We start from the raw sequence: 82689 nt of genomic DNA on the forward strand, positions 1-82689 counted from the left end.
TCATATTGCCCCCTAGTGTGCTCCTGGCACGAAAACTCCGCGAGCCACAAATCGTACTCCCAAGCACGCTGCAGCCCGATGACATCCAAATGGACCGGAAACGCGTTTGTCCATATGAATAAACATGTCGGCGTGCAAGGGAGGCAGCCAGAAAGATACGGCCGATATTAGAGGCTCGACACAACCACTCTCTACCCGCTGCGGCAAGCCCACTAAAATTGAAAGCAGGCTGCACACCACCGAGCGCCAAAAAACAAAAAACCCGAACCCATTGAAACTAATGAAGTTAATCTATTTCACAATTTGCTCGAAGAACTACCTTGCGTTCGCACTTACGCTCCGGGCTTCGGTTCTGAAAGCCCACCCAGAGACTAGTTTTCGAATTTTTCTGGCCGACTCACCCTTAGACGGGATTCCGCCCTGCGACGGAATAATTCCTGCAGAAGAACTAAGCTTGGGTGATTTCGACGACATGACCTTTCGCTACACGGTCATGGAGTTCAACACCGCGATAAAGCCGTTTTGTTTTAAGCATTTATTCGACACCGAAGGCGCGGACGCTGCAGTCTATCTTGATCCCGACATAAAGGTTTATAGACCTCTCGAGCATGTCACGTCGGCGTTGGTTAATGGCGCTGCAGCAATTGTAACCCCCCATCTTACCGAACCCCTGAAAGATGATGGCAAGCTGCCAACCGATTTTGAGATCCTGCGCTCGGGCACTTACAATCTCGGTTTTGCTGCATTCTCTAACACGGACAACGTCAGACGATTCCTTGATTGGTGGGCTGGGAAATGCCGGACGGATTGCCTCGTCGATCTTTCTCAAGGACTGTTTGTCGACCAGAAATTCGCTGAATTCATACCAAGCTTCGTCGAGAATACCGTGATCCTCCGGCATCCCGGTTACAATGCTGCATATTGGAATCTATCGCACCGCCGGATTTCAAAAAATGGCGATACCTTCTTCGCCGGTGATCAAAAGCTGTACTTTTTCCACTTCTCTGGGGTGACACCGGACGAAGGTCGGGTGTTCTCGAAGCATCAGAATCGCATACAGCCGGACCACACTCCAGACCTGAAACAATTGCTGCAATCGTACTTAGAAAACCTCAAAGCCAACGGACACCGGGAGTGGTCAACGGTGAGTTACGCATTCAACTTTCTGGCGAACGGAGACCCAATCCCCCCCGAAGTTCGTCGATTGTACATTCGTGCAAAAAAATCAGGTCGACGGGCACTACCATTCCAAATTAATTACCAGCAATTGCAGCAACTCGCACCCGACGTGGACCAAGACTTCCACGCTCCCATAACTGTGTTCATGTTGGAGGTTTGGCGGTCTCGCCCAGATATCCAAACAGCTTTTTCACTTGCCAGTAGCGCTAGCCGTGCGGCTTTCTATGATTGGTTTGTCAACCATGGAATCCATGAGCACAAAGTTCCCGTTAAATTGGCTAGCCCCGCTCCGGGTCCGGTGCGGCGGCCGCTCAGAAAACGCCTGCATACTTTGCTCGCTCGACGCCTGCGCTCACTCAAAAACATGTTGCGCAAGGTCATTTAGCCAACCAAGGAATCGATAAGGGGTACCGACAGCACATCAGTTGCATCAATTGCAAGGATACGCCATGAGGTTACGGTGGAATCCCTAATGTTTGCCGTCGTCAAAATGAGTTCCGAATTCAATGCGCACGCCTAAGCCTACAGCCACAAATCGCCCCAAGAAAAAAAGCGCATCCTCGGCTTCGACGAAGGGTTCGGACAAGACCAATCAAAGGTCACCCAAGGCCGAAACAAAGTCACGCACTCAATCCAACGAGGCGGCAGAAGCAGCTAAGCTCAGCGCAAGAAAGCCCGCTCCAGAATCACCCCGCCAACAATCTCCTCTGACCAAAACTCAATCTTCCGCCCCGAAGCCAAAACAGCGTGTCGTCGTGGTCCTTGGCATGCACCGATCCGGCTCTAGTGCTATCACCAGAGGCCTCTTGGCTTTGGGTGTCGAACTCGGTAGCAGCATGATGCCGGCAAAGGAGGATGAAAACGACAAGGGTTTCTGGGAAGACTTGGACATCTACCGGTTCAACGAAAAGGTACTATCCAAAGCGCAAAGCTCCTGGCACAAGCTCGCGCCTCTCAACAGCTCGCTTCTAGAAGGCCCGGAATTCTCCGCGGAACGTCGCGAAGGCGCTGCGCTCCTTTCACTAAAGCTGGCGCAATACGGAGCCGACTCCAAAGTCTTCGGCTTCAAAGATCCGAGGACGGCTGTCGTCCTGCCACTTTGGCGCTGCATCTTTCAAGACCTCGACTTGGATGACCGGTACATTATTACAGTTCGCAACCCTCTGGACACGGCCGCCTCGCTGCAGGCACGAGATCAATTTCCTATGACCAAGGGTGTTTTGCTCTGGGCAAAACATGTCTTGCAGGCCGTCCGTTATTCGCAAGGCCGGCCACGCGTATTTGTGAGCTACGACAAGGTCTTGGAAGATCCGATTGCCGAACTTCAACGGATTTCCACTGCGCTTGCTCTCCCGGAGCCCCGTCAAGATGACGAAGGGGTGCAGGAATACACAAACGCGTTCCTATCAAAAGACCTTCGGCGGCACCATACTGGTAAGGGGGAACTTGCGCGTTCGGGGCTGGCGCCTCAGTTCTTGTTGGATATTGAAAACATCATTTCCAACCTCACACGCCAAGGCGCGGACGCACAAAAGGTCAATCCGCTTGAGACTGAAACATGGGACGAGCTGGAACGACAGTTTCTCCAAATCGCGCCGGTTCTCGACTATGCAGATTCGATAGAAGACCATCGCGCGAAGGCCAACCGGGCGGTGCAAACCGCTGAGTCCAAACTCCAGGAAACTACAAAAGCTTTAGAGGCATCCCAAACCCAGCGACAAGCTGCAGAAAAGGCCGCCGAAGAACAGCTTGTAGACCTGAAAGCACGCCACGCCGAAGAGTTGGCAAGTGTCATAGAAAAAAAAGAGCAAGAAGAGAGCAAACTAAGGCGCATAGTCAGAGATAACCAAGATGCCGAAAACTCTCAGAAAGAACAGATCGAATCACTGCGCAATTTACATCATGAAGAAATCAGAGCTCTCGAAGAAAAAACCGCCGCAATTCGAACAAAGCTAGACGCTCAACAACAAAATTATGAAAGCGATCTGACGGCCCATGCGGACCGGATACAAGAGCTGTCGGACGAACGAGACGAGCTGGTTACGCGTTTCGAAGAAGTTCACGCACGACTCAGGTCCAAAGAGCTGAGCAATAATGCTGAGATAGGCGCTTTGCTTGAACAAAAATCTGATTTGGAACGCGAGCTACAGCAAACTAAGGCCGAATTTGACAATCTCAAGAATGCCTTGGTCGCGAAAATTTCACAGCGGGATCTGCGCATACAGTCATTGACGGCCGACTACAGTGCCATCACAGAGCGATACGAAACTCTAGCCAATGAGCTCAGCTCTCTAGCAGTAGAAAGTAGCGCAGAGATAGGCGCCCTTATCGACGAGAAACGCCAGCTCGCTTCCGCTCTGGAGGCCGCTAAAACGAAAAATAGCAAATCCACTCAACAAGCCGTAGAAGCGCAAAAGGCGCTTAGCGAAAAGAACCAAGCTCTAAGCACCGAGCTCAAAGAAAAATCAGCCGCTCTTGCACAGGCCCAACACTCACTCGAAAAACGCGATCAAGAACACTCTCAAGACCGCGCTCGTCTAGTTGCCGAAATCGCGCGGCTCGCCTCAGAAGGTGAAGCCGCCCGAAACTTTTACGCAGAGCAAACCAAAGAGCTCACGAAGCAACACCAGACCGCCCTGTCTGCTATGGAGCAATCGGCTAGGGCTAAAGAGCAGGCGTCCCAGGCCGCTCTGGACAAGCTCTCTCAGCAGCGAGACGCAGAGGCCACTAAAGCGAAGTCAATACAGCGGAGCTACGCCGAATCCGCGTCACGCGCTGAGCAGCTAACCCAGGACCTGCAAGCGAAAAGGCGCAACGCCCTCCTCGCCCGAGCGGAAGTCAACGAAATCCGACGCAGCCTGTCATGGAAGATTACAAGCCCTCTTAGGGCCATCGGCAGACTTGTTCGTAATCCAGTGGGGACAACGAAAGAATTTGGTGCAAGGGCCGCGCGCGCCGCTTGGCAGCGCGTGCCACTTGCTCCTGCCACTCGAGGGAAGTTGGCAGGAGCCGCATTTTCCACGATGCCGTTTTTTTTCTCTTGGACCGAGCCGTACAAAGCATGGAGGGCAGAGCAGAAGGCACGCCCCTACTCGCCTCAGAAAGCTCCCGTGGGCAGTCTGCTTCTAGAAGCACCGACCGACCCAACTCTGGACGGGCCCGTCCCTCTCACAGCCCTCACACCTCCCGCTTCAGTAAAAGTCCGCGCAATTGCAAGCTATCTCCCGCAATTTCACGCTATCCCAGAGAACGACGCATGGTGGGGAGAAGGCTTCACCGAGTGGACCAAAGTTCGCGCAGCTCAGCCGCTATTTGACGGACATTATCAACCTCGCGAGCCGGGTGAACTGGGCTATTACGATCTCATCTCCGACCCGAGTGTCATGGAACGCCAGGCCGAGCTAGCAGCTCTCCACGGCCTTTCCGGATTTTGTTTTTACTTCTATTGGTTTGCGGGAAAGAGACTGCTGGAAACCCCACTTCTCAACTACCTCAAGAACGAGAAGATTGAATTTCCATTCTGCCTATGTTGGGCGAACGAAAACTGGAGCCGGCGATGGGATGGCCGCGAACAGGATATTCTTATCTCTCAGGACCATTCCCCGGCTGACGACATCGCATTTATTTCCCATGTCGCTCAGTATCTGAACGATCCACGCTACATCCGAATTGAAGGTCGCCCTTTACTCGTAGTGTACCGGCCAGAACTCCTGCCCTCCCCCAAGGAAACAGCTCTTCGTTGGCGAACATGGGCGCGCGAAAATGGCATCGGAGAAATCTTTCTCGCATCGACCCATGCCTTTGAAAACACCCCTCCGTCCGACCACGGCTTTGACGCTGCCATCGAATTCCCGCCAAACAATTGCGGTCTAGACCCAGAACCCGATTTGGCGGAACGCTCGGTGTCATCCCGAGATTTGAAGCTGTATGACTGGCGGAAACTTGCTGGTCAAAGCCAGTCATACAAAGATCCCGGATTCAAACTTTTCCGCGGGGTTACAACAGATTGGGACAATACAGCGCGACGCCCGAAGGATGGCGCAGTATTTCTCAATGCCACCCCCACTTCCTATCAGCTGTGGTTGGAGAATGCCGTAGACGACACATGCCAGAGATTTGATTCCGCGGATGAGCGCGTGGTCTTTATCAACGCCTGGAACGAATGGGCTGAAGGTACATACCTAGAGCCAGACGCCAAGCATGGTTATGCATGGCTGGAAGCAACCCGTCGTGCCCTGACTGGCGGGCAGATATCCCAAAAAAAAAAGATCTTAGTCGTCACGCATGATCTCCACCCACATGGCGCGCAGCTCCTTTCGCTCAACCTTCTTAAAACGCTCAAGAACCGCTTCGGGTTTCAAGTCGCCTGCATAAGCTGTGGCCCAGGCCCTCTGGCGTCTGATTTTGAGACTTTGGGGACGCTCGAGATAGTCGATGCGCAGTCCGGCGATCCAGTCGAACTCCGGGCCATCATCGCGAGATACAAAGCCCAGAACTTCAGAGCTGCAATCATCAATTCCGCAGCATCTGGCTGGATCGCGCCATACTTGTTCGAGCACGACATCGAGATGGTTGCGCTCGTTCACGAACTGCCTTCGATCATCAAAGCCATGAAGCTCGAAGACCCATTGCGGTCATTTGACAAGTACGCGAACACCGTCGTGTTTCCTGCACAGTTCGTTCGCGATCGAGCCCTGCAATCTGCTGGCCTCGCACAGTGGCGGAACGCATCCATTCGTCCTCAAGGCCTTTACAAATCAGATTCCATTTCGAGCCTCGATGAGAAGCACCGAGCTCTCGCAAGCATTCGCACAAAGCTTGCCTTACCGTCGAATGCAGAGATCGTTCTTGGGGTAGGTTATGCCGACCGAAGAAAGGGACCTGACACCTTCGTGCGTTGGGCTATTGCTGCCGTCAGAAAGTGGCCCCACCTACACTTTGTATGGCTAGGAAAAATGTCGCCCGAAATGGACAACGACATTGCTGAATTACTGTCAAACGCCGGGCAAGCGAGGAAACATATCCACTTTCTCGGTTTTACTGATCACACCGCGGAGTACTACAAGGCGGCCTCGCTTTACGCACTCACTTCGCGCGAAGACCCTTTTCCCTCCACCGCACTGGAGTCGCTGAATGCCGCCACTCCGGTCGCGATGATCGGAGGAACTGGCGGGATTGAAGACCTCGCCGGCCAGAAAATTATCGTTTCGTTGGACTCAGACCAGCCAGATGATTTCATCCAAAGCGCCGAAGCGCTGGTTGAAAACAGGGCTGAGCGGGAAGAAATGGGACTGCGCGGGCTGACGTACATGAACGAAAATTTTGGTTTTGCAAGCTATGTGGGTAGCCTCCTCGACCATCTTCCTGTGTCAGTCCCCAACGTTTCGGTCATCGTTCCAAACTACAACTACGCTCATCATCTAACAGATAGAATTCGTAGTATATTAGCGCAAACTATTCCTCCACGCGAAATAATCATTCTAGACGACGCATCTTCAGACAACAGCATTGAAGTTGCGGAGGAGTTACTTCGCGACTGCGGAATTAATTGGAAAATCGTTAGGAACACTAAGAATAGTGGAAGCGTGTTTAAGCAGTGGGAGAAAGGCGTTTCTATCGCAAAAGGCGAATTGGTTTGGATTGCTGAAGCTGATGATTGCGCAGACCCTCGCTTTCTCGAGGTTGCCACCCGTCATTTTCTACATGAGTCTATTGTAGTTTCCTTTACAGAATCAAAGCAAATTGACGAACATGGAACGGTCTTAGCAAATAGCTATATTGATTATGTTAGAGATATTTCTAGCGAAAAATGGGGCTCAGAGTATATTAATTCTGGCCAAAAAGAACTTCAGTCGGCTCTATGTATAAAAAACACCATTCCGAATGTAAGTGGAGCAGTTTTTCGAGCTGATCCTTTGCGGGAAACGCTTTCTGCAAATATGGCAGAGATCACTTCATTCCGAGTAGCTGGAGATTGGTGCGTGTACGTGCACCTCCTTCAGAAGGGCGACATTGCATTCTCTCCCGAGCCTCTGAACCATCATCGTCGGCACAGCGAAAGTGTGACGATACAACGGTTTGGGCTGCCGGAGTTGAGCGAGATTTCGCGGATGCAGCGCCACGTCTCAGCCAAATTTCCTGTTTCGGCTGAGGCGCGACGGAAAGCAAATTCTTATCTTAAAAACTTGGTGCAACACTTTAGTCTGGAAGAAACTTCTGATCCAAACGAACTAAGACAGGCATTGGGTGACATCAATGCTGTGAAGTGAATTGCCCCGCCTCTCGATTACGTGACAGGATGATGTTTGGCTTCAACGCCTCACTGCCCCAATCGAAATTGTCCTGACCCAATGGTCAGTCTCCATGGAAAGGTTCTCCAAAGCAGTTGCAGTTAAGACGATAGCTTCTGGTCGAACTCACCCACTTCCGGGTAGGTGTCGAGCACAGCCTCAATGGCCTGGAACACCGAGACGACGTCTTCATGGCTGTCCGGGCTTTCAACGACGACCACGAGGTTGGGCGTGTTGGAGCTGGCGCGAACCAGGCCCCAGGCACCGCCCTCAAGCGTGAAGCGCACGCCATTGACCGTGTTCACATCGATGATGGGACGGCCGGCAACCGCTTCACCCGACGCCTTCTTGGCTTCGAACTCGGCGACGATCCGGTCCACCACGCCATATTTCTTGTCGTCATCGCACTTGGGCGACATGGTCGGCGAGCCGAAGCTGACCGGCAGGTCCCGGCGCAGATCGGCCATCGACTTGTCCGGATTGCGATCAAGCATCTGCAGCACAGCCCGCGCGGCGACCAGACCATCATCATAGCCTCGGCCGATCGGCGGCTGCAGGAAGAAGTGCCCGGACTTCTCGAAGCCAGCCAGCGCGTCCAGCTCCTTGGAGCGGCGCTTGATGTAGGAATGGCCGGTCTTGAAGTAATCGGTCTTGCAGCCATGCTCCTGGAGCTTGGGATCAATCGAGAAAAGCCCGGTCGATTTCACGTCGACCACGAAGGTGGAACCCGGGTGAAGCGGCGCGAGATCGCGCGCCAGCATCAGGCCGATTTTGTCGGCGAAGATTTCCTCGCCCTCATTGTCGATCACACCGCAACGGTCGCCGTCACCATCAAAGCCCAGGCCGACATCGGCGCCATGCTCCAGCACGGCATCGCGGATGGCGTGAAGCATTTTCATGTCTTCCGGATTGGGATTGTAGCGCGGGAAGGTGTGGTCGAGTTCGCAATCCATTTCGATCACGTCGACACCCATGGCGCGCAGAACCTGCGGCGCATAGGCACCGGCCGTGCCATTGCCGCACGCGGCCACAACTTTCAGCGGACGCTTGATCGACACGCCTTCTGCGACATCGTCCATATAGCGTTTGGAGACGCCGTCCTGGCGGACATAACCACCGCCAGACCGGGCAATACCCTCACCATTGAGGACAATTTCCTTGAGACGGCTCATCTCGTCCGGACCGAAGGTCAGCGGACGGTGCGCACCCATTTTCACGCCGGTCCAACCATTCGAATTATGGCTGGCCGTCACCATGGCCACGCAGGGAATGTCCAGATCGAACTGGGCAAAATAGGCAACCGGGGACAGGGCGAGGCCGATATCGTGAACTTCGATGCCTGCCGCCATCAAGCCGACTTCCAGGGCCTGTTTCACGCTGAGCGAATAGCCGCGGAAATCGTGACCGACGACAATCTTCGGTTCGACGCCCAATTCATGGATCAGCGTGCCCAGCCCCATGCCCAAGGCCTGGACGCCGTAGAGATTGAGATCCGGCGCCACGTCCGAACCGGGATGACCGAACCACCAGCGCGCATCATATTCGCGAAAACCCGTCGGCTTGATCAGGGGTTCGTTCTCGAACGCCCAGCTGTTCGGTTGCAGTGATGCATGCGGTTTCGTCGCCATCTCATCCCCCTTCAGGCCAACGGACCTGTGATATTGCATTACGGCATGGGCGCAAGCCCAATCTCCCCAACCGGGAAGACCGGGCCTTCATGCCTTACGGACGACCGACGCTCGTATAGGTCAGGCCGGCCGCTTTGGCCTCGTCCGGATTATAGATGTTGCGCAGATCGACCAGGATGGGCGCCTTCATGGTTTCCTTGAGACGCTTCAGGTCGAGGGCCCGGAATTCATTCCATTCCGTGATGATCACCAGCACATCCGCGCCGTCGGCACAGATATAGGGACCGGACACGAAGTCGACATTGTCCAGGAGCTTCTCGGCTTCAACCGTACCGGCCGGGTCAAAAGCCCGGATCTTCGCACCCGCCGCCTGCAGGGCCGGGATGATTTCCAGGCTGGGCGCGTCACGCATGTCATCGGTATTCGGCTTGAAGGTCACGCCGAGCACGGCAACCTGCTTGCCGGACACATCACCACCACAGGCCTCGATCACCTTGTCGGCCATCGCCTTCTTGCGAGAATCATTCACTTGGACCGTGGTTTCGATCAGGCGCAGCGGCGTTCCGGCATCCTGGGCGGTGCGGGTCAGGGCCAGCGTGTCCTTCGGGAAGCAGGATCCGCCATAGCCCGGTCCGGCATGGAGGAATTTGCCGCCGATCCGGTTGTCCAGGCCGACACCGCGGGCAACTTCCTGGACGTTGGCACCCACCTTTTCGCACAGATCGGCGATCTCGTTGATGAAGGTGATCTTCATCGCGAGGAAGGCATTCGCGGCATACTTGATCAGTTCGGACGTGCGGCGCGCCGTGAACAGGATCGGGGTCTCGTTCAGATAGAGCGGGCGGTAGAGTTCGCGCATCACCGCGCGGGCGCGCTCATCATCAGTGCCGACGACGACACGGTCGGGACGCTTGAAGTCCTCGATTGCAGCGCCTTCACGCAGGAATTCCGGGTTCGACACAACGGCAAATTCAGCATCCGGACGGGTCTCGGCGATGATGCGTTCCACGTCATCACCCGTGCCCACCGGCACCGTCGACTTGTTCACGACCACGGTATAGCCGTCCATGACTTCGGCGACTTCCTTGGCGGCGGCATGGACATAGCTGAGATCGGCATAGCCATCGCCACGCCGGGACGGCGTCCCGACGGCGATGAAAACAGCATCGGCAGTGCGGACGGCTTCTTCCAGGTCGAGCGTAAAGCTCAGACGGCCTTCGCGGACATTGCGTTCCACGAGAAGGTCCAGACCCGGCTCGTAAATCGGGATCCCGCCTTCGTTCAGCGTCTCGATTTTAGACGCGTCCTTGTCGACACAGACCACTTCGTGACCGAAATCAGCGAAACAGGCGCCAGACACCAGCCCGACATACCCCGTGCCAATCATTGTAACCCGCATGGAAGACCCCTTTGTTCGATAACCACGGTATCGCCGAGTAGAGAGCCCCACGCAAGGGCTCTGCTGGATAAGGTTCAGCGACATTTTCGATGGAAGGGCGGGGCGATTTGTCTGCCCCGGCAAACCGGCTTCCGGTCTCGGGCTGCAACCTCGCGCGGAAAGCACGCCATCACGGGCGAAAACGCCACGCAAACACGCCCCGGTCGCGCTCGAGAAGCCAGTGGATGTGGAAGTGACACGTTGATCTGGACGAGGATGAGCCGATACGTTAGCCAACGCTACGTTCATCAAGGGGGAACAGGGATGAAGCCCATCCGCAAGGCCGTTTTGCCCGTGGCCGGTTTTGGCACTCGGGTCCTGCCGGCAACCAAGACCATCCCGAAGGAAATGCTGCCGGTCTTTGATCGCCCGGCCATCCAGTACGTCGTGGATGAGGCGCTGGCTGCGGGGATCGAGCACATCGTCTTTGTCACCGGCCGAAACAAGGGCGCCATCGAGGATTATTTCGATACGGCCTATGAGCTGGAAACCTCCCTCGCTGCCAAGAACAAGACCGAAATCCTCGAAGCAGTTCAGGCGACTTGCCCGGTGGCTGGCTCGATGAGCTTTGTGCGCCAACAGGCTCCCCTCGGCCTGGGACATGCGATCTGGTGCGCGCGCGACATCATCGGCGACGAACCCTTCGCGATCCTGCTTCCTGACGTTCTGGTGAAAGCCGAACCGAGCTGCCTGGCCCAGATGGTCGCCGCCTATGAAGAAACCGGCAGCAATATCATTGCCGTCGAGCCGGTCCCGGAAGCGGAAGTGAACAAATATGGCGTGATCGATCCGGCTGAGCGTTCCGGTAACCGGATCCGTATGAATGGCATGGTCGAAAAGCCGCCGGTGGACGAAGCCCCGTCAAACCTCGCCATCACCGGCCGCTATATCCTGCAGGGCAAGATTTTCGACTATCTGGCCGATCAGGCCGCTGGAGCCGGTGGCGAAATCCAGCTGACGGACGCCATGGCCCGCCTTATGGCGACGGACGAGTTCTACGCCGTGGAGTATGCGGGACAGTCCTATGATTGCGGCAGCAAGCTGGGCTATCTGCGTGCCAATATCGCCTATGCACTCGCTGACGCCGAGCACGGTGCCGGAGCCCGCGCGCTGCTGGACGGTGAGTTCGCCGCCTAGGCGCTCACCGGCTAGTCGCGCTTGCGCCACTCGCGATACCAGTCCGCAAAACGCTTGAGCCCCATTTCGATCGGGATTTGGGGCGCATAGCCGTAGTCGGTCTGCAGACGGGTCGTATCGGCGAAGGTGCGTGTCACATCACCGGGCTGCATGGGCAGCATCTGCTTTTCAGCCGTGCAGCCCAGCGCATTTTCCAGCGTCTCGATCATGTCCATCAGTCGAACCGGGGACGAGCCGCCGATATTGTAGACGGCGTGACGCCCGCGCTCAGGACAGTCATTTAAGATTCGGCAAAGCGGTTCGACAATGTCGTCCACATAGGTGAAGTCCCGTTCCATTTCCCCATTATTGAAAACCTTGATAGGGCGCCCCTCAAGCATGGCATCCGCAAAGAGCCAATATGCCATGTCTGGTCGCCCCCAAGGTCCATAGACAGTGAAGAACCGCAAACCTGTCGCCGGCACACCAAAAAGCGAGCAATATGATGCGGTCATGAGCTCGTCAGCTCGTTTGGTCGCGGCATATAGAGATGCTGGTGTTTCTGCGGCATCATCCTCGCTAAAGGGAACGGCTGAGCGCTCCCCATAAACAGAGCTTGATGAAGCATAGACCAGATGCTTGAGGTCCGTTCCTAAGGCTCGCGCCGCTTCCAGAACCGCTAGGAAGCCAACCAGATTGGAACGCGCGTACGCAAACGGGTTTTCCAGCGAATAGCGCACACCAGCTTGCGCAGCCAAATGCAGAATTCTGCCCGGACGCTCTGCAAGGCAAAGATCCATAACGGCTTCGTGCTCGGCAAGGTCAAGCCGGTGAAAACTGAAGTTGGGGTACTCTGAAAGAACGCTCAGCCGAGCCTGCTTGAGAGCAGGGTCATAATAGTCGTTGAGATTGTCCAACCCAACGACCGATTCCCCAGATTTGAGCAAACTCAAACTCGAATGGAACCCCACAAAACCGGCTGCACCGGTGACCAAGACGGTCAAGACGCACCTCCCATACCCACTTTACTGTCAGAACGACTTAATAGACCAATTCACCGAGTTCGAGACGAATTTCAACAGTCCAATCACGAGAACGGCCATGTTTCGCCCACAAACACGGTTTCCACACAGTCTAGTACTCGTGTACGACCTCAGAAACGCTGCTAGCTACCAAATGCGCTTATAGAAATTCCAAGCGTCCTGAACGATAGAATGTAAATCAGAACGCTCTGGCCGGAACCCTAAGAGATCTCTTGATCTTTCAACATCGGCATATAGCCTCGGTGGGTCGCCCGGTCGCCGATCATGGATTTCATAAGGAACTGGAAGGCCCGTCACAGCCTCCACGGCGTCAAGGACTGCCTTGACCGAGTAACCAGTTCCAGTACCCACATTGCATACGAAGCTGTGGGCGCCGTCCTGAAGCCGGTCGAGCGCTGCTAGATGGGCATTGGCCAAGTCCATCACGTGGATGAAGTCGCGTTCACAGGTTCCGTCTGACGTATCGTAATCCACGCCGAACAACTTCATAGGCCCGCCTCTTCCCGCCGCCGCCTTGAGCGCATTCGGGATCAGATGGGTCTCTGGGTCGTGTTCCTCACCGATCTCGCCGTCCGGACTGGCTCCGGACGCATTGAAATAGCGAAGGGCGGCGTACCGAAACGCTTCGGCGCTGGCGATGTCAGCCAGCAATTGCTCCACAGCCAGCTTGGTGCGGCCATAGACATTGATTGGTGTCTGGGGCTCATCCTCGGTCAAGGGCAAGGATTGGGGCGTTCCATAGGTGGCACAGGTGGACGAGAATACCAGAACCTCGCAGGCAGCACGTTTCATGGCACCCAACAGGCTTACGACACCAGCAACATTGTTATCCCAGAAGGCAAGCGGCTCCCTTTGCCCTTCACCCACCTCGATATTAGCAGCAAAGTGCATGACAGCCGCCGGGCGGTATTGGGTAAAAACTGCGTCCAGATCCCGAGCCTGCCGGATATCGCCTTCGAACAATGGCCCCCAACGAACGGCGTGACGATGCCCACGGGAGAGATTGTCGAACACCACAGGCTCATCGCCGCGTTGAGCCAGAGCCTTACAAACGTGCGAGCCAATATAGCCGGCCCCTCCGACGATCAATACACGCATGCTTCCCCCTCAATCACCCGTCTCTCTGTTAGCCGTTCCCAATCATTCGCTCTTCCAGACATGCAATAACTGGAAATGCTAAACGAGACAGGCTGTAGCCGTAATTGGCGACAGCCTGTCTGGTCCAAATCAGCTCCAGGTGTCGTCGATGCTCGGCGCCACGAAGACGAGGCTCTCATCGTCAACCAGCGAGCCGTCATACCAGATGCCCGCATGCTGGGGCATATCGGCAGGCTGGCCCGGCAGGGCATCACCCGCCTGTGACAGAGACACCAGACCCGGTAGATCGGCCCGGTTCCAGGCGATTTGCTCGACAGAAACGGCATCCATCCGCACCACGGCATCCAGGACTTCCTGATCGAGATGCGGCAGGGTTCCGTCTTCCTCGGAATGCTTGATCAGCATCAAGGACAGGTCGGTATGGTCATTCTCACTCAGGGATTCCATGACCGGACGATCAGACTTGGCACCGGCTGCACTCTGGACGGCGTGCGTAACGACATCCTGCGTCAATGGCGACATGACCGGATAATCCGTGCCGGCCGCGGGCAGTTTGGACAGGTCCAGCGGCTCGCCACTGCTTTGAGGGCCGGCATCCCCGAAGAATTCCGGGAAGGTATCATCGGCGTCGTAGACGATGTTCTCGACACCGATGAGTTCGACGGTCCCGTCCGGCGATCCCGCACGGTTATCCGTCACGAAAGTGCTGCCGCCACTCGTGGTGACGGTATAGTCGGACGACGCGCCGGAGAAATAGGCCGTGTCGGTGCCTGCACCGCCATCGAACGTGTCCGTACCGCCCGATGCGAAGAAGCGGTCATTGCCCGCATTGCCGGTCAGCACGTTGTCAGCATCATTGCCGATCAGCGTGTCATTGCCGGAACCGCCGATCGCATTCTCGATGACCGTGCCATTGGCAATGCCCACATTGCCGGTCAGGCCCAGAACACTGGAAAAGGCCTCTTCGCGCAGATCAATGGTCTGGGTGGCGCTTGTACCGGAATAGTCGAACGTGTCCGTGCCGCCCGCATCAAAGATCGTGAAGCTGGTCGCATTCGAGAAGCCGTTCGTGGCGTCATACACGGTCCGTCCGGCATTCGAGTTGAAGCCATAGGTCGTGTCGCCGGAGCGGGTTGTGGTCGACAGGCCGTACATGTCCCGTGCCGCGATAATGTCCGCCACCTGCAAACCCGCAACGAAGGCGGTGGATGCGCTGATCTCCGTATTCTCATTCTGCGAGAAGTAGGACATCACCGTCGCCTGCCAGCTATCGTTCAGATAGATGTTGTCGATCCCGTAGTCGGCGGAGCCGTCATAGGGGCCGGCATGGCCCAGGCCGAGCGCGTGGCCGATTTCGTGGATATAGGTCTGGAAGGAATAGGTATCGAGCGTGGTGCCATAGGTATCCAGCCACTCGGTACCAACATTCACGCTGGCCGATGTGATGAAACCGCCCGACGTGCCATTCGGGCCCGCGAAAGCGCCTTCCTCATCATCATCAAACGTGATCTGGGCACCGTCGGTCGCCACTTCCTGGAAGATCAGGCCCGTCACATCGGACCAGACCTGAAGAGCGGCGCGAGCCAGGGTCTGGCCATCCGCCGTCAGGGCCGTGATATTTACGGTGATCGTATCGCCCGAAGAAGCGTTGAACTGGGCCCCGCCGAAACCGGACCGCAGATAATCGGCGATTTCCTGGTAGGAATAGTTCCGCAGCGGGTCGGTATGCGAGACGTCCAGCGTGTACTCGCCGGTCCGCTCGTCATCCGAGCCACCATCCCAGCTGTCCACCTCGATATAATAGGTTCCCGTTTCACCCGCCGTGTAGCCAAGACGGGAATCCCGAACGACGCCGAGATCGATATCGTCATTCTCGGCGATCAGATTGCCCGCCGAGTCATAGAGACGGATATAGGTGTCCTCGACCGGTTCAGACCCGGTACCCGTCAGGTCGAACTGGTAGCGTTGGCCTTCCACGAGTTCGATGCGGATCCAGTCCTCATCGCCCGGCGTTTCCAGATTGCCGACATAGCTGCCGCCGGACACCATATGGACTTGCGTTGTGTTGTTGTTCGGCACATCGCCAGCCTCATCGGTGATGTCCGAAACCGTGATCGCCACATCCTGGCTGTTGGAATTTGTGCCATCCGAGGCCGTAACGGTGATGTCATAGACATTATTGCCGCCACTGTCCGAAGGGGTTTCGAAATCCGGTGCGGTCAGGAAGCTGACTTCACCGGTCTCACTATCCACCGTGAACAGGCCGGCATCCGTACCGGAGATGGAGTAAGTGATGTCATCACCCTCACCATCAATAGCGCTGATGACATAAGCTGATGTCTGATTTTCGGAAACATTACCGGTCGGGGCCGACTGGAAGGTTGGCGCACCCGTCTCCGCTTGGTCCGTGACCGTCAGAGCGACATTGATGTCCGTGGTCTGACTGCCATCACTGGCCCGAATCACGATGTCATAAATATTGTCAGAATTCGCATCGGCCGGATTTTCAAAATCTGGCAAAGCCGCAAAACGAACTTCACCCGTTGCCGCGTCGATTGTGAAGTCAGAGGCGTCGGAACCGCCCACAATAGAGTAAGTCAAAGTGTCATTATCGCCGTCGGTTGCAACAGCGGTGTAAGCCACTCCCGTCGTGTTTTCAGCGACATTGACCGTCATGTCAGATGTGAAGGCGGGGGCAAACTCATTCACATTGGTGACAGTGATGATCACCGGAGTAGAAATATTGCTGGTACCGTCAGTCACGGTGACAGACACGAAGTACTCGTTGTCGCTGTCGGAATCAGACGGATTCTCAAAATCCGGCGGTGTGACGAAGCTGAGCTGTCCAGTATTCGCATCGATCGTGAAAAGCGCGCTGTCGAGCGAACTGTTGATCGACCAGGTCAGACTGTCGTTTTCCGGGTCCGTGGCCGTCAAATTTGCAGCAACGGTGGAATTCTCAGCGACTGAAAATGTCGTGTTGGATGTCAGGACCGGCGCATCATTCCGGTCCGTGACCGTGATGAGGACGGTTTGTTGATCGGTCAGCTCACCATCACTGCCTTGGATGATCACTTCATAGACATTGTCGCTATTAGCGTCGCCCGGGCTTTCGAAGTCCGGCGTATCGATGAAAACCAACCGGTCACTGAAGTTGTCATACGCAAACAAACTGGCATCAGCACCACCAATAATGGTGTAGGTGATCTCGGTTCCATCGCCATCGGTTTCCGGCGGATCGAAACTGTCGACCCAGTCCGTTCCTTCCTGATGGTCGATCGAAATCTGGGCCGGTCCCATTTCCGGCGCGAACTCATTGAGCTCGGTCACGGTGATTGAAACGCTTTGACTGGTCGAGTTCGTACCATCGCTGGCCGTGACTGTGATGTCGTAGACATTGTCGGAATTGGCGTCAGTTGGGGCATCAAAATCCGGCGTTGCCGCAAAACTGACTTCGCCCGTGTTCGCGTCGATTGTGAACTGGGCAGCATCATCGCCTGACAGGCTGTAAGTCAGCGGATCGCCTTCCGGGTCGGTCGCCGTCACGGTGTAGACAACACCGGTCGCTCCCTCTTCCTGTGATGCAGTCGTTCCGGACGTGAGTGCCGGCGCTTCGTTCACATCGTCGACGGTGATGGTGACGGTCTGGTCAACCGACGTCGTCCCGTCAGAAACCCGGATGGTGACTTCATAGGCATTGTCGGAATTGGCGTCCGCTGGATTCTCGAAATCAGGCGTCGTGTTGAAGGTCACCGCGCCCGTCGAGCTGTTGATCGAGAAGGCCGACTGATCAGCGCCTCCAACAATGGAATAACTCAGCGTGTTATTGTCCGCGTCTGTGGCCGTCGCCGTGTAGACGGTGCCCGCCGTGTTTTCATCCACACTAGCCGTCGTTGCCGAGGTAAATACCGGGGCACTATTCGGCGTCGGGGTTGGGGTCGGCGTGGAGCCGCCGCCACCGCCACCGGCAGCCGCGCCCAGCAGACCCAGAGCTCCCAGGCCTCCGAGCATCGCACCGCCGCCGGCGCCACCGGCAGCGCCTGCGATCGCAAAGTCGGCACCGGCGAGGGCGCTGTCGGCGATATAGACATAGCCATCCACGATCGCGACATCGCTCGCCGCGAAGTCAATCACACGCCCATCGCTCAGCGTGACCCGCGCGCCGCCATCTGCGAGGCGTTCAACACTGGACACATTCGGCTGATCATTGGCCGCACTATAGCCGTCCGGGATGCCACCGCCCTGGGCCTGAGCCTGGCCGGCCATAAAGGCCATGCCGCCCAGCGCCATGGCGCCCCCGAGCAGGGCTGTGCTGGAGGCATTACGCCGATCCGTTTTCTTCTGGATGGTCATGTCGATCCCCTTCTGCGGTGGTGCGCCGGTGTACTCACGTCCGGCGCGGCGCAAGCCTTGTCCCGGCCTGCTTGTTGATCCGTGCGGCCGTCTCCTTTGCCGCGGTCAGTCTCGTCTGCCGGCTGCGGATCAGTCCGCAGTGGCAGAAGTCGGCATGCGCCCGGTCAGGCGCAGCAATTCCAGTTTCTGTCGCAGCCAGTCAAAACGGGCCGAGATCACATCGATCTGAGCACGTTCATAGGCCAGCCGGGCGTCGACCAGATCCGGCAGGGTCCCCAACCCGTACTGGAACTCTCCGGTGATCGCCTCGAAATATTCCGCCTGGCTGTCGGCAACAATCTCCCGCCGAACCAGTTGCGCTTCCAGTGAAATAGCGCGACGGAACGCGATTTCCGCTTCCTCGCGCGTTTCACGCTGAAGCGTTCGCAAAGCACTTTGCTCAAAAGCCAGCTGAGCGGCGGCCTGGTCGCGCTCGGCCGACAGGGCCCGACCGCTGTAGAGCGGTACGGAAACATCCACGCCCAGACGATCCCGGCCCTCCCAGTCTTCACGCTGGTCATCATAGACATAGGAAGCGATCCCCACCGCCTCGATCACCGGCAGCCGGTTGCGTCGGGCCCGGTCCAGACGGGCCTCCAGCGCGCGGATGGCACTGGTGCGGGCGCTGATAAGCGGGTTGTCGGACAGAGCCGACTGAACTAGGGCGTCCAGCGTCTCCAGCCCGGTCAGCCGCGATGACAGGTCATTGGCGGCCCCTTCATGCCCACAGAGCTCTCCGACCGGTTCGCCGGCATATTCCCGGATTCGCGTGGCGGCCTGGTCGGCCAGGAACTCAAGCTCCAGAGCGTCGGCCTCGGCATTCGCCAATTGCGCCTCGATCTGGGCGCGGTCGGCCCGGGTCGCCCCACCCTGGGTGAGGAGAGCCGCCACCGCATCCCGTTGCCGGGCAAAGTAATCGCGGCGCTCCGACACGACATCGATCACGGCCAGGGTTTCGAGCCGGGTGAGATAGGCATCGGCCAGCATTTGCGCGGAAGCGGCCTGCTGCGCGGAAATCTCGTGACCACGCTGTTCAACCTGGTTCTGTGCGGCGGCAATTGCCAGCCGGGCATCCCCGAAATCATACAGTCGCTGGGACACCTGCAAGCCGAGCTGGTTCTCGATCTGGCTGGTCGTCAGACCGGTATCGCCGACACTGCTGCGGCCGAAAGTAGAGACCTGGGGCCGGCGCAGGGAGCGGGCCGCAACGGCCTCCGCCTCGGCTTCCGCCAGCCGGGCCTGTGCCCCCGCCACTTCCGGCGCCCGCGCGGCGGCGAGACCCATGGCATCATCCAGTGCCAGGCAATGCGGTCCCGACTGAGCCAGGACTTCACTGCCGGCCACGCCCAGGGTCAGGGCCACACATGCGGCCGGGAGGGTTTTCAACATCACCATCCCCTACCCCGTCCGTGCGCCACGGAAGAGGGACTCACTGATCGGCTCGAACAGGTAATCCAGCGTCGTCCGGCTTGTGCCGGAGAAAATGAAGACCTCGACCGGCATGCCCGGGATAACGTCGAGATCGCCCAGGCGTTCAGCCTGCTCTGCCGGGATCAGAACCCGGACCTCATAATAGGAAGCGCCGGTCACGGGATCCGTCTTGAGATCGGCCGAGACCGAAACCACCTCACCATCCAGCCGCGGCGTCATCCAGCTCTTGTAAGCTGTCAGACGCGTTCGCACGGCCTGGCCTTCATATACGGCGGCCCGATCCGCCGGCTGGATACGGACCGAAGCGGTCATCTGGCCCGCATCGGGGACGATTTCCAGAATGGCTTCCCCGGGACGGACCACCCCGCCTCGCGTGGTGAAATTGAGGTTGAGCACTTCACCCGATTGCGGGGCATGAATCACGGACCGGTTGAGCACATCCTGGGCTGCGCCCAGCCGTTCTTCAGCCTGGCCGAGCCGGGTACGGACATCCAGCTGATCCGCCGACAGGGCACGCAGGAACGCCGCCCGGGTCTGGTCGATCTGCCCGTCGAGATCCTGTTCCAGCGTGGCCGCATCCTGGGCTTCGGTGCGCAGGCGCCCGATATCGGCTTCCAGCGCCGCAACATCGCGCTCCAGAGCCCGCAATTCGTCGAGGCGCGCCATCTGTCGCTGATAGCGTTCATTGAGCAGGGCCAGCTGGTCCTGGGCTGCATCCAGGGCGCGGCCGGTCACACTGATCTGTTGGGCCCGCAGGGCCTGGGATGACCGCGCACCATCCCGGCGTGCGGTGAGCACGGCGATATCGGCCTGGAAGGCTTGACGCTGTTGTTCAAACAGATCGCGCTGGCGGGTGATGACCTCACCACGCTCTTCATCGGTCAGATCAAAAACATCCAGAACTGAAAAGTCGGGCTGATCCGCGCCGCTGCGCAAGGCATCTAGCCTCTGGATGGAAGCGGTCAGCGCCGCGATTTCAAATAGCACTTCGTTGCGCGCGGCCTGCGATGCGGTTTCCTGCAGCGTCAGGAGCGCCTGGCCGGCTTCGACATGATCCCCGTCGCGGACCAGCAATTCCTCGATGATCCCGCCTTCCAGGTGCTGCACGACCTGGCGATGATTTTCGACGACGATCTGACCGGCCGCCGGGACGCCTTCTGCCAAAGGCGCCAAGCCGGCCCAGGCCAGGAACCCGCCCAGACCCAGCAGGCAGACCAGCGCTGCGCCCCGAACGGTTTTGTCGTTCAGCGGGTTGGCCGGCACATTATTGAGTGAGAGGTCGGCACTCATGCGGCCGGGCCTTTCCCCGGTGCCGTTGCCAGGCCGGGCCCGGTGGCCAGTTTGATGAATTGTTCCGATGGGGCCGCCATGACTTCGCCATTGCGGACCAGAAGTACGGATTGCGCCTTCTCGATCAGGCGGCGGTCATGCGTGGCGGCGAGAACGATACAGTCGCCTTCCACCGCCTGGACGAGGGTCGACACAAGCCGGGGCGCGGCGGCGGAATCGAGATTGGCGGTCGGTTCATCCAGCAAAAGCAGGACCGGGTCGCCATACAGCGCCCGCGCCAAACCAATCAGCTGACGCTGACCGGCTGACAGGTGGACCCCGCCAGGACCCACCCGCGTGTCATAGCCATCCGGCAGGGTCAGGATGACATCATGCGCCCCTGCCCGCTTGGCAGCCTCAACCACACGGTCCGCATCGGCGGCGTCCAGTCGGGCAATATTTTCGGCGACGCTGGCCGGCAGGAGTTCAATATCCTGCGGCACATAGCCGACATAGCGGCCGCGATCAGCGGCAGCCCATTCATGCAGATTGCGTCCGCCCAGACTGACCTGACCGGCTCCGGGCAGCCAGGCGCCGGACAGGGTCTGCAGGAGGGTCGTCTTTCCGGCCCCATTGCCCCCGGCAATAGCCACCATCTGACCGCCCTTCACCGACCAGGAGAACGGCCGGATGAGCGGGTGATCGGACCCCGGAACCGCAACGGAAAGCCGGTCCAGAACCAGATCCGCGGCAGGCTTCGGCATGGGCGTGTAGCGCGGTTCCGCCTCTGTGGTGGAAAGGTCATTGCGCAGCTGAACCCAGGCCGACCAGGCCTGCACGGAATTGCGCCAGCCACCAACGATCTGGTCGATCGGGCCCAGAGTGCGGGCCAGGATGATTGAGGCCGCAACGATGGAGCCGGGCGAAATTTCCTGGGCCAGGGCCAGGGCCGCGCCGCCGCCCAGAACACAGATCTGCAGGATCTGGCGGGTCGAGCGCGAAATCGCGGAGAACTTGCCGTCGGACCGGGCCGCATCCATGGACAGGTCCTGACCGATTTTCTGCTGCGCCTGCCAGCGCCGGAAAGCGGCCGGTATCAGTCCCATGGCCACCATGGCCGAACGCTGACGTTCCAGACCCCCTGCAAAATCAGTGGCCTGACGCAGGGCGGACTGGGAAATCTTGGAGGGTTCGCGTGTTGTCAGTTCAGCCGCAAACGCGACCGCAAACACAAGAGCGCCACCGATCAAGCCGAGAAATCCGATGACCGGGTGCACGAGGAAGAGCACGACCAGGAAAATCGGTGTGAAGGGCAGGTCGATGAAGGGCAGGACCGCGCCATTCTGCAAGGTGGAGCGGATCCGGGCAATGGCGCCCATGTCACGGCTGAGCGAGGCCTGACCCAGCTGGTCCTGTTCGAAACGGGTGAAGACGCGGCGGGCGAGCAGGGCTTCCAGGGCATCGCCGGCGAGGGCACAGACACGGCGGCGGCCGGCTTCCGCGGCGCCATAGACGCCGAGCAGGAAAACCGCGAGCAGTGTAAGCCAGATCAGCGTGTCCCGGGAGCCGGAAGACAGAACGCGGTCATACACTTGCAGCATGTAGAGCGGCGCGACCAGCAGGAGAAGATTGGACGCAAGCGTAAAACCGGCCAAGACCATGAGGAAGGGTCTCAGCTGGCGTTTCACCTGCAGGGTCAAAGGTGTCTGCATACTCACTCCAGGTTGCCAAACCAAACCACAGGCAACCCAATCAGGGTCCGATCAAGACCGCGTGCGGGATCAAATCACAAGCGGAAGCGAACCATAACCGGATGAGAATGGGATCACCAGACTCGTTTCCGGCCACTACCAGATCAACTCAAGCCGACGCGCAGCAGGTCATGAAGGTGCAGGATGCCGACGGGGCGATTGCCATCATCAACGATGAAAAGCTGGCTTATTTTAATGTCACCGGCCGTCATTTGGCGCAGCGCATCGGCGGCGAGCATTTCAGCCCGGCCGGTACGCGGATTGCGGGTCATGATTTCATGCGCCGGACGGTTCACCAGATCGGCCCCCATGTGACGGCGCAAATCCCCGTCCGTGATGATGCCGGCGAGACGGCCATCGCTTTCCAGTAGACCGATACAGCCGAAACTCTTCGAGCTCATCTCGATGAGGACATCACTCATCGCGGCATCCTGGCTGATCACCGGAACGGCATCACCGGCATGCATGATATCCCCGACCGAAGCGAGCGCGGCACCGAGGGCGCCACCGGGGTGGAAGGTCTTGAAGTCGGACGCCGTGAAACCGCGGGACTCCAGCAGGGCGACAGCGACGGCATCGCCGAGCGCCATCATCAAAGTGGTCGACGTTGTCGGTGCCCGGGTCTCGCCGCAGGCTTCCGGCGCATCGGGAATGGCGAGGAGATAGTCGCCGGCCCGCGCCAGCGTGCTGTCCGGCTTGGCGGTCATCGCAATCAGCGGAACGCCGAAACGGCGGCAATAGGCGATCAAATCGCCCAATTCCTTCGTCTCCCCGGACTTGGACAGGGCGAGCACGGCATCGCCCTCCCCGATCATGCCGAGATCACCATGACTGGCCTCGGTCGGGTGGACGTAATAGGCCGGCGTGCCGGTGGAGGCGAGAGTCGCGGCAATCTTGCGCGCCACATGGCCTGACTTGCCCACGCCAGCGCAGATGACGCGACCGGTCAGCTCGCGCAGCCGGTTGACGGTCTCGCTGAATGCCTCACCGATCGAGGCATGCAGGGCCTCCAAACCCTCGACTTCCGTCGCGATCACATGGCGTGCGGAGCGGGCAGGATCGAAATCGGGCATGGGGACGTCCTCGGAAGGCTTGGCTTGGAATGGCGGGGTAAATGTCCGGAGAGGCTCCCATACCAGAACCGCGCACGTCCGGGGAAGAGACGTGCGCGGCCAGAGCGGCCATTCTGCGTGGTCCAAAAGGGGGACGGAGAGGACCAGGCATTCAAATGCGCCGCGTAATGCGGGGACGGGACCTGACCGGGTGAGGATGGCCCGTCCGACCAGGGTCGCGCAGATGAGTGGGTCCAGTCTGGGACGCAAACCACTCGGCACGCTGACCCGGAACTTCCAACGGATGCTTAATACCACAAGCCGTAACCGGTGGATACGTTAATCTTTGACGCGCGACCCTTTTCAAGGGGATGTGCAGGCGGCCAGACCTGTCCAGCTTGCCCCGCGCGACCAGCCGGGCTATCGCTCGCGCACTGATCGACGGGGAGAATCGCCATGCCGCAACTCGCACTCATCCGACACGGGCAGAGTGAATGGAATCTGCAGAACCGTTTCACCGGTTGGGTGGATGTCGATCTGACGGATGAAGGCGTCGCCCAGGCCAAGCGGGCCGGGGCGCTGCTGGCAGAGACCGGGTTCAAGCCGGTGCACGCCTATGCCTCCGTTCTCAAGCGCGCGATCAAGACCCTGCACTTTGCCCTGGAAGGCCTGGACCGGCTGTGGATCCCGGAAGACAAGTCCTGGCGCCTGAATGAGCGTCACTATGGCGGTCTCGCCGGCCTCAACAAGGATGAGACCCGCGCCAAGCATGGGGATGAACAGGTGCACATCTGGCGCCGCTCCTTCGACACGCCGCCGCCGGAACTGCCGGAAGACCATGAATACCACCCGGTCAATGATCCGCGTTATTCCGCCGTCCCGCGTGACCTCCTGCCGGGCGCGGAATCGCTGAAGCTGACGCTGGATCGCGTCGAGCCGTATTGGACCAGCGAAATCCTGCCCCACCTCAAATCCGGTGAAGACCTGATCGTGGCCGCCCATGGCAACAGCCTGCGCGCCCTGGTGAAGCTGCTTTTCGATGTATCCGACGAGGACATCATGGGCATCGAGGTTCCCACCGGAAACCCGCTCCTGATCGATCTGGATGATGCCAGCCTGGCCATCCGCTCGGCCCGCTATCTGGATGAGAACCGGGCCAAGCCTCTGCCGCCCCTGCCCTGAGCCATGGGCGCGACGGACGATCTGCGCTGGATGAGCCTGGCCCTGTCACTGGCCCGCAGCCAGCAGGGCCGGACCGCGCCCAACCCGTCCGTCGGTTGCGCCCTCGTGAAAGAGGGCCATCTGATCGCGCTCGGCGCGACACAGGATGGCGGCCGGCCGCATGCCGAACGCGTGGCCCTGGATGCTGCCGGCGATGCCGCCCGCGGCGCCACGGCCTATGTCACCCTGGAGCCCTGCGCCCATTACGGGCAGACGCCGCCCTGTGCGAAAGGCCTGATCGATGCGGGCGTCAGCCGGGTCGTGATTGCCTGCCGGGATGAGTTTGCCGAAGTCGCCGGCCGTGGCATTGCCATGCTGGAAGAGGCGGACATTCCGGTGGAACTGGGCCTGTTTCAGACCGAAGCGGAAGCGCTTTATGAGGGCTTCTTCCATCGCCTGCAGACCGGTCGCCCCCTGGTCTATGTCGACCGGGCCCGCCGCGGTTATGACGCCGAGCTGGACCCGGATGACGGGGCGCTGGTCGAGCGCCGCCTGTTCGAACTGGGTCAGGCCGGCAAGAACCGGGTCCGGGTCGAGCCGGAAACGCCGCTCGCGGAAGCCTTGCTGGAACAGGGCCTCGCGCGCATACCGCATGACAGCAGGCACACGCAGTATTAACCCTCTGACTATACCGTGGTTCTTTGATTTACACCGACAGGACCACGCCGATGCACGGCCGCAAGATCGAGTTCAAGATTCTCACCCAGGCCCAGCTGGACCTGGTGTGTGAACGTCATGAACGCCTCTGGTCCGGCCAGTCGGGAGGCGCCCGCGCCGCCCTGTCCTACTGCGTTCTGGAAAATCTCGACCTGTCCAATCGCGACCTGTCCGACGCCGATTTCTCCGGCGCTGTCCTGCGCGGCGCGAACCTGTCGGGCTGCACGCTGAACAGCACGGTCTTCTTTGCCGCCGATCTGCGGCGCGCCAATCTGGAAGGTGCCTGCCTGCGCCGCGCCGATCTGCGCGGGGCGATCATGCGCGGTGCCAATCTGACCGGTGCCGACCTGACCGAGGCCGATATGCGCGAAGGCGCGATCGCCCAGGTCGACAAGGAAAAGGGTTTGTCGATCCTGTCGCACAAGACGCAGGAAAACGATGCCGGCACCGCCAATTTCACCGGCGCCAACCTGTCGCGTTCGAAAATGGCCGGCATCACGGCCCAGAAAGCCGATTTCACCGACGCCATGCTGCTGGGTACGCGGATGATCCGCGCCAATCTGCGCGGTTCCAGCTTCCAGGGCGCGAACCTGGAAGGGGCCGATCTGTCCGGCGCCGACCTTACCGATACCGACTTCACGCATACCGTCCTGGTGGGCACCAAGATGATGATGGCGAAGAAGGACCGGATGAATACGGAAGGTGCCTTGACCGACAAGCCGGTCGGCATCGACGTCAATACTCTGGACAATCCGGTTGCCGACCAGATCGCGGAACACGTGAAATGGTGTGACACCAACGGCGCCGAGGGCAAACCTTCCCTGTTCGACGGGACCGATCTTCGCGGCCTGAATTCCCTGGCCGGCAAGACGCTGACCGCCTTCCATGCCCGTGGCGCGACGCTCTACGGGCTGGACCTGGAAGGCGCGCAATTGCAGGGCGCCCGCCTTGAAAAAGCCGATCTGCGCATGGTGTCGCTGCGCGGCGCCGATCTGCGCGGGGCTGACCTGACCGGCGCCAATCTGTCGAATGCGGATCTGCGCGACTGCCAGCTGGGCCCGCTCCTGCTGGAAGGTGACCGGCTCTTCCCCGCCTCGCTGGCCGGTGTCCGCGCCCGCTATACCGATTTCCGCGGTGCCGACCTGCGGCAGGTCAAGGCCACGGGTGGTGACTTCTCCTATGCGCGCCTGGACGGAGCCGATGCCCGGCGCGCCGGTTTTGACGGCTCCTGCTTCACAGGCGCCAGCGTCGACGAAAAATTCCGCGAAAGCGCGGGATCTCTGGATGGCGCGGTCGATCTCGACGCCGCCTGACGCGCTGATACCCGAACACAAAAAAGGCGGCGAACCGGAAGGTCCGCCGCCAGTTTTATTTGAGGGATACGTGAGAGACCGGGGGATCAGGCGGCTTTGGTCTTGCCACCTTCGATCAGCTTGGCCTTGGTCTTGCCCGGGCCGGACTGGATCGCGATCCGCTTGGGCTTGGCAGCCTCGGGGATCTCACGCACGAGCCGGACGGTCAGAAGACCATTCTTGAGGCCGGCATCGGTCACTTCGACATGATCCGCGAGATGGAAGCGGCGCTCGAAGGCGCGCTCGGCAATCCCGCGATGCACGAAACGTCGGTCATCCTGGCCTTCCTTCTCGGAAATGCGGCCGGACACGGTGAGCACGTTTTCCTGGACTTCCACGGTGAGGTCTTCCTCACCGAAGCCGGCGACAGCGAGTTCGATCAGATACTCGTCCTCGTCGACGTGCTGGATATTGTACGGGGGGTAGCCCTGGGACTCGATCTTGGTGGCGGAGTCCATCATGTCCGCCAGACGGTCAAAGCCGACGATCGAACGATAGAGCGGGGTAAAATCAACAGTACGCATGGTCAGTCCATCCTCTCTTGAGCGACAAACAGGCCCGGCAAGCCGGGCGTGGGTTGCATTGGCTGTCCCACAAGGGCCACAGCCGGTTCGGCGGGCCCCATCTCGGCGACCCGTACCGACTAGTTGGGTAGCGCAAATGTGTTCCGCAAGCCCCCCGGTGCCGATTGCGTGAATCTTTTCACTTGGCTAGGACAGGGGCAGGTTTGAGGGAGACATTTTTCATGCGTTCCATTTTGATGAGCGGCCTGTCGGCCTGTGCGCTTCTGGCCCTGTCGGCCTGCGGTAATCCGGCAGAGGAACCGGCTGAAGACACGGTCGCAGAAGCACCGGAAACCATGGTCGAAGCCGAACCGGCTCCGGACTATTCCGACATCACGACCGTGCTGGCCGCCGAATGGCGCGGAGAAGCCGCAGAGCGCGACGCCTGGCGTCACCCGGCGGAAACGCTCGAATTCTTCGGCGTCGACCCGTCTTCGACAATCGTCGAGATCTGGCCGGGCGGCGGCTGGTATTCCGATGTTCTGGCGCCCTGGATCTCGGCCAATGGCGGCACCTATGTCGCGGCGCACTTCCCGGCCAATTCAACCAGCGCCTACCGGCAGCGCTCACGGGCCAGCTTCGAAGAGCGTGTCGCAGCTAATGCCGCCTATGGCGAACCGGTGATCGCGGACTTCAACGCCGAGATCGGCCTGGTCGTGCCCGCAGGGTCCGTCGATGCCGTCCTGACCTTCCGCAATATCCACAACTGGATGGCGGGTGGTTCGGCCGAGCGCGCCTTCGCCGAATTCTATACAGCGCTGAAGCCGGGCGGAATCATGGGCGTGGTTGAACACCGCCTGCCCTCCACTCGTGAACAAGACCCGATGGCTGGCTCCGGCTATGTCCAGCAGGACTATGTCATCGCCATGGCGGAAGAAGCCGGTTTCGAATTTGTCGAAGCGTCTGAAATCAATGCCAATCCGGCCGACACGGCTGACCATCCGATGGGAGTCTGGACCCTTCCTCCGACGCGGCGTTCGCCGGGCGAGGATGATCCGCGGGCCGAAGGTTTCAATCGCGAGCAGATCGATGCCATCGGGGAAAGCGATCGCATGACGCTTCTGTTCCGCAAGCCGGAAACAGTTGAGGAATGAGGCTTCTGATTGCCGTCTGTCTCCTCCTGACCGGGGCTTCGGCCCTGGCTCAGGAGGCTGAGGGTCGCCTGGCGGGACCGGTCTCCATGCTGTTCCCGCACCGGACAACCTATCTGGAACTGGCGGAAGAAGACCGGTCGCACTTCCGGCTCGATTATGTGGTGCAGTCCTCGGCTGGCGTGGCCGCTGATGAGATCGGCCTGTGGTATGAACGGGGCGGTGCAGAGGTCCGGCTGGATCTAACGCCGGACGGTCTGATCTCCAATCCGCCGGATGCGGATACGCTGGACGCGGATCCGGATATCTGGACCGACCAGCCCGGGCGGACCATGTCCATGTCGATGCAGTTTGCCTATGACGGACCGGACTGGCAGTCCCCGTCCCGGCAGGATCTTGTGACAGGCCTCAGCCAGGCCAATCGGGCCGTGCGCCGCACAGCGGGCGTGGCCGCCCTGTTCGCTCCGGATTTCAAGACGGTGATCTTCCAGTTCGACGGCCCGGCCCCGGACGCCTGGGCGATCGATGAAGCCGGCGAACGCCATGCGCTCACCGTTCAGGAAGATCGTGCCCTGTTCCGGCCACGCGACCGGGAAAACCGGCGGATTGTCCGTATCGAGTTGGGCGCCGTGCCCGAACGCATCCTGTTTGACAGTTAGACGGCGGCCGGCCGGAGGCACTCGAGCGCGGCTTCCAGGAGGTCCCGGCTGGCGGCGGCAACGACTTGCCCGCCCTGGCTGGGATCACCGCCGTCCCAGTTCGTGACAATCCCGCCCGCCCCTTCAATGACCGGGATGAAGGCCTGGACATCATAGATCTGCAGGCCGCTCTCGATCACCAGATCGATCCCGCCCGCCGCCAGCATGGCGTAGGCATAGGCATCAAAGCCATAGCGGGTCAGGCGCACGCGTTCCCGCACGGCCGCAAAAGCGTCGGCTTCGGCCCCTTCAAACAGATAGGGATCGGTCGAGCTGAGAATGGCGGAGCCCAGACTGACGCCCTCGCGGACGGCTAGGTCTCGCACGGTACCGGCATGGTGCAAGCGCGTGCCGTCACGCGTACCCGCGAAACGCTCGCCCAGATGCGGCTGATCGATAATGCCGATCTGCGGGCGGTCCTCGACTTCCAGGGCAATCAGCACGGTCCAGCTGGGCAGTCCGGAAATGAAGGCGCGCGTTCCATCAATCGGATCCAGCACCCAGCGGCGGCCGGACCGGCCTGCCACATCGCCGAATTCCTCACCGACAATGCCGTCCTCGGGGCGGTGTTCGGCCAGAAGGGCGCGCATGGCCTGTTCCGAAGCCCGGTCCGCTGCCGTGACCGGGTCGAAGCCGGTTTCCAGCTTGTTGTCGATGGATGTGCCTGTCCGGAAAAAGGGCCGGATCGCTGCGCGGGCCGCATCGGCCAGGGCGTGGGCCAGTTTCAGATCGTCGGACAGGTCATATCGGGTCATGACAAGGCGCCTAGCATGACCGGACAGGCCTTGCCAGACGCCTTGTTACGTCATTCGTCCCCGATGGCCTTTCAGGCCGCGTCGTTGGCCGCCTCTTCCGGCTCCAGCGACTTGGCCAGCTCCAGAAGGCGTTTGCGCGGACGTTCGCCAAGCCGGTAATAGGCCCGGATCAGGTCCACGGTTTCTTTCTGGGAGAGAATGTCCGCCGCGAGCGTGCCCTCATTGGCCACTTCATCGCGCTGGGACAGGCCTTCATAGAAATACTGCACCGGCACATCGAGCGATTCAGCCAGTTCGAACAAGCGGCTCGCGCTCACCCGGTTGGCACCACACTCATATTTCTGGATCTGCTGGAAACGGATTCCCACGGACTCGGCCAGCTGCTGCTGCGTCAGGCCGAGAAGCCGGCGCCGACGGCGCAGGCGCTTACCTACATGAAGGTCGATATCGTTCGTCATACTACTCGCCGCCTATCTTCGCGTCTCGAAATGCGTCGCGTTGGGACACACGCCTCTCAGGAGAGCAAAGCACGTGCCGGGCGAAGGCAGACCCGATTATTCGCGTCTTGTGGGCAGTATTATGACGACAGGAGGCCGGACCAGTCCGTCTCGCACAAACCACTGATAAGGTGGGACATCTTGCTTTTGAACCGGTCAAATTCCGGCAGTTTCACAACCCGTCCCTCATCCATGTAGAGGCTGCGATTGATCTCGATCTGGACCACATGCACCCCATCCAGGGGACGTCCATAATGCTCCGTCGTGTAGCCGCCGGCATAGGGAATGTTCCGAACTGCGACGTATCCCATGCCGGTGAGCAGGGCTTCCACCCGTTCGGTCAGGGCCGGATCACAGGCCGAGCCGAAACGGTCACCAATGACGAAGTCGACATCGCGGGCGCTCTGGGCCGGCATGGAGTGCATGTCGATCACCACGGCCTGGCCGAACCGCGTGCGGATATCATCGATCAGGCCGGACAGGGCGGAATGATAGGGCGTGTAACAGGCGTCCAGCCTCTCGCGTGCTTCGGCATAGCGCATCCGGGAGCGGTAAAGCGGCCGCCCCTCCACGCCGACGCGGGGAATCACACCCAGTCCGGACGAGGCACGACGGGAAACCCCCTCCACCTCGCTGGGCAGGCGATCCGCAAACATGCCCGGGTCCAGCTCCCACGGTCCGCGATTCGGGTCGACATAGACCCGGGGAAAGAGCGCCCGCAGCAGGGTGGCGCCATAGTGCGGTGCCTGATCCACGAGCTCGTCGACGAAAGCGTCTTCAGAGCGGCGCAGCGTCAGCAGATCCAGACAGGCTTGCCGGGCAAAGGCGTCCGGATAGTCCTGCCCGGAATGGGGCGAGGCGAAAAGCAGGGGTTTCGGCGTCTCGTTCCGGGGCGGATCGATCCGGATGGCTCCGGGCTTTGCGATTGCATTTGCCGAAAGCGCAAAGTCGAGCGAAGATGATGTGTCCGGGGCAGCCATGGTCCGAGAGTGGGCAGCTGCACTCCGCCGGTCAAGCGCTACAGCGCGTTCAGCAGGTTTTTACCAGACGGCTGTAGGATGCTCTCACTTTGACGATTCGAAGGGTGGGATCCACATGGCAAAGATTCTTCTGGCAGAAGATGATGACTCGATGCGCGACTTCCTCGCCAAGGCCCTCAAGCGGGCCGGGCATGAGGTCGAGGTCTGCGCGGATGGCGAAGAAGGGCTGGACGCGATCGGCGATCAACCGGCCCTGTTTGATCTCCTGCTGACGGACATCGTCATGCCGGGTGTCGACGGGATCGAGCTGGCACGCCGTGCCGCCGAGGTCGATCCGGCGCTCAAGATCATGTTCATCACCGGCTTTGCCGCCGTGGCGCTGAACCCGGGCTCGGGCGCACCGACCAATGCGAAAGTCCTGTCCAAACCCTTCCACCTGCGAGAGCTGGTCGATGAGGTTGCCCGCGTGATGGCCGCCTGATCCAGAGCTGCAGACGCAAAAGAGACGCCGCCCTCCGGGGCGGCGTTTTTTTGTGCCGGCTTCCAGGCCCCGCGCAAAAGAAAAGGGCCCGCTCGGAAGAGCGGGCCCCAATCTTGTCCTTCCGGATGGAAGGCCTCTGGCTTACCAGGTCTTCGCGATGGAGGCGAAGAAACGGCGGCCGAGGATGTCGTAACCGGAACCGAGGACTTCGTTGCCCGAAGCCAGGGTCGCACCGGAAGCGTTCTGGTCAACAATGGCCGGCTCTTCGTCGAACAGGTTGTTCACACCGACAGTCACCTGCCAGGTGTCCTGCTCATAAGAGACGGACAGGTCGTGGTACCAGACAGCATCCCAGCTATCGACGGCATCGCCGCCCAGCTCGGACGGAGCTTCGATACGGTCACCGTAGTCGATACCGACGCGGTTACGGATCGAGGCCTGCTCGCCGAGGTAACGGTTACGGAAGGTCAGGGTCCAGTCACCATGCTCGAAGCGGTTGGTGATGGTGCCGCGCCATTCCGGGTTACCCCAGTCGCCGACGAAGTTGTTCACGTCGGACGTGGCCGTCGTCTGAGACAGGATCTCTTCGGACTTCGTTGCCACGGCGTTCATGTCGTAGACAAAGCCGCCGAAGAAATCGAATTCCATCGTGAAGCGACCGTTGAAGTCCCAACCGGTGGATTCCTGCGTAGCAACGTTGAACGGCGTGTTGTCCACGAAGAGCAGCTGACCGGTATTCGGGTCACGCTGACGACGAGCACAGAACGGATCGTTCGGGAAGTTCGACGAGTTGTAGCACTGGCCCAGAGAGAAGGCCGTGCCCGGGATCGCGATCGAGTCTTCCACTTCGATGGAGTAGTAGGAGACACGCAGCGAAGCGTCGAACATGTCGGTGAACGGCTGCTGGAACACGAAGCCGAAGGAGTAGGCGTCAGACGTTTCCGGATCCAGGCCGGGGTTACCAGCGCGGAAGGATTCGATCGACGACACACCGGTCAGACCCAGAGAGGTCGGGTCGATGCCTTCGGAGACACAGTTGGCCAGGACAACCGGGTCACGGTTGTCGTTGGTCGGGTCATAGGTGCCAGCATTGTTGGCAGCCGCCGGAACCACGCACGGGTCAGCGAAACCGTTGGTGAAGCCGGTCTGGCCACCCAGGAAGAGTTCACGCAGGTTCGGAGCGCGGAAGGACGTGCCGTAGGTACCGTTGAAGGTCAGGAAGTCCGTGACCATCCAGGAACCACGAGCCGAGTAGGTCGAGTTCTGACCGTAGTACTCGTGGTCGGTCAGACGACCGGCCAGCTCGAAGGAGATGTCCTCGGCAAAGGCAGCACCGGAAACAACCGGGATCGCGACCTCAGCATAGTATTCCGTCAGGTTGGCCGTACCCACGGAGCGACGGTCGGCGAAGTAGCCAGCCGCACGGCCCTGGGAAGCGATCGTATCCGTACCGGAGTCGAGGCTGTCACGACGCCATTCGATACCGAACACACCAGACACTTCACCGGCCGGCAGTTCAAACAGCGGACCGGTGGTGAAACCACCGAAGATCAGCTGGTCGACAACCGTCGTGGCGGTGCGGTCGATGCGCAGGAAGTCATATTCTTCCTGGGTGCCGAAGTGCGGCGCGGTCACACCGTCATTCGGGTACAGGTTCGGGTGGAACAGGTCGACCGGAACACAGTTCGTCGGGGACAGGAAGCCGAACAGCGAGACGTTGGAGTTGTCGTAACCACAGACGATGTCGCCGGAGACCGGGTCGATACGGGTGGTTGCGAGAACGGCCGTCAGGCGCTCTTCGTCGACCTGCGGACGGCTGGAGTAACCCATGGAGCGGGTGTAGCCACCGAAGAACTCGTAGGACCAGGACGGCATGAAGGACCAGTCGCCCTCAACACCGGCCATCAGGCGCGTGTACTGCGTTTCCACAGAGATGTTGGAACGCTCGATCGGCGAAGCGAAGATCGGAACAACATCATACGGGAACGGGTTCAGCGGATTGCTGGCCGCAACCGTCGGGAAGATCTGGCCGTGATAGCCAGCCTTGTAGTTGGTCTGCGAGTTGTTGTGCAGCAGCTCGGTGAAGACCGTCACGTTATCCTGACCAAAGATCCGGTCGATCGTGTAATCGCCCGAGAACATGAAGGAGTAACGCTGGGAGTCCGGAATGATGTCCGTCGTCTGGTCCAGATAGGACGAACGATAGGCCTCATCCGTGGACGTGCCCGTGGACCAGCCAACCGGCAGGTTGCCCGGGTGGGACGTCGTGCCCGGCGTGGAGTACACGTCGACGCTGTAGAAGCCCGGATAAGCGAAGTAGCTGGCCAGGCTCGGAGCACCGTCAACGAAGTAGTTGAAGGTACGAACGCGGTTGATGATCGAGCCTTCACACTCGGACAGCAGGGAGCCGTCCGCGGCGATCTCGATGTCGCGCGAGCAGTACAGACCGTCGGTCGGGTCGTAGTTCCAGTCGCGGTCGTCAACCTGCATGCTGTCCTGGTGGAAGTATTCCATGGCGAACAGGAAGCGGCCGTTCTCGGTGGAGTCACCGATCATGGCGTTCCAGCGGTGCGAACCACCACCGGACTGTTCCGGCGTGGTGACAGCGCCACCAACCTGGAAGCCTTCGAAGCTGTCGTTCAGGATCACGTTCACAACACCGGCAACAGCGTCAGAACCGTAAACCGAGGAAGCACCGTCCAGCAGGATGTCGACGCGCTGGATGGCGGACGACGGGATGATGTCGAGGTTCGGCAGCGACGGAGCGCCTTCCACACCCGACGGCGCCACGCGGCGGCCGTTGATGAGGAGCAGCGTCTGGTCCGGATTCAGACCGCGCAGGGTGATGGTGTTAGAGCCCGGACCCGCGTCGGTGACGAATGCACCACCGATCGTGTTGTCGAGCTGAACGCCCTGAGCCACAGACGAGGTCTGCAGGATCTGGGCGGTATCGATCAGACCCGCGTCACGGATCTCATCGGCGTCGATGACTTGAAGCGGCGCGACGGACTGGAAGGCGTCACGACGGATACGGGAACCCGTAACGACGATGCGCTCTTCTTCATTTTCCGCCTGCTCGTCTTCGTCCTCGTCTTGATCCTGCGCATAAGCAGGAGACATGGACAGGCCAGCAGCAGCAAAGCCAGCCAGGATGGTCGAACGCAGAAGGCGCTCGCGGTCCCAAAGATTGCTCACGATTGTACCCCTTTAAAGCTGATAACCGACCCCCGGGCTTCACGCGCCTTTGTAGAGTCAGCTCGACCGAGTTCCCCCGATCTTGCGGCGCACTATGTCCAATCTCGTATTCCGACGAAAGCATTACGCGCTGTTAAGCCGGATTTCTGCCATCATTGTTGCAAAAAAGTCATATCGTGTTCACGCTGCCGTGATCACCGGCAACATCGTGCGCCAGACCGACTGCAATATTCACAATTCTTCTGCAGAATCCCGGCTTGCGCTTCGGACAGGCTGACGCTAGAAACCCGGCTCCCAAGTGACGGATGGGCGATTAGCTCAGCGGGAGAGCACTTCGTTGACATCGAAGGGGTCACTGGTTCAATCCCAGTATCGCCCACCATCCACTTCCTTGGGGTTCCGCACATGACCGCATCCGATCAGTCGCCGCCATCCCGGCAGGCGCTTGGCACAGCACAATTGTCCGGTGCGGGTGAGCAGGAATTTGCCAGTTTCGCAGATGCCGTGACACATGTCCGCCAGAAGGGCGCGTCAGACGCCAGCGAACTCGATGCCCGCCCGGCACTCACCAAATACTATGTCTGTCTGGTCCCGCGTTGCGGCAGCACATTCCTGACCGGACTACTCAAGGCCACCGGCGCTTTTGGGGATCCGGCGGAGTGGGTCGGGCCGTCCTGGGCGGAGAAACAGCTGGAACTGACCGGCGCGCAAACCTGGCCCGCCTTCGTTGAGCGGGTCCTGGCGGCCCATCAGTCCGAGAATCGCGTATCCGGCCTGGAAATCGCCCACGCGCACCTGACCTGGGCGCGTCGCTCCGAAGGCAAAAGCCTGCGCCTGCCGCGCGATGGCGTTTTCTTCTATCTTCGCCGCCGCAATATCGTGCGCCAGGCCATTTCCCTGCATATCGCCCACCAGTCCGGCGTCTGGCATTCCGACCAGCTCACCGAGGACGCGCAGACCGTCCGCGACGCGGTGATGTATGACACCCGGGCGATCCGCAATTTCATCAAGCTGCTGCAGGATGAGGAAATGCGCTGGGAACGGGAATTCGGGTCCATGGCGATCGAGCCGGTCCGTCTTTATTATGAAGACCTCGTCCAACGCCCGGAGCGCATCCTGCGCTTGTTTGCGCAGGTCCTGGGCCTGCCGGAAACGCCCCGCCTGCCCGATGACAACCCGGTCCGCAAGATGAGCAATGACCGCACCGCGGAATGGGAAGCCCGGTATCGCGAGGAAGAGGCCGACTTTCTGTCCGGCGTGCAACGCCTGCGCCCCTTCATGCACCGGCTCGTCCAGGAGGTCTGACCCACCACCAAGAACGCGGAAACGGCCCGCGCCGGCACAGCACGGACCGTTTCTTCACCGATGCTCTTGATGGACACCGGCGGGCGTGACGCACAGCATTTGGGTAAGGGACTGTGCGCCGGGCTTCTGGAAACTCACAGGTCTGAACGTATCCCCTGTCCGGATCTGCCGACTGGGGCCGCAGCCCCGAAATCGACCAGCATCTGCCCCAGGCGTTCAAATTCCCGATTGGGGTGGCCAGGCGGAAAGGGTGGCGGCGCAACATATCCGGGATTGGATGACCGGCGGTCGGCGTGGGCCCGGCGAGCGGTTTCCACCAAACTCAGCGCATCACGATAGCGCGCCAATTCGCGCGCACGACGGCTGCGTCCAAAGACCGATCTGATCCGATCAAGCCACCGCATCCCTACTCCCCCGGCATCGCGTTTGACTGGAACCGGACTCAACATGCGGGCCCCTGTCAGGGGAATACGATGATCAGCGTATTTTCGGAGTATTGCCGTGAATTTCCGGCAAGGTTTCCAGCGCAATCCGGGCGATCACACCCCGTCCGGGACGGGAGCGGATGCAGACGGGCGCCTTGATCCATTCTGCCATGCGGAACACCAGATCCATGCCGAAGCCCGACAAGTCGTTTCGGGCCGGTCCGGACAGGCGCTGATCGAAGAAGTCCCGGCTGGTCAGGGTGACCGGTTTAGCGGACAGCCCGGTGCCATTATCGACAACATAGAGGCAGATCAGGCGGCCGCGACGGCGTGCCAGCAATTGGATGTCACGGGCTCCGGAATGGCTGATCGCATTCATCAGCAGATTGACCAGAATGCGCTCCAGCAGGACCGAACTGCTGCGGACCCGCCCCTCGACCGGGGTCGTGTGCAGGCGGATCCCCCGGCTTTCGGCCAGGCTGCTGACCGCATCCCGGCTCTGTTCCAGGATTGACGGGACATCCACGACCTCACCGCCGCGCCAGCCCGGCAAATCCCGTTCGGCCCGGGCCAGTTCGAGTACGGATGTGAGAATATGCGAGACATTGCGGGCAATGTCTTTCTGCCGGCCCGCGATATCCCGCGCCTGATCGACATCACCGCGGTCCAGCGCCATGTCCATCGCGGCGATGTTGGCATCGAGGGCAAACAGCGGCTGGCGGGTGTCGTGTCCCGTCGAGGTGAGCAGGAGAGAGAGGATGGAATTGACGCCTTCCGCCTTTTCCCGCTCCGCCTGGACAACGCGATTGAGATAGAAATTCCGCCGCCCGATGCCCGCCAGAAGACGGATCGCCAGAGGCAGGAAGGCCAGAGCGAGCACCATGCTGGTCAAGCCGATCAGATAGGGGCGCAAATCCGTCGGCCTGAACACGGCCAGCAGAACCAGGTACAGAATGAAACACGCGAGGATGAAGCCGAAGGCATGCCGGATGAAGTTGAAATTGAACATGCCGACCATGCCCATCGTCAACGTGATCCAGAAGGCCATCGTGACAAAGCGCACCGCCAGTCCGTCTGCCGTGGTTTCGAGGCCCAGATAGGCGAAGGTCACAAGCGTGAACTGCAGGAAATACGCGACCATCCAGCCGGTCAGCAAGGCGCCGTCCAAACGCGATGGCGGGCGTTTGAGCCGGCGCAGCCAGGTCACCACAACGCCCAGTGTGAGGACCGCCATGACAATGCGCGCGGAGATCAGGTGGATCATCGCCGGCTGACGATCCAGAAGCTGCCATTCATTGATCGCAGACGCCAACCAGATCATCGCGCAGGCAGACGTGATCCAGCAGGCCAGCTGCAGCGCCTGGGCATGGGTCGAAGCGCGGTACTCCGTCTCGATGCTGGAATCCAGAAAGGACCCCGTATAGAAGTCCAGCTTCGGATACGCGATCTGGTCCATTCACAACGCCTTGTACTAAATTTTCCGCGGAACAAGCCCGCGCGCACCCTAGCGCGCAAGTAACATTTTGGAAGCCATGACCGAGAGCCTTGAAACATCGGAGCGAATTGCCCTCATCCTGGACGACCACCAGGTCGTGATTGATGGCGTTTCGAGCGTGCTCCTGGCTCAGGGTCTGGCTGACCGTATCGTGTCATTCACCAGCCTGGCGGATTTGCAGGGCCATTTTCCCGACCAAAAGCTGGCCTTTGCCATCATCGATCTCGGACTGGCTGGTGAATCCGGGCTGAACGCTGCGGCTGAACTTCTGCGGCGGGATCCGCACCTGCCCTGCATCATGACCACGGGCTCTTCCCTGAGCGAGGCGGAAACAGACGCGCTGCGGGATTACACGGGGTTCTTCTTCCACAAACAGGATCCTGTCGAACGCTTGATCGACCTGGTCAGGGCGCTTCCGCCGCGCAACACGGCACATGCGGCGCAGGCACCAAATCCGGAGACTTTCGGCACCGGCCTGTTGCGCGTGGATCTGCTGACCCGGCGCGAACGCGAAGTTCTTGGCCAGATCGGCCGCGGGATTGATATCGGCGAGATCGCCGACACGCTCTTCATCGCCCCGGCCACGGTGCGGAAGCACCGCGAACACATCATGGAAAAACTCGCCGTCCGCTCAAGCGCCGGACTGGTGCGGGTCGCCCTACAGCTGGGTCTGTCCTGACCTGATCCCGCCCATCCGTCTGCAGCTCCCGCTTTAACCCGCGCCGCGGACAACCTATCTCAGCCGGACACTCGGAGGTTCGCCATGGAAGCCCATCTGCAGGCTGCACTCAAATCGATCACGGAAGTCCAGTCCGGCCGGAATATTCTCGATGCCGGTCGCGTTGAAACCGCCGCGATCATGGGTGACACCGCCACCGTGGTCCTGGCCCCGCCGATTGCCGGCAATCCGGATCTGGACCGGCTGAAACCGCAGATCGAGGCCGCCGTGGGCGCGCTGGACGGGATCAATCGTGTGCGGGTCGTGATGACGGCCCACCGCGAAAGCGGCAAACCGGCCAAAGCGCAGCGCAAGGCACCGCCACAGCCGGCCGCAAAGCCCAAGGCCAAGCCGGCCAAGCGCATCATCGCCGTGGCCTCGGGCAAGGGCGGTGTCGGCAAGTCGACCGTGTCGGCCAACCTCGCAGTGGCACTGGCGCGCGAAGGCCTCAAGGTCGGCCTGCTGGATGCGGACATTTACGGCCCGTCTGCTCCGCGCCTGTTCGGTCTGACCGATGTGCCGGGCCTGCGCAAATCCGACGCCGGTGTCGAGCCGATCGAGGCGCACGGCGTGAAACTCATCTCCATGGGCTTTGTCGTGAAGCCGGGCGCGGCCGTCGTCTGGCGCGGCCCGATGGTGCAGGGCGCGATCCGGCAATTCATGACGGACACGAATTGGGGCGATGCCGATGTGCTGATCCTCGACATGCCGCCGGGCACGGGCGATGCCCAGCTGGCGATTGCCCAGGATTTGCCGGTCGATGGTGCCATCATTGTTTCCACGCCGCAGGATCTGGCGCTGGATGATGCCCGCAAGGCGATGAGCCTGTTCGAACAGACCCATGTCCCCATTCTCGGCATGATCGAGAATATGAGCGTCTTCCTGTGCCCGCATTGCGGCGAGGCCAGCCATATTTTCGGCGAAGGCGGTGCCAAGGCCGAAGCCGACGCCGTCGGCCTGGCCTATCTGGGCGATATCCCGCTGCACCCGGATCTGCGCGTGCGCTCGGATGCGGGCGAACCCATTGCGCTGGATGACGGCCCGATCGGAAAAGCCTTCCGGCGCGTGGCGAAGGCGGCTCTGGAGGCGGCTGATACCGCCAGCAAGCCAGCCCCTGAAATCCGTTTCGTCGACTAGTCCGGGGCAAGCTCACGGAGCGGGGTCGGCTGGATGCCGCCCGGTGCCCGGATGCCGAACACTTCACTGACCACAGCCTCGGACAGGGCCTGGCCGGGCGGTCCGTCCGCCCTCACCTTTCCGTTTGCCAGGACGATGACCCGGTCGGCATAGCGCGCTGCCAGGTCCAGGGCATGCACGGCAAGCAGGACATGGCGCCCGCTCGTGGCCGCTTGTTTGAGCATGTCCATGACCACCAGCTGGTGGTGGATATCGAGCGCCGCGGTCGGTTCGTCCAGGACCAGGACATCGCCCTCGCCCGCGAGGGTCCGGGCAATCAGGACACGGGCCTGTTCCCCGGAAGAGAGGCTGTCCACCCGGCGATCCGCGAGCGCGGCGACGCCCGTCTGCTCCATCGCGGCTTCGATGGCCGTCTGGTCTTCCGGCGACAACTGGCGCAGCGGTTTGCGCCAGGGCACCCGCCCCAGCGCGACCACGGCTTCGACCGTCATCGGCCAGGCCGAACGCCCGTCCGGTGGCAGATATCCGATCCGCCGGGCCCGCTCGCGTGGCGACAGAGTGGAGAGGTGAACACCATCCAGCGAGACATGGCCGGTGGCGGGTTCAAGCAGGCCTGCGGCCAGTTTCAGACAGGTCGACTTGCCCGCACCATTCGGCCCGACCAGAGCCGTAAGCCCGGCCGCCGGGAAATCCAGATCGAGACCGTCGATCAGGCGGCGCTCGCCATAGCCGAAGCGCAGGTCTTGAAGACTGAGCGTGGTCATGGCGCCACCTTTTGCGAGGCTCGCACGAGCCAGAGGAAGAAGGGCGCTCCGATCAGCGCGGTGAGCACGCCGAGATAGAGCGGCAGGCCGGGTCCCGAGAGCAGCCGGATCGCCATGTCTGCCAGGACAACCAGCAAGGCTCCGCCGAGCATGGAGGGCAGGACCAGCGCGCCGGGCCGGTACCCGGTCAGCGGCCGCAATATGTGTGGCACCACAAGGCCGACAAAACCGATCGCGCCCGCCACTGCGACACCGCCCCCCACGGCCAGGGCCGTCCCGGCCACGACGGCCAGGCGCAGGCGGGACAGGTCGATACCCAGGCTGCGGGCGGCATCCTCTCCCAGGCTCAACGCGTCCAGCGCCGGGGCGCAGAAGAGGAGAATGGCCAAGCCGGACAGGATAAGCGGAACAGCAAAGCCGACCTCATTCCAGCTGGCATCCTTGAGTGATCCCATCAGCCAGTAGGCGATCTCTGCCAGCGCCCAGGGATTGGGGGAGAGATTCATCATCAAGGCAGTCAGGGCTCCGGCCAGCGCATTCACGGCAACGCCAGAGAGGATGAGCGTGGTGGCCGAGGCGCGGGGTCCCGCGATCAGAAAGAGGAGCGCGACCCCGCTGGCCGCTCCGATCACGCCCGCCAGCGGCAAGGCCAGTGCGAACAGGCCGGACAGTCCGAAATAGAGCGCCAGGACAGCGCCGAACCCGGCGCTGGCGGACACGCCGACAACACCGGGATCAGCCAGCGGATTGCGCAGGAAGCCCTGCAGCACAGCCCCGGCGCCCCCCAGTCCGGCACCGACAAGCAGTCCCAGCGCCAGTCGGGGCAAGCGGATTTCCTGCAGGATCAGCGTGTCGAGGCCTGGGTCTTGACCGAACAGGCCTGTCAGGCTTGCCAGATCCAGCGCCGCATTGCCGCAGAACAGGGAGAGCCCGGAGAACAGGAGGAGCAGACCCGCCAGAGCGAGATTGAGGGAGAAAGGTTTCATGGCCGGTCCACCCAGTCATCGATCGCGGCGGCAATGGCCTCGGCGGCGTCGATCAGACGGGGGCCGGCACAGGGCCAGTCACCGGCCGGAAGGTCCACGCGCAAGGGCCCGTCCAGCACATGGCGATAGGCGGCATGGTAGCGCGCATGATTGGACGTGCTGTCATAGCCATCGGTGAAAAAGCTTGTGAGCAGGATGTCTGCCTCGACATGCAGCAGCACTTCCGGGTCCGACCGTGTCCAACCGGACAGGCCGACCTCGGCCATCACATTGACCCCGCCGGCGGAACGGATCGCCGCGTCGACATAGGTCCCCGCCCCGGCCGATCCGCCGGAGACATTGAGATAGAGAATGCGCGGTGCCCGCGGGCGCGCGGCCGTCCGCGCAGACAGGGCGGCCAGCCGGGCGTCCAGATCTGCAATGGCCGCGGAAGCCGCTTCCTCGCGATCCATTGCGGTTCCCAGGGCGAGCAGATTGGCGCGAACCCCGTCGAAATCATCGCTCCAGGCCAGTTCGAACCCGTCCAGACCACCCCGCTCGATCAAGCGGGCTGTGCGACCTCCGCCACCCGGATCGAAGACGGCCAGTTCCGGCGACAGCACCAGGAGGCGCTCCGCGTCCGGCCAGGCTCTCGGCAGGTCGCGCGCCCAGGCCGGAGCGGCCGAGACCGGTTGATCGACCTGCCAGGAGAGGGCCCGGATCTGTCCCGGTGCGGCGAGAGCCAGAACATAGGCATCCGCACACAGCGCCGTGGAGACAATGCCGCCGCCAGACGGCATTGTCCCGGTTTCGGCGAAGGCCGGACTAGCGATTGCGCAGGCGCAGGCCGAGATACAGGCCCCGGCCCGGCGTGTGATAGCCGACCACATCCTGATACTCCTCATCGAGCAGGTTTTCGCCGCGGACATAAATGTCCAGCCGCGGATCCACGGCATAGCGCAACTGGCCGGAGACCAGCGTGTAGGCGTCGAGCGTCACCGGCAGATAGGTGGCAAAATCCGTGTCCACCTGCTCACCGGTATGATCAATGCTGACCGCCCCCGACCAGGCGCCATCGCGCGGGTGCCAGTCCAGGGTGAGCGATGCGAGCTGTTCCGGACGACGCAATTCGGTCACGCCCGCCTCCTCGCTTTCCAGCCAGGTCAGCGAACCAAAGGCCGACCAGTCCGGCGCGATGCCCCAGCTGGCCGAAACCTCAAGGCCGGACCGGTCGGATGCCGTTACCGCGTTGAGCGCGGTGGACGGGAAGGCGGAGAAATCCGTGTAGATCTCGTCTTCCAAGTCCGACTGGAACCAGACGATGGACCAGAAGGCCTTGCCGTCCAGAAGGCTCTGATCCCAGCCAATCTCCCAGCCGCGGGACCGTTCCGGCTGCAGGGCGGGATTGCCCTGGAAATAGGCCGGGAAATAGCCGAACAGCTCATAGATGCCGGGGTTTTTGACCCCATCGCCCCAATTCACCCGGACCCGGCCATTCAGGGCCGCAATGTCCCAGCCCGCTCCGACACGCCAGGTCGTGGCATTCTCGAACAGCTCATGCTGATCCTGGCGCAGGGAGGCCGTGACGTCGAACGCCCCAAGGTCCAGCCCATAGTCCAGCGCGATGGCCCGGGTCTCGATCTGGCGCGACTGGTTCGACCCGGCGCCCGGTCCGGCAAAGGCCTTGAGCCGATCCTGTTCCTGTTCGACGAGGCCGGTGAGGCGATGGCCGAAGGAGCCGGTCTGCCAGCGCCCGGTGATCTGGTAATGGGCCTGAAGCCGCTGCCCCAGCGCCTCACCGGCGGAGATCGCATCGGCGAAGGTCTCGGTCCTGTCATCGGTCAGCTGGATCGCCAGCTCGTGCTCCAGCGCAAGGGAGCCCACTCCATGCCCGGCTGACAGCGCCGTGCGGGCAAAGACCGTGCGGCCGCGACTGAGCCGGTCGACATCATTAAGCCGGCCATCATAGTCCGTGTCGCTGTCATACTGGCTGTCATAGCCAAGCCAGCGCAGCGAACCCTCCAGGCGGACACCCTCCCCCAGATCACGCGCGCCGGCGAGATTGACCGAGGCATTCTCATAACCATCGGTCTCACCACCCAGGCCGGAGACATCAATCCCGTTACTGGCATACTGGCTGCCGGAGAGGGAGAACCAGCCAGTCTCGCGGGTCGAGGCGATGCGGGCCGAGACCTGGCGTGTACCAAAATCACCCGCCTCGATCCGGGCCGAGCTTTCCAGACCGGTCTCCGGGCGAGCCGTGGTCAGCCGGATCACACCACCGATCGCATCCGCCCCCCACAGCGCCGACTGTTCACCCCGGGCGACTTCCACCGACCCCAGATCGTCAAAGGCAAAATGGGCGAAATCGGCTTCACCGGTGAAAGGGTTATTGGCTTCCACGCCATCGATCAGGACCAGAACATGATTGGCTTCGGACCCGCGTGCGCGGATCTGGGTCAGGGAGCCGGCCGGCCCGGAACGGGAGATGGCCAGACCGGGTACGCTGCGCAGCGTATCGGCCAGGAAGGGCAGATCCCGGGCGTCCAATTCGGCCTCACCCAGGCGGGTAATGCTGGATGTGGCATCCGATTGCACAATGCCGACCCGGGCCGCCGTGACCAGGACCACATCATCGGATGCAGCGTCCTGAGCCAAGGCCGGGACCGGCAAGAGGATGGAAGGCAGCGCCAGAACGGGCGTCAGCCAGACAGATTTACTCATTCATACGCCTCCAAAGCGTCAGCGTCCGGCCCATCGGGCCGGACGGTTGCAAGGAGTCGTCAAAAACGGAGATACCGCGCCGATCTCGTGTGACCCCGCACGAACGGACAGACGACAGCGGTGGCAGGTCTTCCGGCTTGCGGGTCCAGGTGAACGATGCCCCTTCCCGGAACAAGTGTTCCAGTGGGTAATCTGCATCGCCACTCGCCGCTTACGGCTGCGGGCACAGCGCCGGACTGGGTGAGCAACACCGCACCGGCTTCCCGATTAATCCCGTGAGGGAACCATCGCGCCGCGGACGCTAGGGCCTGCCGGGCAAAAACGCAATGCGGGGAATGCCGTGATCAGTCGCGCGTGGCGAGTTGATCTTCCAGGGCGCGGATACGCTGGTAGAGCGCCCGCTCTTTCACCTTCTCCGGACGGGACAAGGCATGCTCCAGCTTGCGCAATTGCTTTTGCATGCGCCGCCAGGAGAACCAGAGCTGGATCACTTTGGGACCATCGACCAGATAGCGGCGCCACATGCGGCCCGGCTCCTGGAGCAAACGGTGCAACCATTCCAGACGCGCCTGCTGCATCCAGACCGGCGCGCGGCGGGCCTTGCCGCCGAGGAAGTCGAGCGAGGCACCGACACACAGGCCCAGACCGGTGCAACCACCATGGTCAAGACAGGCCTCGGCGACCAGTTCCTGTTGCGGAGAGCCGACGCAGAAGAAGGTGAAACGAGACGGATTGTCCGCCACGAAACGCGCGCACTCGGCAATCGCTTCGGGATTGTCCCGCAGCCCCATGGGCGGCTGGTGCCAGCGCACATCGCGAAGGCCATAGCGTTCGGTCACGGCTGCGATGACGTCTTCCGAACCGCCGATAATGGTGATGGGTTCGGCCGGGTCGATCACGGTGTCGAAGAGTTTCGCCGTCAGATCGGAGCCCGGAGACACATTGATCGTTTCGCCGGAAATCTTGCCGATCACTTCCAGCACGCGGCTGTCGCAAACGGTGAGCCAGGCCTGGGCATAGAGGCGGGCCAGAACCGTATCGCGCTCAAGCCGGACCAGATGGTCGACATTCGGGGTGACCACAAAGGCAAACGGCTTGGACGGGTCGCGCTCGGTAATCCGGCGCATCGCCACATCCAGCCCGATCTTGTCGAAGGCCGAATTGAGAAACCAGACATGGCGCGAACCGGAACGGCGCTCGACGAAGGTCTCACTGGAGGCGGTGTGTGCGTTCACTGACATGTCCCGATCTGTGCCATTCCGGCGTTTTTTGACCGAAGTGCTGCAAACTGCGCGCCGGAATTCGAAGTTTTTCTGACCGGGGTGCATCCAATTGAGGAGTTGGCGGCATCGAAGGGGCAGAACCCGATTTCAGGTGACCGCCATGCTTCTCAAATCCCTTGCCCTGATGGGCCTCGCCACCTCCCTCGTCAGCCTGCCTGTCACCCTGCCGGTCGCCACAGGTTCCCCGGTGACGCTCGCTGTCGGCGCGGTCCAGCTTCACTATGACCGCCAATCCGGTCTGGATGTGGATTTCGAGGCCAGCTGTCTGGTCCAGACCTGCCCCTTCGCCGAAGTGCGGTTTGACCGGGCCAAGCCGGATGATGGCGAGGACACTGTGGACGATCAGGTGCGTCTTATCCGGGTCTGATTTCAGCCTTCGCGGCGACGACGTCGCATTTCGAAACGCCCGGGCAGCAGGACGCTTGCCCCGTCTTTTTCCAGTGCCGTCGCATGACCGCAAATCTGTGCCGCGAGCTGCTCTGCCAATAGCGGAGCATGGGCAAACCCCCGCGATCCAAGACCGGACAGGATGAATTCCCGCGGCCCCAGCGCACCCGCGACCGGCAAGCGGTCCGGAGTGGAGGCCCGCACACCGGCCCACCGGGCCATGACATCCCCCAACTCAACATCCGGGCAATGCGCGGCCGCGGCGTCCCGGAACCCGGCAATGGCCGGTTCTGCCGGACCGGCCGCCTCGCCGCGAACATGGGTGGCCCCGACGAGCACGCCCTGCGGCGCCGCGCACAGATAATGCCCCCAGGTGACCGGACGCGAAGGCGCTGTACCGGCAAACACGGCCAATTGGCCGGCGCTCGGTGAAATATCCGGCAGGCGGGCCGCCGCACCGGCACCGGAGGCATGGATCACGATATCCGCCTCCAGCACGGTTTCGCCTTGCCCATCCAGCAGGCGACAGCCCGCCTCGCCGGCCTCCACCTCTGCGATTCCGGCCTGGAGCCTCTCCGTCTCACCGGCCAGCTGCCTCACCAGGGAAGCCGGAAGGAAACGGCCGGAATTGGTCAGGTGCAGCCCGCCCGCCTGCCAGACCACACTGTCATCCATCATGTCGGCAATGTCGGCGAAACGACGGGCTTCGGCGTCATCCTTGGGCAAGCGGAGAACGCCCTCTTCCCAAAAATCATCCAGCCCGGAATAAAGCCGCCGGGCAAAGTCGAACGCGGCCAAAGTGGCGCGAACATGCGGGCGGTCAGCGCGCTCCAGACGCGGGGTCAGCAGACCGGCCGGAGCCCCGGACGCCCCACCGGCCAGCCCGTCGCGATCGACCAGGACTGTTTCGCAGCCACGGATATTCAGGGCGTGGGCGAGCGAGGCTCCGGCGATACCGGCCCCGATGATGGCCACACGGCCCGGCGCGGGCATTTCAGCGCCCACCTCGCCCGGAAAGATCGCCTCAAGCCGCTCACGCTTGCGACCGAAACCCGGCTGTTTGGAAACAGAAAAACCAGCCTCAGCCAACCCCCGGCGAACAAAACCGGCGACCGTGAATGTGCCGACACGCGCGCCCGGCGCGGAGAGACGGCCGACGGCGTCCAGCACAGGCTGGGACCACATCGCGGCATTGCGCGCCGGGGCAAAGCCGTCGAGGAACCAGGCATCCATCCGGGCATCAATCTGCGCCAGGGCGGCTTCGGCCTCGTCATGGAAAAGCGTGATGGCAAACCCGTCTTCCGGGAAGACCAGCCGGTGCGCGCCTTTCAGCCGGGGCGGCCATTGCGCCAGCAAGCGGTCACTCAGATTTGCCAAGGAGGGCCATTGGGCAAAGGCCCGGGCGGCCTCTTCCCGGGACAGCGGGTGTTTCTCGATGGAGACAAAATCCAGCCAGGCGCCCGGCGATCGGGTCTCACGCCAGAGCTGCCAGAGTGCCAGTGCGTTGAGGCCGGTTCCAAAGCCCAGCTCCCCGACCGTGACATGCCGGCGCCCCTGCCAGATCTCCGGCATGTGGCAGGCTTTCAGAAAGACCGAACGGGTCTCTTCCAGCCCATCCTCGGCGGAGAAATAGACATCATCATAATCTGCCGCCCGCGGACCGGAGGCCTGGCTCCAATCCAGCTTGGCCGGTTCGCAGACCAGACTGTCTGTCATGACAAGCGCTCTGGCATGTCAGAGGCTCTGCGTGAATTTGGCGAAGGCCATCAGGCCTTCCGGCCAGGGCCCGTGTCCGCTTTCAGGCTCAAAATGTCCGGCCTCGCCGGCATTGCCGAAGCGAACATCCCAATCGCGCGCCCAGCTTTCCGCCTTGGTGATATGACAAGTCGGATCATTGCTGGAGGCCAGCATGAGACCGGCAAAGCCCAGCGGTTTGCGCGGTGCCGGGTCAAAGCCATGCTCGCCGTATTTGTCCTTGAGTTCCGGGCGTTCCCAGTCGGACGCGCCGACCAGAAAGGCACCGGCAATCTTGCCGGTCATCTGGGGCGCGGCATGGGCCACGGTGAGCACACCCAGTGAGTGGGCGACGAGAATGACGGGTTTCTCGGCTTCCGAAACAGCCTCGACCAGACGCGCCACCCAGGCATCCCGGCGCGGCATGTCCCAATCATCCTGTTCCAAGCGGCGCGCCGTGGACATTTTGTCCGCCCAGCGCGATTGCCAGTGGAAGGGCGAGGCATTGTGCAGCCCCGGAACGATGAGAATGTCGGCGTCCTTGATCTTCATGGCGCCCTTCTAACGCCGAATGGCCGCCATTCCATCCCCCCAAACACAAAAGGCGCGGCTCCCGGGGGAGGCCGCGCCTTTGATCTGTCCGGTGAAATCCGGCTAGCCGACTTCGGCCGGGATCTGGTCCAGGGCCTGTTCCAGCTCGGCAAAGCTGGGCTGCATCTTGGTCGGCACGCCACCACGGCCGATCTCGACAGAGATCTGGGCGGCATTGCCATGCAGGTGGGCGACCAGCACATCCTGGATGATCTTGTAGAACTGGTGTTCCTCGTCATAGATCGCATTCATGTAGGACGCGAACGGACCGACGAAACCATAGGCGATGAACACGCCGAGGAAGGTCCCGACCAGGGCGCCGCCGATATAGGCGCCCAGAACGGCCGGCGGGCTTTCGATCGCGCCCATCGTCTTGATCACGCCGAGCACGGCGGCCACGATGCCCAGGGCCGGCAGGCCGTCGGCCAGAGTTTGCATGGCATGAGCCGGATCCGCCGCTTCGTGATGGTGCTTTTCCAGCTGTTTTTCCATCGCGTCTTCAACCTGGTGCGGGTCTTCCAGGTTCATCGTCATCATGCGCAGCGTGTCGCAGATGAAGTCGACGGCGAAATGATCCTTCATGATGCGCGGGTAGCGCGTGAAAATCGCGCTGTCCTTGGGGTTTTCGATATGGCTTTCCAGCGCAATCACCCCTTTGGTCTTCATTGTTTTTGTTAGCAAAAACAAGAGTGACAAGAGGTCTGAATAATCCTGGGCCTTCCATTTGGGGCCCGTGAAGATCTTGGCCAGGTCGCCGACCGTCTTCATCACGGTCTTCGGTTTGTTGCCAATCAGGAAGGCGCCGACGGCTGCACCGCCGATCATCATCAACTCGAAGGGCAACGCCTTGATAATGACGTCGAAATGGCCGCCAGCGAGGGAAAACCCGCCAAACACCATCACGAACACAACCACAATGCCAATGATCTGAAACATAAGTCCCGTCCACCACTCTGTCGGGCGGTTTTTTCGCCCGTTAGAGCGGCACTATGACGGGTTAAGCTTAATGTTGGGTTGAACGGGCGTTATCCGAGTGTTTACCGGCAGATGTGGAGCGACCGACCATCGATTTGAACATGGCCGCCCTTTGAAAATGACATTGGACGGGGCGGATTCCCGGGTCTAAATCAAGCCCATGTTCCCGACCCCGCCCCGTATCGACACCACGCCCAATCCCGAACGCAGAACGGCTTTCCGCCTGCTCTTCCTGTGCCTCGTGGCCACCGGGATCGGCAATAACATGCTGTTCGCCATCCTGCCGCCGCTGGCCCGCAGCCTGGCGGTTCCGGAATACTGGGTGGGGGCGATCTACACGCTGTCGGCTGTCCTTTTCATGACGATGACGCCGATCTGGGGCGCGCTGTCGGACCGGCGGGGGCGCAAACCCTTCATCGTGTTCGGCCTCTCCGCCTTCGCCTGCTCAACCCTGATCTTCGCCGCCGCGGCGCAGGCCGGTGAAGCGGGATGGGTGCCGCCGCTGGCCGCTATCTTCGCCATGGCGCTGGCACGGACCCTGTTCGGCTCGCTGGGTTCAGCCACCAATCCGGCGGCCCAGGCCTATATCGCCGACCGCACCAGTCCGGCCGAACGCACCGAAGCCCTGGCCGGCCTGTCCGCCGCCTTCGGGCTGGGCGCAGTGATCGGCCCGACCCTTGCTGCGACCCTGGTCGACATGGTGGGTGTGCCGCTCTTCATGGTGATCATTTCCGGCACCGTGCTGGCTGGTGCCATCGCAGTGGGCTGGAAACTGCCGGAACAATCCCCGCCGAAACAGCAGAACCGGCCGATCAACCCGTTCGCACAATTCGCCTTCGGGGCCGATCCGCGGATCTTCCCCTTCGTCCTGTATGGCTGTGTGGCCTGGGTGGTGCAGTCGCTGAGCCTGTCGACGCTGGCCTTCTACATCATGGACACGTTGCAGCTGGATGAGAGCATGGGGCTGCAAATGTCGGCCATCGCCCTGGCGGCCGGTGCGGGGGCACTGATCGTGGCGCAGATCATCTTCATCCCGGCGATGAAGGCGAGCCCGCGCGTGCTGATGTCACTGGGCGCCGGGATCACCGTGGCCGGTTTCGCAATCATGATTGCCGCGCCGAACTATGCCGGCATTGTCACCGCCTATCTCCTGATCAGCTTTGCCTTCGGCCTGGCCCGCTCCGGCTTTACCGGCGGCGCCTCGATTGCGGTGGAGCCGGAAGAACAGGGCCGCGTCGCCGGACTGACCACCGCCACAGCCGGTCTGGGCTTCATCATCGGCCCGGTCGGCGGGCTCTTCATGTACAACCAGATGGGCCATGTCGTGCCCTATTATGTCGCCGTCGTCCTCAGCATCATCGCCCTCGCCCTGGCCTGGTATCACCCCGGCATCAAGCGCGTGCAGAATGTCGTGGAAATGAAGCCGGAGACGGGCAGCTAGCCCGCCGCTTCCATCACCGCCGTATAGGCTTCCCGCCCGACATAGCCGTCGGCCAGGAGGCCGCGGGAGCGCTGGAAGGCGCGCAGGGCGGCGCGGGTATTGGGGCCGGCGATGCCGTCCGGTGTGCCGGAATTGAAGCCGAGACCGTTCAGGGCGGCCTGGAGTTCGCGGGTCTGGGTGCGGTTGATCGGCGGATTGCCTTCCGGCCAGGGTCCCTCGAAGGCCTCACCCCCGGCGATGCGGTCGGCCAGATGGGCCACGCCGATCGCGTAGGATGTGGAATTGTTGTAGCGCTTGATCACGCGGAAATTCTCGAACGTGAGAAAACCGGGACCGGACCCGCCCGCGGGCAGTTCCAGGCGCGCAGACCGCATCAGATGGTCCGCTTGCCACTCACCACGTGCCGGTGAGATGCCCAGCTGAGCCCATTGCGCAACCAGGCGGCTGTCGCTGGGCTGCCAGGCCGCGAAATCAAAGCCTTCCGGTAGATCAATTTCCAGGATGGCGGGCGCGCCCATCACCCAGCCGGCGCGGCTGAGCAGATTGGCAGCCGAGGCCAGGGCGTCGCCTTCATGCGTCCAGATATTGCGGCGGCCATCACCATCCCAATCCTGGGCGCGTTCCAGATAGGTGGAGGGGATGAATTGCATCTGGCCCATCGCGCCGGCCCAGGAGCCGGTCAACTGGTCCCGTGTGGCAAAGCCGCGATCGATCATCTCGCCGACAGCAATCAGCTCGCCCTCAGCCCAGGTGCGGCGACGGCCTTCCCAGGCCAGCGTGGCGAGCGCCTGGACGATGTCATTATTGCCGGGAATGGCGCCGTAGGAGCTTTCCAGCCCCCAGATGGCGACCAGGATTTCCGGACGGACCTGGTATTGCGCGGCGACCGCATCCACGGTGGCCCGGTTTTCGGCATAGGCGTTGCGGCCATTGCGGATACGAAGATCCGAAGCGGCAATGTCGAGATAGGACCAGATCGGGCGAACGAATTCGGGCTGGGAGCGGTCGGATTCGATGATCCGCATTTCCGGCTCCAGACCATCCAGCATGCTGGCAACGGTCTCGTCCGAGGTCCCTGCCTCGCTCAGGCGTCCGCGGAAACCCGCTTTCCAGTCAGCGAAACTCTCCCCGTCGGGTTGAGCGGAAGCGGTGGTCGAGATCAGGGCCAGGCCGAGACCGGCGGCCAGAAGTGAGCGGATCATCCATTCCTCATCATCACGGTTTCAGGGTCCAGCCCCGCAATCTCGATGATAAGCTTGCGGCGCAGCGCGTCCACGAAATCCTCATGCTCATTTGTGGGCGAAATGAAGGCGCCCGGGCCGGTGATCACTTCATTTTCAAAATAGGCGCTGACATTGATCGTCACGGACGGCCGGAAAGGATGCTGGCGGGAATTGTCGATCGGCAGACCGTTGACGGTGACCATGGCAGCATCGGCCCGGCGGCGCGCGGCCGACAGGCTCGGCCCGGCATTCTGGGGCCCGTCACCGGACAGATCGATCACAAGACGCTGGCCGGAATAGGCATTGCCCTCGATCAGCGAGACCGAATTGTCGATCGCCGCGCCGATTGCTGTACGGCGTCCGGAAATGAAGGGAGAGGTCGCCAGCGTGGCGGCGAAGGCCTGGGCATCATCCTCGGTCTGGATCACTGTCCAGGGCGCGACCACGCGCTGGAAATCGGCATCGGCCCATTCCAGATACATGATGGCGATGCGGCCATATCCGCCGCTCTGGATGGCGGAGATCACTTCCGGATCAGCAAGGGCCGCGACATGTCCCTCACGCTGACGGCGGGCCTCGGTTTCATCAATCGACGACGACACATCCACGGCGAGGACCAGTTCCAGGTCGACCTTTTCCCGGCCATCTTCGGTGTATTCGACCGGGGCGGGATACCAGTCCAGCGGCGGCTCAGGCGCGCCGGCCGAAAGACCGCCTGTCACGCCCACGCCAAGAGCGAGGACAAGACCGCATGTCCCGGCCGCTCGGATCATGGGGCGCGGCCCAGCTCCGGCCCCGACAGGGGCGCGACACGGTTCAGCTCATCCGGGGATGGCAGGGCACCCGCGATCTCGATCACAAGCTTGCGCAGGATGGCTTCACGGAATTCCGCCTCGGTGCGGGCCGGCAGGACAAAGGAGCCCGGCCCCGTGATGACATTCTCCTGGAAATAATCATCCAGATGCAGCTCGACCGGACGAACCCAGCGGCCCTCATCCGAGGAGATCACCGGCAGACCATTGACCACGACACCGGCCGCATCGGCCCGGGCGCGGGCATCCTCCAGCGGCAGGCCCTGATTCTGCGGACCGTCACCGGAAATATCGATGATGCGGCGGGGGGCGGAGTGTGGATTGCTCTCGATCCGTTCCACACTGTCAGCAATGGCGGCACCGATGGCGGTGTAATGCCCGCGTTCGAGCGGTGCGGCGGCGACCAGGGCGGCGAAATTGAGCGCGTCTTCCTCGCTGCCGATCACGGTCCAGTCGGCCGCGGCGCGTTGGAAGCCGCTATCAGCCCATTCCACATAGGTCACGGCGATCCGGCCCAGCGGACCGCCCTGGATGGAGCGGATCACATCTTCCGAAGCCAGCGCAGCGACATAGCCCTCGCGTTGGCGGCGGGCCTCTTCCTCGTCCACGGAATAGGAAATGTCGACGGCCAGGACGAGTTCGACATCGACGTCATACTCATACTCGTCCAGCCCATAGGCATAGGTTTGCGTCTGTGCCTGAGCACAGCCCGCAAAAAGGGCCGCCGCAGCGGCCACAGACAACAACCCCGAAACTCTCATGCGTGCAGAGTATGAATTGCCGCGCGTGCGAACAAGTTTCCATGCTGTAAGGCGAAACGGTGCCCCTCAGGCCCAGACGCGGTCATAGAGCTCGACAATCTCGTCAGCCGTGGGAATGCGGGGATTATTGCCCGGCGAACCCGAGGCCAGCGCCTGTTCCGCCATGAGGGGACGCAATTGCCGCCAGCGGGTTTCCTCGATGCCGAAACCGGACGGGGTCGGCACACCGAGATCGGCATTCAAGCGCTTCAATTCATCCAGCAAAACAGAATTGGCAACATCGTCGGAACTGCCCTCCCCGGCCCAGCCCATGGCCCGGGCGCATGTGGCATAGCGGGCTTCGGCAGAAGGCAGGGACCAGGCGGTGATTTCGGGGAGAAGCATGGCGTTGGAAAGACCGTGCGGGACATGGAAGAAGGCGCCGATCGGCCGGCTCATCCCGTGCACCAGGGCAACCGAGGCGTTGGAAAAGGCAATCCCCGCCAAGGTGGAACCCAAGAGCATGGCTTCGCGGGCGGCACTGTCCTGCGGATCCTCGAAAACCCGCCGGATATTCGGGCCCATCAGGCGAAGGGCGGCGAGGGCCTGCTGGTCGGAAAACGGGTTCGCCTTGCGTGAGACATAGGCCTCCATCGCATGCGTGATGGCATCAATACCGGTATCCGCCGTGACCCGTTTGGGCAGGGAATAGGTCAGCTCCGGGTCCAGAATGGCACCAAAAGGCATATAGCCCAGACCCATGCACAACATTTTCTCGTCGCTTTCCGGATCGGTGATGACGGCAACCTTGGTGGCCTCGGATCCGGTGCCCGCCGTGGTCGGCACGGCGATGACCGGCAGACCCGGCTCATCGACGATGCGGGGCACTTTATAGTCGCGCATCCGGCCACCATGGACGGCCAGGATGGAGAGTGCCTTGGCGCTGTCGATGGCACTGCCACCACCGACCGCGATCAGGCCGTCCACGGCGTCACCCTCGACCCCGGCCTTGAGGCAGTCCAGCCCGGCAATGATCGAGGTCTCGGTCGGTTCCGGTTCGGTGCCGTCGAACACGGCGCTGGCAATGCCGGAAGCTGACAGGGCCGCCAGGGCGCGCTCGACATAGCCCAGCGAGATCATGGTCTGGTCGGTGATCACCAGGGCGCGGCGGATACCGGCCTGGACCGCGATTTTGCCCAATTGGGACAGGCTGCCAGGCCCGGATTCCAGAACGCGCGGCAGAACAAGTGCGGGCATGATCAAACTCCCTGGGAGGATGGAGGAATTCCCCTCCTGATTGAAGGCGAGGATAGGGCGCTCACCTCACGAGGCAATCACCTTGCAGGATTCGCCCTTTGTGCGAGCCTTGTATAGAGTTAACGCATTGGTGGATGGCAGCGGGACAGGCCGGAACAGGCTTGCTTGATGCCCGTTGGTTCGAGGGGACAGACATGGTGAGCGTTTTGACCGGCCTGGGGGTTGTGGGCTGGAGCGGGATTGCCGCGATTTTCGTGCTTCTGGCCGGACTGACGGTCTGGCAGCAATCGCGTGGCCGGTCCGATGATGATGATGTCATGCCGATCCCGGTCCCGCTGCCGACACCGGCAAAGCCGGTCGCGTCCACCCGCAAGGCCCCGCCCGCCGGCGTGGCGATGGCCGGAGGTCCGGGAACGGATGGCCAGGCCACAATGCTGAATGATGGCAGCGGCCCGATCGACCATTCCCACCTGTCACCCTGGGAAGCCCACAAGCTGGCGGTGGAACGCCGGGCGGAAGCCTTTGCCAAGCAGCGCGGCAGTGTCGTGCTGAAAGTGATCCACCACGAGTTTGACGAATATGTCGATGGCGACACCGCCATCGAGGCGATCGACATCATCCGCACCGCGCCTGCCGATGCCCAGATCGATGTCATCCTGCACACGCCGGGCGGTATCGCCTCGGCGACGCAGCAGATCCTGCATGCGCTGAAGAACCATAAGGGCAAGAAGACCGCCTTCGTGCCCTATCGCGCCAAATCGGCCGGTACGATGATCGCCCTGGCCTGCGACGAGATCGTGATGGGATCCAGCGCCGTGCTCGGTCCGATCGATCCGCAATATGCCTGGATGCCGGCGCCGATCCTGGCCGAGCTGACCCAGCAGAAATCCGCCGACCGGATTTCCGACGAGATGATGATCCTGTCGAAAATGGCGCAGCAGGCCGTCACCGAGGCCCGCCGCTTCTCTTGCGACTATATCAATGATGCCCACAAGACGGACGGGACCTGCGACCTGACCAATGATCTGATCAATGGTGGCCGCAATCACGATTATCCGATCCTGCCGGAAGAGGCGCAGAAGTTCGGCTGCAACATCACCACCAACATGCCGGACCTGGTCTTCGGCATCTGCCAGCCCCCGCCCAAGGATGATCCGGTCCTCGTCGTGTCCATGTTCAACACGCAACAAAAAGAGGGCGAAGCGCCCGCACCGGCCCCTGCTCCGACCAAGCCGCCGGTTTTCCGGTAGGGGCTTCCCCTAAACCGCCTCGGCCAGGATGGCGAAGCTGGTGGGCATGTAGCGGTTGAGGGGGGTGGCCTCGTCGGACCAGTCGTCTTCGTAGAAGCCGATGATCCGGAAGCCGGCGCGGATCAGGCCGCCGATCTGGGCATCGAGGCTGTGAGAGAATTCCAGCGCCTCGCCCTGGTCGATCCGGGCCTGGGGATTGTGGTCGAGGTCCGAGAAGGGCAGCGGGTAGCGCACCAGCATGGGCCCGCCCTTGTCCAGATCATCATGGTCGAACATGAAGAAGGCCGGGTTCATGGCGCCGGTCATCAAGCGGCCACCCGGACGCAGCACGCGACGGCATTCGCGCCAGACCGGTTCCAGATCCGGTACGAAGACGGTCGAGGCGGGATTGAAAACCCGGTCGAAACTGTCATCGGCGAAAACGGACAGGTCGGCCATATCGCCCTGCACGGTGGCCAGGTCCAGACCGTCCCGTTCAGCGACCAGCCGGTCGCGGGCGAGTTGTTCATCGGAATTGTCGAAACTGGTGACCTTGGCGCCCGCCGCCGCAAGAACCGGGACCTGCTGGCCACCGCCCGATGCCAGGGCGAGAAGATCGCATCCGCGAATCTCGCCGAACCAATCGGCCGGAACCGCCTTGTTCGGCGTCAGAATGACGGACCAATCACCCTTACGGGCTTTCCCGATCACCTCCGGCGGGACCGGCAGGGTCCACTCACTCTCCCCGGAACGGGCATAGCCATTCCAGGCGGTTCGGTTGTGTGCGACGATGTCCATGGGCGATCTCCCTATGCTATCGGGCGTGCCACGCGCAGATTCAGCACACAACCCATGTTGACAGGGCCGGAAGCCTCCAGTATCTCCCGCGCTCCTTTGAATTCGCTTGTTAGACCCTAGAGGCCGAACGATGAAAGTCCGCAGCTCGATCAAATCGCTGAAAAACCGCCACCGCGATTGCCAGGTCGTGAAGCGCCGTGGCCGTATCTATGTGATCAACAAGACCGACCCGCGCTTCAAAGCCCGCGCCGGCTAGGCCGCCGCTGGTTCGGGGCCGAGGTTTTTCCCGCCCCGCACGCGCATCGCAATACGCTTGTCGCATAGCCCGTGCACATCGTGCGCGGGTTTTGCGTTATGGAGGTAGCGACATGACGACCCGTGCCGTCCTGTGGGATCTGGGCAATGTCCTGATCGACTGGTCCCCCCGCCGTCTCTACGAAAAACTCTTCCGCACCTCTCAGGAAGTGGACCATTTCCTGTCCGAGGTCTGCACGATGGACTGGCATGCCGAGCATGATCGCGGCGTGCCGATGGCGCAGAATCGCGAACCGCTGATCGAAGCCCACCCGCACCTGGAAGACGCGATCCGTGCCTGGGAGACCGGGTTTGACGGCATGGTCGACGGCACGGTTCCCGGAACGGCGGAAACCATGGACGCGCTGGCCCGTCAGGGCGTGCCTCAATACGCGCTGACCAATCTGCCCAGCGAGTGGGTGGAACCGGTCAACCGGCTCTATCCCTCCATGCGCCATATGCGTGATGTGATCGTCTCGGCCCATGAGGGCGTGATCAAGCCGGAGCGCAAGATCTACGAGATCACCGCCGCGCGCCTGCCGCATGACCCGCACGAAGTCCTGTTCTTCGATGATCGGGACAGCAATGTCCAAGCCGCCCGGGACTTCGGCTTTGATGCCGAACTCTTCACGGGCGCCGACAGTCTGCGCCAGGCCCTGTCCGGCCGGGGTCTCCTCACCCACGCCTGATCGCTGGCCGCATCGCAGGAAGCCTCACCTCGCCCGGCCCCGTCCGGATGCGGATGATTCCGGCGCGACCACCCATACCGCTTTCCCCTGACGTCAAGCCGGACTGCGCCGCACTGCCGCACTGAATGCTGCATCTGCGCACTATTCACACGCACGTCTTTTGCCCTAAATACATACCCAGTCATCGAAACAGCGGGAAAGCGCCGCAAGAGCGCAGCTGGAACGAGCCAAAATCAAAGCGGTCGACTAGGGCGCGAGGAGACAGACATGGACTTGAATTACACACCGGAGGAGGAGGCCTTCCGCCAGGAAGTCCGCGACTTCCTGAAGGAAAATCTCTCCGAGGAATTGGCCACCAAGGTTCGCAATGGTCGCGAGCTGAACAAGCAGGACATGGAAAGCTGGCACGCCACGCTGCAATCGCGCAGCTGGCTGGCCGTGACCTGGCCGGCGGAATATGGCGGTCCGGGCTGGGATGCTGTCCAGCGCCACATCTTCGACGAAGAACTGGCCCTGGCCAATGCGCCGCGCACGGTTCCTTTCGGTCTCGCCATGCTGGGCCCGGTGCTGATCAAGTTCGGTACGGAAGAACAGAAGGCCACCATCCTGCCGCGCATCCTGTCCGGTGAGGACTGGTGGTGTCAGGGCTATTCCGAGCCGGGCGCCGGTTCCGACCTGGCCAGCCTGAAAACCCGCGCCGTGCGCGATGGCGATCATTACGTGATCAATGGCCAGAAAACCTGGACCACGCTGGGCCAGTTCGCCGACAAGATCTTCTGCCTCGTGCGCACCTCGACCGAGGGCAAGCCGCAGCAGGGCATTTCCTTCGTCCTGGTCGACATCAACACGCCCGGTATCGAAATGCGCCCGATCAAGCTGATCGAGGGCGGTTTCGAGGTGAATGAAGTCTTCTTCACCGATGTCCGAGTTCCGGTCTCCAACCTGGTTGGCGAGGAGAATATGGGCTGGACGATCGCCAAATACCTGCTGGGCCATGAGCGCACCAATATCGCCGGTGTCGGCGCCTCTTCCGAAGCGCTGAACCAGCTCAAGGCGCTGGCCCGCAAGGTGAAACGCAACGGTGCGCCGCTGGCCAAGGATCCGCTCTTCGCCGCCAAGGTGGCCGAAGTGGAGATCGATCTGGAAGCCATGCGCCTGACCAATCTGCGCATGCTGTTCGGTTCGTCCGACGCGCAGGGTTCGGTGTCGTCCATGCTGAAGATCAAGGGCACGGTGATCCGACAGGCCATTAATGACCTGTCGCGTCGCGCACTCGGCCCGGCCGCAGCGCCCTTCCCGTCCGAAGAAGTCATCGGCAATTACGGTGTCGCCCCGGCGGAAGCCGCGACCAATGCCGCCAACTACTTCAACAATCGCAAACTCTCGATCTTTGGTGGATCGAACGAGATCCAGCGCAACATCATCACCAAAGAAACCTTCGGAGCCTGATCCATGGATTTCACGCCGACAGAAGACCGCCGGATGATCGCGGACAGCTTCCGCCGTTTCCTTGCTGACAAATTCCCGGCCGAACGCCGCAATGAGATTGCCTATGAAGGCGCCTGCCATGATGCAGACGCCTGGGCCGGCCTGGCCGAGCTGGGCATTCTCGGTGCCCTCGTCTCCGAAGAGGATGGCGGGTTTGGTGGTGCCGGTTTCGACATCACGACCGTGTTCGAGGAAGCCGGCCGCGCCCTGTGCCCGGAACCGCTCCTGGGCAATCTCCTGGCCCTGCGCCTCTATGCGGCCCACGGCAAGGCCGACCGCGTTGAAGCCATCATTGCCGGTGCCGAGAAAGCCGCGTTCGGTTTCGACGAGACCGACAGTTTCGGTGATCTCGCCGAGATTTCCGCCAAGGCCGATGGCGATACGCTGACCGGCCGCAAGACCGTGGTCTATGGCGGTCAGGCCGCCGACTGGCTGCTGGTTGCCGCCAAGACGGCTGCCGGCAAGCTGGGCCTTTATGAAGTGAAGGCTTCGGATGCTGAAGTCCTGTCCTACCCGATGATCGATGGCGGCGGTGCTGCCGAGATCGTACTGGACAAGACGCCGGCCACCTGCCTGTCCGACGATGCCGAAGCTGCCATCGAAGCGGCTCTCGATGCGGGCCGGCTGGCCCTGTGCGCCGAAGCCGTCGGTGCGATGGACGTGCTCAAGGACATGACGCGCGACTATCTCATGCAGCGCCAGCAGTTCGGCCGCCCGATCGCGACCTTCCAGGCCCTGCAGCACCGTCTCGTGGATTTCTCCATCGAGATCGAACAGGCCCGCTCCATCGTGATCTATGCCGCCGGCCATATGGACGCGGACGAGCGCGCCCTGGCTGTCGCCAAGGCGAAAAACCTGATCGGCCGCGCCGGCAAGCTGGTCGCCGAGGAATGCATCCAGATGCATGGCGGGATCGGCATGACCTGGGAATATGCCGGGTCGCACTATGCCAAACGCCTGATCATGATCGATCACCAGCTGGGTGATACGGAAGACCAGCTGCGCAAGGTGATGGCCCTGACGGACATATCCGTCGCCGCCTGATCCGCGGCGTAAAAACCTGAAAATGCCAGCAGGCGTCACCCATCGGTGGCGCCTGTTCGCTTTTGCAGCAAGATTTGGACTTACCGCCACACGAGAATTGGGCTTTCCTAAGCGTGTGACAGGTGAGGCCAACACACACGCTCAGACATTGCGCATGCCCCGCATCGCGATTGCGATCACGCTGGGCGTGGCCGCCGTGCTGCTTGGCGAGATCTCGGTACTCCTGTCCATCCCGCCCGACCATTTCGTTCCGGTCTGGATCGTGGCTGCCCTTTCGGTGACCGCGCCCTGGATCTGGGGCCGGATAATGATGCTGCCGCTGGCACTGGCCACCGGTATCGTGGCGCTGGATATCGCCCTGCGCCTTTTCTTCATGGACTTGCCCTCTGCCCTGACCCTGGCGGTCGCGATGGCGTTGAGCAGCCTGGTCCAGTCGGAAATCGGCATCCGCCTGATGAGCGGGCTGGATCGCGTGCGCTTGGCGCGGCAAGAGCAGATGCGCGATATCGTCCACATGGTCGGCGTGGTTGCACCGGTTGGTGCCCTGCCCATGGCCTTGCTGTTTCCCGCCGCCATCGCGCTGTCCAGCATCACACCGGATGCCGGCTATCTTGGCATCGCCTGGCGCAGCTGGCTGTCCAGCCTGGTCGGGATCGTTGCCTTTGCGCCGCTTTGCCTGGTGATCTTCGGCCCCTCCCGCATTCCGGTCCGCCGCAAGATCGCCGTCAGCCTGCCCATGGGCATTCTCATGCTGGTCCTGGCGATCGTGTTCGCCTTTTCCCGGATGGACGGAATCCGCGACCGCGAGGAAGCCTTCCGCGCCCTGACCGCCGAAGACCGGCAATCCCTCAATGAGGTTCTGACCGGGGTCGAGCGGCGCCTGTTTGAACTGGGCGGCCTGTTCGAAGCGTCCGAAACGGTCACGCGGGACGAGTTCGAGACCTTTGTCGGCATCGCCTTTGCCGGATTGCCGCCGGAGCGCGTTGTGCGCTGGGCCCCGCGTGTCGAGCGCGCCGCGGACCCCCAGCATGATTATGCCGTGCCGGACCAGCCAGGTGACGGCATTATTGAACGGGACATCCCGCTGACACCGGCCCATAACTACCCGGCCCTGAGATCCGGACTGGTGGAGGCCGAGCGCGAAGCCCTGGCCACAAGCGTCATTGCCATGCAAGCCCCGCAGGGTCGGGCCTTGCCCGCCACGGACAACAGCCCGGCCCGCATCATCATGGCGGTCCCCACCTTCCGGACCGGTGCGGACGGCGAATCCATGCTGACCGGCCTGGCGAGTGCCGAACTCCTGTGGCCGGACCTCTTCCTGCTGTCTCGGCCCCGCTCTTCCTATGCCTATCACCTCTCCCTGTACGAAACAGGAATCGATCCACCACGCCTCCTGTTCGGCCAGCCCAGCTCCCTGCCCGGGCTGAGTGTCAGCTATGATGTCAACCTGAGCGGCCATGATCTCCAGCTGACCTATGAGGCCAGCTACGCCTTCCTGTCCGACAATCAGAGCATGACCGCCTGGTATGTCCTGGTTCTGGGCATGTTGTTTGCCACCCTGCTCAATGCGCTGACCCTGATCTCCACAGGCCGGACCGAATTCGTACAGCGCCTGGTCGAACAGAAAACCCGAGAGGCGGAAGGCCTGGCGCGTGATCTGGCCACGATCGTGGAAAGCGCGGCGGACGGTATTCTCGCACTGGATCGGGACGGGCTGGTGCGGACCGCCAATTCCGCGGCCGCCCGCCTGCTGGGACTGCGGCTGGAAGACTTGTCAGGCCGGAAAGCCCGGGCCGTTCTTGGCGCGGATCTTCCTCCCGAGATCGGCGCCCCCACCATGCGCACCGACGACTCAGTCGCCCTGTTCAGCCATGCGGACGGCGAGGATTTCCCCGCTGAATTCTCCTGCGCTCCGATCACGGGCGAAGGCGGTGTCAGCCTGGGCCAGGTCATCGTGTTCCGGGATATCAGCGCCCGGACCGCCCGGCAGCAGGAGCGCGACCAGTTCATCAATGAATTATCCCGTGCCAATGAGGAGTTGGAGCGCTTCGCCTTTGCCGCCAGTCACGACCTGCAGGAGCCGCTGCGCCTGATCGCGAATTTCAACGCCTTGCTGGACCGGCGCTATGGGGATGAACTGGATGAGGACGGGCGCACTTTCATCCGCCATTCCATCGACGCGGCCACCCGCATGCAGACCCTGATCGCGGACCTGCTCACCTATGGAAAGGTGGAGCATGAGGCCCAGTCGCCCCACTCCAACGTGGCCCTTGGGTCGATCATCAACGATGTCCTGAAGAATCTGGAGAACACGCTGGCCACGGCAAAAGGCCGCGTCACGGTCGGCGACATGCCGGACGTCTCCGGCATTCCCTCACAGCTGAGCCAGGTCTTCCAGAACCTGATCGGCAATGCCCTGAAATATCGCGAAACCGGGACCCAGCCGCTGATCGACGTGTCATGCGAGGATGCCGGCGACCATTGGCGCCTGTCGGTCTGCGACAACGGGATCGGTATTGCCCCGCAATACGACAAGACTATCTTCGAACCCTTCAAACGCCTGCACGGCAAGACCGAGTATTCGGGAACGGGAATGGGGCTGGCCATATGCCGGAAGATCGTGGAAAGTCACGATGGTATGATTTGGGTGGAGGCGAACCCCGGAGGCGGAAGCTGTTTCCGGTTCACCCTGCCCAAGACCGATACGGATCGAAATGAGCATCAGCACTCCGAAACACGCGCCCCGCATTCTCCTGGTTGAGGATAATGAAGGCGATGAATTCCTGATTCTCGATGCCTTCGAACAGGCCAGCTACCCCTATGAAATCGAGGTTGTCCGGGATGGCGAAGAGGCCCTGCACCGCATCCAGCAGACCGATGGATTTGCCGATGCGCCCCTGCCCGACCTCATCCTGCTGGACCTGAACCTGCCCAAGGTCGACGGACGGACCGTCCTGAAAACCGTGAAGACCGATCACGACCTGATGCAATTGCCGGTCCTGATCCTCACCACATCCTCGTCCGAACGGGACATCGAGGAGTGTTATGAGCTGCACGCCAACGCCTACATGACCAAGCCTTTCAAGGTCGAGGACTACGAGAATATCGTGGAATCCATCGGCTCCTTCTGGTTCCGCGCCGTTCAGCTGCCCGCGCACTGATCCCCTTAATTCCCCGTCATTTCTGCCTGTGAGCGCTGGACGCCGCGCACGGTAAGGCTATCCTTGCGCCCATGACCGCGCTCAGCCTTCTGGCCCTGGCTTCGCTGCTTGCAGCCCAGGACGCCCCGCCCCGCGAACCGGCCGACCTCACCGTCGCGCCGCAAACGGAATTCCGCACGCCGCAGGAACGCCTGGACGAGCGTCTCGACGCGCTGGCGCAGGCCGACACGATGCGCGTGGCAGCCCCCCTGATCGACGAGATCCACGCCCTGTGGGCCCATTCCGGATCCGACACGGTCTCCCTGCTGATGGATCGGGGCCGAGCCGCCGAAGCCGCCGACAATGAAGAGATTGCCGCTCGCATGTATGACCATGTCACGCGGCTGGATCCGGATTTCGCCGAAGGCTGGCTGGCCGCCGGCCGCATGGCTACCCAGTTCGAAGACTGGGGCTATGCGCTGGAAACCCTGAACACGGCCCTGACCCTCGAGCCGCGGCGCTATGATGCCTATGTCACGCTGGGCCGCGTGCTGGAGCGGGCCGAGCGCTATGACGCGGCGCTGGAAGCCTATGAAGCCGCCCTCGCCATTTTCCCGGCGCATGAAGCGGCACAGGAAGCCCGCGACCGGATCAATGCCGCCCTCGCCGGACGGGCGCTTTGACCACGCAGATACTGTCAGACCCGGTCATCCTCACCGGTCTCGCCGGGCTGGGTCTGCTGGCCCTTCTGGGCCTTGCGGCCTGGATCAATGTTCGGCGTATCGAGCAAGCTCACCCGCCCGGCGGCGCGTTCGAGACCGTTGACGGCGTGCGTCTGCACTATCGCGAGACCGGACCGAAATCAGCGCCCGCCACGCTTGTCCTGCACGGAGCCGCCTCCAATCTGGAGGAACCCCATAGCGCCCTCGCCAACACCTTCGACGGCGAGCATGTGATCTGGCTGGACCGGCCGGGCCTGGGCTGGTCGCAGCGGCCCTCCGGACACTGGTCACCCCAGCGCGAAGCGGCGCTGATCGCCAAATTCCTGGAGGCCCGCAAGAGCGGGCCCGTCACCGTGATCGGCCATTCCTGGGGCGGAGCGATCGCGATGCGCCTGGCGATGGACCATCCCGACCGGGTCTCGGGCCTGGTTCTTGTCGCCCCCGCCCTGTCCGCCTGGATCGGCCGGGCGGCCTGGTTCAATTCGGCCAGTTTCTGGCCGGTCCTGGGCCCACTCATCACCCGGATCATCGTGCCCCTGGCCGGACCTTCCCAGGCCCGCAGCGGCGCCATCGCCGCCTTCCATCCTGAACCCATGCCGGACGCCTATGTCGAGAAGACCGCGCTGAGCCTGCTGCTGCGGCCGGCCATCTGGCGTGCCAATGCGCGCGACATGGCCTTGGTGAACACACACCTGGAAGACCAGGAACATGCTTATGAAGAGCTGGATCACCCGGCCGTGGTGATTGCCGGAAAGGCCGATACGGTCCTCTGGTCACACCGGCATGGAGGTCAGGTGGCCAAGCGGATGAAGCGAGCGGAGATGCGCTGGATCAGCGGTGCCGGGCACAATCTTCATCATCATCACCCCGCTGCCGTGCTGGAAGCTGTCCGCGATGTGCGCAATGAACTGCGCGAAACCGGGTCAAAAGCTGGCGCGGCGGGTTGAGACCGGAAGCGCCGGGAATTAGTGTCGCGCCCTGTCCTTCAACGAGGTTTCCGACATGGCTTTCACCGACACTGCGCCCCATTCCGACGGTCCCATCGATCAGTCCGACGCCGTTGGCGGTGCCGCCCGCGAACAGATCAAGGCTTTCGTCGCCCGGATCGAGCGCCTGGAAGAAGACAAGGCCGCCGTCATGGCCGACATGAAGGAAGTCTATGCCGAAGCCAAATCCATGGGCTTTGACACCAAGATCCTTCGCAAGGTCGTCTCCCTGCGCAAGATCGACCGCCGCGAGCGCCAGGAAGCCGACGCCCTGCTGGAATTGTATTTGGGCGCCGTGGAAGGCTAATCTGACTGCCTCGGCTTGATGAGGCAGCATGGCACGCAAGATCGACGAGAAGAAAACCAAGCGCGTCCTGCGACGGCTTGAGCGTGCCCGCAAGGCTGCCGAGGATTCCGGCGTGCCGGACCGCGAATTGTCCGAATGGGAAGGCGAGTTCCTGGGCTCCCTGGAAGAGCGCCTGGAAACCTTCGGCTCGGCCTTCAGCGATCCGGACAAGGGCAATACGGAAGAAGCGCTGTCCACCCGTCAGGCCCTGAAGCTCAAGGAAATCGAGAAGAAGACCAAGGGCAAGGCGCGCAAGCCCATGTCGCGTGGCAAAGGGTTCCGCGGCAAGACGCCCCAGCGCGCTTCGCGCAGCCGCGACATCTATGATGATGTCGAACCGGACACGCCGTCCCCGGCACCCCGGCAGAACACCCAACCGGTTGAAGAAACACCCGAAAACAGGCGGGCCCGTTTCCGTGTCGTGCCCAAGGACGACCCGTCCGGCACGTGAGCCCGCACGCGTGCAATCCGGCCCGGCTTCGCCTTTGAGCCGAAGATTAGGGCGCGGTTAAACCTGCCCAAGCTTCCTGCGCGATCCGGGTGTCGAGTGCGGCTATTCTGGTGCCTCACAAAACCGGAACACGCCATGGCCCGCCACACTGACCTTCTGACTGATCTTGAATCCGAATTGTTCGAAGCGCTGGAAGCGGCCGGAGAATGCGGTCTGGACACGATGGATGGTCAGTTTGCTTTCCAGCGGGCGATGACGGCGCTGGATCTGGTGACGCTGGAACGGGTTGAGCAGATCTATGAGCCGCTGTCCGGGGATCCTGTCACGCGGGACTATATCGCCCATCTGGACAATCAGATTCGCGGCCTCGCGGCGCGGATCGATGTCTTGCGCACGCGGATCGAGGTCAGCCTGGAAGCCGGGCTGAACGAGGCCGGCAATCTGAAGGGCGAACTGGACCGGATGACCCGGCAATTGCGCGTGCGCTTCCGCCGCGAAGCGGCGCTGATGCCGGTCTTCCGCGCCTGGCAGGACCGACAGGGCCGTCTCTCCGCTTGACCGCCCTGTCGTAAACGGGCCCCTTGGGGTCATGACCGGCACGATTTCCATGACTGATGAGCAGGCTGCGGCCTGGACGGATTTTTGCCGGGACACCGGTCATGAGGGGCCGCCCGCCTTTGTCGGTCCGTTCGGCGATGGGCCGGAACTGGCGAATGAATTGCTGGCCCTGATCCTGATCGACCAGAAGACCGCCACTTGCAGCCGGGCCTATTGGTATCAGGTTGAAGGCCACAAACTCCCCGAAGCCGGCGATAAATGCCTGATCCTGGACGGGACGGGCCGGCCGCGTTGCGTGATCGAGACGGTTTCGGCGCGGATCGCCCCCTTCTCGAGCGGCGATGCCGATTTTGCCCGCGCCGAGGGAGAAGGAGATCTCAGCTTTGACTGGTGGCGCGCGGCCCATATCGACTATTTCAGCCGGGAAGCCGAACGGGACGGGCGCACATTCGACCTCGACGAAGACGTCGTGTTCGAGCATTTCCGCCGGATCTGGACCGCGCCATGAGAAACGGGCCGGCCTCACCTGGAGACCAGCCCGTCCATCCCCGCCCGCTAGTGGAGCGCGGCGCCTTCCCGTGGCAGGGAGGCAAAATTCATGATCAGGATCAGCTGGCGGCGCGAACGCCATCCACGTCCAGCTCGTACTCCCGGACCTTGCGGTAGAGGGTGGAACGACCAACGCCCAAACGGCGGGCCACTTCACTCATCCGGCCGGCATAGGTCTCGATGGCGAACTCGATCAGGTCACGCTCGATATCCTCGAGCGAGCGCAGATTGCCGCGTTCATCCATGATCTCCACCGGTCCCGGTGCGCCGCCCGCCAGGGCGTCCAACCCGTCCGCACCCGGCATGACCAGGCCCGGAACATCCGTCGCGACCGGAGCCGCGAGGTCCGGCGTCATGCCGGAGATCTGCGGGAAGTCTTCCGGCTTCAGCACGTCGCCATCGGACAGGATGACGGCGCGGAAGACGGAGTTTTCCAGCTGGCGCACATTACCCGGCCAGTCGAACTGGGACAGGAGCGCATGGGTTTCCGGCGCGGCATCCTGGATCGACTTGTTTTCCTGGGCGTTGAACCGGCCGATGAAATGGCGGACCAGGTGCGGAATGTCTTCCTTGCGGGCACGCAGGGAGGGCACTTCGATCGGGAAGACATTGAGACGGTAGAACAGGTCTTCGCGGAAATTGCCCGCCGCCACCTGTTCGGCCAGGTCCCGGTTCGTGGCGGAGATGATCCGCACATTCACCTTCACCGGGCGCTTGGAACCGACCGGATCGACCTCACCTTCCTGCAGGGCGCGCAGGAGTTTCACCTGCATGTCCAGCGGAAGCTCGCCGATCTCGTCGAGGAAGAGCGTGCCGCCATCGGCTTCCTGGAACTTGCCCATATGCTTGCCGACCGCACCGGTGAAGGCGCCCTTTTCGTGACCGAAGAGGGTGGATTCCACCAGGTTTTCCGGAATGGCACCGCAGTTGACCGCCACGAAAGGACCATCGGCGCGCTTGGAGGCAGCCTTGATGGACCCGGCGACGAGTTCCTTACCGACACCGCTTTCACCCGTGATCAGGATCGGAATGTCCGACTGGGCAGCGCGTTCGCCGAGGCGAACCACCTGCTGCATGGCCGGAGCACCGGCAATCATGTCGGAGAAGCCCAACTTGTTGTCCACCTTCTTGGTGAGGCGTTGCACTTCACCAGAGAGGTTCTGAACCTTCAGGGCATTGCGGATCGACACGGCAATACGCTCGGGCGAGGCCGGCTTCACGAAGAAGTCGCACGCCCCGGCACGCATGGCCGCCACGACGGTTTCGATACCGCCACTGGCCGTCAGCACAATCACCGGAAGATCGATCTGCTTGCGCTGGATAGCCTCCAGCGTCTCCATCCCGTCCATGCCCGGCATGATCAGGTCGAGCAGCATGACATCAACCCCCGGAGATGCCACACGATCCAGGGCGGCCTCGCCGCTTTCCGCGGTCTCTGCCTTATAGCCCTGCTTTTCAATTACCGCCTGAAGAAGGCGGCGTTGGGTCGGATCGTCATCGACGATCAGAACTGTCTTCACCATCACCCACGCCTTTTCGGTCGCTTCGTTATCCCCGCCGGGCCGTTTTCCGGCCTCACTACCTGTTGCGGTAGAGCGTCTATGCGCACCGTTATGGGACACTCTTCTAAATTTGACGTTTAAGCGTCGGCAACGACCGGTTAAGCATAACCGCTTGGGGAGAGAGACATGGACCAGGCCAACGCGTCCCTGACGCATGAACCGGTCCGCTGGCCATTCCAGCGGCGTGACGTTTTTTATCGTGTGACCGAGGATTCCGACCGGCTGGCCGTGATCCATTCCCTGCCGGGCGTGCTGGTCTGGCCGGTCCTGATGATGATCATCGCCTATGCCTTCCAATATGCGTTCCTGTCGGCCTGGAACTGGCTGGGCGGCTATGCGCTGCCGATCCACCCGGTGACGGCGAGCTTTTCCGCCCTGGTCGGCGGCTATGCCTGTTTCGCACTGATCCTCTGGCAGAATTTCAAACAGACCGGCATTCACCGGGGCGTATTCTCGATCATCCCGCTCAAGGTCAGCGAAATTGTCGCGGGTGTGCTCATCCTGATCTTCATGATCACGATCGGCGGGCGGTTGACCCTGTTCCTGCACGAATACGCCATGGCGGATCCCAGCCTGACCTTTGCGGGCGGGGCCACGCATGAGGAATTGTCCAATGTGGATGATTTCGCGATGACCGGTGCCTCTGTCTGGGCCATCATCGCCCTCACCCTGATCGCGGCACCGATCGTCGAGGAAGTCCTGTTCCGTGGCTGGATGCTGCCCATGATGATGGCGCGCGGCGTCCCGGCTTTCTTTGCCATCATCCTGTCAGCGGCCGCCTTCGGCATCATGCATATCTCCCAAGGACTAATGGTGATGATCTCCACCTTCATCCTGGGTCTGGCCCTGGGACTGGCACGCGTGATGACCGGTCGCGTCGCGGCCCCGGTGCTGGGACATATCGCCAATAATGCCTGGGCCGTATTTGCGGTACCCGCACTGATGCAGCAGTTCCAAGCCTGAGATTGACCCGTTCGAATATCGGGTCTAGCGCTATCGCATGAGCCAAAAAGCCGCCGCCTCCCCGCGCCCGCCCGCCCCGCTTGTCCAGTTTGCCGGTGAGAAACCGCCGGCCCCGGCCTGGTTCGCCAAGGCTCTGGACGTCCCGTTCGAGCGTGGAACGACCGAAGTCGATGGCGCGACGATTCACTGGAAAGCCTGGGGCGAACGCGGCAAGCCCGGCCTGATCATGGTGCATGGCGGTGTCGCCCACAAAGACTGGTGGGACAGTATCGCCCCCTTCCTCGCCCCGACCCGGCGGGTTGTGGCGCTGGACCTCTCCGGCATGGGCGATAGCGATCACCGCGAGCGCTACAGGATGGAATGCTATGCCCGCGAAGTGCTGGCCGCCGGCCGGTCCGGCGGAGCCTTTGATGCAGGCAAACCCTATGTCGTGGGCCATTCCTTCGGCGGCTTCGTCTCGCTGACAACCGCGATGGAATATGGCGAAGAATTGCGCGGCGTGGCGGTTCTGGACAGTCCGATCCGCCCGGCCGAACAACAGCGGCGGTCTTCACCGCCCAGCCGGGGCGGCATGTCCTATCCGACCTTCCAGGCCGCCATGGAACGCTTCCGCCTTCTGCCGGAACAAGACTGTGAAAACGCCTTCCTGCTGGACCATATCGCCCGGCAGAGCCTGAAACCGACCATCCGGCCGGATGGCAGCGAGGGCTGGACCTGGAAGTTCGACCCCAAGCTCTGGGACAAGATGGATTATGACCGTCCGGCCCCGGCGGATCTGGTGGGCGGGCTGAAGACCCGTGTCGCCCTGTTCCGGGGAGAACAATCCCGGCTGGTTACGGACGAGATCTGGGCCTTCATGGCGGACGTGTTCGGACCGGAAACGACCATGGTCTCCATTCCCGATGCCGAGCACCATCTGATCCTGGACCAGCCGATTGCGGTCGGTGCCGCGCTGGAAGTGCTGACGGGACCCGGCTGGGGCGCCTAGTCACAGCACGACTTATTGCGGGTGATTGTCCAGCTCTTCGGCGACATCCATGGGAATGTCGGCCGGGCGTGAGGTGAAAGCCTTGCGCAGGGCCGAGATCACGCTGACCAGAACCACCAGGCCGATCCAGACCCCGCCGATCAGCAAAGCCTTGTCCCAGACAGGGTCGAGATACCCGAAATCGCGAAAGGACAGGGCGACCATGGCGCCATAGGCGCCAAGGGCAAGAATGCCGGACCAAAGGGCGAAGGGTATTTTCATGACGCGACTCCCACTCAATTCGAGGATTAGCAAGAGCGGGCGCGCCTCACAACCAGCCGCGTTCCCGGGCCAGCCGTGCCGCCTCGATCCGGTTGCCGGCACCGAGTTTTGAAATCGCATTGTGCAGGTAATTCCGCACCGTGCCGCGGGCCAGGCCTTCCGCATCGGCGATGGCCTGACTGTCCATACCGGCCTCGGCCAGACGCAGGAGCCGGCGTTCGGTATCGCTGAGCGGATCTTCCGCACTCCAGGCCTGTTCGGCCAGACCCGGTGCCAGGACACGCTCTCCCGCGGCAATCCGCCGGACCGCATCAGCCAGTTCGGTTGAAGGCGTATCCTTGAGCAGATAGCCACTGACCCCGGCTTCCAGGGCCCGGCGCAGATAGCCGGGACGATCGAACATGGTGACGATGAGCGTGCGGGTTTCCAGGCCGTCCCGCTTGATCTGCGCGGCCAGTTCCAGCCCGGTCAGGCCCGGCATTTCAATGTCGGTCAGCACGACGTGCGGCTTGTGATGACGGACCAGGTCGAGCGCTTCGCGGCCATTGGCCGCCGAGCCGGCGATCTCGATATCATTCTCCAGCGACAACAGCGTCGCCAGCGCATCGCGCAACATGGTCTGGTCTTCGGCAATGACGAGACGGATCATGACGCTTCCCCTGGCTGGCCGGAGCGGACGATCAGGCCGCTGCCCTGGCCGTCGATCCCGGGGCCCACAACAAGGTCGAGACCGGTTTCGCAGAGCCGGTCACGCAGATCATCCAGGCCGCGCCCGGCATAGCGGGCTCCGCCCACCCCGTCATCCAGCAGGCTGACATTGATGCTCTCTCCGGCGCGCCGCAGGCGGATATCCGCCCGCTTTGCCTGGGCATGACGCAGGATATTGGTCGCGCCTTCGCGCAACATCATGCGGATCGCCTGTTGCTGGACGTCCGGCAGATCATCCATCGCTTCCAGTGTGAGCGTGACATCCAGACCGGCCGAGCGCAGCCGGTCGGCGGTCTCCTCGGCCGCCTCGGACAGGGAGCGGCGGCGCAGGCCGGTGACCGCTTCGCGCACCTCCCCCAGCGCATTGCGGGAGATCGTCTCGATTTCACCCAGCTCGCTGCGCGCCCGTTCCGGATCGGCATCGAACAGGCGCTGGGCGATTTCCGCCTTCAGGGTCACAACGGACAGGGTGTGCCCCAAAAGGTCATGCAGGTCGCGGGCGATGCGTTGGCGTTCGGCCTCCACGGCACTGGCGGCCGCCTCGGCCTGGAGCTCCTCCTGCATCGCCTCGCGGTCTTCGCGGGCCGCCGACCAGGCCGTGGCCGCCATCACTAGACCGCCGAAAGCCAGGAAGCCGGCCAGATAGGTCCAGGGCAGGCCCAGCAGGAAATTGCCGGCCGCCAGTCCGGCTGCCCAGGCGAACAGACCGGCCAGCATCAATTGGCGTTGGCGCATCCGCCCCAGCATGGCGGCGGCATAGATGACCAGAACCGCCGCCCCCGGATTGGCCGGCATGAGGACATAGGCCATCACAAGGACCAGTCCGGCGGCTGGCAGGGCGGTCCAGTCGCGGCGGATCATCGCCACGAAGAAGAGCGCCAGGAAGAGGCCGATCGCCAGCAGGCCCGACACAAGATCCGTCTGCTCCGGCACCCGGTGGAACCAGGGCAGGAAATACAGGACCAGATAGATCAGGTAGAGCCAGGGCTGGTGGGGCGACAAAAATCGCAACCACCGTCGCGGCCCGGTCTTCGTCGCCCCATTCATTATGCCAATGCCTCCGCGGCGGATTGAATCACGCCTTCCTTCTTACGGCGCAGGCGCGAGATTTCCCACCGCATGCCGACCGCAGCCAGCAGGTAAAGCGTCGCAACAGCCACAGGCAGAATGTCGAACCGCCCCTCAGGCAGCATGAACCAGATGGCCGAAACGACCGCGGCGCGCACGAAACCATGGGCAATCGTCACCCGGCTGCCATAGGCCCAGCCGATCACCGGCCAGTGCAGCGTCATGCCCAGCGCCAGGGTCAGCGGCGCGGCCGAGGGCGCGGCATAGAAGACCACCATGTGCAGCGGCCAGAGAAAATTGATCGCCGCCACGGCCATCAAGCCAGCCCCCGACAGCGGCGATTTCGCTTTCAGGAAGGGCGAGGCCAGCGGCTTCTGCAGCAGAACCCCGAGCGGAAAGATCGCACCGGAGAAGACAGCGGCCCAGAAGGCCCAGTCATTCGGCGAGAGATAATTCGAGGCAATGGCCAGGCCGATCCAGTAGATCGCGCCAGCAACCGGCAGGGCAATTCCGCCTCCGGCCGCAACGAAGTAGCGGTGTTTTTCTTCGCGCAATTGCGCCGCATCAAACAAGGGCATGTCAGATCTCCATCAAAGTGTTGATGGCAAACTGCCAGAGCCGGCTGGCCGGCATCAGAAACCGTGATCACCGATTGAAGATGACACCTGTCATGCGTGCGGCAGTCCGGCATCTTGGCGGGTGGGACGACCCGTGCTATCCGCTGCATGCAAATCGCATCTTTGACGACAGGGGTTGCAGACATGGCGACGGAACACGTTCGTGGCGAAATGGATATCGCGGACCACAAGGCCACTTTCGACGGCTTCATGGCCGTTTCGACCTGGGGCGGCCTGCTGACGGCCCTGACCGTTTTCCTTCTGACCCTGATCTTTGCGGTCGGCATGGACTGGATCGGTGCCCTGATCGGTACGACCGTGGTTGGCATCATTGCAGGCCTCGTCATGAAGATGTCGACGGCCTGGTATGTTACGCTGGGCGGACTTTTCGTGTTCACGCTGATCTGTGGCGGCATCGCCCAGCTGGCAGGAATGGCCCTCGCAGGCTAGATTTCCGGCACGTTTGGCGCACGCTATTCGGCTATAAATACTGCACTGCACAAAGATTTTGCTCATCAGGGCTTTTCCTGACGGGTGAATTCGAGCATCCTCCCGGCAAAACAGCCGAAACTTGGCGGGACGGACATGCGAATAGCAATTTTGAAAGAACGGCATGCGGGCGAGACCCGCGTGGCGGCCACGCCTGAGACGGTGAAGAAATTCATCGGGGCAGGCCATGAAGTCAGCATCGAAAAAGGCGCGGGAGTCGCTGCGGCGATCCCGGACGAGGCCTTCGCGGACGCCGGAGCCACGATCGGTACGGCGGCAGCGACGCTGAAAGGCGCCGACGCGCTGTTCGGCGTGCGCAGTCCGGACGAGGCCACACTGGCCAAGCTCAAGGGCGTGCTGCTGGTCTGCCATCTGGAACCCCATGGCAATACCGAAAAGGCGGACGCCCTGGCCAAGGCCGGGATCGACGCGCTCGCGATGGAATTCGTGCCGCGGATCACGCGCGCCCAGGCCATGGACGCCCTGTCCTCCCAGGCCAATCTCGCCGGATACCGCTCTGTCATCGAAGCCGCCGAACTCTATGGCCGCGCCTTCCCGATGATGATGACGGCCGCCGGCACGGTGGCCCCGGCCAAGACCTTCATCATGGGGGTCGGCGTTGCCGGCCTGCAGGCGATCGCCACGGCGCGCCGCCTCGGCGCCATCGTGACCGCCACGGATGTGCGTCCGGCGGTGAAGGAACAGGTCGCCTCGCTGGGTGCGAAATTCATCGCGGTCGAGGATGAAGAGTTCAAACAGGCCGAGACGGCCGGCGGGTATGCCAAGGAAATGTCCAAGGAATACCAGGCCAAACAGGCCGAGCTGGTTGCCAGCCACATCGCCAAACAGGATGTGGTGATCACCACCGCCCTGATCCCGGGCCGTCCGGCGCCGAAACTCGTCTCCAAGGCGATGGTGGAAAGCATGCGCCCCGGCTCGGTCATCATCGACCTGGCTGCACCCACGGGCGGCAATTGCGAACTGACCAAGGCTGACGAAATCGTCGACCACAAGGGCGTGAAGATTGCCGGCTTTGCCAATCTGGCCGGCCGCCTGGCTGCCGACAGTTCTGCACTCTACGCCAAAAACCTCGCCAATCTCCTGCCGCTTCTCGTCGATGAGGAGGGCAAGAAAGCCCCGCACTGGGATGATGAGATCATCCAGGGCATGGCGCTGACCAAAGCGGGTGAAGTGATTCACCCCAGCCTGACGAAACAGGAGGCCTGATCATGGAAGCCGTTGATCCCGTCATCTTCCGCCTGGCGATTTTCGTCCTGGCGGTCTTCGTCGGCTATTACGTCGTCTGGTCGGTCACCCCGGCCCTTCACACACCGCTCATGGCTGTGACCAATGCCATTTCCTCAGTCATCATTGTGGGCGCGCTGCTGGCCGCCACGGCGACGGCGGGTGGCGGCGGCGAGGCCGCTGCAGCAGCAGGATCCGAAGGCGGTGCCGGCTTCTCGCGCTTCCTCGGCTTCATTGCCATCATCCTGGCCAGCGTGAATATCTTCGGGGGCTTCCTGGTCACCCAGCGCATGCTCGCCATGTACAAGAAGAAGGAGCGCTAGCCATGTCGGCCAATCTCGCAGCCCTTCTCTATCTCGGCTCCGGCATTCTCTTCATCATGGCCCTGCGGGGTCTTTCCAGCCCGGAAACCGCCCGCCAGGGCAATTTCTACGGCATGGCCGGGATGGCGATCGCGATCGTCACCACCCTGTTCGCCGTGAACCTGGATTTCATGTCCATCCTGCTGATCATTGGCGGGGTCGCCATTGGCGGCGCAGCCGGTGCCGTGATTGCCAAGCGCATTCCGATGACGGCGATGCCGCAACTGGTGGCCGCCTTCCACTCGCTGGTCGGCATGGCCGCCGTTCTGGTGGCCGCAGCCGCACTCTATGCGCCGGAAGCCTTCCACATCGCCGGACCACTGGGCAATCTGAAGACCCTGTCCCTGCTGGAACTGTCCTTGGGCACGGCCATTGGTGCCATCACCTTCTCCGGATCGGTGATCGCCTTTGCCAAGCTAAACGGGAACATGTCCGGCGCGCCGATCCTGCTGCCGGCCCGTCACCTGATCAATATCGGTCTGGGTGTCTTCATCCTCGTCATGATGGCCTTCCTGATGGCCTCGGGCGGTGATGCGAAACTCGCCTTCTGGCTGATCACGATCACCGCCTTCATCGTTGGCGTCACCCTGATCATCCCGATCGGCGGAGCCGACATGCCGGTCGTCGTGTCGATGCTGAACTCCTATTCCGGCTGGGCCGCCGCTGCGCTGGGCTTCACGCTGGAAAACACGGCATTGCTGGTCACCGGCGCGCTGGTCGGTTCGTCCGGTGCAATCCTGTCCTACATCATGTGCAAGGGCATGAACCGCTCCTTCGTCTCCGTCATCCTGGGCGGGTTCGGCGAGACCGGTGATGCCGCGGCTGCCGCCGGCCCGCAGGGCACGGCCAAGCAGGGCTCTGCCGAGGATGCGGCCTTCGTCATGAAGAATGCCGGCAAGGTCATCATCGTGCCGGGCTATGGCATGGCCGTCGCCCAGGCGCAGCACGCGCTGAAGGAAATGGCCGACATCCTCAAGGAAGAAGGCGTGGACGTGGCCTATGCCATCCACCCGGTCGCCGGACGGATGCCGGGCCATATGAACGTCCTTCTGGCCGAAGCCCAGGTCCCCTATGACGAAGTGTTCGAACTGGAAGACATCAATTCCGACTTCGCCAATGCGGATGTGGCTTTCGTGATCGGCGCCAATGACGTGACCAACCCGGCCGCCGAGGATGATCCGTCCTCGCCGATCTATGGCATGCCGGTCCTGCAGGTCTGGAAAGCCCGCACCGTCTTCTTCGTGAAACGGTCGCTGGGGTCCGGCTATGCCGGCGTCGAAAACCCGCTCTTCTTCCGCGACAATACGATGATGTTGCTGGGCGATGCCAAGAAGATGGCGGAGAGCATCGTGAAATCCCTCGAATAGCCTCACGGGACATCACGTCTGAAGACAGGCCCGGCTCCCAGAGCCGGGCCTTTTTCATCTTGGGTTCAAGCTGGACCTGTCAGGATGCCTGTCATGATCATCGCCCTCGCCCTGCTGGCCACCGGCCCCATTGCCGAAGACTGCACCTTCAACGGCATTGCGCTGCAGGGTGAGGTCCAGATCGTGGAGAGTTTTGCAGACATCCGGGTCCAGGTCGTGACCAGCTTTCCCGACCTGAAGGTGAAGACCGTCAGCAGTTTCCCGGATAATTGCGGGGAGTGGGAATTCGTGGAGAGCTTCCCGGATTTCACCATCGAAATCGTCGACAGCTTCCCGGACATCAAGATCGCGTTCGTGGAGAGTTTTCCGGGCCTGCCCTGATCAGGCGGGCGTGGCGGTTCCGATATAGTCATACCCGGAGAAACGCGGCGAACCCGGCATGTATTCCGCTTCCATGTCCTGGATGGAAAACCCGCCGCCCGTGATCAGCCGGTCTATGGGACGTGCCAGATGGCAACCGCCCGCGATCCGCTTCCACACCGGCTCGATCCGGCGCTGCCAGCGTTCCACCCCGGGATCCGGCGCCAGACCATGTTCGCAGAACAGCAATTTGCCCTCAGGCTTGAGCACACGGCGCATCTCCCGCATGGCCTGTTCGGCTTCGGGGATCGAACACAGCGTATAGGTCAGCACAATCGTATCCACCGACGCGTCCGCCAGCGGCAGGGCTTCCCCGCCTGCATCCAGCAAGTCGTGTGGAATGGCTGTCTCGGCCAGTTTGGCCGCGGCCTTGCGGCGCATTCCCGCCGCCGGCTCAACACCGATCAGCCGTTCGACCCGGGCACTGTCGTAAAGCTCCAGATTGGCAGCGGCCCCCATGCCGATTTCCAGCACCTGCCCCCGCGCCTGCGGCACGACTTTGGCGCGCTGCTTCATGATCGCGCCACGCGAACAGACGCACCCGATCAGATCCGGCAAAATTCGATCGCTGTAAAAGCCCATGCTTCGTCTCCCTTTGACCGCGAGCTTAACGAACCTTGCAGCAAGGTCGAGCGAACACTGTTCAACTTCCGTTGACACGCTGCGCGCAGCGGGACACTCAACAACCCATGAGTGAGACGATTCCCGATATTGAGACTGTCCGCGCCCTCATGATGGAGGCCCGGCTCTTCCATCGATTGCGGGATTTCGACCCGCGCTGGGTCGGCTCCATTCCCCTGAATATTCACGGTCCGGACGCCGATATCGATATTGCCTGCACAGCAGCGGGCGGTCTTCCCGCCTTCAAGGCCCATCTGGAAGCCGAACTGGCGGACTTCGGGGCTGATGTGACGGAAAACATCCATGCTGGCGAAGCGTCGGTGATTGCGCGCATGACGCTGGACGGTATCCCGGTCGAAATCTTCGGTCGCACGCGTCCGGTGGAAGCCCATGAAAGCTATGTCCACTGGCTGGCAGAAGACCGGATCCTGCGTCTGGCCGAGGACCGTTTGCGCCGCGATATCCGCACGCTGAAACGGGGCGGACTGAAGACCGAGCCGGCCTTCGCGAAGGCTTTGGGCCTGGGCGGTGATCCCTATGTGGAAATGCTCAAGCTTGCCTCACCCGGGGACAAAGCCCTCGGCCGGATCATCCAGAGCGCCGGCTATGAGCTGAAAGCCGCCGACTAGCCGGGGCCCGGGTCCTCGCCCATGCGCAGCCAGCCGGTTATGGACAGGCGCGGCTGCTGGACTTTCTTGGCCACGGGCAGGACTTCATGCGGCTGGGGCACCTTGAACATGGACAACGTGTTCGGCCCCGGCACAAAGCGGTCGATCTCCTTGCCGGAGGCATCCATGAAGGACAGCGTGCCGCCCCATTCCCGCTTCCATTCCGGTGACAGGGTGAGGACATAGGCCGCGACCCGGTTCTTGCCCTCGACGCCATCGTCATGCGTGTTCAGGAAATGCCCGGTGCGATAGCGCGTCAGCTGGGCGTCCGCGAAACTGATCCGCGGCTCATCCAGCAGGGTGCGCATGGCGCCCAGGAAGACCTCGCCATTGAGCCATTCGAACAGATCCGCCAACAGAGGCACTTCCGGACGCAGCGTGCCGTTATGCCATTTGTCGTAAAGCGGATAGGTCTCGTAGAGATATTGGAAGCCGGCCTTGGCATCGCGCATGACCTGGCGTTCGAACTCGATGCGCTTGGCTGCGGGCAGATCGTACATGGCGGCCGCATCCAGATCGAGATGGCGCCCGCCCAAGCGCGTCACCAGAACCCAGCGCGGCACAGTGTCGACGGCGTCCAGCACACGGGCATAGTCCGCGTCATCCAGCAGACCCGGGATCTGGCAGCGCGTCTGCGTGGCCAGGGTCTCGTGCGCGGTGTCCAGATCGATCGCCGATCCCAGTTTGAACATGGCTATCCCCTCTTCGCCGCGCACTGTTTCACAGCCGCCCGGACGGGTTAAGTCTCCATTCTGTCACATGGACACTCAGGCGCAGGCGGAACAACGCGGCGCTGCCGGATCGATCTCCAACCGCTTCTCGCTGATCGCCTCGCCGCACTCCACGCACCAGCCATACTCACCCTCGTCCAGGCGCTGCAACGCCACGTCAATCCGGCGCAGCTCCTGGGCCCGGCGGGCATCAGCGGCTTTCGCCATGGCCTGGACCTGGAGCGAATCCTGTCGCGACAGCCGACCCACGGACTGCTGGTCCAGCTCGACCGGCTTGCGATCTTCCCGCGCGGCTTCAGACACGCTGATCAGCTCGTCCCGCAAGGCTTCAAGCCGGGCCCGGGCAGGGTTTTCATGCATCGGGAGACTTTCTCAATTCTGTCGGAATTCCAGCCTAGTCATGGCCCGGACGCACGGCAAACCCGGCGGGCGGGACAGTCTTCTGCGCAATACCGGTGGATCGCTGTCACGAGCCTGACTAGATTCGCCGTCCATAATGGGAGGGCCGAACATGCGCGAGACCATTCTCTCGCTCGACGGGGTATCCAAGACCTATGGCGGAAAGCCGGCGGTGCGGAATGTGAGCCTCAATGTCGAGCGGGGTCAGATCACCGGTTTCCTCGGCCCCAATGGTGCGGGCAAGACCACCAGCCTGCGCATGTCCCTGGGCATTCTTCAGCCCGACAGCGGCACGGTCAGCCTGTTTGGCGGACCGCCGCGTGCCCAGGCGCTGGACCGCGTCGGCTTCCTGCCGGAAGAGCGCGGCATCTATCGCAAGATGAAGGTGATCGATGTCATCATCTTCTTCGCCCGGCTGAAGGGCGTCGCCCCGAACACGGCCCGCCAGCGCGGCCTGGAGATGCTGGAGGAGTTCGGCCTCGCCGATGTCGCCCAGTCCAAGGTGAAAGAGCTGTCCAAGGGGATGGCCCAGAAGGTCCAGATCATCTCCACCCTGATCCACGAACCGGAATTCATCATCCTGGACGAGCCCTTCTCCGGTCTCGATCCGGTGAACCAATCGGCGCTGGAGCAAGTGGTGCGCAAACAGGCCGAGGCCGGCCGCACCATTCTCTTCTCCACCCATGTGATGGAACATGCCGAACGGCTCTGCGACAAGATCGTGCTGATCGCCAAGGGGCAGAAGGTCTTTGATGGCAGTGTGTCCGAAGCGCTGGCCCGCGTGCCGCGCCGGGTGACGATCGAGGTCGCCAGCGATCGCAGCATCTCCGATGTCCTGTCCGGTCTGGGCCGGCTGGACCGCACACCCTCCAAGGAGGGCATGGTCTGGACCATTGATCTCGCCCCGGAGGCCGATGCGCAGGATGTGCTGAAAGCCTGTGTCGAGGCGGATGTGAAACTGACCCGGTTCGAACCGGTGCGGGCGCATCTGCATGATGCCTTTGTCCACCTGGTCGGCCAGGGCACAGCCCAAACGGAAGCGGAGACGGTCTGATGCGCAATATCTATCTCATCGCCCGCCGCGAATTCCTCTCCTATGTCGCCACCTGGGGCTTCTGGCTCTCCCTCCTCTCCGTGCCCATGTTCATGGCGCTGGGCTTTGGCATGCCGATCCTGATCGAGAGCTCGCAGCCGACCCGCTATTACGTCCTCGTCGACGAAACGGGCGGCCGTCTGGAACAGGCCGTCTATGACCAGATGGACGCCACGCGGGCCGAACAGGCCGAGGAGCTCGAACGGGTCCGCGAGATGGCCGGCGACCTGCTGGGCGATAATCCGCAGGTTCAGGCTACGCTGGAGAGCTCGATGCAGCTCTCTGACGATGATTATATCCGCGTCAGCCCCGCTGAGACCTCGCTGGACGCGCTGCGGCCCTATCTGACCGGGAATGCCCAGCTGGAGACCTCGGACGGCCCACAGGACCTGTTTGCGGCGATCTATCTCTCCGAGCCCTCGCCGGGCCAGATCGAGATCGACTATTGGAGCGCCAATCTGACCGATAGCGGCCTGCGCTCCACAATCCGCAATGCGCTGCGCGACTACATGCAGCTGGAACACTTGGTGGGAGCCGGCGTGGATCCGGCCCTGATTGCCGAGGCGGATGACCTCCGCCCGACTGTCCGTGAGCTCAACCCGCAGCGCAGTGCGGAAACCGCGGAGGTCTCCGAGACCGAGCGCCTGCCGATCTTTGTTGGTGTCGCGACCGCCTTTGGCCTGTGGGTGGTGATCTTCTCCGTGGTGAACATGCTGCTCACCGCGATGATCGAGGAGAAGGGCAATAAGGTGCTGGAAATGATGCTGGCCTCGGCGCGGCATCATGAAATCCTGGTCGGCAAGCTGCTGGGTGTCGCTGCCGTGTCCTTCACCCTCCTCCTGTTCTGGGGCGGTCTGGCCTCCACGGGCGGATTTGCCATCCAGCAGATCATGGCGTCCGCCGACATTCCGGCGGCCGACATCATGGCCACCCTGTTCAGCCCGGCCCTGATCGGCCCGGCCATCGGCTATTTCATCATCGGCTATCTGATGTATGGCGCGATCTTCCTGGCGGTCGGCTCGCTGTGTGAGACGATCCAGGATGCCCAATCCCTGATGAGCCCGATCATGCTGGTCATGATGGTGCCGCTCTTCCTGGTGATGATGGCGATCGACGCGCCGGACAGCCCGATCGTGGCCGTGGCCAGCTGGGTCCCCCTGTGGACGCCCTTCATCATGCTGGTGCGCCTGCCCCAAGATATCGGCCTGATCGAAATTCTGGGCACGACGCTGGGCATGATCGCCATGGCCAGCCTGGTCATCTGGGGCGCCGGCCAGCTCTTCCGCATGGGCGCGCTCAACCAGGCCAACCAGGACACGGTCAAAGGCTGGTTCAAGATCGGGAAGACCAAGTCGATCGGGTAAGGTGGCTGCGGCCAGCAAGGCGAGCTGGGTGCAGAGTCCTCCTTCCCCTTGATGGGGAAGGTGCCGGGCGATTGCCCGGCGGAAGGGGTGAAAGCGCATAGCGCTTCCTCACTCTCTGAAAGTCACCCACTCCACCGCGCATGCGCGCGGTCCCCCTCGCCCATCTAGGGCGAGGACTTGGTGCCAAGCTGGGCATTGCAGACGATCCGGCGGGGTGTCTGGATTTGAAGAAAGTCGAGATGTCCCGCAGGACCGTCTGCAACCCGGTGAAGCGGATTAAGCGACGGTCCGGCCGGACCCGCCTCAGCGCCACCCT

Annotated in this window: 74 protein-coding genes, 1 tRNA gene and 1 riboswitch (1 of these 76 running past the window's edge); of the genes, 38 read left to right on the forward strand and 37 right to left on the reverse strand. The window is 62.0% G+C overall.

All coding sequences use genetic code 11. The features are described from left to right. Positions 1–4, reverse strand: the 5' end (the start) of a protein-coding gene (locus I0K07_RS12405) for a glycosyltransferase (protein WP_203293886.1). It extends 4193 nt beyond the left edge of the window; only the first 4 of its 4197 coding nucleotides appear in the window; it begins with the start codon at positions 2–4; its stop codon lies beyond the left edge, outside the window. Between the two features lie 120 nt (positions 5–124). Between I0K07_RS12405 and I0K07_RS12410 the strand changes: the two genes are divergently transcribed. Then, the gene (locus I0K07_RS12410) at positions 125–1564 is read left to right on the forward strand and encodes a hypothetical protein (protein ID WP_203293888.1); all 1440 of its coding nucleotides are present in this window, start codon (positions 125–127) and stop codon (positions 1562–1564) included. Positions 1565–1985: 421 nt separating this feature from the next. Then, positions 1986–7448 carry a glycoside hydrolase family 99-like domain-containing protein gene (locus I0K07_RS12415; RefSeq protein ID WP_203293890.1) on the forward strand — a complete coding sequence of 1821 codons (5463 nt, stop codon included), beginning with the start codon at positions 1986–1988 and terminating at the stop codon, positions 7446–7448. Between the two features lie 122 nt (positions 7449–7570). On the opposite strand, the gene I0K07_RS12420 is transcribed toward I0K07_RS12415, so the two are convergent. Both I0K07_RS12420 and I0K07_RS12425 read right to left on the reverse strand, forming a co-directional pair. Beyond that, positions 7571–9097: a phosphomannomutase/phosphoglucomutase gene (locus I0K07_RS12420; RefSeq protein WP_203293893.1), complete on the reverse strand. Its 1527-nt coding sequence runs from the start codon at positions 9095–9097 to the stop codon at positions 7571–7573. A gap of 94 nt (positions 9098–9191) precedes the next feature. Then, entirely contained in the window at positions 9192–10496 is a 1305-nt protein-coding gene (locus I0K07_RS12425; protein ID WP_203293895.1) for a UDP-glucose dehydrogenase family protein, read from the reverse strand. A 303-nt stretch (positions 10497–10799) separates the two neighbouring features. Here I0K07_RS12425 and galU point away from each other — a divergent pair, with 303 nt between their 5' ends. Beyond that, complete coding sequence (gene galU, locus I0K07_RS12430; protein WP_203293897.1) at positions 10800–11672, forward strand: UTP--glucose-1-phosphate uridylyltransferase GalU; 873 nt, start codon at positions 10800–10802, stop codon at positions 11670–11672. Positions 11673–11683: 11 nt separating this feature from the next. Here the strand turns inward: galU and I0K07_RS12435 are convergent, their stop codons facing one another. From I0K07_RS12435 to I0K07_RS12465, 7 genes are all read right to left on the reverse strand, one after another. Then, positions 11684–12655 (reverse strand): NAD-dependent epimerase/dehydratase family protein, encoded by a 972-nt coding sequence (locus tag I0K07_RS12435; RefSeq protein WP_203293899.1) that lies wholly within the window; start codon positions 12653–12655, stop codon positions 11684–11686. Between the two features lie 165 nt (positions 12656–12820). Further along, entirely contained in the window at positions 12821–13792 is a 972-nt protein-coding gene (galE, locus tag I0K07_RS12440) for a UDP-glucose 4-epimerase GalE (RefSeq protein ID WP_203293901.1), read from the reverse strand. Between the two features lie 129 nt (positions 13793–13921). Continuing rightward, positions 13922–18145 (reverse strand): cadherin domain-containing protein, encoded by a 4224-nt coding sequence (locus I0K07_RS12445; RefSeq protein ID WP_203293903.1) that lies wholly within the window; start codon positions 18143–18145, stop codon positions 13922–13924. 129 nt (positions 18146–18274) lie between these two features. Continuing rightward, on the reverse strand, positions 18275–19573 hold the full coding sequence (locus I0K07_RS12450; protein ID WP_203293905.1) for a TolC family protein: 1299 nt from the start codon (positions 19571–19573) through the stop codon (positions 18275–18277). Positions 19574–19582: 9 nt separating this feature from the next. Beyond that, positions 19583–20905, reverse strand: coding sequence for an HlyD family type I secretion periplasmic adaptor subunit (locus I0K07_RS12455; RefSeq protein WP_203293907.1), 1323 nt, complete (start codon positions 20903–20905; stop codon positions 19583–19585). Continuing rightward, positions 20902–22596: a type I secretion system permease/ATPase gene (locus I0K07_RS12460; RefSeq protein WP_203293909.1), complete on the reverse strand. Its 1695-nt coding sequence runs from the start codon at positions 22594–22596 to the stop codon at positions 20902–20904. Before I0K07_RS12460 ends, I0K07_RS12455 begins: the two co-directional genes overlap by 4 nt. Positions 22597–22739: 143 nt before the next feature. Next, positions 22740–23708: a KpsF/GutQ family sugar-phosphate isomerase gene (locus tag I0K07_RS12465; RefSeq protein ID WP_203293911.1), complete on the reverse strand. Its 969-nt coding sequence runs from the start codon at positions 23706–23708 to the stop codon at positions 22740–22742. A gap of 435 nt (positions 23709–24143) precedes the next feature. Here I0K07_RS12465 and gpmA point away from each other — a divergent pair, with 435 nt between their 5' ends. The 3 genes from gpmA to I0K07_RS12480 are packed head-to-tail and all read left to right on the forward strand — an operon-like array spanning position 24144 to position 26878. Then, positions 24144–24869: a 2,3-diphosphoglycerate-dependent phosphoglycerate mutase gene (gpmA, locus tag I0K07_RS12470; protein ID WP_203293912.1), complete on the forward strand. Its 726-nt coding sequence runs from the start codon at positions 24144–24146 to the stop codon at positions 24867–24869. A gap of 3 nt (positions 24870–24872) precedes the next feature. Next, entirely contained in the window at positions 24873–25526 is a 654-nt protein-coding gene (ribD, locus tag I0K07_RS12475; RefSeq protein WP_203293914.1) for a bifunctional diaminohydroxyphosphoribosylaminopyrimidine deaminase/5-amino-6-(5-phosphoribosylamino)uracil reductase RibD, read from the forward strand. Positions 25527–25576: 50 nt separating this feature from the next. Next, positions 25577–26878, forward strand: a complete 1302-nt coding sequence (locus I0K07_RS12480; protein WP_203293916.1) for a pentapeptide repeat-containing protein — start codon at positions 25577–25579, stop codon at positions 26876–26878. An 86-nt stretch (positions 26879–26964) separates the two neighbouring features. On the opposite strand, the gene I0K07_RS12485 is transcribed toward I0K07_RS12480, so the two are convergent. Next, positions 26965–27441: an Hsp20 family protein gene (locus I0K07_RS12485; RefSeq protein WP_203293918.1), complete on the reverse strand. Its 477-nt coding sequence runs from the start codon at positions 27439–27441 to the stop codon at positions 26965–26967. Between the two features lie 221 nt (positions 27442–27662). On the opposite strand from I0K07_RS12485, the gene I0K07_RS12490 reads away from it, so the two are divergent. Both I0K07_RS12490 and I0K07_RS12495 read left to right on the forward strand, forming a co-directional pair. Beyond that, positions 27663–28574, forward strand: coding sequence for a class I SAM-dependent methyltransferase (locus I0K07_RS12490; RefSeq protein WP_203293920.1), 912 nt, complete (start codon positions 27663–27665; stop codon positions 28572–28574). Further along, a complete protein-coding gene (locus I0K07_RS12495; protein ID WP_203293922.1) occupies positions 28571–29230 on the forward strand; it encodes a hypothetical protein in 660 nt (219 codons plus the stop codon). The genes I0K07_RS12490 and I0K07_RS12495 overlap by 4 nt, the downstream gene beginning before the upstream one ends. Here I0K07_RS12495 and hisN read toward each other — a convergent pair. The 3 genes from hisN to I0K07_RS12510 all read right to left on the reverse strand — a co-directional run bounded on the left by hisN (position 29227) and on the right by I0K07_RS12510 (position 31501). After that, entirely contained in the window at positions 29227–30024 is a 798-nt protein-coding gene (hisN, locus tag I0K07_RS12500) for a histidinol-phosphatase (protein WP_203293924.1), read from the reverse strand. The genes I0K07_RS12495 and hisN overlap by 4 nt on opposite strands. Before the next feature lie 71 nt (positions 30025–30095). Further along, entirely contained in the window at positions 30096–30482 is a 387-nt protein-coding gene (locus I0K07_RS12505; RefSeq protein ID WP_203293926.1) for a helix-turn-helix domain-containing protein, read from the reverse strand. 119 nt (positions 30483–30601) lie between these two features. Beyond that, positions 30602–31501 carry an N-formylglutamate amidohydrolase gene (locus I0K07_RS12510; protein ID WP_203293928.1) on the reverse strand — a complete coding sequence of 300 codons (900 nt, stop codon included), beginning with the start codon at positions 31499–31501 and terminating at the stop codon, positions 30602–30604. 115 nt (positions 31502–31616) lie between these two features. Here I0K07_RS12510 and cpdR point away from each other — a divergent pair, with 115 nt between their 5' ends. Then, positions 31617–31982, forward strand: coding sequence for a cell cycle two-component system response regulator CpdR (gene cpdR, locus I0K07_RS12515; protein WP_203293930.1), 366 nt, complete (start codon positions 31617–31619; stop codon positions 31980–31982). Positions 31983–32123: 141 nt separating this feature from the next. Here the strand turns inward: cpdR and I0K07_RS12520 are convergent, their stop codons facing one another. Then, a complete protein-coding gene (locus I0K07_RS12520) occupies positions 32124–35177 on the reverse strand; it encodes a TonB-dependent receptor domain-containing protein (RefSeq protein WP_203293932.1) in 3054 nt (1017 codons plus the stop codon). Between the two features lie 307 nt (positions 35178–35484). Here I0K07_RS12520 and I0K07_RS12525 point away from each other — a divergent pair. Both I0K07_RS12525 and I0K07_RS12530 read left to right on the forward strand, forming a co-directional pair. After that, positions 35485–35559, forward strand: a tRNA-Val gene (locus I0K07_RS12525). Positions 35560–35582: 23 nt separating this feature from the next. Continuing rightward, positions 35583–36482: a Stf0 family sulfotransferase gene (locus I0K07_RS12530; protein ID WP_203293934.1), complete on the forward strand. Its 900-nt coding sequence runs from the start codon at positions 35583–35585 to the stop codon at positions 36480–36482. 477 nt (positions 36483–36959) lie between these two features. Here I0K07_RS12530 and I0K07_RS12535 read toward each other — a convergent pair whose 3' ends face one another. Then, a complete protein-coding gene (locus I0K07_RS12535; protein ID WP_203293936.1) occupies positions 36960–38363 on the reverse strand; it encodes a sensor histidine kinase in 1404 nt (467 codons plus the stop codon). A 76-nt stretch (positions 38364–38439) separates the two neighbouring features. Between I0K07_RS12535 and I0K07_RS12540 the strand changes: the two genes are divergently transcribed. Further along, entirely contained in the window at positions 38440–39081 is a 642-nt protein-coding gene (locus I0K07_RS12540; protein WP_203293938.1) for a response regulator transcription factor, read from the forward strand. Between the two features lie 84 nt (positions 39082–39165). Next, the gene (locus tag I0K07_RS12545; protein WP_203293940.1) at positions 39166–40257 is read left to right on the forward strand and encodes an Mrp/NBP35 family ATP-binding protein; all 1092 of its coding nucleotides are present in this window, start codon (positions 39166–39168) and stop codon (positions 40255–40257) included. On the opposite strand, the gene I0K07_RS12550 is transcribed toward I0K07_RS12545, so the two are convergent. From I0K07_RS12550 to I0K07_RS12570, 5 genes are all read right to left on the reverse strand, one after another. Beyond that, positions 40254–41021, reverse strand: a complete 768-nt coding sequence (locus I0K07_RS12550) for an ABC transporter ATP-binding protein (protein ID WP_203293942.1) — start codon at positions 41019–41021, stop codon at positions 40254–40256. The genes I0K07_RS12545 and I0K07_RS12550 overlap by 4 nt on opposite strands. After that, positions 41018–42007: a FecCD family ABC transporter permease gene (locus tag I0K07_RS12555; protein WP_203293943.1), complete on the reverse strand. Its 990-nt coding sequence runs from the start codon at positions 42005–42007 to the stop codon at positions 41018–41020. The genes I0K07_RS12550 and I0K07_RS12555 overlap by 4 nt, the downstream gene beginning before the upstream one ends. Beyond that, entirely contained in the window at positions 42004–42876 is an 873-nt protein-coding gene (locus tag I0K07_RS12560; RefSeq protein ID WP_203293945.1) for an ABC transporter substrate-binding protein, read from the reverse strand. Before I0K07_RS12560 ends, I0K07_RS12555 begins: the two co-directional genes overlap by 4 nt. Beyond that, on the reverse strand, positions 42812–44710 hold the full coding sequence (locus I0K07_RS12565; protein WP_203293947.1) for a TonB-dependent receptor plug domain-containing protein: 1899 nt from the start codon (positions 44708–44710) through the stop codon (positions 42812–42814). Before I0K07_RS12565 ends, I0K07_RS12560 begins: the two co-directional genes overlap by 65 nt. A gap of 105 nt (positions 44711–44815) precedes the next feature. Then, a riboswitch (cobalamin riboswitch) is annotated at positions 44816–45013 on the reverse strand. A gap of 41 nt (positions 45014–45054) precedes the next feature. Beyond that, positions 45055–45945 (reverse strand): WecB/TagA/CpsF family glycosyltransferase, encoded by an 891-nt coding sequence (locus I0K07_RS12570; protein WP_338041064.1) that lies wholly within the window; start codon positions 45943–45945, stop codon positions 45055–45057. Between the two features lie 148 nt (positions 45946–46093). Here I0K07_RS12570 and I0K07_RS12575 point away from each other — a divergent pair, with 148 nt between their 5' ends. Then, positions 46094–46360, forward strand: a complete 267-nt coding sequence (locus I0K07_RS12575; RefSeq protein ID WP_203293951.1) for a hypothetical protein — start codon at positions 46094–46096, stop codon at positions 46358–46360. A gap of 2 nt (positions 46361–46362) precedes the next feature. On the opposite strand, the gene mnmC2 is transcribed toward I0K07_RS12575, so the two are convergent. The 3 genes from mnmC2 to motA form a co-directional block, all read right to left on the reverse strand. Further along, positions 46363–48096 carry a tRNA (5-methylaminomethyl-2-thiouridine)(34)-methyltransferase MnmC2 gene (gene mnmC2 / locus I0K07_RS12580; RefSeq protein WP_203293953.1) on the reverse strand — a complete coding sequence of 578 codons (1734 nt, stop codon included), beginning with the start codon at positions 48094–48096 and terminating at the stop codon, positions 46363–46365. 18 nt (positions 48097–48114) lie between these two features. Continuing rightward, a complete protein-coding gene (locus tag I0K07_RS12585; RefSeq protein WP_203293955.1) occupies positions 48115–48666 on the reverse strand; it encodes an RBBP9/YdeN family alpha/beta hydrolase in 552 nt (183 codons plus the stop codon). Positions 48667–48768: 102 nt separating this feature from the next. Further along, positions 48769–49641: a flagellar motor stator protein MotA gene (gene motA, locus I0K07_RS12590; RefSeq protein ID WP_203293957.1), complete on the reverse strand. Its 873-nt coding sequence runs from the start codon at positions 49639–49641 to the stop codon at positions 48769–48771. A gap of 199 nt (positions 49642–49840) precedes the next feature. On the opposite strand from motA, the gene I0K07_RS12595 reads away from it, so the two are divergent. Next, on the forward strand, positions 49841–51121 hold the full coding sequence (locus tag I0K07_RS12595) for an MFS transporter (protein WP_203293959.1): 1281 nt from the start codon (positions 49841–49843) through the stop codon (positions 51119–51121). Here the strand turns inward: I0K07_RS12595 and I0K07_RS12600 are convergent. The 4 genes from I0K07_RS12600 to I0K07_RS12615 all read right to left on the reverse strand — a co-directional run bounded on the left by I0K07_RS12600 (position 51118) and on the right by I0K07_RS12615 (position 55153). Beyond that, positions 51118–52323: a lytic murein transglycosylase gene (locus I0K07_RS12600; RefSeq protein ID WP_203293961.1), complete on the reverse strand. Its 1206-nt coding sequence runs from the start codon at positions 52321–52323 to the stop codon at positions 51118–51120. The two genes, I0K07_RS12595 and I0K07_RS12600, sit on opposite strands and share 4 nt — an antisense overlap. Then, a complete protein-coding gene (locus I0K07_RS12605; RefSeq protein ID WP_203293963.1) occupies positions 52320–53117 on the reverse strand; it encodes a DUF1194 domain-containing protein in 798 nt (265 codons plus the stop codon). The genes I0K07_RS12600 and I0K07_RS12605 overlap by 4 nt, the downstream gene beginning before the upstream one ends. Then, positions 53114–53893, reverse strand: coding sequence for a DUF1194 domain-containing protein (locus tag I0K07_RS12610; protein ID WP_338041065.1), 780 nt, complete (start codon positions 53891–53893; stop codon positions 53114–53116). The genes I0K07_RS12605 and I0K07_RS12610 overlap by 4 nt, the downstream gene beginning before the upstream one ends. A 90-nt stretch (positions 53894–53983) precedes the next feature. Then, a complete protein-coding gene (locus I0K07_RS12615; RefSeq protein WP_238934827.1) occupies positions 53984–55153 on the reverse strand; it encodes an iron-containing alcohol dehydrogenase in 1170 nt (389 codons plus the stop codon). 194 nt (positions 55154–55347) lie between these two features. Between I0K07_RS12615 and I0K07_RS12620 the strand changes: the two genes are divergently transcribed. After that, positions 55348–56403: an SDH family Clp fold serine proteinase gene (locus I0K07_RS12620; RefSeq protein ID WP_203293967.1), complete on the forward strand. Its 1056-nt coding sequence runs from the start codon at positions 55348–55350 to the stop codon at positions 56401–56403. Positions 56404–56412: 9 nt separating this feature from the next. Here the strand turns inward: I0K07_RS12620 and I0K07_RS12625 are convergent, their stop codons facing one another. Next, positions 56413–57180, reverse strand: coding sequence for a class I SAM-dependent methyltransferase (locus tag I0K07_RS12625; protein WP_203293969.1), 768 nt, complete (start codon positions 57178–57180; stop codon positions 56413–56415). Positions 57181–57310: 130 nt separating this feature from the next. Here I0K07_RS12625 and ykgO point away from each other — a divergent pair, with 130 nt between their 5' ends. From ykgO to I0K07_RS12685, 12 genes are all read left to right on the forward strand, one after another. Further along, positions 57311–57436 (forward strand): type B 50S ribosomal protein L36, encoded by a 126-nt coding sequence (gene ykgO / locus I0K07_RS12630; RefSeq protein ID WP_075188610.1) that lies wholly within the window; start codon positions 57311–57313, stop codon positions 57434–57436. Between the two features lie 112 nt (positions 57437–57548). Then, on the forward strand, positions 57549–58163 hold the full coding sequence (locus tag I0K07_RS12635; protein WP_203293971.1) for an HAD family hydrolase: 615 nt from the start codon (positions 57549–57551) through the stop codon (positions 58161–58163). Between the two features lie 267 nt (positions 58164–58430). Further along, positions 58431–59612: an acyl-CoA dehydrogenase family protein gene (locus I0K07_RS12640; protein WP_203293973.1), complete on the forward strand. Its 1182-nt coding sequence runs from the start codon at positions 58431–58433 to the stop codon at positions 59610–59612. 3 nt (positions 59613–59615) lie between these two features. Next, positions 59616–60695 carry an acyl-CoA dehydrogenase family protein gene (locus I0K07_RS12645; RefSeq protein ID WP_203293975.1) on the forward strand — a complete coding sequence of 360 codons (1080 nt, stop codon included), beginning with the start codon at positions 59616–59618 and terminating at the stop codon, positions 60693–60695. Positions 60696–60849: 154 nt separating this feature from the next. Next, a complete protein-coding gene (locus I0K07_RS12650) occupies positions 60850–63456 on the forward strand; it encodes an ATP-binding protein (protein ID WP_203293977.1) in 2607 nt (868 codons plus the stop codon). After that, entirely contained in the window at positions 63416–63856 is a 441-nt protein-coding gene (locus I0K07_RS12655; RefSeq protein WP_203294028.1) for a response regulator, read from the forward strand. Before I0K07_RS12650 ends, I0K07_RS12655 begins: the two co-directional genes overlap by 41 nt. Positions 63857–63927: 71 nt before the next feature. After that, entirely contained in the window at positions 63928–64518 is a 591-nt protein-coding gene (locus I0K07_RS12660; RefSeq protein WP_203293979.1) for a tetratricopeptide repeat protein, read from the forward strand. Continuing rightward, entirely contained in the window at positions 64515–65504 is a 990-nt protein-coding gene (locus I0K07_RS12665; RefSeq protein ID WP_238934829.1) for an alpha/beta fold hydrolase, read from the forward strand. Before I0K07_RS12660 ends, I0K07_RS12665 begins: the two co-directional genes overlap by 4 nt. Before the next feature lie 55 nt (positions 65505–65559). Then, positions 65560–65850, forward strand: a complete 291-nt coding sequence (locus I0K07_RS12670; protein WP_138512550.1) for a DUF2312 domain-containing protein — start codon at positions 65560–65562, stop codon at positions 65848–65850. A gap of 28 nt (positions 65851–65878) precedes the next feature. Then, positions 65879–66340 (forward strand): hypothetical protein, encoded by a 462-nt coding sequence (locus I0K07_RS12675; protein ID WP_203293981.1) that lies wholly within the window; start codon positions 65879–65881, stop codon positions 66338–66340. A 135-nt stretch (positions 66341–66475) separates the two neighbouring features. Beyond that, positions 66476–66898, forward strand: a complete 423-nt coding sequence (locus I0K07_RS12680; protein ID WP_203293983.1) for a hypothetical protein — start codon at positions 66476–66478, stop codon at positions 66896–66898. A 31-nt stretch (positions 66899–66929) separates the two neighbouring features. Then, on the forward strand, positions 66930–67406 hold the full coding sequence (locus I0K07_RS12685; protein ID WP_203293985.1) for an ASCH domain-containing protein: 477 nt from the start codon (positions 66930–66932) through the stop codon (positions 67404–67406). 100 nt (positions 67407–67506) lie between these two features. On the opposite strand, the gene I0K07_RS12690 is transcribed toward I0K07_RS12685, so the two are convergent. Further along, entirely contained in the window at positions 67507–68970 is a 1464-nt protein-coding gene (locus I0K07_RS12690) for a sigma-54-dependent transcriptional regulator (RefSeq protein ID WP_203293987.1), read from the reverse strand. 165 nt (positions 68971–69135) lie between these two features. Between I0K07_RS12690 and I0K07_RS12695 the strand changes: the two genes are divergently transcribed. Further along, positions 69136–69972, forward strand: a complete 837-nt coding sequence (locus I0K07_RS12695) for a CPBP family intramembrane glutamic endopeptidase (RefSeq protein ID WP_203293989.1) — start codon at positions 69136–69138, stop codon at positions 69970–69972. A 37-nt stretch (positions 69973–70009) separates the two neighbouring features. Further along, positions 70010–70960 carry an alpha/beta fold hydrolase gene (locus I0K07_RS12700; RefSeq protein ID WP_203293991.1) on the forward strand — a complete coding sequence of 317 codons (951 nt, stop codon included), beginning with the start codon at positions 70010–70012 and terminating at the stop codon, positions 70958–70960. Positions 70961–70972: 12 nt separating this feature from the next. Here the strand turns inward: I0K07_RS12700 and I0K07_RS12705 are convergent, their stop codons facing one another. Genes I0K07_RS12705 through I0K07_RS12720 form a run of 4 tightly spaced genes read right to left on the reverse strand, consistent with a single transcriptional unit; the run spans position 70973 to position 73575 of the window. After that, positions 70973–71221: a hypothetical protein gene (locus I0K07_RS12705; RefSeq protein WP_203293993.1), complete on the reverse strand. Its 249-nt coding sequence runs from the start codon at positions 71219–71221 to the stop codon at positions 70973–70975. A gap of 46 nt (positions 71222–71267) precedes the next feature. Then, entirely contained in the window at positions 71268–71870 is a 603-nt protein-coding gene (locus I0K07_RS12710) for a response regulator transcription factor (protein WP_203293995.1), read from the reverse strand. Beyond that, positions 71867–72940 (reverse strand): sensor histidine kinase, encoded by a 1074-nt coding sequence (locus I0K07_RS12715; RefSeq protein ID WP_203293997.1) that lies wholly within the window; start codon positions 72938–72940, stop codon positions 71867–71869. Before I0K07_RS12715 ends, I0K07_RS12710 begins: the two co-directional genes overlap by 4 nt. A gap of 35 nt (positions 72941–72975) precedes the next feature. Continuing rightward, positions 72976–73575, reverse strand: a complete 600-nt coding sequence (locus I0K07_RS12720) for a DUF7010 family protein (protein WP_203294000.1) — start codon at positions 73573–73575, stop codon at positions 72976–72978. Between the two features lie 183 nt (positions 73576–73758). On the opposite strand from I0K07_RS12720, the gene I0K07_RS12725 reads away from it, so the two are divergent. The 5 genes from I0K07_RS12725 (at position 73759) to I0K07_RS12745 (ending at position 77458) form a co-directional block, all read left to right on the forward strand. Continuing rightward, complete coding sequence (locus I0K07_RS12725) at positions 73759–74064, forward strand: aa3-type cytochrome c oxidase subunit IV (RefSeq protein ID WP_203294002.1); 306 nt, start codon at positions 73759–73761, stop codon at positions 74062–74064. Between the two features lie 135 nt (positions 74065–74199). Continuing rightward, positions 74200–75330 (forward strand): Re/Si-specific NAD(P)(+) transhydrogenase subunit alpha, encoded by a 1131-nt coding sequence (locus I0K07_RS12730; protein WP_203294004.1) that lies wholly within the window; start codon positions 74200–74202, stop codon positions 75328–75330. Between the two features lie 2 nt (positions 75331–75332). Then, positions 75333–75671: a proton-translocating transhydrogenase family protein gene (locus tag I0K07_RS12735; RefSeq protein ID WP_203294006.1), complete on the forward strand. Its 339-nt coding sequence runs from the start codon at positions 75333–75335 to the stop codon at positions 75669–75671. Between the two features lie 2 nt (positions 75672–75673). Further along, a complete protein-coding gene (locus I0K07_RS12740) occupies positions 75674–77077 on the forward strand; it encodes an NAD(P)(+) transhydrogenase (Re/Si-specific) subunit beta (RefSeq protein WP_203294008.1) in 1404 nt (467 codons plus the stop codon). Positions 77078–77170: 93 nt separating this feature from the next. Next, positions 77171–77458 carry a 7(1) septoil knot domain-containing protein gene (locus I0K07_RS12745; RefSeq protein ID WP_203294010.1) on the forward strand — a complete coding sequence of 96 codons (288 nt, stop codon included), beginning with the start codon at positions 77171–77173 and terminating at the stop codon, positions 77456–77458. On the opposite strand, the gene I0K07_RS12750 is transcribed toward I0K07_RS12745, so the two are convergent. Continuing rightward, complete coding sequence (locus I0K07_RS12750; RefSeq protein WP_203294012.1) at positions 77459–78079, reverse strand: class I SAM-dependent methyltransferase; 621 nt, start codon at positions 78077–78079, stop codon at positions 77459–77461. 107 nt (positions 78080–78186) lie between these two features. Between I0K07_RS12750 and I0K07_RS12755 the strand changes: the two genes are divergently transcribed. Next, positions 78187–78747, forward strand: a complete 561-nt coding sequence (locus I0K07_RS12755; RefSeq protein ID WP_203294014.1) for a DUF4269 domain-containing protein — start codon at positions 78187–78189, stop codon at positions 78745–78747. On the opposite strand, the gene I0K07_RS12760 is transcribed toward I0K07_RS12755, so the two are convergent. Beyond that, positions 78744–79478 carry a 2OG-Fe(II) oxygenase gene (locus I0K07_RS12760; RefSeq protein WP_203294016.1) on the reverse strand — a complete coding sequence of 245 codons (735 nt, stop codon included), beginning with the start codon at positions 79476–79478 and terminating at the stop codon, positions 78744–78746. The two genes, I0K07_RS12755 and I0K07_RS12760, sit on opposite strands and share 4 nt — an antisense overlap. A gap of 75 nt (positions 79479–79553) precedes the next feature. Beyond that, entirely contained in the window at positions 79554–79877 is a 324-nt protein-coding gene (locus I0K07_RS12765) for a TraR/DksA family transcriptional regulator (protein ID WP_203294018.1), read from the reverse strand. A 151-nt stretch (positions 79878–80028) separates the two neighbouring features. On the opposite strand from I0K07_RS12765, the gene I0K07_RS12770 reads away from it, so the two are divergent. Both I0K07_RS12770 and I0K07_RS12775 read left to right on the forward strand, forming a co-directional pair. Further along, positions 80029–80970 (forward strand): ABC transporter ATP-binding protein, encoded by a 942-nt coding sequence (locus I0K07_RS12770; RefSeq protein WP_203294020.1) that lies wholly within the window; start codon positions 80029–80031, stop codon positions 80968–80970. Beyond that, a complete protein-coding gene (locus tag I0K07_RS12775; protein ID WP_203294022.1) occupies positions 80970–82373 on the forward strand; it encodes an ABC transporter permease in 1404 nt (467 codons plus the stop codon). Before I0K07_RS12770 ends, I0K07_RS12775 begins: the two co-directional genes overlap by 1 nt. Positions 82374–82689: the final 316 nt, after the last annotated feature.

It is taken from the genome of Maricaulis parjimensis, from assembly GCF_016817355.1.
Lineage (GTDB): Bacteria > Pseudomonadota > Alphaproteobacteria > Caulobacterales > Maricaulaceae > Maricaulis > Maricaulis parjimensis.

Bases quoted from the DNA above. Each gene is read 5' to 3' on its own strand.
- I0K07_RS12555 (WP_203293943.1), bottom strand. From the start codon at position 42,007: ATGAAACCTTTCTCCCTCAATCTCGCTCTGGCGGGTCTGCTCCTCCTG.
- I0K07_RS12760 (WP_203294016.1), bottom strand. From the start codon at position 79,478: ATGTTCAAACTGGGATCGGCGATCGATCTGGACACCGCGCACGAGACC.
- I0K07_RS12775 (WP_203294022.1), top strand. From the start codon at position 80,970: ATGCGCAATATCTATCTCATCGCCCGCCGCGAATTCCTCTCCTATGTC.
- I0K07_RS12695 (WP_203293989.1), top strand. From the start codon at position 69,136: ATGGACCAGGCCAACGCGTCCCTGACGCATGAACCGGTCCGCTGGCCA.
- I0K07_RS12680 (WP_203293983.1), top strand. From the start codon at position 66,476: ATGGCCCGCCACACTGACCTTCTGACTGATCTTGAATCCGAATTGTTC.
- I0K07_RS12605 (WP_203293963.1), bottom strand. From the start codon at position 53,117: ATGATCCGAGCGGCCGGGACATGCGGTCTTGTCCTCGCTCTTGGCGTG.
- I0K07_RS12635 (WP_203293971.1), top strand. From the start codon at position 57,549: ATGACGACCCGTGCCGTCCTGTGGGATCTGGGCAATGTCCTGATCGAC.
- I0K07_RS12480 (WP_203293916.1), top strand. From the start codon at position 25,577: ATGCACGGCCGCAAGATCGAGTTCAAGATTCTCACCCAGGCCCAGCTG.
- I0K07_RS12455 (WP_203293907.1), bottom strand. From the start codon at position 20,905: ATGAGTGCCGACCTCTCACTCAATAATGTGCCGGCCAACCCGCTGAAC.
- galU (WP_203293897.1), top strand. From the start codon at position 10,800: ATGAAGCCCATCCGCAAGGCCGTTTTGCCCGTGGCCGGTTTTGGCACT.
- I0K07_RS12600 (WP_203293961.1), bottom strand. From the start codon at position 52,323: ATGATCCGCTCACTTCTGGCCGCCGGTCTCGGCCTGGCCCTGATCTCG.
- I0K07_RS12490 (WP_203293920.1), top strand. From the start codon at position 27,663: ATGCGTTCCATTTTGATGAGCGGCCTGTCGGCCTGTGCGCTTCTGGCC.
- I0K07_RS12625 (WP_203293969.1), bottom strand. From the start codon at position 57,180: ATGGACATCGTCGCACACAACCGAACCGCCTGGAATGGCTATGCCCGT.
- I0K07_RS12575 (WP_203293951.1), top strand. From the start codon at position 46,094: ATGCTTCTCAAATCCCTTGCCCTGATGGGCCTCGCCACCTCCCTCGTC.
- I0K07_RS12745 (WP_203294010.1), top strand. From the start codon at position 77,171: ATGATCATCGCCCTCGCCCTGCTGGCCACCGGCCCCATTGCCGAAGAC.
- cpdR (WP_203293930.1), top strand. From the start codon at position 31,617: ATGGCAAAGATTCTTCTGGCAGAAGATGATGACTCGATGCGCGACTTC.
- I0K07_RS12595 (WP_203293959.1), top strand. From the start codon at position 49,841: ATGTTCCCGACCCCGCCCCGTATCGACACCACGCCCAATCCCGAACGC.
- I0K07_RS12510 (WP_203293928.1), bottom strand. From the start codon at position 31,501: ATGGCTGCCCCGGACACATCATCTTCGCTCGACTTTGCGCTTTCGGCA.
- I0K07_RS12735 (WP_203294006.1), top strand. From the start codon at position 75,333: ATGGAAGCCGTTGATCCCGTCATCTTCCGCCTGGCGATTTTCGTCCTG.
- I0K07_RS12755 (WP_203294014.1), top strand. From the start codon at position 78,187: ATGAGTGAGACGATTCCCGATATTGAGACTGTCCGCGCCCTCATGATG.
- I0K07_RS12705 (WP_203293993.1), bottom strand. From the start codon at position 71,221: ATGAAAATACCCTTCGCCCTTTGGTCCGGCATTCTTGCCCTTGGCGCC.
- I0K07_RS12495 (WP_203293922.1), top strand. From the start codon at position 28,571: ATGAGGCTTCTGATTGCCGTCTGTCTCCTCCTGACCGGGGCTTCGGCC.
- I0K07_RS12690 (WP_203293987.1), bottom strand. From the start codon at position 68,970: ATGGTGAAGACAGTTCTGATCGTCGATGACGATCCGACCCAACGCCGC.
- ribD (WP_203293914.1), top strand. From the start codon at position 24,873: ATGGGCGCGACGGACGATCTGCGCTGGATGAGCCTGGCCCTGTCACTG.
- I0K07_RS12750 (WP_203294012.1), bottom strand. From the start codon at position 78,079: ATGGGCTTTTACAGCGATCGAATTTTGCCGGATCTGATCGGGTGCGTC.
- I0K07_RS12465 (WP_203293911.1), bottom strand. From the start codon at position 23,708: ATGCCCGATTTCGATCCTGCCCGCTCCGCACGCCATGTGATCGCGACG.
- I0K07_RS12410 (WP_203293888.1), top strand. From the start codon at position 125: ATGTCGGCGTGCAAGGGAGGCAGCCAGAAAGATACGGCCGATATTAGA.
- I0K07_RS12710 (WP_203293995.1), bottom strand. From the start codon at position 71,870: ATGATCCGTCTCGTCATTGCCGAAGACCAGACCATGTTGCGCGATGCG.
- I0K07_RS12550 (WP_203293942.1), bottom strand. From the start codon at position 41,021: ATGACCACGCTCAGTCTTCAAGACCTGCGCTTCGGCTATGGCGAGCGC.
- ykgO (WP_075188610.1), top strand. From the start codon at position 57,311: ATGAAAGTCCGCAGCTCGATCAAATCGCTGAAAAACCGCCACCGCGAT.
- I0K07_RS12530 (WP_203293934.1), top strand. From the start codon at position 35,583: ATGACCGCATCCGATCAGTCGCCGCCATCCCGGCAGGCGCTTGGCACA.
- I0K07_RS12660 (WP_203293979.1), top strand. From the start codon at position 63,928: ATGACCGCGCTCAGCCTTCTGGCCCTGGCTTCGCTGCTTGCAGCCCAG.
- I0K07_RS12535 (WP_203293936.1), bottom strand. From the start codon at position 38,363: ATGGACCAGATCGCGTATCCGAAGCTGGACTTCTATACGGGGTCCTTT.
- I0K07_RS12725 (WP_203294002.1), top strand. From the start codon at position 73,759: ATGGCGACGGAACACGTTCGTGGCGAAATGGATATCGCGGACCACAAG.
- galE (WP_203293901.1), bottom strand. From the start codon at position 13,792: ATGCGTGTATTGATCGTCGGAGGGGCCGGCTATATTGGCTCGCACGTT.
- mnmC2 (WP_203293953.1), bottom strand. From the start codon at position 48,096: ATGACAGACAGTCTGGTCTGCGAACCGGCCAAGCTGGATTGGAGCCAG.
- I0K07_RS12425 (WP_203293895.1), bottom strand. From the start codon at position 10,496: ATGCGGGTTACAATGATTGGCACGGGGTATGTCGGGCTGGTGTCTGGC.
- I0K07_RS12560 (WP_203293945.1), bottom strand. From the start codon at position 42,876: ATGTGGTCGGCTATCACACGCCGGGCCGGGGCCTGTATCTCGGCCTGC.
- I0K07_RS12645 (WP_203293975.1), top strand. From the start codon at position 59,616: ATGGATTTCACGCCGACAGAAGACCGCCGGATGATCGCGGACAGCTTC.
- I0K07_RS12670 (WP_138512550.1), top strand. From the start codon at position 65,560: ATGGCTTTCACCGACACTGCGCCCCATTCCGACGGTCCCATCGATCAG.
- I0K07_RS12450 (WP_203293905.1), bottom strand. From the start codon at position 19,573: ATGTTGAAAACCCTCCCGGCCGCATGTGTGGCCCTGACCCTGGGCGTG.
- I0K07_RS12585 (WP_203293955.1), bottom strand. From the start codon at position 48,666: ATGAAGATCAAGGACGCCGACATTCTCATCGTTCCGGGGCTGCACAAT.
- I0K07_RS12615 (WP_238934827.1), bottom strand. From the start codon at position 55,153: ATGCCCGCACTTGTTCTGCCGCGCGTTCTGGAATCCGGGCCTGGCAGC.
- I0K07_RS12445 (WP_203293903.1), bottom strand. From the start codon at position 18,145: ATGACCATCCAGAAGAAAACGGATCGGCGTAATGCCTCCAGCACAGCC.
- I0K07_RS12675 (WP_203293981.1), top strand. From the start codon at position 65,879: ATGGCACGCAAGATCGACGAGAAGAAAACCAAGCGCGTCCTGCGACGG.
- I0K07_RS12620 (WP_203293967.1), top strand. From the start codon at position 55,348: ATGGTGAGCGTTTTGACCGGCCTGGGGGTTGTGGGCTGGAGCGGGATT.
- I0K07_RS12640 (WP_203293973.1), top strand. From the start codon at position 58,431: ATGGACTTGAATTACACACCGGAGGAGGAGGCCTTCCGCCAGGAAGTC.
- I0K07_RS12765 (WP_203294018.1), bottom strand. From the start codon at position 79,877: ATGCATGAAAACCCTGCCCGGGCCCGGCTTGAAGCCTTGCGGGACGAG.
- I0K07_RS12545 (WP_203293940.1), top strand. From the start codon at position 39,166: ATGGAAGCCCATCTGCAGGCTGCACTCAAATCGATCACGGAAGTCCAG.
- I0K07_RS12540 (WP_203293938.1), top strand. From the start codon at position 38,440: ATGACCGAGAGCCTTGAAACATCGGAGCGAATTGCCCTCATCCTGGAC.
- I0K07_RS12730 (WP_203294004.1), top strand. From the start codon at position 74,200: ATGCGAATAGCAATTTTGAAAGAACGGCATGCGGGCGAGACCCGCGTG.
- motA (WP_203293957.1), bottom strand. From the start codon at position 49,641: ATGTTTCAGATCATTGGCATTGTGGTTGTGTTCGTGATGGTGTTTGGC.
- I0K07_RS12685 (WP_203293985.1), top strand. From the start codon at position 66,930: ATGACCGGCACGATTTCCATGACTGATGAGCAGGCTGCGGCCTGGACG.
- I0K07_RS12505 (WP_203293926.1), bottom strand. From the start codon at position 30,482: ATGACGAACGATATCGACCTTCATGTAGGTAAGCGCCTGCGCCGTCGG.
- I0K07_RS12740 (WP_203294008.1), top strand. From the start codon at position 75,674: ATGTCGGCCAATCTCGCAGCCCTTCTCTATCTCGGCTCCGGCATTCTC.
- gpmA (WP_203293912.1), top strand. From the start codon at position 24,144: ATGCCGCAACTCGCACTCATCCGACACGGGCAGAGTGAATGGAATCTG.
- I0K07_RS12720 (WP_203294000.1), bottom strand. From the start codon at position 73,575: ATGCCCTTGTTTGATGCGGCGCAATTGCGCGAAGAAAAACACCGCTAC.
- I0K07_RS12460 (WP_203293909.1), bottom strand. From the start codon at position 22,596: ATGCAGACACCTTTGACCCTGCAGGTGAAACGCCAGCTGAGACCCTTC.
- hisN (WP_203293924.1), bottom strand. From the start codon at position 30,024: ATGACCCGATATGACCTGTCCGACGATCTGAAACTGGCCCACGCCCTG.
- I0K07_RS12770 (WP_203294020.1), top strand. From the start codon at position 80,029: ATGCGCGAGACCATTCTCTCGCTCGACGGGGTATCCAAGACCTATGGC.
- I0K07_RS12420 (WP_203293893.1), bottom strand. From the start codon at position 9,097: ATGGCGACGAAACCGCATGCATCACTGCAACCGAACAGCTGGGCGTTC.
- I0K07_RS12565 (WP_203293947.1), bottom strand. From the start codon at position 44,710: ATGAGTAAATCTGTCTGGCTGACGCCCGTTCTGGCGCTGCCTTCCATC.
- I0K07_RS12485 (WP_203293918.1), bottom strand. From the start codon at position 27,441: ATGCGTACTGTTGATTTTACCCCGCTCTATCGTTCGATCGTCGGCTTT.
- I0K07_RS12650 (WP_203293977.1), top strand. From the start codon at position 60,850: ATGCCCCGCATCGCGATTGCGATCACGCTGGGCGTGGCCGCCGTGCTG.
- I0K07_RS12700 (WP_203293991.1), top strand. From the start codon at position 70,010: ATGAGCCAAAAAGCCGCCGCCTCCCCGCGCCCGCCCGCCCCGCTTGTC.